Here is a 113,136-nt window from a genome sequence, read left to right on the forward strand (position 1 = left end):
GACTTAAACAACCGCCTACACGCGCTTTACGCCCAATAATTCCGAACAACGCTTGCACCCTCCGTATTACCGCGGCTGCTGGCACGGAGTTAGCCGGTGCTTCCTTTGTGGGTACCGTCAAGCCTGCCGGGTATTAACCGACAGGGGTTTCTTCCCCACTGACAGAGCTTTACGATCCGAAAACCTTCATCACTCACGCGGCGTTGCTGCGTCAGGGTTTCCCCCATTGCGCAAAATTCCCCACTGCTGCCTCCCGTAGGAGTCTGGACCGTGTCTCAGTTCCAGTGTGGCTGATCATCCTCTCAGACCAGCTACCCATCGTCGCCTTGGTGGGCCATTACCCCACCAACTAGCTAATGGGCCGCGAACTCATCCGATGACAGAAGCTTCCAAGGAGAGGCCACCTTTTCCCACAAACTCCGAAGAGCTCGGGGGCTTATCCGGTATTAGCAGCCCTTTCGAACTGTTATCCCGGATCATCGGGCAGATTATTCACGTGTTACTCACCCGTGCGCCACTTTACTCGCGGACCGAAGTCCACTTTCACGTTCGACTTGCATGTGTTAAGCACGCCGCCAGCGTTCGTTCTGAGCCAGGATCAAACTCTCCAGTTTATATTCTGAAAAGATGATCTTTCTCTTTACTTACGTCTTATGACGTTTTTTCTTTTACTCGCAACTTTTTCGTTACGTCTGCTATTTAGTTTTCAAAGACCAAGGTTTTGTCGATCCACATCGCCCTGTCGACGATGGCTTTTCAGAGTATCGAAACAGTCACAGACTGTCAAGATGTTTTGTTTGCAATTTCACTTTTTCTGACACTTTCCGTTGCTTACTCATCGCCCCTAGAGTCTGGCGTTTTCTGCAACGGAGGCGAACAATACTGAAAGTCGGGATTGATGTCAAGATCTATTCGAAAGTTTTTTTATTCCCCACCGAAAAAAACCCATGTGGCCAGGGCAACCTGCTGATATTACTCTATTTAAAGATTATCCAAGTTCTGAAAAAATAATGCGAACAAAGCGTCTTTTTCCCGTTTGTACCACATATTCACCTTGGGGACCAACCGTGTAATCCGGGCTATCAATCTTTTCGCCATCGACCTTGACCGCCCCTTGGGTAATCAAACGACGGGCTTCACCGTTTGATTTTGTCAGTCCGGCATCGGCCAGCACCCGGCAGAGCCAGACTGGTTCGTTTTCAGTGATCCTGATCTCGGGGATGTCGTCCGGAATTTCCTTACGCTTGAATTGCTGAATAAACTCTTCCTCCGCCTGCTGTGCGACAGATTCGTCATAGAAGCGCGCGACCAGCTCACGTGCCAGCGCGCGCTTGCTTGCCAATGGATGCGCACCACCTTCCTTGCCAGCAACCCCGTCTTCCACCAGTTGCAGGGCAGCAAGGTCGACATCGGAGAGGAGCTCATAATAACGCACCATCAACGCATCAGAAATGCTCATCACCTTGCCATAGATTTCTTTGGGCGGATCGGTAATACCGATGTAATTATGCAGCGACTTGCTCATCTTGTTGACACCATCAAGTCCTTCGAGAAGCGGCATCATCAAAACACACTGCGGTTCCTGGCCATACTGCTTTTGCAACTCGCGTCCAACCAGCAGATTAAACTTCTGATCGGTGCCCCCAATTTCCACATCGGCTTCAAGGGCGACGGAATCATACCCCTGCACCAAAGGATAGAGAAATTCATGGATGGCAATCGGCTGTTGGCCGGTATAACGCTTATGAAAATCGTCCCGCTCCAGCATCCTGGCAACAGTATGCCGTGCAGCCAGACCGATCAGATCAGCAGCAGACAACTTACCCATCCATTCACTGTTAAAAACGACGGTGGTCTTCTGCGGGTCGAGAATTTTGAAGACCTGTTCTCGATAAGTTTCTGCGTTTGTCAGGATTTGATCGCGGGTCAGGGCTTTGCGGGTTTCATTCTTGCCGGTGGGGTCACCGATCATCGCGGTAAAATCGCCGATCAGAAACAGGATCTGATGGCCGAGATCCTGAAATTGTTTAAGCTTCTGGATCAACACCGTATGACCGACATGCAGGTCGGGGGCAGTGGGGTCAAAACCTGCCTTGATTTTCAGCGGTCTGCCCGTCTCAAGCGACCGGGTCAGTTTTTTTTCCAGCTCGCTTTCAACCAGTATCTCGACGGCACCGCGTCGCAAAATTTCCATCTGTTCCGCTACTGACTTCATTCCCATCTGTCTTTGCTCCGCACCTGCTTGAATCAGTTATTTTCGACCAGTTCGTTAATCCGCATGATCGTGGTTGCACGACCGTTCTGTTCATCAATATCGATCACCACCGCATTGATCATCGGATCTTTCTTGGCGACTTCAAAACGCGTCGGCAACTGGGTGAGAAAACGCTCCGTCGCCAGCTCCTTGCGTATGCCGATGATCGAATCACGACTGCCGGTCATGCCGACATCGGTAATATATGCGGTGCCACCGGTCAGAACCCGTTCATCAGCGGTCTGGACATGGGTATGGGTACCGACTACGGCAGAGACCCGCCCAGCGAGATAAAAACCGAGTGCCACTTTTTCGCTGGTTGCTTCAGCATGAAAATCGACCAGAATAATCGGTGTCGTTTCACGCAGCTCGGCAATCAGCTGGTCGGCAACCAGAAAGGGGTTATCGAGCGGGCTCATAAACACTCGCCCCTCAAGGTTAAGCACGCCGACCGCCGTCCCGCCGTTGGTGTGAAAAATACCGGCGCCACGCCCCGGAACCCCGGCAGGATAGTTGGCTGGGCGGAGCAGTTTCGGCTCACTGTCCAAAAGCGGATAAATATCCCGTTTATCCCAGATATGATTACCGGAGGTAACCACGTCGACACTCATCTTGAGCAATTCACGTGCGACATCGACGGTCATACCGAAACCGGCAGCGGCATTTTCGCCATTGATCACCACCAGATCGATCAGATGGTGATCAATCAAACGATCAAGCTGAGTTGTCAGCGCATGTCGACCACAACGACCCACCACATCCCCGACAAAGAGTAATTTCATATTGTCATCCCCAGGCGTGACGGTGAAGCTGGCATTCTGCCGAGCTGACGATGGTTATTCATTATTTGGCATATTCCGTTGCCCGCGTTTCGCGCACGACATTAACCTTGATCTGTCCGGGATAAGTCATTTCATCCTCCACCTTGCGGGCAATATCTTTGGCCAGCACATGGGCCTGGGCATCGGAAATTCTGTCGCTGGCAACCATGATCCGTATCTCGCGACCGGCCTGAATCGCGTAGCAGCTGGTAACGCCGTCGAACGATGTACCGATCCGCTCCAGATCGCGCAAGCGCTTGACGTAGGTTTCCAACATCTCCCGGCGTGCGCCCGGACGCGCCCCGGAAAGGGCATCTGCGGCCTGGACCAGCACCGCCATGATCGTCTCGGGTTTTTCATCTTCATGGTGAGCGCCGATGGCATGAACAATCTTCGGAGTCTCACCGTATTTGCGCGCCAGATCGGCACCGATAACCGCGTGCGAACCTTCAATCTCATGGTCAACAGCTTTGCCGATATCGTGCAGCAACCCGGCCCGTTTTGCCTGTTTTACGTTAACGCCAACTTCGGAGGCCAGAATACCACACAGGAAGGCAACTTCGAGGGAATGCTGCAACGCGTTCTGCCCGTAAGACGTTCGGTAGCGCAGGCACCCGATCAGTTTAAGTATTTCCGGATGAATGCCATGTACACCGACATCAAAGGTCGCCTGCTCCCCCGCCTCGCGGATCGCTTCATCAACGTCCTGCTGTGCCTTGGCGACCACCTCTTCAATCCGCGTTGGATGAATCCGTCCATCAGCGATCAAACGCTCCAGCGACAGACGGGCAACTTCCCGCCGTACCGGGTTGAATCCGGAAATAATCACCGCCTCCGGCGTATCGTCGATGATCAGGTCGATGCCGGTCGCGGCCTCAATGGCGCGAATATTTCGTCCTTCGCGCCCGATGATCCGCCCTTTCATTTCGTCGGCAGGGAGCGGCACCACGCTCACCGTCTTCTCGGCCACATAATCACCGGCATAGCGCTGGATGGCCAGGGAGAGAATCTCTTTTGATTTTTTGTCAGCAGTCTCGCGAGCTTCATCCTCAATCTGTTTGATCAGTTTGGCAGAATCGTGCCGGGCTTCACTCTCGATCGATGCAAGCAGCTCTTGCTTCGCTTCTTCGGCACTCATGCCACTGACTCTTTCCAGTTCATGCTGCCGTTCGGCGATCAACAAATTAACCTCGCTTTCACGTTTCTGAACAGCAGCTTCTTTGGCAAAAAACTCCTTTTCCTGCTGACTGAGCTGTTCTTCCCGCTCATCGGCCTGTGCTAGCTTGCGATCAAGCTGTTCCTCTTTCTGTACCACGCGTTTTTCTTGTAACTGAATTTCACGGCGTAGCTCCCGTGCTTCTTTTTCCCATTCGGCCTTCCCTTCCAGAACAGCATCCTTGGCCTGAATGACTGCCTCTTTACGGATGGTATCGGCTTCTTTTTTGGCATCTTCGACAGTCTTGACGGCCAGCTCTTCGGCACTGGCCAACTTCCCTTCACCAACCTTGCGGCGCAACAACATCCCGACAAAAACACCTGCGCCGAGTGCGGCAACCGTTGCCAGAATGATATGAATCAGTTCGATTTTCACAACCCAACCTCCTTGCTTGTTATGCCGTGCGGCAATAACTATATTAATCCGGGAAACGTTGAATGGTTTCCTCGGTAACCAGCACATTGAGACGCTGATCATGTTCCTCGGCCGACAGCGCATCAACCAGTTGCACCCGATAAGCAACACCGACTGCTGTCTGTTTCTTCAACCGGGCCAGGACCCGATCATAATAGCCCTTACCATAACCAAGCCGGTGACCGTTACCATCGAATGCAACACCGGGAACCACCAGCAAATCGATCTGTGCAACCGCGACAACCTCACCGGCGAGTGGTTCCGCGACACCGAAGCGTCCCGGATACAACTGCGCCAGAGAGGTCACGACAAGAAAATCAATTTCGGCATCACGAACACGGGGGAAAACGACTCGCTTCGCGGCGCCGAGTGCTGCGGGCAACAGTTCTGAGATGTCAACCTCATTACGAATCGGGCTGTACAACGCGACGGTACGCGCCGCCAGGTATTCGGGCAGTTGCGTCAAACGCCGGACAATCAACCGGCTGGCGCGATCGCATTCTTCAGGCGATAACGCCTCACGCCGTGCCAGTTGCCGTTGGCGAACAGATATTTTCGGCACTCGGAGCTCCGTTTCAACAGCGGTCTCCGTATCGGGGGGATTTCCACGCAAGGAAGGCAGGTTCGATTTAGTCGGTCTCGTTCACCACGGTGAACGAATCGTGTCAGGTCGATCTCGTCAACTGTGCTCCGTCGACGAGCCGTTCGGAAGCAGCAATGCGCACTCCCGAACTACGTAATGAAGGCATATTTTTCAACTATTACCATCATGTCTATCATCGACCAAGCGCGTCGCGCGGCTGCTGGCCGCCAACGATAACACCCTGTAACGGGCGAATTGAACCTCTGCCAATCTATTTGAAAATCTCCGTCGCTACGGAGGAATGAGCTGCCCGCAAACATCAGCTGTCGAAGAGTCCCGGTTCCGCCGGAGCCGCAACCCTGCTCGCCTCTTCCATTTGCTCCACCAGCGCCGTCAGGCGCTGTTCAGTTTCGCCATCCAGACATGCGCCAGAATCACGCAGTCGCAAATAGCTCCCGGACACATTAAACAACGCCAGAATCACGGTCCGTAATGAATCTACAGAACTATGCACCCGGGCAAGTTCGATGCGTTCATTGACAAACGCGGCAACACGCTGGGCCTCGGCAGGAGAAGCATCGCTCCGGAGCGTAAACTGTTGCCCGCAAATCGTGACCTGCACGGCGTGCTTCACGACGTCTCCCGTTCAATCGCATTGAGCTTGTCGAGGATTTCGTCCAGTTCGGTTTTCAGTCGTTCACGATCCGCCACCAGCGCCTGCTTGTCAGCCAGCAACAACCGGTTCTCCTGTTGCAGCCGCTGGTGCCGCGCGAGTAACGCCACGGATTGTTGTTCCAGACGTTCGATCAGTTTTATCGTCATAACTCAAAACAACTCATTTGAGTTTACATAGTAAAAAAGCTGTCCGCTAAAGTCAAGAATCATTCCTCCTCGCCGAACAACGCCGCAACAAATAGTTCCGGGTCAAACGGGCGCAAATCATCAACTTGCTCACCGATCCCGACAAAACGAACCGGGATGCCAAGTTCGGCCCCAATCGCGATGACAATTCCGCCCTTGGCGGTGCCGTCCAACTTGGTCAACACGAGGCCATTCACCTCGACCATCGCGGCGAAAATCTTCGCCTGCGACAAAGCATTCTGACCGGTGGTGGCATCAAGAACCAGCAGCGTTTCGTGTGGCGCGCCAGGAATCTCGCGCTCCAGCACTCGCCGGATCTTCTTCAATTCTTCCATCAGATTGACTTTGGTGTGCAATCGTCCCGCAGTATCCAGAATCAGCACATCAGCCTTGCGCGCAACTGCCGCTTTCGCCGCGTCAAACGCAACGGCGCCCGGATCCGCGCCCTCGCCGTGACGAACGACGTCAGCCCCGGCCCGCTTGCCCCAAATTGTCAACTGCTCCGCCGCCGCCGCACGAAAGGTGTCCCCGGCACCGATGACCACCTTTTTCCCTTCAGCAACCAGCCGCGCGGCCAACTTGCCAATCGTTGTCGTCTTGCCAACCCCGTTCACACCAACGACCATGATGACACTCGGCTGCGCTGAATCGAGATTGAAAGGGCTCGCAGAGGACTTGAGGCGGCTACTTATCTCCTCTCGCAACAGCTTTTTAACCGTCGCAGCTTCTTTCAACTCGCCGCGCTGGGCGCGTAAACTGACGGCCTGCACCAGTCCCTGCGTCGTCTTCATTCCCAGATCGGCGGTGATCAGGATTTCTTCCAGTTCCTCCAACAGCGCATCGTCAATCGCCCCCCCCCCCAGCAGGCTATCGATCCGACCAACCAGCACAGCGTTGGTCTTCGCCAGCCCGGAACGCATGCGCCGCAACAAGCCATCTGGCGTCTCCACCCGCGCAGACAAATCTGGCTCTGCTGCCGTTAAAGGCATATCAACGGCGGCAACCGGGGCGGCATTCGGCTCATCAGCTGCCTTTTCTGCTGCTGCCAAAGGGGCATTCTCACCTGCCGGAGCTTTGCGTGTCACGCGCAGCAAGGCCAGGACAAGGACGGCAACGAGCAGCGTCGCCGTCAGATAAATCGTCACCAGAGCCGCCAGTTGACAATACTCCTGCGGAACGCCGATGTGCGCCAACGCCCCTGTCAACACGACCATTAATTGAGAAAAAACTTCCATTATTCCGTTAAACTCCAATCTACGATTAACAAAGAACTTCGGAGCGCAACGCTTTCACACAGCGACGTGCTTCGAAAAGTGCACGTCCCAGCACGGTATCGTTGCGCTCCATGACGAAGACCATAAAATAATCGGCGGTGATCGGCAGGATCATTGTATGTGCCAGATTGGTGACAACAACGATCTCTTCCAGGTCATTCCCTTCCAGAGCCTTGACCACCTGACGAAAATGACTGAGGATCACCCCCTGATGAGCACCGATAATTTTGATTTCAAAATCATCCATACGCGATACCTGATCGACCGCCTCCCCTTCCCAGTCAGCGACAATGGCCCCTCGTGCCCCGTCAATGCTGTCGATCAAGCGACCCAATAGTTCTTTAAATGGCATGGTTAGCTCGCAAGCGCGTTAATTTGCACTGAAACCAGTTTCGAGACCCCCGGTTCCTCCATCGTTACTCCATAAAGGGTATCGGCGATCTCCATCGTGCGTTTGTTGTGCGTGATGATAATAAATTGCGACAGAGTGGACATCTCGCGCACCATCTCGTTGAAACGCCCGATATTGGCATCATCGAGCGGGGCATCAACCTCATCGAGCATGCAAAACGGCGAGGGTTTGATGAGAAAGATCGAAAAAATCAGCGCGACCGCAGTCAACGCTTTCTCGCCACCGGATAACAGACCAACACTTTGTAATTTTTTCCCCGGCGGTTGAGCGACGATCTCGATCCCGGTTTCGAGCAGATCGTTTTCATCGGTCAGTACCAGCTCGGCGCGTCCGCCGCGAAAGAGCTGCGGAAAAACGTCCTTGAAGTTTTCATTGACCTGCTCGAACATCTCCTTGAAACGTTTGCGAGTCGTGCGATTGATCTTGCCAATCGCCTGCTGGAGACCGTCCATCGATTGACGTAAATCATCTTGCTGTTCGGTCAGAAAACCACTGCGCTCTTCAAGCTCACGATATTCTTCGATGGCAGTCAGATTGACCTCCCCCAACAGCTCAATCTGCCGTCGCAACACGTCCATCCGCCCGGCGGCCAGATCACTGTTAAACTCCGCTGCGGGCAAGACCGCTTCAGCGAGGTCGATGCGGTAGCGCTCCAGAATCGCCTGACGTAAATGCTCCGCCTCAATTTCCTGTTCGCGCAACCGCAGCTGCAACGCCGCCAGACTCTCCCGGGTGGCATTGACCTGGGTGCGTAGTTCCTTCAACCGCGATTCACAACTTGCGATGGCACGCGCAGCGAGTTCAAAAGCATCCCGCTGGGCATCAAAAGCGGCTTTTTCCGCAAGACGGAGATTGAACCGTTGCGCCAGTTCAGCGCGCAATCGCTGCTGTTCTTGTTGCAAGCGTGCGCGCTCCTCGCGCCCCTCTTCAGCCTGACTCAGCAGCAGAACTTTCCGCCCCCGCAATTCTTCGCGCATCTGTCGCAAACGGGTGACACCCTGCTTCTCGGCTTCTTCGCGTTCCCGCAGCCCGGCAACCGCTACCCTGGCGGTTGTTACCTGCTCTCGGGTCTGCTCGATAGCACCGCGCAACCCCTGCAACTCGGACTGCAACGCCGCCACCGCTTCTTCGCGAAGAAGTTTATCCCGCTCCTGCTCCAGTCGCCCGGTTCCGGCGGTCTGCTGACGTCGAACCAGCTCTTCCCGCTCTTCATGCAACTGTCCCTCTTCCAGTTGCAGCACCTCAACCCGCTCCTGAAAACGCGCCACCTCGGACTGCAACCGTGCCAGTTCACGTTCGTTGTCCACTACCTTCCGTTCTTTGTGGCGCAGCCCGGCATCGATCTCCCCCTGACGCTCTTCCGCCACCTTCAGTTCGTTGCGCAGCCCCTGCCGCTCAGATTGCAATTTTTCGACTTCAGCGACCAGCCGGGTCACCTGAGCGGCCAGCTCCTTCATCTCCCGCTTTTTGTGCAGCACCCCCTGTTGCAACGCCTGTTTGCCACCACCGCTCAACGCCCCAGCGGAGGTCAGCACATCACCTGCTTCAGTCACCAGGATCACCCCGTCCGGGAGCTGCTGATCGGTCAGATACGGTTGCAGGTCTGCGACCAGGTAGATGTCGGCCAGCAAATTTTCAACCTGCGTCGCCGTTGCATCACGGGGCTTAACCAGTTCGGAGAGGGGCGTACCGGCGGCAAAAACGCTTCTCCCGGACTTGAAGCCGGGGAGCAGAAAGGTGCAACGCCCTTCCTTGCGCCGCAGATAATCAAGCGCCTCAGTCGCCGCCGCGACCTCCTGCGTCAACAATGCCTGCAGACGCTCCCCCAGCACTGCCTCAACCGCCGCTTCATAGCGCGCCGGAACTTCCAGCACATCGGCTGCGATGCCATCGAAACGCTGGTTCAGTTCGGTGTCACGCAGCAGCGACTTAACTCCGGCACCGTAACCTTCAAAACTTTTTTCCAGCTGACGCAGCGATTCCAGCCGCGAATGATAGCGATTATATTCTTCGCGTTTGAGGAGCAGTTCTGCTTCGTTTTCGTCGGAGCTCAGCCGCAGTTGACGCATCAGCTCATGCAGTTCATCGCGCTCACGTTGCAGATCACCGCGCCGGATGCGCATCTCGTGCAAACCGGCATCGAGCGACGCCAACTCGGTACTGGCCGCGTCCCAGCGCTCCCGTACCGCCACCGTTTCATGCCGGTTGCGCGCCTCGCGATCATCCAGGGAGAGCAGCTGTTTTTGCGCCTCTTCATGTTGTGCGCCAAGCCGCGACAGTTCGTTGAGCATCGCATAGAGGTCGGTGCGCGCCTGATCGAGACGCGCGGACAAGGCAGCTTCCTGCTCCTCAAGGACCGCCGCGTTGTGGGTGGCTTCTTCAAGGCGGCGGGTCTCGGTAACCAGCCGTTCGCCAAGGTCTTCGCGTCCTGCGGTCAGTGTTTGCGCCTCCACCTCAAGCTCCCCCAGCCGCCGGTCACAGTCGTTGGCCTCGGCGAGCAGGCGTTCACCGCGCAACGCCAGGCTGTCCGCTTCCTTGCCACTGAATTCGATCCGGTTTTCGTCGTTTTGAATTTCGGCGGTCAGGGCAAAGAGTTTTTCCTGAACAGCTGAGAGGTTTTTTTCCTGCTCGGTCTGGGTCAGGCGCAGGTTTTCCAGCTCAAGCTCATGTTGCAGCAGCTGCGCGGACAGACGCTCGTGTTCCGCCTGTTGCATCCCCTCATTGCTCAGTGCCGCAGCACTGGCCTGGCGCAGCTCAAGGAACTTTTCCAGCGCAAAGCGGGTTTCGATCCCCTTGAGCTCCTCACGCAGCGTCCGGTAACGTTCCGCTTTTTTTGCCTGCCGATTCAAACTGTTAAGCTGACGCCGCACCTCGCTGATGATATCACTCAGGCGCAACAGGTTCTGCCGCGTTGCCTCAATCTTGCGCAACGCGGCCTTTTTACGATTCTTGAACTTCACCACCCCGGCGGCTTCCTCAATCAGCACCCGGCGCTCCTCCGGCTTCGCATTGAGGATCATGCCGATCTTCCCCTGCTCGATAATCGAATAGGAGCGGGCACCGCCACCGGTGTCCATAAAGAGTTCCGTGATATCAAGCAGACGACAGGGGGTATTATTGAGCAGATAATCACTTTCACCGTTGCGATGTAAGCGGCGGGTGACGGAAATTTCAGTATATTCATTGAAGGCGGGGGGGCCGTTGCCGTCGGTATTGTCGAACGTCATGCGTACTTCGGCCATGCCGAGCGGCTTGCGCGACTCACTGCCGCCGAAGATGACATCCTCCATCAACTTGCCGCGCAGATTCTTGGCGTTCTGCTCCCCCATCGTCCAACGGATCGCATCGACAATATTGCTCTTGCCACAGCCGTTCGGACCGACGACCCCGGTAATGCCGTCGTTGAATTCAAAAGTTGTTTTGTCGACAAATGATTTAAAGCCGACGATGTCAACACGTCTGATTTTCATAGAATATTAAACTCGCCGCGCACAGCAGTGGGGCTATGAAGATAAGTGGAAATTGAGCAGGGCATAGTAGCAGGGAGGGGTGTTCAAGTAAAGCAGAGAATCGGCGGATAATGCGGTCAAATTGCGGATAAATCGTTGCCGGGCAGCTTCTTTAATTCCGCAAATATCACTGTGCGGGATGCCGAGGTTTTAATGACTCAGATAGGGCGCCAGGGATAACAGCCGCCGGTAATCTTCGTAGCTCAACGAACTGGACCAATGTCCACTGACCATGCCGACCCCGATCCCCACCAGAAAGAGTGATACAACCACGGACGGATAGATCCACACCGGAAGCGGGCGGCGCCAGAAAGCAGGCTGCATGGCAAGGACATTTTTTCCCGGGCAGTGCGCGACACAGGTGAGACAGCCGGTACATTCCGGCGTAGACACCGTCGTGCTGGAATGTACCGCAATGGTTGCCGGGCAAGCGGCGCTACAGCGCTGGCACCCTGTACAGTTTGACGCATTGCGTCGAATCTTGAACGGGCTGACGAGGCTTGCCAGTCCCAGCAAGGCACCATAGGGACAGAGGTACCGGCACCAGAAATTTTTAAAGAGCAGCGACAGCAGGGTCAGAATTGCCAGGACAACCATCGTCGTCACGGACATGCGGGTAAAAAAATGGAGCATCTTGATATCACTGGCCGCCCAGTAAGGAGCATCCAGAAATCCGCCAAGGGCCTCAACCGGCATGTCGAGGAGGATGAGTTTGATGAAAAACACCAGCAGCAGGTATTTTATCCCCCGCAGAAAAAAGTCTGGCCAGCGCCAGAGCTTAAAGTTCCGCCCGAACAGCCGTTTTCCCAGCTTTGATACCACCTCAGAAAGGGTACCGACCGGGCAAATCCAGGAACAGAATGATTTCTTGGCCAGCATACTCATCAGCAGAATCGACAGAAAAATGATCAATGCCGCTGGATGGACCGGGTGAACAGTACCGGAAAAGAGCATATATTTGAGGCTGACCAGGGCACCGACAGGCAGAAACCCTTCAACGCCCGGTGGCCGGGAAACCAGGGGTGCGGCCGCCCCAATTTCCAGAGAATAGACAAACAATCCGAAACGCACACCGATACCGACTATCCAGAATAAAAAACACCACTGCACAATCGTGCGGATTGCAATGATCGGTTTTTGACCAAAGATCGTCATATGAAACAACTTTCCTGAAAATTTCGGGGGCAGGATAAACTCATCTTGAAGCGCCAGATTATTTACGAAGATATCAACATACCACGTAGCTGCAAAGCGCGACAACAGCCGCAGCAAAAATATCCCACATCGCTCCTGGAAATTCCTTGACCATGGTCAAACACGATGACCTCTCGATAAAAATTCAAAAGAACCGCACAACGGTCTTGTCTCGCCGGCAGATCCTTGAGCCCCTCAAAACGCCCCCTTCTCTTGCTCTGTCCCGGTCATCACTCCGCCCACCCTCATAAACCGCAGGAACTCGCGGCGCGTGACGTCCTGCGCACCGAAACGCAGCAGATGCCCGGTGGTCTGTTGACAATCAAGCAGGACAAAATCGCGTTCACGCAAACGTTCAACCAACGCCACGAACGCCACTTTTGAAGCATCGGTCTGACGGTGAAACATCGATTCGCCGAAGAAGCAGCGCCCCAGACAGACCCCGTAAATACCACCGGCCAGCTCGCCATCGGCCCAGCATTCGAGCGAGTGGGCATAACCCAGGCGATGCAGATGAACATAAGCAGCGAGCATCTCGGCGGTAATCCAGGTACCGGCATGTCCATGACGGGGGGTCCTGGCGCACGCCGTAACAACCTTCCTGAAAGCACGATTGACGGTGACACGAAAACGCCCCTGCCTGATGGTTCGCAACAGCCGCTGTGATACATGGAGCTGCTCGGGAAACAGCACGCAGCGCGGATCGGGGGACCACCAGAGGATTGGTTCACCTTCGTTATACCAGGGGAAGATGCCGGACGAATAGGCCAACAGCAGCCGTTTGGGGGACAGATCGGCGCCGACCGCCAACAGACCGGTCGGCTCGGCATGCTCGGGGGGTGGAAAGCTCAGTTGATGAGAAAGACGATAGACCGGCACCGATTAATGACGGACCGGGGGGGTTATGCGGAATTGCAGCTTGGCATTACGCAAACCGATATTGACCTTGCCACCCTTGCGCAGCTTGCCGAAGAGCAGCTCGTTGACCAGCGCATCGGCGATTTCGCTTTCGATCAGCCGCGCCAGCGGACGTGCGCCGAAGACCGGATCGTAGCCGCGCCGGGCCAGAGCGGTTCGCGCCGCAGCCGAGAGGGTCAGGGAGACCTTGCGTTCGCCAAGCCGTTCACACAATTCGCGAACAAATTTCTCGACAACCTTCTCCATCACCCCCTGATCAAGATGCTTGAAGGAGATGATGTCGTCGAGGCGGTTGCGGAATTCGGGGGAAAACATCTTTTCCACTTCGCGGTTGGCATTACCCAACGCGATATCGCCGAAGCCGATTGGCGTGGCACTCATTTCCCGCGCACCGACATTGCTGGTCATGATCAACACGACATTACGAAAATCAGCTTGCTTGCCGTTGTTGTCGGTCAGGGTGCCGTGATCCATAATCTGCAACAGGATATTGAACAGATCAGGGTGAGCCTTTTCAATCTCGTCAAGGAGCAACACCGCGTAGGGCGATTTAACGACCGCGTCAGTCAGCAAACCGCCCTGGTCGAAACCAACATAACCAGGGGGCGCGCCGATCAGCCGCGCAACAGAGTGTTTTTCCATGTATTCACTCATGTCGAAGCGAATAAACTCCACCCCGAGCTGACGCGCCAGTTGACGGGCCGCTTCGGTCTTGCCAACACCGGTCGGACCGGTAAAGAGGAATGAACCAACTGGCCGTTCCGGATGACCGAGACCGGCCCGTCCGCGCAGTACCGACCGCGCCAACGCTTCCAGCGCAACATCCTGGCCGAAAACCTGGCGCTTTAAGTCACGATCCAGATACTTCAGTCGGCGGCGATCGGTCAGCGAGACCGTACGTTCCGGAATCCGTGCCATGCCGGCAACGACAGCTTCGATTTCGGCCACGCCAATCGTTCCACTGCCACCGCTGAGCCGAAACGCCGCACCCGCTTCATCGATCACATCGATGGCTTTGTCCGGCAGATAACGGTAGTTGATGTGCCGTGACGACAGCTCAGCCGCTGCCCGCAGCGCGGCATCGCTGTAGGTGGCCCCGTGATGCTCGGCGTACTGCGAGCGCAAGCCTTTAAGAATCGCAACCGTCTCTTCCACCGAAGGTTCCGGCACATCGATCTTCTGGAAACGTCTGGATAAGGCGCGATCTTTTTCGAACAAATTTTTGTATTCTTCGTACGTCGTGGAACCGATACAGCGCAACTCGCCGTCGGCGAGCAGCGGTTTGAGAATATTGGAGGCATCCAGGGAGCCACCGCTGGTCGCTCCGGCACCGATGATCGTATGAATCTCGTCAATGAAGAGAATCGCACCTTCCTGTTTACGCAGTGCGTTGACCACCGCCTTGAGTCGTTCCTCGAAATCACCGCGAAATTTTGTTCCGGCCAGCAGCGCACCGAGATCGAGGGCGTAGATATCGCGTTCCAGCAACAGATCAGGGGCGTCCCCCGCCTGGATCATCAGCGCCAGCCCTTCGGCCAGAGCGGTCTTTCCCACCCCCGGATCGCCGACAAAGATCGGGTTGTTCTTGCGCCGTCGACAGAGCACCTGGGCGGTACGTTGCAATTCGCGGGTGCGCCCGATCAACGGGTCGATCTTGCCCGCCCTGGCCCGTGCCACCAGGTTGACGGTAAATGCCGCCAGCGGATCGCGTTTCGCCCCACCCTTGCCCCCTTCCGGGGCAGGCCCGGATTCTCCCGGAGGAGCTGCGCTCCCCGGTGCCTCCACCGCGCCGGTCGAAGCTTTCGACACCCGATGAGAAATGTAGTCAAGGACATCCAGCCGGGTAATCCCCTGCTGGAGCAAAAACCATGCGGCGTGGGAGTTCTTTTCTTCCATGATCGCTGCCAGCACATCACCAAGTCCGACCTCATGCTGACCGGCGGAGTTCATGTGCAGAATGGTGCGTTGCAGAATCCGCTGCAGAGCGATAGTCTGGTCCGGGATCTCGACCTCATCCTCGTGTTCGGGAAAGGCTTCCAGCTGGGTGGTAAGAAACTCGTCGAGGAGCGTTCGCAACGACTCAACTTCACCACCGCAGCCGCGAATGATCTCCTGCCCGCTCTCTTCAAAAAGGATGGCATAAAGCACATGTTCAGCGGTCAGATATTCGTGATGACGCCGCTGAGCTTCACGCACCGCAAGAGAAAAAGCAATCTGCACTGACTGGCTGAACATTTCCGACATCGACTAGACCTCTTCGAGACTGCACCGCAAAGGATAACCTTCGGTGCGCGCCAGAGCATGGACCTTGGCGACCTTGGTTTCAGCCACTGCGTAAGGATAATGTCCGCAGACCCCCGCCCCCTTGACATGAACATGCAACATGATCCGGTTAGCCTCGGTGGGTGACTTGCGAAAAACGGTCTCCAGCACCGTAACCACAAACTCCATGGTGGTGTAGTCGTCGTTGTGCAGCAGCACCTGAAAAAGGGGGGGGGAGCCAACCTTGTTTTGGGACCGGCTATCAACGCCGGTTGCATTGCTGGGAATTGACTTGCTCACTAACTTATCTCCGTAACGGGCAGCGGTTTAACAACACGTGCAATCTGCCTGAGATGATCCTACCATAACTATAGCGCAATCAACAAGGGCTAGCATCCTGCTCGCATCCGGTGCTGGCATCTGAAATCGCACCCGGAATTGCTTGCATCACCGGTTGGGTGTGTTATGCTTGTGTGCGATTAAAATGTCGCCATTAATGCCTAGCACCCTGTAACCCATAATCTTTCGCACCTTGCTTGTTCTTTGCCGCGTCAGCTACGTTCCGATTTCTGCAGCTTAGCGACGGCCAGGCAACAGAAATCGCGCCTTGCTGACACGTCAAAGCCCTGCGCAATCTTTCGAAATCTTATGGGTTACAGGGTGCTAAAACGAAAGGGTTATTCATGAACGACTGGAAATGGGAGCCTCCGGGCGACCAGTTCGAAAAAAAAGTCCGGGAACTTGGTAAACACTTCACCGGCAAAGGACCAGGGCGCAAAACATTTGTGCTCATCGGTCTGGTTTTCTTGTTGTTTCTGGTCGGCAATACCAGCTTTTACACTGTCGACACAGAGCAGACTGGCGTTGTCCTGCGTTTCGGACGTTTTATCGGTTTCTCAGAGCCGGGCTTGCGCTTCAAGATTCCACTCGGCGTCGACCAGGTCTATCTCGTGAAAACCGGTCGGGTGCTCAAGGAGGAATTTGGTTTTCGCACCGTCGCTGCAGGGGTGCGCAGCACCTACAGCAAAAATGGCCTTGACGAAGAATCACTGACCCTGACCGGCGATCTCAATGTAAGTGACATTGAATGGATTGTTCAGTATCAGGTATCCGACCCGTACAAATATCTGTTCAAGATCAAATACCCGGAACAGACAATCCGTGACGTCGCCGAGGCGATCGTCCGCCGCATCATCGGCAATTCAAACGTGACCGAGGTTCTGACCACCGAACGGGCGCAAATCGCCGCCGCAATCGAGAAAAACCTGCAGGTAGTGCTCAACAATTACGACATCGGTGTGCGCATCGTTACAGTCAAGTTCCAGGACGTCAACCCGCCTGATCCGGTCAAGGCCGCATTCAACGAAGTCAACGAGGCCGAGCAACAGAAAGAGAGCCTTATTTTCCAGGCCCGCGAGCAATATAACCGCGAAGTCCCCAAAGCCAAAGGGGTCGCAAAAAACACCATCCTTAACGCCGAGGGGTACGCCCTGGAACGCATCAATATGGCCAAAGGGGAAGCTGATCGCTTCACCGCGCTGCTGAAAGAGTACCGCAAGGCTCCCGATGTGATGCGCAAACGCCTTTACCTGGAAACCATGGAGGACGTCCTGCCACAAGTTGAAGAGCTTTACCTGATCGACGAAAAAGGTTCGGGAGCGCTCCCTCTCCTGCCGCTGCGCGGCGAACTTAAAGGGGGTAAATCATGAAAAAACAACTCCTGATTATTGTGGCCATAATTGTCGTCATGGTCGGTCAAAGCGGTCTTTATGTCGTCAAAGAGGGGGAACAAGCGCTGGTGACCCAGTTTGGTGATCCGATCAAGGTCGTCACCAACGCCGGCCTGAAATTCAAGCTGCCGCTGGTGCAAGACATCCATCGTTTTCAGAAACGCATCCTCAAATGGGACGGCGATCCGAACCAGATACCAACCAAAGATAAAAAATACATCTGGGTCGACACCACGGCGCGCTGGAAAATTTCCGATCCGCTGAAATTTTTCACCACCGTCGCAACCGAAACCGGGGCCCTCAGTCGTCTTGACGATATCATCGACTCGGTGGTTCGCGACGCAGTCTCGGGCCATTTACTGGTAGAATTGGTACGTGGCCGTGAATACCGGACCAGCGCCGGTGAAATTGAAGAGACCTTCAATGTCGACGGCGATATTATTGCCCTCAAGGACCTCACCGGACGAGAGGAAATTCTGGCCGGAATCCTTGACAAGGCCCGCGCCAACACCCCCGACTACGGCATCGACCTGATCGATGTCCAGATCAAGCGGATCAACTATGTTGAACAGGTGCGTCAACGCGTTTACGAACGCATGATTTCGGAACGGAAAAAAGTTGCGGCGCAGTATCGTTCCGAGGGGGAAGGGGAAAAAGCCGATATCCTCGGGCAGATGCAGAAAGAGCTCAAGCGCATCGAGTCAGAGGCCTATCGCACCGCCGTTGAATTGCGGGGGCAGGCAGATGCCGAAGCCGCAGCGATCTACGCCGCGGCATACAATCAGGATGCTAAATTCTACGCCCTGACGCGCACGCTGGAAGCCTATCGCAAGGCCATCAAGGGGAATTCACGGCTGGTATTATCGACCGATTCAGAGTTCTATCGCTACATCCAGAGCAGCAGATAACCTAACGGGCGGCGGAATCGATCGGGTTCCGTCGCCCGTATAAATCTGGTTAACACAAACAAATATTGATTGCATTTGCCTTTTCCTTCTGTCACAGTGGCGCTGCGAACTTCAGTGAGAGGAGAAGTGTAATGGAACTGGCCATCGACTACACATGTCCGAAATGCAGCCGCCGGATGGCGGTCGATTTACGCACGATATCACCGGGAAAAATCCGCTATTGCAGCCATTGTGAAACACCCCTTGTTTTGTCTGAGGAGGCGCTGCACAACTTCTCTCACCGCTTGCAGCAACTTCCTCTGGGCTAAGCCTCATCAGATTTTAATCTATATCTTCTTTTCGCATTCATGCTATACATGCTACAGTGTTCGCGCTGAACAAACAGCCTCTTTTGTCCCATATATGAAACAATAAGTACAGGTGATCATGAAAGAAAAAACCATTCTGATCGTTGATGATTCCCCTTCCGTGCGTGCAATCCTTGGCGACATGCTCAAGAATGAAGGCTACAACGTCGTTGAAGCCACCAACGGACAAGAAGGATTTAAACTGGCCGAGTATGTTCAATTCGACATGATCATTACCGATCTGTCGATGCCGGTTATGGACGGTATCGAATTTTTGAAAAAGGCTAAAAATTTATCCCTGACGAAGTTCGTCCCCATGGTGGTGCTGACTTCCGAAAACGACACGGATAAACTGGCCGAGGCAAAAGCCGCCGGCGCAGCCACCAACCTCAGCAAACCATTCCGCGAAAACCAGCTTAAAGCGATGCTTAAATTGATCTTCGGTTGCTGAATTTCCTTTTTCACCATACAACACTCCCCCGCCGTGAAGCTTTTCTTCGCGGCTTTTTTTGGGGATTTTGCGGCGAACTCCAGGCTGGTCATGGCGCGTAAAGTGATAGCTCTTTTATTTGCAATCGGGCGGCAAGGATTGCTATGCTGAGCGTCAAATTCACGCGGGAGGATTGATGAATAGCGAACTGTTCACTACGGGGGTGTCCCTCGGCGGCGGGCTGCTGCTCGGCGGCGGACTGGTCTGGTTATTGCTCAAGAGCAGAGTAACCGCAGCACGCGAAGATGAGCGCCGGGGGCTCGGTATCGAACTGGCAACCCTGCGTGAGCGCCTGAACGGCGCGACAACAGAACACCAGCGACTTAATCAACGTCTGGCACAGTACGCACAGCAAGAGGCCGGGTTGCGCCAGGAAAACGGCGACCGTCAGGCGATGATTGCCGAACTGACGACCCGCCTTGAGGAAGAACATAAACTGTCGGGGGAAAAACTGCGCCTGCTTGAAAATGCCGAAAGTTCTTTGCAAAACGCTTTCAAGGCCCTTTCCGCCGAAGCCCTCAAGAGCAACAATCAATCGTTTTTGCAACTGGCACAATCGACACTCGAAAAGTTTCAGGACAGCGCCCGCGTGGATCTCGATTCACGCCGCCAATCGATCGACCAGCTGGTGAAACCGTTGCAGGAATCATTGATCAAGGTTGACGGCAAAATCCAGCAACTGGAGCAGGTGCGCACCCAGGCTTACACCCGCCTAGATGAGCAGATTAAATCATTGCTGACCACACAGGCAAAGCTGGAAGGAGAAACCGCCAACCTGGTCAAGGCATTACGGGCACCGAATGTGCGCGGTCGCTGGGGCGAAATCCAGCTGCGGCGGGTGGTGGAGATGGCGGGGATGGTCAATTTCTGCGATTTTGTCGAGCAGGCAACCGCCGCCGGAGAAAGTCGCCTGCGCCCCGACATGATCGTCAAGCTGCCCAATGGCAAAAATATCGTCATCGACTCGAAGGCCCCACTGATGGCCTATCTCGCGGCGCTGGAATGTAACGAAGAGGCCCAAAAGATTGGTTTGCTGCGCGATCACGCCCGACAGATCCGCGACCACCTGCACAAATTGTCACAAAAAAACTATTGGGATCAATTCGCACCGACCCCCGAGTTCGTCGTCCTGTTCTTGCCGGGGGAAACCTTTTTCTCTGCCGCACTCGAACAGGATCCGGGGTTGATCGAGTTCGGCGTAGAGCGCAAAGTGCTGCTGGCAACCCCGACCACCCTGATTGCACTCCTCCGCGCGGTCGCCTACGGTTGGCGGCAGGAACAGTTGGCGGAGAATGCGCAGGTGATCAGTGACCTGGGGAAAGAACTCTACGAGCGGATCGTCGTGGTTGCCGGGCACTTCGGCGGACTCGGGCGCGGTCTCGACCGGGCGGTCGATGCCTACAACAAAACCGTTGCATCGCTCGAAAGCCGCGTGCTGGTCACGGCGCGCAAATTCCAGGAACTCGGTGCCGCATCGGGCAAACCGATCGAATCCCCGGAAATGATCGACAAAGCGCCCCGCTTGCCGCAACACACTCCAGAGCAGGAGGGATAGTACCTGCCCCTCACAGCTGTACCGGCATGCGCTGCTCAAGGCGACATTCCGTCACACTCACCAGCGTGCGATAAGCCAGCACCTCGACCCCACCAGCCACCGCCTGGCGTAACCGGCGCCCATACTCCGGGTCGATCGAATCGGCCGGTGAAAAAGCCGTCGCTTCAGCACGTTGAACCAGAAAAAAGATGATCGCCCGATAGCCACCGGTAACTGCCATCAGCAGTTCACGTAAATGTTTCTGTCCGCGCACGGTCACCGCATCGGGAAAACACGCGATCGTCGCGTGGCAACATAACGTCACGTTTTTGACCTCGACCAGCGCCTTGCCCTGCTCCCCGCTGAGGAGAAAATCGAGACGGCTGTCGCCGAAGGGATACTCAGGAGTCACCTCATAGCCGGTCAGTTCGGGGATCTGGTCGGCGCGTAGCGCCTCTTCGACCACGCGATTACTCCGCTGGGTATTGGTATCAACCCAGGAGCCGTTGACGCGGATCAGTTCCAGGGTGAACTTCAGTTTGCGCCGCGGGTTGTCGTTTGCGCAGAGCAGTACCTCGTGGCCGGGGATCGCGCATTGCGTCATCGCACCAGTATTTGGCGTGTGCGCGGTCACGATGCGCCCGTCAGCCAGTTCAACATCAGCAAAAAAGCGTTTGTAACGACGCAATAAACGCCCTGCAATCAGCGGTTGCGGCAGCTTCACAGCAACACCCGTCGGCATACGATAAACCGGAAAACGTCGGTCATTGCGTCTCCGGTCGTGTCCGAGGAGCCTGTCCGGGAATAAGGGCCGCAGCGAAAATCCAGAAGTTTGAGGGCAGATTTCAGCTCATTTGCAGCCTCATAGCCGTAGCTATGGGGCAAAAAGGAGCTGAAATATGAGTCAAACAGCTGGGTTTGCAGCCGGTCATTCATTCTCAGACAGGGTACTAGGCAAACAAACCGTGACCGTGGTTCCGTGATCGACAGAACTTTCGACGTGAATATCTCCGCCATGGGCATCGATGATTGCCTTGCAGATGTACAATCCCAACCCGGTTCCGGACGGAGCGGTATTGGCGGTATTGGCACGGTAATACTTTTCAAACAGATGCTTGCGTTGCTCTTCAGTCATGCCGATGCCATGATCCGCGACGGCAATACACACTTTTTGTTCCTCGGTCACAACGTCGAACGCAACCGGTGTTCCCGGCGGCGAATACTTGACGGCATTGTCAAGCAGATTATCCACCACCTGAATCAGCCGGTCGCGATCGGCAGCAACCCTCAATGGCCCGCCGGGGATATTCACGGTCAGTTCGTGATCCGGGCATCCGGCGCGAAAATTCTCCACCGCCTCGACCAGAACCGGTTGCAGATCAATCTCCTGCGTCTGGACACTGATCGTTCGGCCGGTTTCGATGCAGGTCAAATCGAGCAGCTCATCGACCATACCGGAGAGCCCTTCCGCCTTGCCGAGAATCGCCTGGCAAGATTCCCGCGTCGTTTTCTCATCGAGTACCCCTTGCAACAACAGCTCGGCGAAACCGATGATCGTCGCCAGCGGCGTCTGAAATTCGTGAGCAACGGTCGATACGAATTCACGTTGAAACTCTTCCGCCCGCCGTTCTTTGGTGATATCGAGCATCACCCCGACAATCCCGGCCAGAAAATTGTCCTGATCAACAAAAGGAGCCTTGTGAAAAACGATCTGCCGACATTGGTTGTCAGCCCCCTTGACCTCCAGTTCATAGCGCACCGGCTCTTGCCCACGCAGGACCTCGGCATCTTTGAGCAGATGAACTTTTGCCTCCGCCACGGTGTAGAGATCCACCGCCTCACGATCAATCACATATGCCTTGTCATGCCCCCAGAAATCACAATAAGCGCGATTGCACCCCAGCATCTTGCCTTGCTGATCTTTATAGAATACCGGCACAGGGATGTCGTCGAGCAACGTCTCCAGAAATTGTTTCTGATGCACAAGCCGCTGTTCAGCCCGCCCCAGCTCCTCGACCATCATGTTGAACGCAGTGATCAGCTGACCGACCTCATCCTGCACCACCACCGGCAATGACAAGCTGCGCGCGCCACCCGCCAACGCCTTGACCGCCTGGGTCAGACGCGTAATCGGTCGCGCTATCTGCCGACTGGCAACGAGAGCAACCCCCATGGCGAACACCCCGGTGAGGGCGATTGCCGCCAAAATCTTCACCACCAGACTGTTGACCGCATCGTTCAGCGTGGCGGCGGAGAGCCCCAGATGAATAGTGCCGGGTCCCCCGTCAAGCACCGGGACCGCAATATCGTAAATCAGCTCCGCTCCACCAAGATCGACCCGCGCCAGACTCTGGGTCTGTCCCTCCGGCAACGGATTGACTGTCGGCAGATCAACGGGGTAAGTGCCGGCAAAGGAATGGGCCAGGACTTCGCCGTGCGGCCCCAGCATGAGGATATAGTCAATATCTTCTTCGCCCTGCCGCTGATCCTTTGCCAGATAATCCAGATAGAGGGTGTCGCCTTCGATAAAAGCGTTGGCACTGAGCGTGCTGAGCAGCTGCGCAATCGAAACGCCGCGTTTGAGCAGCTCCTGCAACAGCTGATCAGCAAAATGTGCCTTGAGATAAACGCCGACGACAATACTGAAACCGGTCAGCAGCGCGAAGGTCAATACCACCAGCTTCGCGCGCAATGATAAATATCTGGACATAAATCACTGTTCCCCGGTGCGTGGCCGGGCACCCCGTTCGATCCGCCGGATACCGTCGTAGGCTGCATCGTTCGACAGCACAAAACGTTTGATCATCATCCCGTCAAGAATGTTCTGCCCTTCCGGGTCATTGTGCATGGTCAGCAGCACATTCCGCAACCGCGTCTGCACCGTCTCCGCAAGATCCGGTCGCACCACCACCGGTGGAATCCCGTACGGTTCCGATCTGGAAACAATCCTGACCTTATCCACCAGTTCAGGATTGGCCACGGCCAGATAATCGTAGATCAGGCTGTCCACCGCAGCCCCGTCAACCACCCCGCTGGCAACCGCCTGAATCGACTTGTCATGCGCATTGGTATAGACAACCGTGCTGAAAAACTTTTCAGCGGTTTCACCACGCTCGGCCAACATGTAGGTTGGCACCATGCTGCCGGTATGTGATTGCGGATCGGTAAAAGCGAATTTTTTGCCCCGCAGATCATTGAGCGATGTTGCAAAACTCCCCTGCGGCACAATCAAATATGAAAAGTAAACAGTTTCGCCACCGGGAGTTTCCGGCACGACCAGTAATTGCAGATTGAACTTCTCATGGCCCAGCACGTAAGGCCCCCCGCAGACAAAGGCCAGATCAAGCCCCCCACTGGCGAGCAGGTCGTTGAACTCCTGATAAGTGCCGCGGTCGATGATTTTGACTGGCTGCCCCAACTTCTTCTCCAGATAATCGGCCAACCGGCGGTAATAGGTGTACCCTTCACGGGGAGTGATCATCGAACCGATGCCGAGGTTGATAGTCTCGGCGCGGAGGTTGAACTGTCCCGGTTGCGTGGAAACAGTGGCCCGCTTGCTCAAATCAACGGCCACCGGTTGCGGTTCATTTTTGCAGCTGGACAACGTGAACACCAGGCAGAGCAAGCAGAAGGCACTGAAAAAAAGACCGGGCAAAGACGACCTTCGGCGATTAAAAACCGGCGGGGTATCCATGAGTAAACTCCTTCCCCCCTCTCGTCTGTTTTATTGATCAACAAATCGCGAACGCCACCGACCCTGATCCCCAACTCAGCACCAGGATGATCAGTAGCGCCAACTGCCATTTCCCTTTTTGCATAGCAATCCTCCTCCAGAAAAAGACTCAGTCAGGAATTTCCAGCCGGGCCATTGCTCGCGCAACCCCCCTTTCGGGGCAGGATTCATGCGCCTGATTTTCCATCATCCCCTCCGGTCCAACGATCATCGCTGAAAACTAGTAGTTCACTTCCTTGATCTCGAAGTAATTCTGACCGTGCAAACAGGCCGGGCATGCATCCGGAGCGCTCGCCCCTTCATGGACATAGCCGCAGTTACGGCATTTCCAGCGCTCCGTCCCCCCTTTACGAAAAACCTGCCCGGTCTCAATATTCCTGATCAGGTGCAGATAACGTTCTTCGTGCTCGACTTCAACGGCGGCAATACGCTCAAACGCGGCGGCAACATCAAGAAAACCCTCTGCGGCGGCAACCCGCGCAAATCCCGGATAAAGCTGAGAATGTTCCTCTTTCTCGCCAGCCGCAGCGGCTTTCAGATTCTCAATCGTCGTCGCGATTTTCCCCGCCGGATAGGTCGCCGTGATCTCGGCATCCCCTCCCTCAAGAAACTTGAAAAAGCGCTTCGCATGCTCCCTTTCATTATCCGCAGTTTCAAGAAACAGTGCCGAAATCTGCTCGTATCCTTCTTTTTTGGCCACCGAAGCAAAATAGGTATAACGATTGCGCGCCTGCGACTCTCCGGCAAACGCCTTGAGCAGGTTCTGTTCAGTCAGGGTTCCCTTGATACTCGCCATCACTTCCTCCTGTCGTAGAAATAAACCGCTATCGCGGCGAAAAAACGTAATTCCTGTCCATAAAAACTTCGGGGGATAACTTCTTGATAGCCCGATGCCGAGCCCCTTTAACTAGAGGAGTTTAACATGGATTATCCGAACAATCACGCTTTGTTGATCTGAATTAACGTCACCTGCGCGTGCGGAAGCTTAGCTGGGGCAATGTCCGCTTCGTTGGGGCGGGATCTGCGCCTTGCTCCACGTTGGAGACGTTTCAGTCAGACTTTGCGGAAGATCCGTATTCCGTTTGCGGTTGCAAATCCCGATTGCCCGAACCGCCGTTCAATTTGCTCAATTCCCGCTGGATGGGGTTTTTTTCAATGCAATTTCAGCCCCCCTTGTCCTGATTTTCAAGTTCAGCGTGAAACGAAGTGGGAATTGGCTGCAATCTGCAAGGCGATCATCTTCTGTGCGGGTTTTTCCGATGGCCAGCCGGTGACATTGGCATGATTCCGGTTGCCTGGAACCGGTGCAGCAACCACAGTCAGTTGATGGCCCTGGTATGTGGCAGTATGATTTTCTGCTCTGCCGTAAAGAGTCTTTCCGATCTGCCGGGCAACATTTTCGGCAATGTCCCAGAGAGCATTATCGTCAAGACCCAGATGCCTGGTCACGGAGAGATCCGCATGGGGGTGGGGGATAAATGGATCAGCCTTCAAGGTCTGATCATGGCGGATATGCGATTTGTGCAGCACGAACCGAGACAAGAGCTCGTCATCGGCAACCGGCGGCATTGTGTCAGCACCTTTCATCGGGCCATAACGCGATGGATCAGGTTCATGATGGCTTCGGGAATTTCACCAAAGAAGGGTTCGGTGCCGTAAGCCTTACTGCCGCCGATCAGGGCCGCGTAGTGGAGTTCCCCCTCGGGGCTGATACTGGCCGAGAGGGTTCGGTGTGGAGACCGATACCATTCCATCGTCAAGTGGCCATCGGCTTCTGCGCCAAGCTCAGGATTGGGGGCGCCCAGTGGAAGAGCCTTGAGGAACTGCGCCGCAAATTGATATGTCTCCTCGGCCACCGGCTCAGCTCCATGACCATCCCAGTTGCCCTCGCGACACTCCACAAATTGCAGCCAAAGCTCATCATCGGTCTTTTTCCCCAGACAACCGAAAGTCAAGGAGCTTTTCAGCAACCTGACGCTTTCTTCTGATTTCTGGCTGATGAAGCGCGAGGTTTCGCTGGACGCTCTCGATGATACGGTCAAGGTACTGGCGTAACGGTTAGCTGGATATGTCATGGCAAAGCTCATCGCAAGTTCTCCAAGGTTTTCTCTGTGATTGTGCCAAAAAAGATCTTATTTTTCAACCAGCGCATTTCTGCGAAGCAGCGAGCGAGTTCATCCGTCGGAAAGGCTACTCCCGTCGTGGTAAAGACATCAATGTCAAGAATCAGCCCCGGTCCTCTGCCTGTGTCAGGGTCAGCCGGCTGAATCGTGCGAATAAAATTGATGGCGTAAGCGTGGCCAGGTACAGCATAGGTTTCATGGTGCATAAAGCCCATGTAAGGCAGATTCAGCCCTTCAGGTGGCTGGGGTGGATTCTTCACATAGTCGCTCAACTTTGGGTCATCGATTGGCAACTCGATGCGATTGATATAACGTAACCCCAACCGGTTGATTTCGACAGGACGGGCAATGTCGCAAAAAATCCGCCAGAGGTCGAAGCCTTCTTCGGCGAAAGTGGTCCAGTCCGGGTAAGGTTCCAGACGACTGGCAACAAATCCATCTCGATTGAATTGCACAATCTTCTTTTGATCGTCGGACTGAAAACGCAGACCTTTCCACCCCAGATCGCGTACACATTGTTCCGGGTTGCTACCCGCCGCAATTCTCAATTCATGCTCGAATTCCCGATGTGAATCCAGAAACCGAAAGTCTGCGAGTCGTGGTTCGAGAGCCTGACGTACAGTCTCTTCCTCGAAGGGCTGACTAGCGTGCGCCCGAATATCCAAGACCGCCTCGATTACAGGGGCCTGCGACAACTGGGGGAATTGTTCGTCGATATTGATGGCGATTTTCTGTGCTGGTTTCATATCTGTCATTTTCCTATCATAGCAGTTGTTTTTTTCTTTGCTTCAAGAAATTATCATTGCTTTGTTTGGGGTCCCCTGCTCCGTTTGAAGTCGCGGATATCCCGTTCCATGGCCTTTACTTCCTCGGCAAACCATGAGTCGTTGACCAAGCTCGACAAAGCAAATCCTCCCTGCTCCAGGACTGTCAACATCGTATCGTAGCGGCGCTTGTAAAAATCCCAGGTGGCAAGAGACTTGCTCCTGACTTTTGCGTCTTTGTGAGTACGCATCTGCTGGTAGATGTCCTTGAGGAAACGAACCTGCCATGGCAAATATGGGAATCCCATCGCCAGAATCGAAGGGTCGAGAACCGGATACTTGCCGCCGCTCATTTCGTGGAGTGATTCAAGGGCGCGATTGAGGTAGATGAAAGACAGACCATTCCCGAACGACTCAACCCGGAAGTATTCATTATGGGCGTTGCACGCCGCATCAATGAACAGCCCAATTGCCGGGATGTTCTTCTCTTGCAGGTAGGCGTTGACGAGGGCCTGGCCGAAAAAACATTCCACATTCTCAAGCTGATAATGCTTGAATTTTCCGGACGTAATGATCGCTCTGAAATAGACATCTTGCCCCGTCAGGCGGTGATGCAGATCCTCGGCAAACTCGATGAGATACCAGACCAGGTAATTCTTTTTCTCGTCAGTCACCGCAAGCTGATTGTTGTATACCAAAATAGTATCTGAAAACACGATGGTCTTGAATGCCCCATGCAGGTGCACGTTCAAGCTGTCAATCGTCGCAAAAATCCGTTCGACCTTGCGTGGCTCTTTGATCGCCATCTCCGTGAAGCCAAGAATGTCGATATAGAGCAGGAATTTTTCTGCTGTCGGATCTTTTTTTTTCATTTAATTGGCCCCCCACACACTCAGCAATAAATCGGTCGATCTGCGCCAGATACCGTTAATTGTGTTGCGCTGTCCTCTCACTCCTTCGCCACCACCGTGTCATACAGCCCATAATGGCGAAGCCCTTCGTGGCTCTCAATTCCAGTGTAGCGGAGAGAGGCATCTTCGTAGCGGCGGAACGCAAAGACGGCCTGGTTCATCTGCTCAGTGTTAAATACCTTCAGGCGCACGAGCAGGTGGAAGCCCTTCACTGTCAGACCAGTGACCGTTAAAAACAAATCCGGTTCGAGCTTGGTGATGACATCCTGAAGGGTGTTCTCGCGGAAGTCGGTCAGGTACATGAACGCGGGGATGCGCGTGGCGAATTTGATCAGTTTCTCCTGAACGAGCTTGCGCTTGGACTTGTATTCCTTCTCCTCCGCAGTCAGCTCCTTCTTCTCCTTCGCCGTCAACTCGCCGGTCTTGGCCTTGTTCTTGAGGTCCTTAACCTTGTCGCTCTTGTTAATGATCGTCTCGATGATGTTGTCGCCGAGCGCGCGCCAGCCCTCTATACGCTCCACAGCAGCCATTGCTTCGGGATTGTCAAAGACGCGGCGCAGGGTGTCGTTGTCCACGTTCACCAGCAGCGCCGACTCCCATTTGCGGGCCAGCAGTGTGGCCGAGGTGCCCGACATGGCGATATCGAGGATGCCGCCGGCGTCGATCTGCGTCATGTTGGCACCGTCGTAGGCAAGCACTGGCAAAAAGGAGACGAGATCCCTGACGGCGTTCTCCGGGTTCGGTTCGTTAGGCGAGAGTCCGATCCCGTATTCGGACAGTTGCCGCAATGCGCGGGTGGGAGCGAAATCGAACACGAAGCAGACGGGCTTGAGGATTTCCTCTTCGTTCGGGTTGTCACCGTTAGGGTTCTTGATCGACCAAGGCGACTGCACCCGGAATGCGGCTTGAAAGTAGGTTTCGGGCGACTTGAGATTGCGCAGCATCAGGATGGATGACCATTGCGCCACGGTCACGCCGGTGGTGAGCTTGCCACACGACAGTGTGATGGTCTTGGTCTCAAATCCACTCCCGATGGCTTTGCGCACGGGAGGCAAGGCCTCCAGGCCGATACCCGCCGAGACACCGGCGGCAACGACCACTGAATAATCGTGCCAGAAGACATTGTGCTTCTCGGTCAGCAGGTTTGCCATCGCATGACAGGCCGCGACGTTGGGCAGGAACCAGAATGAGTGTTGCAGGTAAGGGAGCAGGCGCACATCCGAATACGGAAACGGTGGCCGCGTACCCGTCTTCAGATGTTCAACCGATTTGGTCGCGTACCCACCACGGATAATGTCCAGCCACTTCTGCACATCGCTCTTATGCTTGAATTGAGCCTCTTTACCCGTGCCCGAGGCCTCGAAGAAAGTGTTAAGATCAAACTCGTCAAACTCGCCGCCACTCGCGATGGCGAGAAGTTCATCCGGCATCTGATAGGTCAGCAGCCGCATCTGCGGCAACGCACCGTAGGGGTTGCGCTGGCCTGGGTGCCGGGTGGCGAACTCCTCCTTGGCGCGTTGCTCGTCGGTGTAGGTCCAGTTGAAGATCTGTTCTTCGATGAACTCACCGGTCGCCAGCGCCTTGAACGGCGTGCCGGAGAGGTACAGATAAGCCTTGGTAGTAATAGGCAGGAACTCTGTTTCCTTCTCCGAGAGCACGGTGAGGTCTTCGTTCACATCCTCCAAATCGGCGGCGTATTCGAGCTTGGCCTCCTGCTTCGCGACGGCTTCCTCCTCGCCTTCGAACAGCTCCTTGGCGGTCTCGCGCCAGGCCCCGAAGTGGTACTCGTCGAACGCCACAAGATCCCAATTCACCGCGTGGAGCCATTCGTTCTTCGGCTTGATATTGCCAGCCTTGTCCCGGCCAAGCAGATCCTGGAAGGAACCAAAATAGACGACTGGCTTCTTGTTGTTAATCTGGGTCGGGTCGCTGCCGGAAGAGCGTGAAAGGTATTGCCAGCCGTCGAAATCAACATGACTCTCAAGATCGGTCTGCCACGCATCTTCGACGGCAGGCTTGAAAGTGACGACCAACACCCGCTTGGCCCCGAGTTTTTTGGCCAATTGGTAAGTGGTGAAGGTTTTGCCGAAACGCATCTTGGCGTTCCAGAGGAAGCGCGGGACCGCGTGCATCTCCTCGGTCCATATCGAATGGAAGTAGGCGTGTGTCTTGTTTACCGCCTCGATCTGCTCGCGGCGCATCGGGAATGTTTCGTGGTGGGTGCCGGTAAGTACCTGGCCGATCCGGAGTTCGGTAAGCACCGTCCGCACATCGGCGACCGAGCAGCGCATCCATTCCAACTCGGTGTTTTCGAAGCCCTTCCTGGCGAGCGCCACGCGCACCTGGTGATCGGTGAAAATCGTGCCATCGTCGCGCTCGGCGGACTCGTCTAGTTCTATCGTGTAGTTCTTGATGGCGGCCGTCTTCACCTGCTCGGCGACGCGCTGCTTCACGTTGCGCGTCGTCTGGCCCACCTTGAGGAGGCCCTTGTGTGCCGGGTCGTCAATCGAGTAGGCGTAAATGCGTGGCCGAGCTTCTGGCTTGGGCGCGAGGATTTCTTCGATAGCCTTAGTCATCCTCAGAGGCTCCACTGTAGTTCCATCGGGCGAACAACCTTCTCGATGAACGCAATTTCACTTACTGAGATGTCATATTTCGCGTAGAGGTCCTCGGCTGTCCATTTCCTGTCCCAATCTTGCGTGGGGACAAAGGTATAGACCTTGCGCGTGGTGTCTTGGGATGGTTTGTGTAGAAGAATCAGGAGGCGCGTCAACCGGCAAGAAAGGTAGGACAAAGCACTTTCTGCCTCACTCTTCGAGTCGAACGGGCCGATGCAGAGATAGGTCTCTGAAGAAATGCTGCCCGGTTCCCCGAGGAATGGTGTGCTGATAATTTTGTGCGGATAGGTGTCTTTGTTGCCGGTGCCAGGAGCAGCCCGGCCAACGTAAATCTTCCACTTGTCAATGAGGTGCGTGTTAGACGAAATTGTGCTTCTAGCAACGTGTCCCTTACCGCCGTTCTGATAAACCATTACGTCACCGGCGCTCTTGGCAACCTTGCCCTTGAACGTTGTCTCTAGCCCGAATGGCTTTCGGGAACTGACTAATTGGTCGAAACGCTTGTTTTCTGGTAGCAAAAGCGAGTGGGTTTCCCCATTTTCGACAGCAGCGACCTTCTTGAGGATCGACAGACCTTCATTGAAGCGGATAAACACGTCCACCCCCTCTTCAAGCAGCTGACGGCAGGCCGTCGAATCAGGCCAGTCCTTGAAATGAGTGGTGACGCGGCATTGGCCGGGATTGTCCCGATCCCAAAGAAAGTAACAAACTCCCCCCTTGAGACCCACCCCTGGAAAAACGTCCGCTGCGCTGAGATAATCGTCAATTGAGCGCAGGCGGTCGTCGCTGAGCATCGACTCTCGAAACTCATCCAGCCCCTTGCCCCCGGCAAACCAGCGGGCAGGGATAACCATCGACAGGTAGCGTGGCTCTAAAGCCTTTGCTTGCTCTACGAATAATTGATAGATGGGCGCGGCGCTCGTTCCGTATCCGCCATCGTCCAACTGGTACGGCGGATTGCCGATGATCACGTCAAACTGCATATCGTCTCCAAACAACTCGGCCATCCGAGTCTTGATGTTGTCAGTGTGAATGAGTGCGTAGGCGTGGGTTTCTAGCCCTTTGCCCCGGTCCAGTTCCGACTGGCTGGCACCGCAGAACGTGCATTTTCCGCTGGCCCATGTGTGCTCAACGCGCTCAAACCAGATGTTGCCTGTGTCACTCGTAAAGGATCTGGCAATGGAGTGCTGTCCACAGGCGTGCTTCGAGCAGTACAGGCTCCGGCGTGCCAGCAGGCTGGTGAGATGCGTGATACCGATACCGTACACCTGGTTGGTCAAAATATGTTCAACGCGATCCTCAAGGTCCGGAATTACGACTGCCAGACCTTTGGTAAGCCGACTGGTGATCTCACGCAAAAACACTCCCGATTTTGTGAACGGGTCGAGGAACCGCACCGAACTGTCCGCCCAGATGTTCGCGCCATTATGGGCAGTCGCCCACGCCTCGGCGAGGGTATCGAGCATCCGGTTGGCGAACTCGGGCGGCGTGAACACCTCATCATTTGAGAGGTTCGCAATGCAGGTCAATACGTCAGGGTTGCGCCCACGAAGGGAAAAACTGACCTGTCTCGGGCCGGCGACGCTGTTCATAGGCACTCCCCATCGTCATTACGTGCAATGGATTCCGCGACTGCGCGCGGAATGACAGGATGTATTGTGACATCCTGCACGAAGTCAGACTTGTCACCCTGCGCGAAGTCAGACTTGTCACCCTGCGCGAAGTCAGACTTGTCACCCTGCGCGAAGTCGCAGGGTCCAGAATCGATCCAGTCTGCAGCCAGGTCAACCCAGTCCGGGTTGCTCTTTTCAATCAGGTCAATCTTCCATTGCCTGTTTCGGTTCTTGATCTTCTTCTCAAGACGTATTGCCGAGGCAATATCATCGCCGTGGGCGAACCAGACCAAACGAGTCACATCATATTTGCTGGTGAACCCCTCAAGCAGATGATGCTTGTGCTGGTATATGCGCTGCTCCAGATTACTGGTAACGCCAGTGTACAAGGTGCCATTTTTCTTACTGGCAAGAATATACACAAAAGCCTGTTTCGTCATTGCACACCTGCCAGAATAGATTCTGGATCCTGCGACTTCGCGCAGGATGACACGAAATGCTCCGCGCAGGATGACACGAAATGCTCCGCGCAGGATGACACGAAATGCTCCGCGCAGGATGACACGAAATGCTTCGCGCAGGATGACACGAAATGCTTCGCGCAGAATGACACGAAATGCTCCGCGCAGAATGACTCAATTGTTTTGTTCCCCTTGCTGCCGGATTGATTTTTAACCGTATCGAATTCGACACGGTTAAAATTCGGATTATTCAACATCTTCCAAATACCCAGGAATTCGATGGATGAACGCGTACGCATCCAGTTCTGGATGACAAACCTCGGATCATCGGCATTCTTGAACTTGGCGATATCCGTCAGAGAAATAAAATCATCCTGATCAATCCTCTGGATGCGGATGGTTTCATTTAACACAACAATCTGGCTGTTCTTGCTCATCAGAAACCCCCGTTTCCAACTGTGGCGAATCCGCCATAATTAACCCACCCCTCGACATAAGGCGTCTTGCCGGGGCTTTTGCGTCAATCTTCGTCATACTTCACTCTCCCCCCAGAGCAGCCAGGTCACTCACCGACAGCGGCAGGTAGATTCTGGCTGGCTTGAAAATTTCGTGTTTACCAAGATGCGCGAAGAGCGTACCCTCCTCGCTGAGAGATGACATCTGGGAGAGGGTGTCCAGACGAAAATCGCGCCGCTGAAACTTGCCCTTGCCGAGGTAGCCCCACTCGGCGAAAGTGATCGGTTGGCCATCCTGGGTGAGCATCGTCAGGGCGTCACCGTGAATGAGGTTTTGCGAAAGGACAAAGAAGGCAGCTCGATAGAGGTCATCCGACTCATCGATATTCAGGTAGTCACCGAAGATATCCAACATGTTCGCGCGACACTCGGCAATGTTATCCGCCAAGAGCTCAATGCCGTAAGCGCACATCAGCGCAAGAAGAGCGTAGTGCCGTTTTTCAAAGTCGGACTTTCCGAATTTGAGTTCGACCGCAGTGAGCTTGCGCTGCAAAACCCGGACAAGGAAGTTTCCGCTCCCGCACGCTGGCTCCAGAAAGCGCGAATCAATGCGCTCGGACTCGCCTTTGACGAGGTCGAGCATCGCCTCGACCATCCACGCGGGTGTGAACACCTCCCCGTGGTCAGCAACACGTTTTTTTGACTTGATGAGGCTCATGGACAAATTCCTACAGAATGCTCTTCACGATCGGCGGCGAAAGAGAGCAGCGTCAACATCAGGAATTGGTAATTCGGAATGGCCATAATCCCCCTAAGGATATGAAAAGACAGACAAACTTAGCATCGCAAACAATAACACTTATCTCATGATTCCCCAAAAGAAAACAGCCCCTTGGTATCTATCTGGGGGCTGTTCCTCCGTGTTGAGAGTTTAGAATGTGTTTCCGGAATCACTGTCCAGTTTCCCCAAAGAGAATAACCACCTCGAAGTAAATAGGGACACTTCCCGTATTAAAACTCAGAAAGTTGCGTTTCAATATCCATATGTCTGTGCAGAACACGGACAATCTCAATCGTATCGGCAAGAGTTTGACGATAGAAAATCACATGGCTACCAGTATTCAACTTCCGGTAGCCAATTCGAAGCTCACTGCAATCTTTCCCTTTCAGCTGGTTGGCAGCCAACTGCTGGAATGAAATGTCCAGCATTTTCAGATAGAGGTCGCGCTGTTCACGCCCCCAACGGGTTTGTGTGAAACGACCGATCTCTTTCAAATCAGCCAGCGCCATGTTCGTGAGGGTAAAAGAGGACATCAGTGGGAGCTGTCATCGTCAAGCTCAGCAAGTACGCTCTTGAGCGAATAATCTGCCGTGCCGCTTTCTTCGCCCTCAATAAGCGCACGGCGTAGCAAGGACAGTTTGGTCTCCCGTTCTTCCAAAAGCCGCAGGCCGGCACGGATTGTCTCACTTGCTGAACCAAAACGTCCCTGGGCAACCTGCTGAGAAATGAAATTTTCGTAGTGTTTGCCAAGCGTAACACTGGTATTTTTTTGCATGAGATGGCCTCCATCAATGCCGTTATAATGGCAATTTATAATATTTATTGGTATTTATCAACAGGTGAGTCGACAGAGAGTCACGTCCCAACTTCTGACAGAGTCTTCATGTTTTTGTCAAGAATTGTGACCCTCATGCCCCGTTATTCCCGTCCAACAGCTTTTTTATTTCCCGGTCAAAATCAGACTCAAAAAGCCGGTCTTGAATAGGTCGGTATTTTTCAAATTCGCTTTCGGCAAACGATTTGGCTATCTCAGCGGTTACTTTGCCTGCGTCCTGCAAGATTTCTGCGTCATTAAATTTCAAAAAAGCGTTCAACTTATCTGCCCAGTCATTCATGGTCATGGGAATACCCCGTTCTGCCTGATTTTCTGCATAATCGAGGTACATAGTGACAATTCTATTTAAAAACTTGATCTCTTTTTCATTCAGATAATTTTTCGCAATCACAACATCTGATTTTAATATTTTTCCTTCGGGAGCTTTTTCCCATGTCGTAAGACCCATAAAATCTTTTTGATGATTGACACGATTCACAATAAGTTCAGCAGCAGTGTGACCGTGGGTGGCAAAATGCATTTTATTTTGGACTGTCGCAAAAAATGTTTTTGTTGTAGGTGAATGCAGATCATAATCGAGTGCGGTGGCGTATATATCAGTAATCTGCTGATAAAAATTACGCTCGCTTTCCCTGATATCACGAATTTCAAGAATCAAATCCTTGAAATATTGGTTGCTTAGAAATGCACCATTTTTGAGGCGAATATTATCGAGAACATATCCACGAAGTGTAAAATCTTTTAAAACTTGCCCTGCCCATTTTCTAAAATGAGTAGCTCGTTCTGAATTGACCCGAAAACCAACGGCAATGATACCCTGCAAACCATAATGTTCGATTTTTCGGGTAACTTCACGGGTCCCTTCGTTTTGAACTATTCGAAATTTTCGAATAGTTGCCTCAGATTGCAGTTCCCCGGTATTAAATATTTCCTTCAGGTGATAGTTAATCGTATTGACCTCAACGCCAAAGAGCTTGGCAATGAGCTTTTGAGTAAGCCAGACGTTTTCATCTTCGACACGAACTTCAATATCATCTTCGCCAGCCTGACTGGTGAAAATCAAAAATTCCGCCGTTGAATTACGAATACGTAATTGTGGATTATGGTTAAGCTCAGATAAATCGGGCGTTGCCATCTTTAATTTATCCATTTATATCTCTTCTGTAATTCACAGTTCATAATTTGCCATTTTCAAACCTGACAAAGGTCACCGACGCCGCAGGCATCTCACCGAGACTGATCCTCCAATATGGCGGCGATCCGCGCGGCGACAGCTTCCGGATTCAGCGTGTCGGTCGCAATTTCATGATGCGCGGCAGCGCGATAGCGGGGGGTTCGCGCGGCCAGCACCTCGGCGATTTCTTCGGTAAAGGTTTTCCCCTCAACCAGCGCCGGACGTTGATTGTCATCCTGAATCCGTGCCACGATCGTCGCGACATCGGCTGACAACCAGAACACCACTCCGTTGGCGCGCAGAATCTCGATATTTTCCGGTCGTTCGATCACGCCACCGCCACAGTCAATCACCCGCTCGTCACACCCCGCCAGCTTGCGTACCTGCGTCGTCTCCAGATCGCGAAAGGCGGACCAGCCCATTTGCGCCACAAACGCGGGGATCGATTTACCTGCCGCTTTGACTATCTCGGCATCAAGGCTGACCAGTTGCCGCTTGAAGTGTTTGGCAAGGATCGATCCGACATGGCTTTTGCCGGTGCCGCGATAACCGATGAGGACAATATTCATGCGCGCAACTGCTCCATGACGACCTGGCGCATCACCGCGCAGGGAGCGTCAACACCGGTGAACAGTTCAAATTGCAACACCGCCTGATTGATAAACATCTCGACGCCGGAGATCGTCTGCACCCCCGCAGCTTTGGCTTCGCGCAGAAACCTTGTTTCCAGAGGGTTGTAGACAACATCAAAGGCCACCTGACCGGGCCGGAAGAGTTCCGCCGGGACCAGGGACGCATCGACCTTCGGGTGCATCCCGATCGGGGTGCACTGGATAATGACCTCGGCCCGCGCCATCGCCGCCGCAATCGTTTCGGCGTTCAATGCTGCATGGCTGATTGGGCAGGCGGTTCCGGCCCGCAGATCGGCGGTCAAATCCTCCAGCAGCGTCTGATTGATGTCGAGCATGATCATCTCTGCCAGTGTGCAGCGTTGCGCCAGCGTAAAAGCGATCGCCCGGGCCGCCCCCCCGCAACCGAGGATCAGTACCTTTTTTGCGGCAAGATCCACGCCCGCATCGACCAGCGCCTTCAGCGCCCCCGGACCGTCGGTCCCGGAACCGATCAACTTGCCCTCTTCACAAATCACGGTATTGATCGAACCGATCGCGCGATCTACCGCGGAGACCTCATCGACATATTTCATCACTTCTATTTTGTGCGGGATGGTGATACTCATGCCGCGAAAATTACCCAAGGCGCGCATCCCCGCCAAAGCATTGGCGACATCCTCAACCGGACACGCGAGGTAAACAAAATCTTGTCTGGTCGCCGCAAATGCGGCATTATGAATCGCTGGAGAGAGGCTGTGTCCAACCGGGTTGCCGATAAGCACGCAAAAACGGGTGCGCGGAGTGATAAAGCCGATGTCTTTCATGTATTCTCCTTAAAAATTTCAAGTTATGCATCTTAACGCAAAGTCGCTACGGAAGAAAGAAACATCTTTTGAGAATTGTCCATCTACCCCCACTCCATTTGGACTTCATCCCCTGTCAGGCGGGCACAAGATCGTCATATCTGTAACAGACAAGGACTACCATCATGACTGAACACACGACTCAACCAGCAGACCATCACCGCCTCATCACCGCCATGCGCAAGGAAGAGCAGCAGCGCCAAAACGGCTATCGCGAGCAGGCAATGAAACTCTTTCCCCCGGTCTGTGGCCGTTGCAGCCGCGAATTCAGCGGAAAAGGCCTGCGCGAACTGACCGTCCATCACAAAGATCACAACCATGACAACAACCCGCCCGATGGCAGCAACTGGGAACTTCTTTGTGTCTACTGTCACGACCACGAGCACACCCGCGGCCTGCAAGAGCGCGAAGCCGGGGGCCCTGACGCCAGCAACGAACGCCCAACGCTGGTCCATTCACCCTTCGCGGTACTGGCTGCAAAGTTGAAGCAAGCGGACTGATTTTATTGAGAAGACTGGCCAATTTTGACCACATAAGGCTAAATACTGCCACGAAATGTCCCCTGTCCCCTGCAATAGCTTTTCCCGCCTCCTTGCATTTTACCGCCTGTCTGCTTTAATTAGAGAGTCAAGTCGTGCCAAAAAATAACACCATTTTAAACTGGCACCCTCCTTGCGAGTAGAACGGTTTCAAACTGAAACCTGTGGCGATTTATGCCATCGCTTTTCAACCCACTTTTTTAAGGAGTAAAACATGCAAATCTCAAAACAAATCACATCTCTGGCGTCCTGTCTGCTGCTGGCCGCAACATTCTGCCTCGTCCCTGCCACTGGTGACGCGGCCAAAACCCGTCTTGCGTTCTCGGGCGGACCTGATGGAGGTACTTTTCAGTATTTCTCCAACGGCATTGCAACCCGCCTGTCGAAAGATCTCGCGGGGGTTGAAGTATCTAACATGGCATCTGCCGGTTCGGTTGAAAACGTGCGTCGCGTTAACTCCGGTGATGCCGATTTCGGCATCTCTTACTCGGGCGATACCTATCTGGCACGCAATGGCCGCCTGACCAATGACGCCAATACCTACCAGAATGTTCAGGCCATTGCCTATCTCTACGGCGCTCCGGCGCACCTGATTGTTCTGGCTGACAGCGACATCAATAGCGTTGACGACCTCAAAGGCAAACGTGTTGCCGTTGGTGGCGCCGGTTCCGGGGCCGCAGCTTCGGCGCAGCGCTACTTCGGTGCGCTTGGTCTGTGGGACAAAATGAACACCGAATTTCTGGGCTACAGCAAAGCCGCTTCCGCCCTCGGCGACGGCCTGATCGACGCCATGTGGGTATTTGCCGGATTCCCGAACAGCTCGGTAATTCAGGCGGCAGCAAGTAACAAAATCAAGCTGCTGAACCTCTGGGAAGCTGGCAGCAAAGGGGGCGCATTCAAGCAGTTCCCGTTCTATGCTCCAGTCTCCATCCCGGCGAACACCTACTCCGGCGTTGATTATCCGGTCGCCACCTTCCAGGATTCCGCACTTTGGACTGCTGGCAAGCACGTGCCTGCCGAGACCGTCTACAAAGCAGTGGCCGACATCTACACGCAAGAAGGGCTTGCCTATCTGGTCAAAGTCAAAAAAACCGCCAAAGCCATGTCTATCGAAAGCGCATTGACCGGTATCGTCACTCCGGTTCATGCTGGTGCCCAGAAGTTCTGGAAAGAAAAAGGGCTCACCCTGACCGCCGACCAGAAGTAACAATCGGCCCCTATGCAAACCGTGAAAGCGGGGCTGTTCAAGCCCCGCTTTCAAATTAATGATCCATGGTCGCGCTGCCCGGCCTTTCCCGTTAACAGGTATCTTATGTCTGCAGAACAGAACGAACAAACAGAGAACATTGCCGCTGAAGATCAGAAAAAATTAAAGGCATTGCTCGAAAAGGATGAACGATCCTGTCGCAATCCCAGCGGCTTTTTCAAATGGCTGGTTGCCGTGCTGGGTGGCGCAATGGTCATTTTTTATTTCTACTCAGCCGGGATCGCTCCGGTCGCAACCCAATATCACCGTGGCGTCTACGTTTTTGTCACCTATGTGCTGGTTTTCCTGCTCTATCCGGCGGGTAAAACCAAAGTTCGCCTGCCCTTGACCTGGGTGATGGGACTGGTAACGGCATGTGCTGTCGGGGGATATTTTTTCTTTGACGATACGGCCGGGTTCCATACCTGGCTGATGAATAACCTTGAAGGTCAGGACAACGGTAATTTTGTACTTCTCTGGCCGATCATCGCTGGATCGCTGGCGGTAACGGCCTGTTTGCTGATCATCGACCGCTGGTCGATGAAAAGATGGCCACGAAACCCGACGTTGACCGATGTTTTCTACGCCATCGCCTCGGCAGGCGTTGTCTACTACTGGATCAACGAATTCGAAAAACTCAACTATCGCGCCGGTGCCGAAAATGATCTGGACGCACTGGTCAGTGTCCTCGGCATCCTTCTGTCACTGGAAGTCTGTCGGCGGGTGTTGGGCTGGGCAATGACTTTTATCGGCCTGTTCATGATCTGCTACGGCTACTTCGGACCCCACTTCCCGGAAGTCATGGCGCATCGCGGCTTTGGCCTGGAACGCCTGTCGACCTCGCTTTTTCTGACCACCAACGGCGTCTTCGGTGTCATGGCGAGCGTCCTTGCAACCTACGTTATTCTGTTTATATTTTTCGGCGCATTTCTTCACAAATCCGGGGCCGGACGCTTCTTTATCGATCTGCCGCTCGCCGTTGCCGGGCGCACCACCGGCGGACCGGCCAAGGTTGCGGTGATCGCCTCGGCGCTTTTCGGGTCGGTCTCCGGGAGCGCCATCGCCAACACTGTCTCGACCGGGGCCTTTACCATTCCGCTGATGAAACGGGCGGGATTCAAACCGCATGTGGCCGGGGCGATTGAGCCCGCTTCTTCGATCGGCGGGATGTTCATGCCACCGATCATGGGCGCGGGTGGTTTCCTGATGGCGGAATTGACCAATACCCCTTACGCAACCATCATGCTGATTGCCATCTTCCCGGCGCTGATGTACTTCTTTTCGGTCTTCTGCATGATTCATTTCGAAGCCAAAAAGATGAGGCTGAAGGGGATCGATGAAAGTGAGATGAAAGACTGGAAAGTCGTCCTTAAACAGGAATGGTATTTTTCCCTGCCGCTGGTGATCATCACGGCACTGATGATTTTTGGCAAATCTCCCGGCTATTCAGCATTCTGGGCAACGATCTCCTGCATCGTGATCAGCTGGTTCAACAAAGAAACCCGCATGGGAGCAAAAGAAATCTGGGAAGCAATCCAGACCGGAGCCAAGAACACTCTGATGATTGGCGCAACGCTGGGGGTCATCGGGATCATTGTCGGCACCATTTCTCTCACCGGGATCGGTCTGAAGTTTTCCGACATTATCATTTCTCTGGCCTCGGGCAACCTGGTCATGGCACTTATTCTGGTTGCGCTGGCCTCGCTGATTCTCGGCATGGGCGTCCCGGTGACCGCCGCCTATCTGATTACCGCTGTTCTTGCCGTGCCGCCGCTGGCGGAGATGGGGGTACCGATCCTCGCCGCACACTTTATCGTCTACTGGTTCAGTCAGGACTCGAACATCACCCCGCCGGTCTGTGTTGCCGCCTACGCCGGGGCGGCCATCGCCGGTTCCGACCCGTGGAAAACCGGCTGGACCAGTTTCAAGTTCGCCAAACTGCTTTACGTCATGCCGATTTTGTTCGCTTTTACCCCGGCGATCCTCTTTCTGGGCAAACCGTTCGATCTGAAGATGGGAGAAATCCCTGACGACATGCCGTTTGCAAATGTAGTGCAGGTCAACGTCAAGGCGGAACAACCGTTTAAAGCCGGTGACGTGCTGATTGCGGTCGAATCAATGGGGGAGATTATCGAGATCAAGGCACCGAAGGATGGTCAGGTGATTGAAGTCAGTCCTTATGTCGGCGGCACGGTCAGTGCAGGTCAACTGCTCATCGAAGCGGAAGTTCCGGCAACCGGAATGGCGGTTTTCTCGTCGATGTTTTCCTGCTTCCTCGGTACCATCGCCTTCTCGGCTGTGACCATGCTCTTCTGGATCAGAAGGACCACGACCATTGAATGGGTGCTTCTTGCGGCAGGATCAATTCTGCTCTACTGGCCGACGCTGATTACTGATCTTGTCGGTGTTGCACTGGTCGGGATTGTCTGGTTCAGTCAGGTCGCGCGCAACAAAAAAGACCAGTCCAAAGGTCCGTTTCAGCCGGTACCAGCCGCCGATTAACTGACTAACCGCTCACACACAAAAAGCGCCGTGGACTGCGGGCTTTTTGTGTGTGAGTTTTTTTGCGTGTGAGCGATAATGATGCACTCGCAAAAAAGAATGAGATGGCTAAGCAAAAATTTCGTCCTCCAAGGCTTGGTGGTTTTTCAGCGGCGAAGGCCTACATCAGCTAGGTCGAGGTCCTGAAAAATCAGCGTAACGACGGAGGGCGGACTTTTTGCGATGCCATCAATAATGATCAAGTATCTTTATTGCGGTGCGAAAAATCTCGCAACGTCTCGGCCATCTTCCGCAGCCGGTCATCTACCAGCGCATTGATCGAACCTTCCTCCCACCCCCCCTGCTGATTTCTTCCCCCGGCGGGACGTCCGGTGAGCAGTTCGATCCCCTCGTCGACCGTCTCGATCGCCCAGATATGAAACTCTCCGGCGGTCACTGCCGCGCGCACATCCTCTTTGAGCATCAGGTGGCGCACATTGGCGCGCGGGATAATCACCCCCTGCTCCCCGCTCAGGCCCCGCGCCTGACAGACAGCGAAAAACCCCTCGACTTTCTCATTCACACCACCGATGGCCTGTACCTGGCCGTGCTGGTTTACTGAACCGGTCACCCCGATCGACTGTTTGATCGGTACCCCGGAAAGGGCCGACAACAAGGCGTAAAGTTCCGTCGTTGAAGCGCTGTCGCCATCGATCCCGCCGTACGATTGCTCAAAACAGATCGATGCCGCCAGGGTCAACGGCTTGTCGTGGGCGTAACGTTCGCCAAAAAAGCCGTTCAGGATCAACAGCCCCTTGTCGTGAATCGGTCCAGACAACTTGACTTCGCGTTCAATATTAACAACACCACTCTTGCCGAGCCAGGTCCGTGCCGTGACCCGCGCCGGACGACCGAAACTGTAATCACCCAGCAAGTAAACGCTGAGACCGTTAATCTGTCCGACAACCGCTCCGGACGTCGCAACCATCAACACCTCATCATCGATCTGGCGTTGAATCCGCTCCTCCACTTTGTTCGAACGGTAGTTTGCCGCGTTAATCGCCTGTTCTACATGCTGCCGGCCAACGACCGGCTCAGCTGCCTGCCCCGCGTAATAAGCCGCTTCACGAATCAGGTCGGTGATATCAATAAAGCGCGACGAGAGCTGCTCTTTGTCCCCGGTCAAGCGCGCGGAATGTTCAATCACCCGCGCAACCCCTTCGGGACCGAAGGGCGTCAGCTTCTCCTGTTGACACTTGGCGGCAACAAAGAGAACATACTGCTGAACATTTTCAGTCGTATTCTCCATCAAATGATCGAAATCCGCCTTGACCTTGAAATACTTGCGAAAATCAACATCCAGCTGATGCAGCAGATAGTAGAGTACCGGACGACCAATCAGGATAATCTTGCAATCGAGCGGTATCGGTTGCGGTTTCAACGAAACAGTCGCCATCAGACGATATTGCTCAGCCATATCCTCGATCTTGACTTCCCGGTTGCGTATTGCGCGTTTGAGCGCTTCATAGGTAAACGGGGTGAGCAGCACTTCGCGACAATCGAGGATCAGATATCCGCCGTTGGCCCGATGCAGCGCCCCCGCCTTGATCATGCGGAAATTGGTAACGGCGTTCCCCATCTGGAGAAAATGCTCAATGCGACCGAAAACGTTAAAATAGGTGGGATTGGCCTCATAGACGACCGGCGCTCCTTGCTGTTCGCTGTTATCAACAAAAAGATTGATCCGATAACGCTCAAAAGAAGGCTCCTGGCGCGTCGCTTCGAGCAACGGCAGATTGATTTTCACTGTTTCTGGCTGCCGAAACTCATCGATCCGCTCAATAATATTATTTTTACTCGCGACAAAATGAGCGATCACCGCAGCGTGATCACGGTATTTCTCTTCCAGTTCCTTAAAGAGACGACTGACCACCATAAGGAGCAATTCACGCTCCATCGCCAAGGTGGCGACGCGCAACTCCTTGTCCAGCTCCCGCGCCTCACGTGTTACTTCGGTCAAACGCTGCTGCAATTCCGCCCCGACCGCTTCAATGCGGTTGCGCTCGTCTTCGCTTAAGCCCTCGAACTCCTGCTGTAAAACCGGTTCTCCGTTGCGTAACGGGGTAAGAACCAGCCCGTTGACAGAGCGCTGCAACAAATAATCTTTCTGCTCTGCCTCTTTTTCGAGCCCTTCGTAAAGACGGCGGCTCTTTTCCTGATATTCACTGCCAAGCTGGTTCTTACGCTGGTCATATTCCTTGCCTTCGAAGACCTGGGGCAGCTCCATGGCCAGGCGTTCCACCAGTTGATCAACATCCTTGCCCAGAGTCTTTGCCGTCCCCGCAGGAAGTCTGATCTCCAGCGACTGATGATCATCGGAAAAATCGTAGACATAACACCAATCGTCCGGGACCGGTTCAGCCGCGGCCCGGCTATTGAGAATTTTTTTGATCGTCGAGGAACGCCCGGTCCCCGGTTCACCGAGGAGGAAGAGATTAAAGCCGCCATTGCGGATACCGAGGCCAAAATCAATCGCCGCCAGTGCACGGTCCTGACCGATAGTCCCGTCGAGAGAAGGCAGCTCTGCCGTTGTTGTAAAATCAAATAAAGCAGGATCACAGCGCCAGGCAAGCTGCTCGGCGGGCAGTCGAAAGTTTGCGTCAGACGTTCCATCTTTTTTGTCAGTTGGTGTCATAAAGAGCCTTTCCCGAAGAGGTCGTACCCCAAGTTTGATGCCCTTGCAAAAAAGAAATAGATGGCTTCTGAGTAACTTCAAGGTAACTATCTGAAATCACATTCTTTAGAAAATTGAAGTTACTCTATGAAAATTCGCCCCACGGGGCGTGAGTCGCTAAGCAAAAATTTTGTCCTCCAAGGCTTGGTGGTTTCTCAGGGGCGAAGGCCTACATCAGGTAGGTCGAGATCCTGAAAAACCAGCGTAACGCCAAAGGGCGGACTTGTTGCGACGCCATCAAGTTTAGCATCAGCGCCACTGAACGCCGCTGCCCTCCCGTGTCGTCCCAAACAATCAAAAAAAGGCCGGGCAAGTCATTGTTGCGGCCCTTGACAATGATGACTTTTATGGTCTAATTAAAGCAGATGTACAACGGAAGCACGGACGCGCGCTCCCGCATTCGCCCCGGAAGTTATCCCCTCCTGCTTTCGGGGTTTTTTTATGGTTATTTTCTGGCCGGTCAAACCTCCCCCAGAGAGCGCAACGCATTGCGGGCGTGCTGGCGCAGTTTTTTTGTCGGCGCATTATCAAACACGCGCTGCAATACCGCGACATACGCCGTCTCACCCGACGCCCCCAGCGCCTTGCACAGCCACCCCGTGGAGTCAAGCCGCAACAGCTCTCTTCCCCGATTGTTCAAGTTTGCTTCGAGAGCGGCAGCGACCGCCTGATAGAGTACGGCAGGGGTTTCGACGCGACGGCTGATCCGTTTTGCAGCGTTGCGCAACAGGGCAGGATCGCCGCTGCGCAACATCCGCAGCAGTCGATTATCCTCGAACGAGAGGGTCGGATCACCGGGGATTTCCAGCAGTCGCACATTGCGTACGGCAAAATCGGGGATTGTTGCCAGCGACTGCTCTGCATACAGGCGAATTTTCTTTACCTTGGAGGCGGCGGCGATATCTTGCAGCGTCGTCGCGTAGGCGGCATCACCGGAAGATGCCAGCGCCTTGCATAACCAGCCGATTTCATCGCGTTGTTCCTTTGAATATGTTTCATCCTGCACGCTTTGACGCAAACGTTCGCGCACGACAGGAAAAACCGCCGGATCGACCAGAAAGTGCCCCTCGATCAACTTGGCCGCCTCGATCCGGACAAAAACATTGCTGCTTTGCAACATGCGCACAAACCCGGCACCTTCATCAGCCGCCGCGAAGGTGACGCACAGCTGAAGAAGCGCTATCGTCAGCATGACCGTCTTTTTGAATTTCAGCATCATTGATCCTCCTGATACGCTCGAACGTCCTGCCGTTCCTCCGCCATCTTCCACGCCTCGGCAACCAGAACATCGGCCAACTCGTTTTGCGGCACCTTGCGAACGATTTCCCCCTGACGAAACAAAAGGCCCTGCCCTTTGCCTCCGGCAATCCCCAGATCGGCCTCGCGCGCCTCGCCGGGGCCGTTGACCACACACCCCATCACCGCAATTGTTAACTTGACCGGCAAATCATGCAAGCGGCGTTCAACTTCCTCGGCCGTCGCGATCAGATCGATCTGACAGCGCCCGCAGGTCGGACAGCTGATAAATACCGGCCCGCGCTCGCGCAGATTCAGCGCCTTGAGGATTTCCCAGCCGACCCGCACTTCCTCGACCGGATCACCCGTCAACGAAACCCGCAGCGTATCGCCAAGCCCATCATAGAGCAGTGCGCCAAGGCCGATAGCACTCTTGATTGTACCACTCCAGGTGGTTCCCGCCTCGGTAATTCCGATATGCAACGGGTAGTCGACCTGACTTGCCAGCAGGCGATAGGCCTCGACCGTACGCCGGATATCGGAGGTCTTGAGACTTATTTTGATTTGTTCAAAATTGAGTTCCTCAAGGAGCCGGACATGTCCCAGGGCACTTTCGACCATCGCTGCCGGGGTGGGATGACCATATTTGACCAGCAGGTCTTTTTCCAACGATCCCCCATTGACCCCGATGCGGATCGGCGCACCATGCTCCGCACACGACTTGACAACTTCCGCGACCTTCCAGCGGGCGCCGATATTGCCGGGATTGATCCGCAGACCATCGACTCCGGCCTCCAGTGCCGCCAATGCCAGTTGGTATCCGAAATGGATATCGGCAATCAACGGGATGGAAATCCCTGCCCGAATCGCTCCCAGCGCCTCGGCCGCCGCTTCATCCGGCACCGCGCAACGCACAATTTCACAACCGGCGGCGGTCAATCGCTTGATCTGGGCCAGCGTCGTCTGAATGTCTCGGGTGTCGGTAGAGCACATCGACTGGACCGAAAGTGGCGCGCCGCCACCTACGGAAACCGTACCGACCTTGATTTGACGAGTAGTTCGGGGCATGTATGCTTCTTTCAATGCAGGGTTTTGTTCAGCTGATTCTAGTCGCTTACGGTGGAAGATTCAAGCTTTGCCGTGGCAACCATTCCCGATTGCCCTCCACCTGACCATATGCTATAAAATTTCAACCCCATGCACCCCACAGTGAAACGACGATGATTATGGATATTGCTGCCGCCCGCGCCCGACATGCTGAACTGAGCACACAACTTCATCACCATAACCGCCTTTATTACGCCCTTGATACCCCGGAAATCAGCGATGCCGACTACGACCGGCTTTTTCGTGAACTGCTGGAGCTGGAGCAAGCGTTTCCGCAACTGACAACGGATGACTCCCCCTCGCGCCGGATCGGCGCGCCGCCGCTTGACAAGTTTACCCAGATGCGACACCAGCAACCGATGTTGTCCCTTGACAATGCGCTCAACGAGAACGAAATTCGCGCGTTCGATGCGCGCGTCAAACGCCAGCTGGACACCAGCGACGAGATTGAATATGTCTGCGAGATGAAGCTCGACGGCGTCGCTGTCGAGCTGGTTTATCGTCACGGGCGGCTGGTCGTCGGCTCGACCCGTGGCGACGGGGTAACCGGGGAAGAGATAACCGCGAACCTGCGCACCATTCGCTCCCTGCCGTTGCAGCTCGAAGCCCCCTACCCGGCGCTGCTGGAAGTACGCGGCGAGATTTATTTTGATACCGCCGCCTTTTGCACGATGAATGAAGAACGCACCGCTGAGGGGCTGCCGACCTTTGCCAACCCGCGCAACGCCGCGGCCGGGAGCCTGCGGCAGCTCGATCCGGCGCTCACCGCCAAACGGCCATTGCGGATCTTCTGCTACGGCATCGGTGCTCTCGACGGGGTCACCCCAACCCGCCATGACACCCTGCTCAATCTGCTCAACGATTGGGGACTGCCGGTCAACCTGTCCGGCATGCGCAAAACGGTCGGCGTTGCCGGGGCAATCGACTACTTCCGCGCATTGATCGAGAGCCGCGATGCCCTCGCATTTGAAATCGATGGTATGGTCATCAAGGTTAACGACTTGAACCTGCAACGTCAGCTGGGAGCGACGTCGCGTGCGCCGCGCTGGGCGATTGCGGCAAAGTTCCCGCCACGTCAGGCAGAAACGACGGTCAACGATATTCTGTTGCAGGTTGGCCGCACCGGCGCGATTACCCCGGTGGCGGTCCTTCAGCCGGTCAAGATCAGCGGAGTCACCGTATCACGCGCCAGCCTGCACAACTGGGATGAAATTGCCCGGCTCGATGTCCGTATCGGCGACCGGGTGCTGGTCGAACGCGCCGGGGATGTAATTCCCGATGTCGTCAAGGTGCTGACCGACAGGCGTGATGGCAGCGAGCGCCCCCTCCCCGAACCGGCAACCTGCCCGGCCTGTGCAGCGCCAGTAAAACGTTTTAACGACGAAGTCGTGCCGCGCTGTCAGGGGCTGGCCTGCCCGGCGCAGCTCAAGGAGAGGATCAAACATTTTGTCAGTCGCAAGGCAATGGATATCGACGGACTCGGCGGGCGCTATATCGATCAGCTGCTGGAGCTGCAACGGGTAACCAGCGTCGCCGACCTCTACACCTTGCAACGCGACGATCTGTTCCGGTTTGAACGGATGGGGGAGACCCTCGCCGACAAGCTGCTGGCCGCCATCGCCGCCAGCAAAAAACGCCCCCTGCAGCGGTTCCTCTTCGCACTTGGTATTCGCAACGTCGGGGCGCATCTTGCCAAGGTACTGGCCCGCCAGTTCGGCTCCCTGGAAAGATTGTCCACAGCGACCGAGGAAGAGTTGACCACCATCCACGAAATCGGCCCCCAGGTCGCTGCCAGTGTGGTCAGTTTCTTTCGCAATCCGGACAACCGCGCCATCCTGCAGCGCCTGGCACAGGCCGGAGTCGCCGCGCAAGAGGAAGCACCACGGGCAGGCGGAGCGCTCTTGGGAAAAACTTTCGTCTTTACCGGCACGTTGAGCCAGCTGGGGCGCACCGAAGCACAACAGAAGGTCGAGCGCTGCGGCGCTCGCGCCAGCGGCTCGGTGAGTAAAAAAACGGATTATGTCGTCGCCGGAACGGAAGCGGGGAGCAAGTTGGACAAAGCCCTCCAACTGGGGATCACCGTGATGACCGAAGAGGAATTTCTGGTCTTTATCGAAGGGCTGGAGGACTCGAAATGAGTAAACAACGCGTCACGGTCAACGTGACCGGAACAGTTCAGGGCGTCAACTTCCGCTATATCACCTACCGCCAGGCGCTGGCTCTCGGCGTCGCCGGGTGGGTCAAAAACCTGCCGGACGGCAGCGTTCAGCTTTGTTTTGAGGGGGAGGAAAGAGCCGTCAAGCAACTCCTCGACTGGCTGCACGTGGGACCGTCGAGCGCCCGGGTCGATAAATTGACCATTCAACCGGAAGCTTACCGCGGGGAATTCGATTGCTTTGAGATTTTGCGCTGAGTGACTAGTACCCGCCGAAATCGCTCAACGCATCAAGACCGCTCAGTTCAAACGTCAGGTATATATTGCGATCATCGGGACGGTTGCGCAACGACAGCCGCAACGTCCAGCACTCGCCGCGATACTCGGCGGCAACGAACCGTTCCAGGGTCCGGTTGTTGTCCAGCGCGTAACGATGACGATAGGTCAGCAGCAGCGGTTGCAACCAGTCGAACGCCACTTCCCCTCCCACATATTCCAGCGCGTCGCGGGAATAGCGGTATTCGACACTCAACCGGTTTTCGCCCGCAGCGTGGAGTTCGCCGCGCAGGTTGAACGCGGCGAATTTTTTGTAAAAACCGCCTTGCTCGGCAGAGTGATCGTAAGCAAGGTCAAGATCGATAAAACTGAAATCGGTTGGCCGCAGCAGCGCCTCCATCTCCAGCGGCAACCAGGGGCGGCGCTGATCGTTCGCACTTTGCGGCTCACGACGCTTTTCATTAAGATCAAATTCCTGTGCCAGCCGAAGTTGCAACAGTTCCCGCCAGCTGTTTCCCTGCTCACGACTGAAACGCCCCGCCACCCGGTTGGTAAGACTGAACCGCAACCGATTGCGCGGCTCAAGCCGGTCATTAGTGTCGAAATCGGGGAGGTGTGACTGATCATCATCCGGAATAAAGTGATAGCTCAGTTCTGGTTCTATTTCGTGGCGGAGCAGACCAAGGGACGAGCCGGGACGGGAAAAGTCCCGGAGCAAGCGCGTACTCAGCGCCATGCGCCCGTCAAACACCCCCTGATGTTCCGCACCGGGACCGGCTGCCGAGGTCTGATAGACGCGCTCCAGCCAGGCGACCTCGCTCTCGAAGGTAAAAAAACCTCCCGGTCGAACCACTGTCGCCAGCGCCGGGCGCACCCCCAGACGAAGCCCCTTCATCCCGCTGCGACGCCAGAAGTAGGTTGTCTCTCCGTCAAAACGCCACCACAGCGGTGTCCGCGCAAGCTGTCGGCGAATGGCGGCCAGCCGCATCTCCGGCAAACGTTGCACAGTCGTGTCGTTATCGTTCTCCAGGTCGCGCAGATAATTGAAACCACCGGAGAGGTTCAACAGTCCCCAGGTCCGCCCGGCATAAAGGGTTGATTCAAGCTGGGCACGGTTGTAATCGCCCGCCGCCTCACCAAAATCAGCATAAAAATCGTTTGCGCTGACGTAATGCAGATCAGCGCTTAACCGTACCTGGCCGGGCAATACCCCCTGATGACGCCAGCTCCCGGCGTAACGATTATCGGCGGCGGCGTTGGTGGCATTGACATGGTAAAGACGCGCTTCGCCGCTGTTGTCACGACCAAGCAGATAACGATATTCCACCCCCTTGCCGTAACCGAGCCGCGAGAAGTAATCAACCGAGAAGGTGGCATCAAGATTCCGGCCGATGACCTGGTACCAGGCCAGTGACAACTGATACCCCTTGCGGTCCGAGAAACCAAATCCGGGCAGCATAAACCCCGATTCACGTTCACTTTTTACCGGGTAGAACAGATATGGCAGGTAGAGAACCGGAATGTCACGCAGATAGAAAAAACCATGTTTGCCAACCGCATAGCCACCGACCGTCACATCCAGTTCATCAAGCGAAAATTTCCACGCCGGAGGGTCGCCGGGACAGGCGGTAAAGGTGCCATTCGTTATCAGATAGTTCGCTTCACCGGTCTTTTCGATCTGATCACCGCTGATCCGCACCCCGCTCCCTAAAAATTTCAGCCGACCGTTCGTTACTGACGCGGTCTTGTCGTTGAGACGCAGTGTGACCCGCTCGGCGTTCAGCTCTGTGGTACTGTCTCGCAACGCAACAGCTCCGCGCGCCTGAGCCTCGCGAGTTTCCGCATTCCAGATCATTTCCCGGGATGTCATCTCCATCCCGGAATATTTCAACTGCACATCACCCCGTGCCTGGTAAACCCCCGCCTCGCGGTCAAAATCGAGGGTATCAGCGGAGAGGGCAACGGCACCTTCGTCTGCTGCGCTCACCGCTGGCACAATGAAAAGCAGCAGCGCAACACACATCAGCCCACCCATGAAAAGATATTTTTTCAGGCGCATCGTGCCTCGGTTCCAATCAAAATTTCACGCGCGGCGGCGGCCAGAAAAAGGGATCCGGCAACCAGAACAATCTCGTTTTCGCAACAGGCTGCCTGGGCTGCAGCGAGTGCTCCGGCAACATCCAAAGCGGTGTGGGAAGAAGTTCCGTACCCCGTCACTGCGGCGCTCAATGCCTGTGGGTCGATACCGGCTTCGACCGGCAACGGCGGACAGATCACCGACGCTGCAAAGGGCAAAAGTGGCACGATAATCTCCGCACAGTTCTTGTCCGCCTTGATCGCGGCCACCCAGTGCACCCTGGCCCCGTGCCGGGCCAGATAGGCCGCCAAAGTCGCGGCACCCCCTGCATTATGGGCACCGTCGATCAACACGCCGGGGGCGCCATCGACCCACTCCAGACGTCCCGGCCAGACCGTCTCACTGACCGCGCGGCGCAGCTGCGTAGCGGCGAGGGAAAAACCGCGCTCGCGGAGCAGCGCGGCGAGACACAGGGCCTGCGCCAGATTGTCCCGCTGATGCGCTCCGGCCAGCCCCGCTGTCAACCCCGCCAGCGTCCCCCCCGGTCCCTGCCAGGTGAAAGTTTCACCCGTGTCGATCACGCGATAATCCTCGCCGTAACACAACAGCGGGGCACCTTGCCGCGCCGCCAACACCCTGAGTCGTTGTTCTGCAAGCGGCGGTTGTTTCCCCAGAACCACGGGGATTTCGGGCTTGATAATCCCGCCTTTTTCGCCGGCAATCGTGGCCAGATCGTTACCGAGATAGGCCGCATGGTCGAGGCAGATCGGCGTAATCGCACACAGCAGCGGGGTAACCGCGTTGGTTGCGTCAAGTCTCCCCCCCATGCCGACTTCGAGGATGGCAATATCGACATTGCACTCGCGAAAGCGGGTCAGCGCCATGGCGGTGGTCAGCTCAAAGAAGGTGACGGGAAGGTCGCCGACCTGTGCGCGCAAGCGATCGGTCAGACGCACCAGATCGTCTACCGCCAACGGCACACCGTCGACCCGAATACGTTCACCGAAATGATGGAGGTGGGGGGAGGTATAGAGACCGACCCGGTAGCCCGACAGGCGCAGCATTGTCGCCAGCGCCACGGCAACAGAGCCTTTGCCGTTGCTCCCGGCGATGTGGATGATCGGAAAAGCAGAATCGGGGCGGTCGAGCCGGAGCAGCAGTTGCCGGATATTGTCGAGCCCCAGCTTGATTCCGAACCGCTGCAGCCCGTACAGATACTCCAGACTCCGCTGACCGGTCACCGGTCAGCTCTTTGTGAAAACACGCAGAATCTGGGCGAGACGCTCTTTCATTTCCGCCCGCGGAATGATCATGTCGACCATCCCGTGTTCGAGCAGATATTCGCTGCGCTGGAATCCTTCGGGGAGTTTCTGGCGGATCGTCTGTTCGATAACCCGCGGGCCGGCAAAACCGATCAACGCACGGGGCTCGGCAATATTCAGATCCCCGAGCATGGCGAAGCTGGCGGTGACCCCACCGGTGGTGGGATCGGTCAGAATCGACAGAAACGGGATCCCGGCCGCCTTCAATTTGGCCAGCGCCGCACTGGTCTTGGCCATCTGCATCAGCGATAAAATACTCTCCTGCATCCGCGCCCCGCCGGACGAAGAAAAGATCAGCACCGGGGCGCGATTCGCCAGCCCCCGTTCGATGGCGCGGGTGATTTTCTCGCCAACAACCGCGCCCATGCTCCCCCCCATGAAACCGAATTCAAAAACGGCCAGAACCGCCGGGACACCGTGAATCATCCCCTCGCCGCAGATCACCGCATCGCCACCACCACTTTTTTTAACCGCCGTCTTGATCCGGTCCTTGTATTTTTTTGCATCTTTGAAATTGAGGAAATCGGTCGACTCCATCGCGGCGTCCATCTCGACAAACGAGCCTTCATCGACCGTTAATGCAATCCTCTCGCGCGCACTGATGCGAAAATGATAGGTGCACTTCGGGCACACATTGAGATTGCGCTCAATTTCCTTGCTGTAGATAATCTCATTGCAGTTTTTGCACTTCGTCCAGAGCCCTTCGGGCATCCTGACATTCTTTGCTTCAACCGACTCGATCGGTGCCTTCTTGATATGAAACCAGGACATATTCTCTTACCTCATTTTCGAAATCAGGGGCGAGCTCATAAAGTGAACTCTTCTCCCCCAGTGAGAATGCTGACTTGCGGCAGACAAAGCGCGTGTAGTTCACGATGAATCTGCTCACGAAACTGCGGTTTGATGTGTGAAATCAGAACCGGCACTTCGGGTCGATCGAGTTTAGCAAGTTCTTCCTTGAGCAATGCCGGAGTCAGGTGACCGCTAAGGTTTGCCAATGCCGCCATATCATTGGGAAACGACGTCTCCACAAAGGCCAGTTTCAGGTTGGCCACCGCATGCCCCATCCGCCACAATGCCTCTGTCGTTGTCGTATCACCGGAAACCAGAATGGTCGCATGCCCATCGGAAATACAATAACCGGCAGCGTAGACAGTATGGTTCATTTCCACCCATGCGATTTTCAGCCCGGCTATTTCCGCGACCGCCCCGGCAACCAGCGGACAAAGCTTGACCGCAGGCTTGCCCGAGGGAATGACGGTAAAATCAGGATAAACCTGATTATTGAAAAAATGTTTATGCACCACATCCAGCACCTGCGGGGGTCCCCAAACCCGAATCGGCGTGGAACGCGAAATAAAAACATTATCGACCAGAAAGGGTAAATCGGCAACGTGATCGAGATGGGCATGCGTCAACAGCACATCATCAACCCTGACCTGCTGGTCGATCGGCAACATCAGCGCCACCGTTCCGGCATCAACCGCAAACGTGTCGTTGAGTAGCAACGCCGTCGTATAATGCCCCGGCGAACGGGAGCCGAAGTTTCCCAGGACCTGAACCTTCATAACACCCCTGTTAGCGGTACATTCCAGTAAAAAGTGCCTTTGTCCAGCACCGGGATCAGTTGCTCAGGCCAGCAAGGCACTTTTCAGTTCGCGAATAAAATCGGCGACTTGCTTCGTTAATGCCGACGTATCGCCCCCGGCGGCAATAATTTTGACCAACGCACTGCCAACGACCACCGCATCGGCAAAGGCCCCGACCGCAGCGGCGTCCGCCGGAGTGGTGATACCGAAACCGACAGCAACCGGGGTGGAACAGGAGGCCTTGATCTGCTGCACCTCAGTGGCGATCGCGGCAGCATCGACCGCTTGTGCTCCGGTCACTCCGGTCATCGACACATAATAAATAAACCCTTCGGCCTGAGACGCAAGTTTCAGCCGTCGTTCCGGCGGGGTTGTCGGGGCCAGCAGGGTGATCAGCTCAAGCCCGGCGGCGCGCATGTACGGCTGCAACTCCGCCGCTTCCTCCGGGGGCAAATCGACCAGCAACAGCGCATCGACCCCGGCGGCAACAGCGTCCTTGGCAAAGCGCTCGCCGCCATAGCGAAAGATGGGGTTATAATAGCCCATCAGGATAATCGGCACATTGGTGTGTTCCCGCGCTGTCCGCACCATCGCCAAAATTTTCGGCAGCGTCGTCCCCACCGCCAGTGCCCGTTCCGAAGCCGCCTGAATCGTCGGCCCATCGGCCATCGGATCGGAAAACGGAAACCCGATTTCGATCAGATCAGCTCCCGCCTCAACCAGGACGTGAATCAGCTCGCCGGTCGTCGCCAGGCACGGATCTCCGGCAGTAATAAACGGAATCAGCGCCGTTTCACCCCGCGCGCGAAGTTCATCAAATGTTGTCGCGATACGACTCATGGTATGACCATTTTCCAGTAAATTTCGTCAGTCTAATTCAATGACAGAGGCTTTTCAACCGTTTTCTCTGCGCCACTTTCCTCGTCGAGTAATTCCCGCACCTGCGCCAGCAATGCGAGAAAAAGCGGAGCAGTCATTCGCCCCGTCTGGACATTGTAACGGCTGGTGTGATAACTCGCAACCAGCACCGGCCCGCAACGCGGACGATATACGGCACCGTGAGCAAAAGGGAAATCGGTCAGTCGATCAATTACCCGGTCAGCCTTGAGCATCCGTAAATAACTGGTAAACGCCCCCTGCCCGAGCAAAACAATTACCTTCAACTGCGGCATGCAGGCGAATTCGGCTTTCAAGAATGATCGACAGGCAGCGAACTCGGCGGCGCTCGGTTTATTCTCCGGCGGCGCACATTTTACCGCATTGGTAATGTAGAGGTCGTTCAACTGCAATCCGTCGACGGCCGCAATCGCCTCCGGCTGGCTGGCAAACCCGACCTGGTGCAGGAGCGGATACATAAAATCACCCGCGCCGTCACCGGTAAAGGGCCGCCCCGTGCGGTTCGCACCGTGGGCACCGGGTGCCAAACCAACCAGCCCCACCCGCGCCTGGGAATCGCCGAAACCGGGTACCGGCCCGTTCACATAGTCGCCGCGGCTCCAGCCCCGTCTGGCTGGCAGCTTGTCCAGATAAGCGCAGAGCCGTGTGCACACGCGGCACCCGGCCAGTCCGGTCAGCCGAAGGTCCATCCTCGACTAACTTTTCGGCGGGGGCGTCCCGCCAGTTCTTTTATGTGACGTTCGTCGTCTGCGCGGAGGCTTATCCGCCGGCTTTGCCACAGCGCCCCGCCCGCCGCGACTGTGACCGCGCGCACCGCCGCGCTCAGGGGGAGCTGTTTTGCGTCGTGGGGTCCGTTTGTAGTCCCAGCAAAGATCTTCTTCGGTGGGCATGCAGCTGGGGATTTTGCTGCCAATGTATTCTTCAATCTCCGGCAGGTAATAAACCGTGTCTTCATCGGCGAAGCTGATCGCCTTGCCGAACGCTCCGGCGCGGGCGGTCCGCCCGATGCGATGCACATAATCATCGGCATTCTCCGGCAGGTCATAGTTGACCACATGGGTCACACCATCGATGTGCAGACCGCGCGAAGCTACGTCGGTGGCGACCAGATAATGCAGCCGGTTTTCTTTGAAATCATCGAGTATCTTCATCCGCTTGCGTTGCGGGATATCACCGGAAATGACCGCTGCCTTGATCTCGTTCACTTTAAGACGATCGACCAGGTACTCCGCTTCTTTCTTGGTATTGACAAAGAGTAAAACGTGCTCCAGGCCGTTTTCCTTCTTCATCAACCCGATCAGCAGCGCAAATTTCTCGCGGCGGGAGGCGTGATAGAGTAGCTGTTCAACTCGATCCGCCGTCACCTGCTCCGGCTTGATACTGACCTTCTCGGCCAGGTCCATGAACTCGTAGGCAAGCTCCATCACCCGTGCCGACAACGTTGCGGAAAAAAGCATCGTCTGGCGCTGATCGAAGGGGGGCAGCTTACGCAGAATGTAACGCAAGTCTTTGATAAACCCCATGTCAAACATCCGGTCAGCCTCATCGATGACCACCACCTCGACATTTTTAAAGGAGAAGACCCCCTGTTTGGCATAATCGATCAACCGCCCCGGCGTGGCCACGATCACGTCGACGCCATCTTTGAGAGCCTGGCGCTGCTTATCGTAATCGACGCCACCGAAAATCGGCTGCACCTTAAAGGGGCAGAACGCGCCCAGCTTCTCGGCATCGTCGCAAATCTGCACCACCAGTTCACGGGTTGGCGCCATAATCAACGCGCGCGGGTGAATCCCGGTCGGCTTGGGCCGCTGGAGGAAGCGGCTGAAGAGTGAAATCAGAAATGCCGCTGTTTTTCCGGTGCCGGTCTGTGCCTGGGCGGCGACATCCTTGCCGAGCAGCGCCAGCGGGATTGATTCTTCCTGCACCGGGGTCAGGTCAGTAAATCCGGTCTGGGCGATGCCCTGCAATACTTCAGTGGGTAAATCAAGTTCGGTAAACTTCATGTGCTGGAGAATCACCCCGCTATGCAGACAGGTTGATTCGCGGTCCTTTCAGTTAAAGTTCAAAATTCATCGCGTCGGCGACGGTGTGAATATCCTTGTCGCCGCGCCCGGAGAGACAAACGACGATAATCGCGTCGCGGTCAAGTGTCGGTGCCAGTTTCATCAGGTGCGCAATCGCGTGGGCACTTTCGAGCGCGGGGATGATCCCTTCCAGCTGGGTCAGCAGCTGGAACGCATCAAGCGCCTCCTGGTCGGTAATCGATACATATTCGGCGCGACCGCACTCGTGCAGCCAGGCGTGTTCCGGTCCGACTCCGGGGTAATCGAGCCCGGCGGAAATCGAATGCGCGTGATTGATCTGCCCGTCAGCGTCCTGCAAAAGGAAAGTCTTGTTGCCGTGCAGCACCCCGACCGCACCGGCACCAATACTGGCCGCATGTTTGCCGGTGTCAACACCGAGTCCGGCCGCCTCGACCCCGATCAACCGCACCGCCTGATCTTTGATGAAGGGGTAAAACATCCCCATGGCGTTCGAGCCACCGCCGATACAAGCCAGCGCGACATCGGGCAAGCGCCCTTCAGCGGCAAGGATCTGCTGCTTTGTTTCCTCGCCGATCACCGCCTGAAAATCGCGTACCAGTTGCGGATAGGGGTGCGGTCCGGCGACCGTGCCGATGACATAAAAGGTGTCGCGCACATGGGTAACCCAGTGCCGCAACGCCTCGTTCATAGCGTCTTTCAGGGTGTTGGTGCCGCTGGTGACGGGGTTGACTTTCGCCCCCAAAAGTTTCATGCGAAAGACATTCAACGACTGGCGACGGATATCCTCCGTCCCCATAAAAACTTCACACTCCAGATCAAAGAGCGCCGCCACCGTCGCCGTCGCCACCCCGTGCTGACCGGCCCCGGTTTCGGCGATCACCTTTTTCTTCCCCATGCGCCGCGCCAGCAGCGCCTGCCCCACGGTATTGTTGATCTTGTGCGCGCCGGTGTGATTCAGGTCTTCGCGTTTGAGATAGATTTTCGCCCCGCCAAGCTTTGCTGTCAACCGCTCCGCAAAATAGAGCGGACTCGGCCGACCGACATATTCTTTGAGATAATAGGAAAAATCGCGGTGGAATTGCGGGTCGTCCAGCGCCACGCGATAGGCGGCTTCCAGTTCGATCAGTGCTGGCATCAGCGTCTCGGCGACGTAGCGGCCACCGAATTCGCCAAAATGGCCGCGTTCATCCGGCAAGTTGTACATAAATTGAATCCTTTACTTGAAAATCACGTTGCCGTACACCAAGTCATCCGCCACATTGATGTCGGAAAAACGTCGTTCAATTCTCCGGCTTGCCTCAAGAATCTGCTGCAATATTTCCCGCACCAGCGCAACATCAAACATAGATCGCCTCACGATCAATATGGCTTTTCAAAAACGCATTCATCCGCTCCCGATAATGGACATGATCAACCCGTTCGTGCAAAGCCTCCTCCAACTCCTCCTTGACATGCACCAGAGTAAAAAGATTCGGCTCGCGCATCTGCACCACGATATCGATATCACTCGTTGCCGTGGCCTGATTGCGCGCAACTGAACCGAAAACCCCCAGAGCCGTCACTCCATAACGGGCTTCCAGCACAACCTTCTGATCACGCAACACGGATAATGTCTCTTCTCGACTCTGCATGCCGTTTTCTTTATTTTAAGGGGTACGATATTCGCCAACCAAAACCCGGCAGACCCTGGCTTACGGTGACACTGCTCTGGCGGCGGCGATAAACGCCGCCACCTTCGCTGCATCTTTCTGCCCCGGCGATCGCTCAACGCCGCTGGAAACATCGACCGCGTAGGGGTGCACGGTACGGATCGCCGCCGCGACATTTTCAGGGGTCAGGCCGCCGGCGAGGATCACCGGGCGCTGGCCGGCAACCTCGGCGGCCAGCTCCCAATTGAAACTTTTGCCGGTGCCGCCATAACTGTCCGCACACCAGGCATCGAGCAGCAGCGCGGCGGTGCGGTATTTTTCATGCCCGGCGATACTCGCGGCAGCCGCGACCCGCAGCGCCTTGATCACCCGCAACGGCGCATAATCGCACGCAGTCGGCGGCTCGTCACCGTGCAACTGAATCACCTCAAGCCCGCAGACTTTGGCGATCATCCGCACCCGTTCCGGGGTCTCATTGACAAACAGACCGACCGGCGTCACCAACGGCGGCAGTGCCGCGATAATCGTGCGCGCCCGCTCCGGCGAAACATGGCGGGGGCTGCCGGGGTAAAACACAAAACCGAGGGCGTCGGCACCACAGGCGACTGCGTGGCGGGCATCTTCAAGGTTGGTGATACCGCAGATTTTAACACGCACCATAAGCAAACCCCGTCAGGGTGGACTGCTGCAAAACTACCCCACCTTGGGCAGCTGCGCCAGCGATTCCCTGATCGCTTCTTCCGGATAGTCATAATCGGTCAGCTTGCCGGCGAAGAAATCGTCATAGGCCTGCATGTCGACGTGGCCGTGACCGGACAGATTGAAGAGAATCGTCTTCTCTTTCCCTTCTTCATCGGCCTGCAACGCCTCGTCGATGGCGCCACGAATGGCGTGGCTCGATTCCGGGGCGGGGATGATCCCCTCACTGCGGGAAAAAAGGACCGCCGCCTCGAAACAGGCGAGTTGATGAACCGACTTCGCCTCGACGACACCTTCGTGCACCAGCTGTGAGACCAGCGCCGAGGCACCGTGATAGCGCAGGCCACCGGCATGAATCCCCGGCGGCATGAAATCGTGACCGAGGGTGTACATCTTCGCCACCGGTGCCATCTTGGCAGTGTCGCCGTAGTCGAAGGCGTAAACCCCCCGGGTCAGCGTCGGGCAGCTGGCCGGCTCGACAGCAAGGACACGCACGTTCTTACCCGCCGCCTTGTCCGCGACGAAGGGGAAACTGATGCCGGCGAAGTTGGAGCCGCCACCGTGACAGCCGATGACGACATCGGGATAGTCACCGACCAGCGCCATCTGCTCCTTCGCCTCCAGGCCGATGATGGTCTGATGCAGGCAGACATGGTTGAGCACACTGCCCAAAGCATAGCGGGTATCCTCGCGCCCAATAGCATCCTCGACCGCCTCGCTGATAGCGATACCGAGCGAGCCGTTGCTGTCGGGATGCGCGGCGAGGATCGCCCGCCCCGCGTTGGTCTGGTTCGACGGCGAGGGGATGACATTCGCTCCCCACAGTTGCATCATGCTCTTGCGGTACGGTTTCTGGTTGTAGGACACCTTGACCATATAAACCGTGCATTCGAGGCCAAACATCTGGCAGGCGAGCGAGATCGACGAACCCCATTGGCCGGCACCGGTCTCGGTAGCGATGCGTTTGGTGCCGAAAATTTTATTGTAGTAGGCCTGCGGGATGGCGCTGTTCGGTTTGTGCGACCCGGCCGGAGAGCCTCCTTCGTATTTGTAATAGATCTTCGATGCGGTGCCGAGCGCTTTTTCGAGCCGATGGGCACGATACATCGGCGACGGTCGCCAGAGCTGATAGATGTCGAGCACTTCACGGGGGATGTCGATCCAGCGCTGCGTCGATACCTCCTGCTCGATCAGCCCCATCGGAAAGAGCGGCAGCAGATCGTCCGGCGATACCGGCTGCATCGTCACCGGGTGAACCACCGGTGCCAGCGTCCCCGGCAGGTCGGGAATAACATTGTACCACTGTTTCGGGATATGGTCTTCAGGGAGCAGGATCTTGGTCTGCATTGGTCGACTCCTTTATTTGTTTATGAGAAAACGATTTTGTCACCACAAAGGACGCGAAGAGTACGAAGGGGGATTCAAAATCTTCAATATCACAAAGCATCCACAGCTGGTGATGCGTATTATGATGTGAACCTCAACCGATTTTCTTCGTGTCCTTCGTGTTCTTCGTGGTGAAGGCTTTTGCCTTTACCCGAGCAACTCTTTCAGCTTGGCACCGATATCGGCCTCGCGCATCAGCGCTTCGCCGATCAGAAAGGCCCCCACCCCGGCGTGCTGCAACCGCTCAACCTCGGCCCGGTGACTGATGCCACTCTCGGTGACCACAAAGCGTTCTGCCGGAATCAACGGCAGCAAGCGCTCGGTTGTCGTCAGCGCGGTGACAAAGGTTTGCAGATTGCGGTTGTTAATGCCGATCAGCGCACAATCGGTCTGCAACGCGAGTTCCAGCTCGCGTTCGTCATGAACTTCGAGCAGCACATCGAGGTGCAATTCAGCGGCCAGCGCGGAAAACTCACGCAACTGCGCCAGGTCAAGCATGGCGGCGATGAGCAAAATCGCATCGGCACCAGCAACGCGGGCCTCAACAATCTGGTAGGGATCACAGATAAAATCTTTCCGCAACAAGGGCAAATTGACCTGCTCACGAATCAGACGAAGAAAATGCAGCTCCCCCAGGAAGAATTTATGGTCCGTCAATACCGACAAACAGGCGGCGCCGCCCGCCGCGTAAATCTCGGCAATCGCCAGGGGATCAAAATCGGAACGGATCACCCCCTGCGACGGCGACCCTTTCTTGACTTCGGCAATGATGGCCGTCCTGCCGGACGCGTGAGTCGCGCGCAGAGCGCGCATGAAGCCGCGCGGTTGATCCTTCAGCTCGGCAAGTTGCGCCCGTAGTTCACCCTCTGGCAGAGTGGCGCGCGCGGCGGCCACCTCGTCGCGCTTATGGGCGACAATCGTCTTGAGAATTTGAGGGGAAGCGGTCATTGGCTGGTCAGCTGCGCCAGTTTTTCAACCTGCGCTAAAGCGCGTCCGGAATCGATCGCCTCCGCCGCAAGGGTAATCCCGGCACGAACTGACGTCACTTTGCCGGAGGCCAGCAGCGCATAGGCCGCATTGAGCAGAACGATATCGCGTTTTGGCCCTTGCTCCCCGGCAAGGATGCCGCGCACGATCAGCGCATTCCCGCGGGCATCGCCACCGCGCAGATCAGCCATGGTGCAGCGGCTAAAACCGAACTGTTCCGGCGTGATGCGGTCGACACCGACCCCGTCGGCGCTGACGGTCGCCACCGTGGTCGGACCGGTCAGGGTGATCTCATCCATACCGTCGCTACCGCAGACGACGAAACCGCGCCGACAGCCGAGATTGTGCAGCACTTGCGCCAGCGGTTCAACCAGATCCTCGCGATAGACTCCCATCACCTGGCAATCGGCCTTGGCCGGGTTGGTCAACGGACCAAGGATATTGAAGATGGTGCGAATACCGATCTCCTTGCGCGGCCCGATAGCGTATTTCATCGCCCCGTGCAGGGCCGGGGCAAAGAGAAACCCGATGCCGATCTCGTTAATACACTGTTCAACCACCTCGGGGGTGACGTCAAGGTTAACACCCAGCGCTTCGATCACATCGGCACTGCCGCACGCCGAGGACACCGAGCGGTTGCCGTGCTTGGCGACCTTGATGCCGCAACTGGAGGCAACAAAGGCAACGGTGGTGGAGATATTGAAGGTGTTGGTACCGTCGCCACCGGTGCCGACCACATCGAGGATCGTCTCCTGGTCGAGGTTGATCTCGTCGCGGTCGATATCGAGGACATTGCGACCGACCCTGATCGGCGTGGCACGCTCGCGCATCACCCTGGCCGCGCCGGTGATCTCGGCAACCGTCTCCCCCTTCATGCGCAACGCGGTGATCAACGCACCAATTTGCGCCGGCGTCGCTCCGCCGGACATGATCTGATCCATCACTTCGACCATCTCCCCTTCGGAAAGATTCTGCCGTTCCACCACCTTCGCAATCGCCAGCTTGATCATTTTATCCTCCACCGGGCACCATCGACCGCGCCCGCAATAAATCGCGCGCTATCAGGTCAAATTAAGAAAATTCTGCAACAACTGTTTCCCCGCCCCGGTGAGGATCGATTCGGGATGAAACTGAACGCCCCAGACCGGCAGCTCTTTATGTGCCAGCCCCATGATGGTGCCGTCCTCGGTCCAGGCGGTGATCTGTACAGTGTCCGGCAGGCTGTCCCGTTCAACAATCAGTGAATGATAGCGTGTCGCCACAAAGGGGTTATCGAGTCCAGCAAAAATATCACTCCCGGCGTGATGAATCAGACTCGTTTTGCCGTGCATCAGGGTCGCGGCGCGCACCACCTTGCCGCCAAACGCCTGACCGATCGCCTGATGGCCGAGGCACACACCGAAGATTGGAATCATGCCGGCAAAACGTTCGATGGCAGCCACCGAAATCCCCGCCTCGCCCGGCGTGCAGGGGCCGGGGGAAATCACCAGTTGGCGCGGCTTGAGCGCGGCAATTTCGTCGAGCGTGATCTTGTCGTTGCGGTAGACGACGACATCGGCACCGAGCTCGCCCAGATATTGAACCAGATTATAGGTAAAGGAGTCGTAGTTGTCGATCATCAACACCATGTCAGTCGAGCCCCCGTCGCGCCATTTCAATCGCTTTCAGTGCGCCGCGCGCTTTGCTCAGCGTCTCCTGATACTCGCTCTCGGGGTCGGAATCGGCAACAATCCCGGCACCGGCCTGAAGATGGATGCGACCCTGATTGACGATCAGCGTGCGGATCGCGATCGCCATATCCATATTGCCGGAAAAAGACAGGTAACCGACCGCGCCTCCGTAAATTTCGCGGCGGCACGGTTCCAGCTCGTCGATGATCTCCATCGCCCGGATTTTCGGCGCGCCGGAAAGGGTTCCGGCCGGGAAAGCGGCACCGAAAACATCGAGCGCGTCACAACCATCCTTCAGTTTGCCCCGCACATTCGAGACGATATGCATGACATGCGAATAGCGCTCGACCACCATCAATTCATCCACTTCGACCGTGCCGGTCCGGCACACCCGCCCGAGATCGTTGCGCCCCAAATCGACCAGCATAATATGCTCAGCCAGTTCCTTCGCATCGGTCAGCAACTCCTGCTCCAGGCGCCCGTCTTCCTCGGGCGTGGCACCGCGCGGCCGGGTTCCGGCGATCGGACGCACTTCGACCTGATCCCCCTCCTTGCGCACCAGCACTTCAGGGGAAGCGCCGATAACCAGCGTGTCATCGAAGCGCAGAAAAAACATATAGGGAGAGGGGTTGATCGTCCGCAACGCCCGGTAAATATCGAAGGGATCACAATCGAGCACACCGCTAAAGCGCTGCGACAGGACCACCTGAAAAATATCTCCCGCCCGCACATATTCCTTGCACTGTTCGACCGCTGCCTTGAATTCCTCGCGGCTGAAATTCGGGATCAGCTCGACGTCGCCGGACACCGCCTTGCCGTGCGCCACCGGCAACGGCTGCCGCAATTGTTCGATCATCGCGTCAATTGCGGTTACCCCGCGGCGGTAGGCTTGCGCAGGAGTTTCAGCGTCACCCCGATGAACATTGCAGACCACCTTGACCTTTTGCCGCATAGTGTCGAAGATCAGCAGTTTCTCGGTGAGCAGAAAGCAGCTATCCCAGACGTCGATCTCGCGCGGATTTTGGTCCGGCAAACTTTCGACAAAACGGACCGTGTCGTAACCGAGATAGCCGACGGCACCACCGCAAAAGCGAGGCAGTTCAGCCAGCGGCACCGGCTGATACTGCGCCATGAAACGGCGCAACTCATCGAGCGGGTTAACCCCGCGACCACTGTCGATGACCGCACCGTCGGCGACGATCTCGTAATAGTCATCACGACTGCGAAAGACCCGCCCCGGCCCGCTGCCCAGAAACGAATAGCGGGCCCACTTCTCGCCCCCTTCGATACTTTCGAGGAGAAAGGATGTGCGTCCGTCATCGATCTTCCTGAACGCCGACACCGGCGTTTCCATGTCCGCCAGAATCTCACGCCAGACCGGAATCAGATTACCCTCGTCACAAAGCCGGGTAAATTCTTCAAGAGTGGGGAAATACATCATTAAATTGCCTTGTTAAAATGGAATAAAATAGCATGGAAAATGAGCGGTGGTCAAGGATTTGATCGGTTTGATTGCAGCACTGAAAAAACCCGGAGAGCACGTCCTCCTCCATTCACTCAGAACCGACAACAACTTCTTTCACTGTCATCCCCGCGCCGCTGCGGGTCAGATAAAAAAAGACGACAACGACCGGTTCCGGCTGATCGGGGAGGTGACTGAAGCGGGCAGCAAAATGCATCACCTTTACCCCCTGCCCGCGTACCGCGTCCACTTCCTTGCGCACCAGCTTCTGTGCCGCGCGCGTTTCTTCCTCACCCAACGCATCGTCAAATAGTTCCGGCGCTTTCCCCGGCACAATCCGTTCACTACAGGCCAAATCGCGCGCCAGCAGATCACGCAAACGGGCAAAATCATCGCCCCGGAAGTGTTCCCGGACAAATCGCCAGATCCGCTCAAAGACTCCGCGCCGTGCCACCGGCTGACGAAAATAATCATGCCCCCGCCAGTCGTCCGCCAGCGCCGCTACGGCGGCGGCCAATGACCCGCGAAGGACCGCCAGGCCGTTGAGAAAACGGATCAAGCTTCCGTCATTCCAGGTCAGATCGAGGATTCGACTCACATCACGCAGCCGCTCCAGCGCGGCAAATGACAGCGTCGGCGTCGTCAGCACGGTATAGGGGGGATGGGGATCGTAGACCAGTCCAAGCGCGGCCGCGCGGTCGCGTAACGGTGAGCCGGGGAGCAGCTTGACCGGCTCCAGTTGCAGATGATGGGGGTGCAACGCCAGCATCCGGTCGACCGCGGCAAGCACATCGTGTTCCGTTTCCCCCGGCAGGCCGGCGAGCAGGTCGAGATGCACAGGGATATTGTTTGCCCGGCGCAAGCGGCGCACGACCGTTTCCAGAGATGCTGCCGACAATGTTCGTCCAACCGTGGCAAGGGTTTCCGGCAAGATTGTCTGCACACCGATTTCAAACTGGAAGATCCCCGGCGGAGCATTTTCGAGCAGCGTCAGGGTTTCCTCGTCGAGGAGTTGGGCCCCGATCTCCAGATGAATCCGGCTGGCGCGATGGTGCTGCACAATAAAGGCGAGAATCTCGCGCGCCCGCGCGGCGTTGTAATTGAAGGTCCGGTCAACCACCTTGATCACCGGCACCCGCCGTGCGAGCAGCCAGCCCAGGTCGCCTTCGATCCGCGCGCGTGAAAAGGAACGCACCTCGGTATCAAGGGCGCTCATGCAGAAAGCACAACGATAGGGGCACCCACGGCTGGTCTCATAATAAACCAGGCCGCGTTGCGCATCGACCAGCCCCGCCGTGAAAGGGGATGGCAGGGTGTCGAGATCAGCCAGCGGCGGGGCGTCCGGACCGACAACGACCGCGCCGTCACGGCGCAGCGTCAGGCGGGACAAATCGTCCGGCTCGGCACCTCGCGCCCAGGCGGACAGCAGCGCCCGCAGCGGCAACTCTCCCTCGCCGCGCACCAGTGCGCTAATGCCGGGGTGTTGCGTAAAGAGTGCGGGCCCATCGAACGACACCTCCGGGCCACCGAGAACGATGCGCACCGTTGGGCGCACGGCGTGCAAAGCAGCGACCAGCTCCAGCGTTTCGCGCCGGTTCCAGAGATAGACCGAGAACGCAACCACATCCGGTTCCGTCGCCAGCAGCGCCGCCAGCACGTTGATTTTCGGCTCATGCACGGTAAACTCGCGAATTTCGATCGCTGTGCAATCCGCGGCGCAGTACGCCGCCAGATAAGGCAGCGCCAGGCTGGCATGAATGTATTTACTGTGGAGTGTGGTCAGCGTTGTGCGCATCAAATCCGCTCATTTGCCTCGCTGTGCTTGAATCAAGTTAAAAATTGCTTTACTTTCAGGTGGCGTAAAACTACATTATAAAACCTTTCAACACTCCGACAAAGGTCTAAATTCACTATGCTTAATCTCTTACTGGTGGAAGATTCACCGACCCAGCTCCAGGCAATTCTTGAGTCGCTGTCAAATCGCGAACAGCGTTTTCATATTACCACCGCGTCAAACCTGAATGAAGCGAAAGCGTTCCTGAGCCAGATACGTCCTGATCTGGCCATCATTGACCTGTCTCTTCCCGACGGCAAGGGCACGGAACTTCTCCCCGGTCCGCACACGGAAAGAACTTTCCCTTGCATCATCCTGACCGGCGAAGGGAATGAGGAGCAGGCAGTCAATGCCCTCAAACTGGGCGCGCTCGACTACATCGTCAAATCATCGACCACGCTGCGCAAACTGCCAAAGATCATTGACAGTGCCCTGCATCAATGGCAGGCGCTGCTGGACCTCCGCAAAGCTCAGCAGGAGCTGGCCATCCGCGAGGAAAGTTACCGCAACTTCACCCGGCAATTCAAAACACTCTTCGACGCCATTCGTGACCCTATTCTGCTGTTCGATCAAGACCTCACCGTGGTCTGGGCCAACCAGAGTGCCACCGAACTCTTTTCTGACGCAAAAGACAGTCTGACGGGTCAATCGTATTATGATATCGTCAAGCTGAGAAATGTTCACGCCATCGATGACGCGGCGACCAGCGGAGGAATCAACGCAACCTGCCGCGTCCACATCAACAAGAAACTCTACCAGCAACAGGCCTTTCCGATGTTGAACGACGATACGGAATTGACCAACGCGGTGTTGATTTTCAGAGACATTTCCACCGAAGCCGAACAGCAGGAAAGACGGCTCCACAGCGGCAAGCTGGAACTGCTCGGTGAACTGGCCGCCGGAGTCGCCCACGAAATCAACAATCCGATCAATGGCGTGATCAACTATGCCGACATCCTCTCCCGCAGCGACTTCGAACCGGTCCGCTCGAAAGATATTTGTCAACGCATCATTCATGAAGGGGAACGGATCGCCAGAATCGTTGCTTCCCTGCTCAATTTTGCCCGGCGGAAAACGGGGAGGGGCGAGTATCGAACGCACATTTGCGCGACGGTTGAAGAAGCCCTGCTCCTTTCCAATGCGCAGTTAAGAAGGATGAACATTGATGTCGAAACCGTCTGCGCAGAGCAGTTACCCGACATCATCTTCGATCCACAGGAACTGCTGCAAATATTATTGAACCTGATCAGCAACAGCCGCCACGCCCTGCATAATAAATTTCCGGCAAGCCATCCTGACAAAAAAATCGTCATTGCAGGTAGCCGTGCAGGTAGTAACGTTCAACTCTCAGTCACAGATTTCGGGAGCGGCATCCCGGCGGCACTGCTGCCACGTGTCACCGAACCTTTCTTCACCACCAAACCGGCCAGCGATGGAACCGGCCTTGGTCTGAGTATCTGTCGACAATTGATTGAAGCGAATGGCGGCGAACTGTCTGTCGACAGTCGTGAAGGAGAATTCACCTGCGTCAAATTAACCCTTCCCTGTCGCAACGATTGAAAAAATCACTCTTTGTGGCCATCGATATTGACCGGCAACGCGCTTCCCGCTAGACTGCTCTCCATGAACAAGACGAAAACCATCCGCATGCTGGTCGCCGATACACAGGGCGAAGTTTTTGAGCACCCCTGGCTGCTGCTGACCGGCTGCAACGGCATTGATGAGCGCCTTCCGGAAGGGGACGAACTGATCCCGCTGCCGGAAGGAAGTCGCCTGTTTACCCTCCCCGACACCCATCCGCGCGGTTTCGAACGGCGGCGGGGACAGATTGTCACCGCCAAGCGCCTGCCGCGCAAATGGGGGGGCGGAGTGCTTCAGGCCGTCGCCGCGTTTCTGACTCCCGGCTACACCCGTACCTTACTCCCCGCTGTCGATTGGCTGGGGGAACGGCAACAACTGCCGCTCTGGTCCTACACGGCGGTCGGCTGGTGTGTTGAGGAAGAGCGTTTCTACACAGCGGCAGTGGCGGTGGATCGCAACCGCCAGTGGGAACCGGAGCATTTCGATGATCGTCGGCTCGACCCGCTGGTGCGCTCACGGCTCGCCGCCTACCCGAACAACCGGCTCTACGAGCAACTGGCGCGGTGCGCGGTCGATTATCACTGTTTTGCCGCCAAGAACCTTTTTTTAGGCCGCTGGGAAGCGCCCCTGCCGAGTTCACCGATTTGCAATTCACGTTGCGTCGGCTGTATTTCGTTGCAGGAAGCGGAGTGTTGCCCGTCGAGTCAGGAGCGCCTGAGCTTCGTCCCCACGGTGGCGGAATTGTGCGAGGTCGCCGTCCCCCATCTCGAACAGGCCGAGAATGCCATCGTTTCGTTCGGTCAGGGGTGCGAGGGTGATCCGATCATGCAAGCCGAGACGATTTGTGCCGCAGTGCGCGAGATGCGGCGGCACACATCGCGCGGCACGATCAATTTCAACTCCAACGCCTCGCTCCCTGACGCCATCGATCAACTGGCCGCCGCTGGCATCGATTCACTTCGCGTCTCGCTCAACTCGGCACAGGAACCGTTCTACAACGCCTATTATCGGCCCCGCGGCTACCACTTTGCCGATGTCGTCGAAGCGCTCCACCGGGCGAAAAAAAACGGGCTTTTCACCATGCTCAACTATCTGGTCTTCCCCGGCGTGACCGACCGCGAAGATGAAGTGACGGCGCTGATCGAACTGGTGCGCAGTGCCGGGGTCGATCTGATCCAGCTGCGTAATCTGGCCATCGATCCGGCGCTCTACTGGCGGGCACTCAACCCGCAAGGGAGCGGGATCGGCATGATGCGGATGTTGCGACGGCTCAAGGCTGCGGTGCCGCAGCTTCAGTACGGCTACTTCAATCGCACGCGGGAAAATTTTTTTCCGGAAGGGTTTGAAAAAGACTGGCCGATCAACGCGTAAGCGGGGCTAATCCGTCTTGAATCGTCTGCTCGGTAAAGAGTCCGATGCCAATCACCGCGACGGTGATCGCGAGCATGACCGCCGCAATCAGAGCCATGACCAGCGCCTGGGGATAACGGGTCTGCCGATAGCAGAGGTAGGCCAGATACAGACCGAGCAGACCCACGGGAGCGGAAAAGATAACGATAAATAACATTGCGGCTAGACTCCTGCTTTTTTCGCAAATTTTTCCGGATTGATCACCAGTAACAAGGCGCTTGCATCGGCGTAAAGCGTATCACCGGGACCGCGTAACTCCCCCCGGACACTGATCTTCCTCCCGACAAACGATTCGACATGGGTCATCAGTGTCGTCACTGTCTCCAGCGGCAGGGCGGTGCGAAAGTTCACGTTAAGGTTCGCCACCACAATCGGATACTTCTTGACCCAGGCGGTCAGCCCCAATACCTCGTCAAAAACCGCCGCAATGCTCCCGCCGTGGGCGAGCCCCGGCGGACCAGCGGCCCCCGGACCAAACCAGACCCTGGCCGCCAGCGTATGCGCGTCATCAACCAGATAATAACGCAGCCGCAGACGCTCACCGTGCGGCTCACCGGAAACAAAACGCAGGCTGCCGATTAACTGCCGCTGATCAAGTTCCTGCCACTGCGGCGGCGTGTCCCACTCTATTTCGTCGCGAATCATGATATCTTCCTGTCCGTTGTGTTTCATTATTGATCGTTGGGGCCTGCAGGAAAACAAGGGCCAATATTGCGCTCAGATTTGGGCCCGATTGGGTTGCAGCGATTGAACAAAACCACAGTCCTGGCGGGGCTAAGTCGAGGATTTTGTGATTGAGCTGCGACCGAAGATGGCCGGAAAATGAGAGGCAAGATGGTCATGTTATTTTCTTACAGATCCTGAGCAAGAAAATCGCGCGCAGCAGCCAGAAAGATGCCGAAATCGGCGCGCAATTCAGGGTAATGGGTGTGTCATTCGTGCAGCCCATCCGCCAACCGGTGTCATGTCATTCGCGCCCCGATGGCGCACAATCCCGGCGGTAATCTTCGTCGAATAACGCCCATCAAGTGGTCCCTTGACATCATCCCCGAGCAACGATCCCAATCGATCAGCCGCGGTCGGGCGGGCAAGATAAAGATCGACCAGATAGTTCAACGAAAGGGTGTCCCGGAAGTTACATCATGCGGATTTTATTTTTCAGCACCAGAATTTCAAACGCCATCGACGCCTTGTTGGTGATCTGCTGAAGATCAGCCACCTGCTGACTCAGATCAAGCCCTTTCGAATCGACATAGGCCACACTGACCACGCGCCCCATCATCACCAGCGGCACCAGCAGCGCGGAGTCGGGCAACTGGCCGCCAAGGGCCTGAAAGATCATCGAATTAAACGGCGAACGCCCGATCTGACCAAGATAGAAACTGCGTGTTTCGGCGACCGTCTTCAGCACCGAGGGCTCGTCAAGTGGAATTTCAAGCTCGGTGAACGCGGTAACCTCGTCGCGGGCAAACATTGCTCGCCAGCCGTTGGCCTGTCCGCCACGGATCAAAAAGAGGGCACACCGGTCGAAGCGATTCGCCAGATAACCGATCATCAACTCGGCAATTTCTTCCCGATCCTCGGCCATGGCCAGCAATTCCGAGACTTTTTCAAAGGTATATTCTTCAAGTGTCGCGGGGAGGAAACTCTCCTCCTGCAACTCTTCCAGTTCCTCCAGCTCGTCGAGTTCCTCCGGCTCTGCAACCGCGTCGGCAGCGCGGCGGGGAGGAGCCGCAAGCGGAGGAGTGGCAACCGCACCGCCAGCCTCCTGTCCCGCCCCGATAGCGACGGCATCTTCAAAATCAATCTCCAGCGGTGCGACTGTAGCAGGAGCAACGACAACCGCAGGAGAATTCTCAGGAACACTTTCATCCAGAGAATGCTCCGCCAGCGGAATTTCAAATTCGGCGGACAATGGCTGCGGCGGTGCGGATTTGAGTTCCGGTTCCGCCTTTTTACGATTGCGAACCCGTTTTTTCTGCACAAAGCTGTGTCCGGTATCGACATAGCGCAATTGCCGACTGATGTTGTAGTAACGTTCCGTCGCGGCAATAAAGCGGACTTCAGGGGTAATCAGCGGCTTGACAATCAGTCCGGTTTTAAAGGAAATTTCGTCGATCGCTTGCAGATTATTAGGTTCTTCCATCACCAGAAAGAGTCTGCGCCCCTCCACCTTGACCGGCAGACAGCGAAACGCGCTGGCCGTCGCCTCGGGGATCAGCTTGAGGACCTCGGGGGAGATGTTCTGCAAATCTTTCGGATCGACAGCGGGGGTCCCCAACACCTTCGTCAGCGCCGTGGTCAATTCCTCTTCGTCGATCAGTCCCATCTCCAGCAGGTTGGTCCCGAGCTTGCCGCCGTAAATCACCTGATATTGAAGCGCTTCCTCCAGATCCTCGTTGGTAATAAAGCCTTTTTGCAGAAGATAATCACCAAGTTGCGTTGCCATTCTACGCTCTTCCTCCGGCGCGGCGGGCGCCTGACAGGGGATAAACAAGGAGCAAATGAATTACTGCTGAAAAGGTTTTTATAGCACGTCGGCGGCGGCAGTGGAAGTCTTTAGGTGAATCTTCAGGTAAGGAGCCCGCTAAAATCTGGCCATATTTTCCCGCATGCGCTATACAAGAATGCCAGACAAATTTACGACATCGGCGTTTTCAGGAATGGGTAGCCCTTAACTCTATGGATAACAAAATTTCACAATCCGCCACTCTTTTCGCCGTTTGCGTGGCCTTCTTTCTCATGCCGTTCATGATGTCTGCGGTCGGCATTGCCCTGCCGACGATCGGGCGGGAATTTGCCGCCAGCGCCAAGCAACTGGGGTTGATCGAAACCAGTTATGTTCTTGCGGCGTCAATTTTTCTGCTGGCGATGGGGCGGCTGGGGGATATTCACGGTCGGCGCCGGGTCTTCAAGTACGGCATTTTGCTCTTTACTTTTTCCTGTGGATTACTGTCGCAGGCCTGGTCGGTAGAAGCACTGATCGCCTTTCGGCTGCTCCAGGGGATGGGGGGAGCGATGATCATGGCGACCAGTACCGCGATTCTGGTATCGGTCTTTCCGGCCGAGGAACGCGGACGCGCACTCGGCATCGCCGTGGCCAGCGTCTATGCCGGGCTCTCGTGCGGGCCTTTTATCGGCGGCAGCCTGACCATGACCTTCGGTTGGCGCTCAATTTTTTATCTGAGTGTCCCGCTCGGGCTGATCGTATTTGTGACCCTGCTGTTAAAATTGCGCGGTGAATGGGCCGACGCCGCCGGTGAACCGTTCGACTGGCGCGGCGCGCTGATCTACGCCACGGCAATCTTGCTGCTGATCAGCGGCGCGTCACAACTGGAGCGCGGCCTCTGGGCCTGGGGGTTGGCCGCAGCAGGAGTGGCAGGCGTGGGGATCTTCATCGCAGTCGAAGCGCGCACCGCATTCCCTTTGTTGAATATCGCCCTGCTGCGCGACAACCGCTCCTTTGCGCTGAGCAATCTGGCCGCATTGCTCAACTACGCCGCGACCTTTGGCGTCACTTTTTTTCTCAGCCTCTACCTGCAATATGTCAAAGGGCTGTCGCCACGCACGGCGGGGCTGATTTTGATTATTCAGCCGGTGGCCCAGACCCTGCTTTCACCGCTGTGCGGGCGACTGGCCGACCACTGGCCGGCAGAACGTGTCGCGACCGCCGGCATGACGTTGTGTGCTGGCGGGCTGGCTGTCGCCGCAACCATCTCCGCGACCACCTCGCTCTTTGGTATCGTCCTCATCCTGCTCCTGCTCGGCACCGGGTTTGCCCTCTTTTCCTCCCCCAACATGAGTGTCATCATGGGGAGCGTCGCACCGCGTTATCTCGGTGTTGCCTCGGGGATGGCCGCGACCATGCGCACCCTGGGAATGATGACCAGCATGACGATCATTACGATCATTTTTTCGATCCTGATGGGTGGTCACGCAGTCACCCCGAATACCGCCCCGGCCTTTCTCCTCAGCATGCGCGTCGCGCTGGTCGCCTTCAGCGTCCTCTGTCTGGTGGGGATATGTTGTTCGGTCAGCCGCCACCGCCGCATCAGCAAAGACGACTGACCTTGTCCCGCCGCAATATATGGTGTAGAGTCCGACCACCAGAGAGGATAATACACAGATGAAGATCAACTGGTTCCCCGGACATATGCGTAAATCGCAGCGTGAGCTGCTCGACATGATGCCGAAAGTCGATGTGGTGATTGAAGTTCTCGATGCCCGCCTGCCGCAGGCAAGCTCCAATCCGCTGTTGCAGGAGTTGCGCGGCCAGCGCCCATGCATCAAGCTGCTGAACAAGAGTGACCTGGCTGATCCGCAGACGACTGCCGCCTGGGTAACCTATTTTGAACAACAACAGGGAGTACGTGCCCTGCCGATCGAGGCAAAACAGCGCGGCGAAGTGGAACGAATTCAAAAACTCTGTCGCAAACTGGTGCCGAAACGTGGCAGTAAAGGGCGGGATATTCGGGCACTGGTCGTCGGCATTCCGAATGTCGGCAAATCGACCCTGATCAACACCCTGATCGGTCGAAAAATTGCCCGCGTCGGCGACAAACCGGCGATCACCACCTGCCCGCAGCAAGTCGACCTGCGCAACGGTATCCGCCTCTTCGATAGTCCGGGGCTGCTCTGGCCGAACCTGCAAGACCACCACGGCAGCCAGTGTCTCGCCGCCAGCGGCGCCATCGGCGACAACGCCCTGGACACGATCGAGGTGGCACGCTTCAGTGCCGAGTTTCTCTGCTCCCGCTATCCGCAGCGGCTTCAGGAACGTTACACATTGACAGCACTGCCGCTCGCCGGGGACGAACTGATTCATGCCATCGGTCGACGCCGCGGCTGCTTGATCAGCGGTGGCGAGGTTGATCCGGTTCGCGCCGCAGAACTGTTATTGCACGAGATGCGCGGTGGCAAGCTGGGACGGATCAGCTTTGAAGAGCCCCCGGTTACGGGGGAGATTGTGCAGGAAAAAGCCTAATGATAACCGCTCGGACAGGGCCGATACCAGTCACAGCGGGTCAATGGCAGACCGCTGGCCTGCTTGCGCGACTTGACCATCAGCGTCTGATGGAGTCCGATGCGACCAGTCTCGAAACCGTAGGCTGAACCGGCCATATATGCCCGCCAAATCCGGTAGACACGAGAATTGCTCAGTTCATGCGCCTCATCCCGTCGCTCTTCAAGCCGTTTGACCCACTGCCGCAGAGTCATGGCGTAGTGTTCACGATGACTTTCGACATCGCGAATTTCAAAACCGCTCTCTTCGGCGATACGCAGCGAGGTACTGATCGGCAGCAGTTCACCATCAGGAAAAACATACGTATCGATGAATGACGGGCCACGGTTTTTCGTATCTTCAACCGAGCGTGTGATACCGTGATTAAGAAAAACTCCCCCGTCATTGAGAAGTTGGTAAACTTTTTTGAAATATTCCGGAAGTTTTTTCGCGCCAACATGCTCAAACATGCCAACGCTGACCACTTTGTCAAATTCTTTAGTTGCGGGAGTATCGCGATAATCACAGATCTCTGCCCGGCAGTCCCCTGCCAAACCGGCTTTGCGAATCTGCTCATTGGCGTAATCCGCCTGATTGCGACTTAAAGTAATCCCGAGTGCCGTGACGCCATAATTTTTTACTGCATGGAGAATCAGTCCGCCCCAACCGCAACCGATGTCGAGCAATGTTTCGCCCCGCTGCAAGCGCAATTTGCGACACAGGTAGTCAAGCTTACGCTCCTGGGCCACATCGAGGTCATCATCGGGGTGATGAAAGAAAGCACAGGAATAGATCATCCGCTGATCCAGCCAAAGTTGATAAAAATCGTTGGAAATATCGTAATGGTATTCGATGGCCTGGGCGTCGCGGTTCCTTGAATGCGCCCGGCCACGCAGCTGTGCGGTGGCGCACGCGCTCTCCATGTCGCTTTTGCGGGGCAGGCACAAAAGCTTCCGGGCGAGGCGTAATTTTTCGGTCAGGCGCCAGCCGCGGTTAAACAAATACTCCGCCAGCGTGAAACTCGCTTCCATGTCGCCATGGACATCGAAATCGTCGTAAATAAACGCTTCACCAAGGGAAAGCTCACTCGGTCGCCAGAACATCCGGCGTAATGCTCCCGGATGCTTCAGTTCGAGCGTAAAGTGCGGGGCAGCGTCGCCGTGCCGCCACTCACTGCCGTCCCAGAACCTCACGGCAAAGGGCATGATCTGTGCCCGGTTGAAAATCGTGGTTAAAAAATCGGCGTATTTCCGAACATTCTGTCCCGGTTCGGAATTTTGCCAAGTTGCCGATCTGGACATAAAAACTCCTTTTTTCCGTGGGAACGAATGAATCACAACTATATTCATGACAAAATTCAAATTCAAGTAAAAACACGATAACGTCATCAGGTGGACCTTTTGCGTCATCAGTAAATTTTTGATCCCTTTTTTCCCCGCAGTCCTTGCGGTTCGGCGCGTTAATGGCTATATTACGACAACTTACCAAAAGCTGCGAGGCACTGACCAATGGCTAAAGATTATTACGCGACCCTCGGCGTCAGCAAAACCGCCGACGACAAAGAGATCAAAAAATCCTACCGTAAACTGGCACTGAAATATCACCCCGACAAAAACCCCGGCGACCACGCCGCTGAAGAGCATTTCAAGGAAATCACCGAGGCCTACGCGGTGCTCTCCGACAAACAGAAACGCCAGCAGTACGATCAGTTTGGCGACACCGATTTTCATCAGCGCTTCAGTCAGGAAGATATCTTTCGCAACGCCGATCTCGGCGATATTTTTCGGGAATTCGGCTTCGGCGGCGGCAACGACGACATCTTAAGCCAGTTGTTCGGCGGCGGTCGGCGTCACGGCGGACGCGGGCACCGCCCGATGAAAGGGCAGGACTATTCCATGCGCATCACCATCCCCTTCCGGCTGGCGGTCACCGGGGGCGAGCGGCGGGTTGATTTTCGTACCGACCACGGCAGCGAACAGCTCAACATCCGCATCCCGGCGGGGATTGAGCCGGGGCAGAAACTGCGCGTTTCCGGCAAAGGCGCTCCGGCTCCGGGCGGCGGCACACCGGGCAATCTGTTTCTGGAAATCGGTATCGATCCCGATCCGCTCTTTAGCCGCGACGGCAACGACCTGAGCGTCACCGTGCTGGTGCCGTTCAGCGGTGCCTGCCTCGGCACCACGATTGACGTACCAACACTCGACGGGCACAAACGGGTCAAGATCCCGGCGGGGATGCAGACCGGCGGCAAAATTCGGCTCAAGGGATTTGGTGTGCAGAAAAAAACCAAAGGGGATCTTTACGCGGTGATCAGAATTGCGGTTCCGAAAGAGTTGACCGATGAGCAGCAGGAACTGTTGACGAAGTTGCGCGACAGCGGGTTGTAGAAAATCAGTCGAATTCGCGGCAATACATCATCCCCAGAATACCTCGATTGGCCAGACAACGAGGGCACACGTCATCCGCATCATCATAAAGCTCCCGCGCCAGAAACAACCCCGCCTCGGTTGCCGGATCAGCGGCGCGCAGCGCCGGATCAAACCTTGCCTGACACAACGAACAGGTTTTCATCGTAATCCCAGATGGTGCTGCACCAGTGTCGCCAGGGCGTTCAGAAAAACCGGGGCAGTGTTGAGTGACGGGGCACGCTTGAGCTGCACGATCCCCGCCTTGTACGCATGTTCGACAAACTCCATATCGATTTCCTGCAACGTTTCAATATGGTCGGAAACAAATGAAATCGGCACGATGAGCAGCGCTTTATGCCCCTCGGCGGCGAGTCGGTCGATCACGTCGAGGGTTCCCGGTTCCATCCATTTGACCGGGCCGCTGCGGCTTTGAAAACCGATCTGCCAGGGGTGCCCGCCGACCCGGTCCATGGTGCCGCGCGCGGTCGCCAGGACGTGTTCCAGATAGGGGTCGCCACGATCGATGAATTTCTGCGGCAGGGCGTGGGCGGAAAAGAGGATCGGCACCTCATCGCGACGCAGCTCATGAAACTGCTCCAGCCCGAGGCGAATCTGTTCCGCCAGCGCATCGAGATAAGCGGGCCAGTCGTGCCATTCTTCAATCACGCTGAAGCTTAGTTGCGGATGAATCCGCCGTGCCGCCGCCCGAAAATCGTTCACACTGCTGCCGGTGGTTGCCCCGGTGTAATGCGGATACATCGACACCACCACCGCCTCTTCCACGCCGTCCGCCGCCATCTGGCGCAACACCTCTGCGGCCCGCGGCTGCCAGTAGCGCATCACGACATACGGTTTCCAGTCTTCGCCCAGCAACTCGGCAGTGCCGACCGCCTGCCTGGTCGTCCATTCCAGCAACGGTGATTTGCCGCCGATCGCCTGATAGTTCCAGCGGACTTTTTTAGCGCGAAAATGAGAGATGAGTTTCGCAAACGGCTTCTGCAACAGCGCCCCGGCGGGCAGCTGAATCAGCTCGCGGTCGGAGAACAGATTGTAGAGGAACGGTTCAACCGCCTCCAGTGAGTCGGGACCACCCATGTTGAGCAGCACCAGGCCGGTCGGTTTATGCGGGGATGTCATATCAGCAGAGCACCTCTTCTATGTCACCAATCGTCAGTATTTTGCGGAACAAAAAACTAATGAATTGGTTGTAACTATTCACCTACCCGTTCAAGGGTCGTCATCCCCGAGTGATCCTGTCGGGGATCCAGACTTTCAACCCTGAAAAATCTGGATTCCGGCTAAAATCATGCCGGAATGACACTGTAGGAGCGGCTTCAGGCGTGATGGTTCGCGGCTAAAGCCGCTCCTACATAAGAGCTGAACAGTTACAATTGGTTTTACTTTAGTCTTGATCAGCGTTCATCATGACAATCAGCGTCCCAACAGCTTTTGACCTCTGGACGCTGATTAACGCTGAAAAGGCGGATTTAAGATCTAACCCAAGAACACCTTTTTCTTTCAGGTTCTCCCCCTTTACACCTGTAAATAAAGAGCTACCGCAAATCGGCCAGCACCGCGCTGCGGTCGCCGGAAATCTGCGGGGCCTGCGCTGCCCCCTTGAGGCGCCGGGCCATGCGTGGCACTTCGGCATCAAGGTAGGTCGCCAGCTCCGCCACCGTCACCTTGCGGTTGTTGTCGGCATCGGCTTCGCCGCCGAGGCCCTTGAGGAAGTAATAGGTAAAGAGACTGTGGCGTTTCTCGTCATACCAGTTGGACATCTGATCATCGCGTGAACTGGCGAAAACCGTCAAGCGGGCCGGAGCCACCACCGCTTTGGCCCGCAGGCTGATCGAGCTGACCCCCTTGAAGAGGAGCCCGCCCGCCGAGTTGCCGGAAAAGCAGGAATCAAGCACCACGGTGATCGATTTGGCCGGGAGTTTGGCCAGATTATCATAAAAGGTCTGCAAACGATACCCGCCGGTGCCCAGGTACTGCGGGTCGGCATCGACCGGCACAAAGTAGGCGTCGCCACTCTCGGGGTCAGGCGCGCCGTGGCCGACATAATAGACAAAAACGTCCGATTTTCCCGGCACCACATAGTTGTTCAACTTGCCGCGATGATCCCCCTCGCGCCCGAACAACTGGGCGAAACCGGCATAGGTGGCATTCTCGACATAGAGGATATTCTTCGCGTCAAAACCAAGGGTCTTGACCAGATACTCGCGCATCACCGCCGCGTCACGCAGGGCATAATCAACATTCGGCGTACCCGCCACGCCGTAGCTGCGATTGCCGATCACCACCGCCACATCGTCGCGTCCGGCTTGCTTGCCGGTCGGAATATTCTCGTCCACATCAACACGCAAGTTCACGGCTTCGCCACCCCCTGCCACGCTGCCGATCCCGGCGAGCAGGGCGTCACTGGCTCCGGCGACAGCAACGCGCGATTTACGCTGGCCAGCCGCAGGCACATTGATCGTTGTCGCATCGGCCACCAACGCTTCGAGCAGCTTGTCATAAGCGATTTTCAGGGACGCCATCTGCGGATAATCTTCTGCCAGTTTCTTTGCTTGCTGCACTGCCGAGCCGGTCTGACCGCTCTGATAATCACGGTACAATCCTGCCGCCACCTGCTCACCAACCTCATCGGCGGCGTCACCAATCGAGCGGTCACGAGGGAAGTTCTTTTGCGCCGCGCCGATCGCCAGCAGTGCTGCTTCGCCACGCCCGAGGCGCGCCAGCACCAGGGCATAGGTGCGGGCCCCGTCCGGCAAGAAAGCCACCTGTTGCAACGCGCTCAGTGCCGGTTTTTCTTCCCCGTGCTGGATGCGCTGCAACTGGGCGGCCAGATAGCGATCAAGGAGTGCGGCGCGGGTTTTGACCAGCTGATTGTCGTTCGCCGCAGCCAGTCCTTGCAACGCCTCAACCTCCCGGCCAGCGGCATAACGCGCCTGCGCCAGGGTTTCCTGAATCGCGGGGTCAGCGGAATCCAGCTTGACCGCTTTTTCCGCCAGCTTGCGCGCCCCGTCAGCGGGCAATCCCTGCTCCAGTTGCACCACCGCCAGATTATTCAGCCAGCTCGCCTTGCTGCCATTTTTAGCCACCGCCGCTTCCAATAACGGCAGCGCATCGGCCCCGCGTCCGTAGTGATAGTAGGCCACACCAAGGTTGTAACTGTAAGCCGGATCAGAGGAACAGAGTTCCCGCGCCTTGATCAGCAGCTTCAACCCTTCAGCCTTGTTGGAGGCAAACGTCTTCACCCCTTTTTCGGCCAGCGTCGCGGCGATGTCGCAGGTGTCGGCGGCCAGCGCCGGGGTGGCGAAGATGGTCAGGAACATTAGGATGACTAACTTATTCATAAATTCGCTCTCCCTCTGAATAATCGGGGTCTGAAATCAATCCCGAAGCAACGATCCTGTCCGCGTCCGATCAGACTTGTCTGCAAGTGTTTGTTGGACTTCAATGATGGCGTCAAGCCTGGTCATCACTGCCTCGTAAAACACACCGAGTTGGACGCCGATCCGTTCAACGACCTGATTGCCGATTTCTTCCGCGAATTGCTGCATCTCTGTGTCCATCTTTCAACCCTCCCGCGCTGATATTCCGCAATTGTCGTTGGTTTTTTGGATACCCTACCCACCCTGCACAACAGTGAATTGTAGGGGCGCCCCTTGCGGGTGCCCTGATTTTAAGGGCCTGTGGTGGTCACCAACCAAAACCTGGATACCCGCAAGGGGTATCCCTACGGCTTCCCTCTGCCACCAAAATCTTCGCGGCTGAAAGCCGCTCCCACACAGGCATTGCTGCATATCACCCTCCCCCGGCCCCTCCCATCAAGAACGTAGGTTGGGTTGAGCGCAGCGAAACCCAACATCATTCGCTTCGTCCCCACCCATCCGGATATACCCCGCTTCGCAAATAACGCCTCATACTCGAATACGGCCACAACGCGGCATCCTCCACCAGCCCGTGCTTCACCGGGTTGAAGTGGATGTAATCCAGGTGGTGGCGAAAATCCTCGTCGTCGCGAATCTGGTGTTCCCAGAAGCGCCGTTGCCAGATCCCCTGTTCCTTCTTGTTCAGGCGGGACGCGCTGACCGGCACGCGCAATTCCGGTCGGCAATGGCGGGTGAATTCGGTTTTGATGAGCCGCCAGCGTGTCGAGAAACCAGCATCGCCCTCCGGAAGGGTCCAGAGACAGTGCAAATGATCCGGCAACAACACAACAGCGTCAACAACAAACGGATACCGGGCTATCACCGTGCGAAAAGCCGTCCGCAGCACATCCACATTTTCCGGCACAGCAAACAACCGTTGCCGTTGGTGCGTTACCACCGTAAAAAAGTAACATCCCCCGCATACCCGTGACCGACGATAACGCATATCCACCTCCCTTACCACCACCCATCCGTCGAGTCAACGTAGGTTGGGTTGAGCAAAGCGAAACCCAACACATGTTGAGCAAAGCGAAACCCAACACATGTAGAGCAAAGCGAAACCCAACACATGCTCTCATAAAATACCCGTCGGTGGTGCGCCAGCAATGTTGGGTTTCTACGTGATTACCACCACCCATCCGTCGAGTCAACGTAGGTTGGGTTGAGCAAAGCGAAACCCAACACGTGTTGAGCAAAGCGAAACCCAACACATGCTCTCATAAAATACCCGTCGGTGGTGCGCCAGCAATGTTGGGTTTCATTTCATTCAACCCAACCTACGCGCTGAAAGCCGCTCCCACAAAACAAAAAATTTGGGTTCCGGTGTCATTTCCGGCGCTGGTCCGGGCGGCTCCGCTCGCCCTCCCCTGCGCCTCCAATCACACCTCCACCTAACCCCGGTCTTGAGTGACAAGGCGGAAACCCAGGTAGTTGCTGCGGTTGCCCGGACTGCTCCTGATCCGGTACGCCGAGCGCACGCCCCTCGGTCCGTTGTTCCAGCCGCCGCCGCGTTCGACGCGGAACGACCCGCCTGACGGGCCCTGCGGATTCTGCCTGGGGCTCTTGGTATAGTAGCCACTGTCGTACCAGTCCTGGCACCACTCCCAAACATTGCCACTCATATCATACAGCCCAAGGCCATTGGGCTGTTTCTGCCCAACCGGATGGGTTTGGTTGCCACTGTTGCCATTATACCAAGCGACCGCATCAACATCGTTACTACCTGAATACTTCTCGCTCTTGCCGCCGCTGCGGGCGGCATATTCCCATTCGGCCTCGGTCGGCAGACGGAAGGTCTTGCCGCTCCGCTGGTTCAACTGCCGAAGGTAACCCTGCACGTCGTTCCAGCTGACCTTCTCAACCGGGTAGTTGTTGCCCTTTTTGACGTGAGCAGGGTTACTGCCCGTGACCTTCTGCCACTGCCCCTGAGTCACCTCATATTTGCCCATATAAAAATCATCGACACACACCTCATGCACCGGCTTTTCATCGCTGTCACCCTTATTGGAACCCATCTGAAAACACCCCCCCTTGACCAGAACAAACTCCATGCCGGTGGTCGGGTCGGTGAAACTTTTGCCGCCGGTGGCACCGGCAGCAACCGGCTTGCGGCCGTAATCCCAGACCGGCTCAAAGCCGGAGATGAACCCGGCCAGGGCGGGTTGGGTGGAAAAGAGTACACAGGTGAGCAGCACAATGAGGTTTCTTGACATAAACAATCCTCCAAAACAGTCAGCGCCAGCAATGTTGGGTTTCATTTCATTCAACCCAACCTACGTGCTTACCACCACCCATCCGTCGAGTCAACGTAGGTTGGGTTGAGCAAAGCGAAACCCAACACATGTTGAGCAAAGCGAAACCCAACACATATAGAGCAAAGCGAAACCCAACACATATAGAGCAAAGCGAAACCCAACACATATAGAGCAAAGCGAAACCCAACACATATAGAGCAAAGCGAAACCCAACACATGCTCTCATAAAACCCCCGTCGGTGGTGCGCCAGCAATGTTGGGTTTCATTTCATTCAACCCAACCTACGTGCTACAAAATTATTCCGGCAGATGCGCCATGATTGTTCTACAGATCAAATCCGCAGCCTCATACGCTTCGTCGAACTCGGCTTGATCCGGTTCGACAAAGTCCCCCGGATAACGGTATTCCGTCGCATAGGGAGTCAATAACTCGGCGGCATCGCTCAACTGCGCTAATTGCGGTGCGATAGTTACGGCATACTCCAGCAACTGCCCGACATCATGGGTTCGCTCAAGCCGCTGCTGATGATGAGCGAGAAACCCCTTCAACACCTTCTCCGCCGCCTGCTGACAATGAAAAATCGCCGTATCCCGCAACGGCGGCGAGACTGCGACCAAAGCACGGGCAGATTGCAGATCCCGTTTGGCCTTCAGCAGCCAATGGGTAACCATCTCTCTCTTAGTGTCGCTCATACAGCACCCGCCCCTTCTCGAAGATCAGATATTCGAGGGATGCAGACACCGCCCGGTATTTGTCCGCTTCGGCACGGGTCCGCACCAGAACATCCTTGGGGATGTTCAAGCCCCGCAAGCAACGATGCGCCGCACGGGCACGCAGTGCCGGGGGGAGTTGACTCTCCTCCACGACGACGAACAGATCAACATCGCTGGTCTCGGTCGGTACCCCCCAGACCCGGGAGCCAAAAAGAATGATTTGCTCGGGGTCGAGCGCTGACACCAATCGCCGGGTCATTTCCTGCAACAAGTTGTCATCAACCTTTTGCGTCTTCAGACGTTGACTCTCCCCCATCAGCCGTTCCTTACTTCCCCGACAACCGATGCACGCACTCAACCATGTGAATGGCATTCTCCGGCGGCACCGTCGGCAGGATGCCGTGGCCGAGGTTGAAGATAAGACCGGGGCGTCCGGCGTTTTCGTCAAGAATGCGCTGGACTTCTTTTTCGATGTAGTCCTGCGGCGCGTAGAGCACGGTCGGGTCGAGGTTGCCCTGCACCGCCACATCGTCGCCGAGAATGTCGCGCGCCTTGCCAAGACCGATATGCCAGTCGAGACCGACGACGTCGGCGCCGGCTTCCTTGACCAGTTCGAGCATGGTGCCACCCCCTTTGACAAAGTAGATGACCGGGATACCGTCACGTTTGAGGCCGTTGATCAACTGCTTGGCGTAGGGGAGGATGTAGCGCTCGAAATCGTGCGGCGCCAGCAGGCCGCCCCAGGTGTCGAAGATCTGGATCGCCTGGGCACCGGCGTCAATCTGCATGTTGAGATAGGCGGTGTCCATCGCGGTGATCTTTTTCATCAGCGCATCATACAAAGGAAAATCGCCGTACATCATCTGCTTGAGCGCCGCAAAATCCTTGCTCCCCTTCCCTTCGACCATGTAGCAGGCGAGGGTGAAGGGTGCGCCGCCAAAACCGATCAGCGGCACACGCCCTTCAAGGGCGACGCGCAGGCGCTTGATGATCGCCGCCACGTAAGGAACCGCCTGGGCCATATCGGCGGGAACGATCAGGGCGTCCACGTCAGCTGCGGTGCGGATCGGCTTGGCGAAAACCGGGCCGGGGGTGAAGTCGAGTTCCATCCCCATCGGTTCGATCGGGGTGAGGATGTCGGAAAACATGATTGCCGCATCAACATTGAGAATGTCGATCGGCTGAATGGAGACTTCGGCGGCCCGCGCCGGATCTTTGCACAGATCAAGAAAGGTGCCGCCCCCCTGGGCGCGCACATCTTTGTAACACTGGAGATAACGACCGGCCTGACGCATCAGCCAAACGGGGACATACGCGGTGGGCTGGCCCCAGCAGGCCTTGATGAAAGGGTATTCTTTGGACATTTTGATGTTCCTCCTGAGTAATATGAATGTTGCTATTTTAATTAACGTCTAACGATAGACTGCCCTGCGATGACCGATTGAGACAACCAGAACGAGTAGCCGGTCATGCTGAATTTCATAGATGATGCGGTAGGTACCAACACGTATACGCCAAGCGTCACGCCCAGACAGTTTTTTGCTCCCTGCTGGATGAGGTTCATCGGCAAGGGAGCGAATCGCTGTTATAATCCGCAACTGATCGTGTCGGTCGATATGTGCCAGTTGTTTTTGCGCACTGCGCAAAATTTCGAGGGCATAGCTCACGCCTTGTAATCCTGCTCGATTTCGCGAACTGCCTGCTCAAACGGTAAAGCTTCCCCTGCACCGCTCTTCGCCCGATCAAATGCCTTCACATCATCAAGCTCTTCCAGAGCTTCGAGAATATGTTCCCACTCATCACAAGGCAGCACAACAGCTTGACGCTGATTTTTTTCGTCAATCAGATATTGAGGATGAAGTTCAATCATCTCTTATCTCCTAACGCATGCCCCTGAGACAGACAAGCACGAAGGTCAGCCCGCTTGCGCAATGGGGAAAGGGGGAATGCGATCTATTTTTCCGGTGCCAGCTTTTTCGATTCTTCTTCCATCCGTTTCAGCGTCCGCTTCGGAAAGTAGGTGCAGAACGGCTCTTCCGCCATATAGTCGCCGTAGACCGCATCGGCACGGGCGCGGCAGCCGCCGCAGACGTTGATGAACTCGCATTCGCCACATTTGCCCTTGTAGCTCTTGAAATCGCGCAGTTCGTTGAAGGTCCTGGAGTTGAACCACAGCTCCTTGAACGGGATCTGTTTGACATTGCCGACCGATGAGTGGAAATAGGAGCACGGCTTGAGGTTACCGAAACAGTCGATCAGGCAGATCGTCTGCGCGGCGATGCACCCCTTGCCGCCGCCGGTGGAAAAGGTCAGGGAGCGGCGCTTGAAATCGACCCCTTCGGCCTTGGCCAGCTGCGGCACCACCCGGTAGTAGTGCGGCGCGCAGGTCGGGCGCATCAGGATCTCGTCCTCGCCCTTTTCCTGTTCATAGTGCCAGCTGAGAATCTCCTCGTAGTCTTCCTTGGAAATCAGCTCGTTCATGATCTCTTCGCCACGACCGGTGGGGACAATCATGAACATGTACCAGGCGGTGGCACCGAGACGTTTGGCGAGATGGAAGGTGTCACCGATGTCGTGCTGGTTGCGCTTGGTGAAAGAGGAGTTGATCAGAAATTTGATGCCGTTGCGCTTGAGCGTTTCGGCACCGCGAAGCACCCCTTCAAACGCTCCCGGACAGGAACGGAAGTTGTCATGAATCTCGGCGGTCGAACCATCGAGGGACAGCGAGACCATCTTGATATCGGCGGCCTTCATTTTGGCGCAGATTTCGTCGGTGATCAGGGTACCGTTGGTCGCCATGCACATCCGCAGCCCCTTGCTGGTGCCGTACTCGGCAACCTCGAAGATATCGGCGCGCAACAACGGCTCACCACCGGACAGGACCATCACCGGCGTGGATACCTCGCAAATATCGTCGATCAATTTAAAAGCTTCGGCGGTATTGAAGTCGCCGATCGCCGCATCCATATCGGAGGAGCAGCGGCAATGCACGCAGTTGAGATTGCAGCGCTGGGTCGATTCCCAGGCGATCCATTTGGGGATAAATTCAGGCTCTTGCTTGGTCATGCAGACTCCTTGGGTAAAGCAGCAAATTCTTGACATATTAACCTGCGAAAGATACTACAAAAGCGAATGACATGACAAGATAAACGAACGCTTAAGGGGAATAATCATGCACCCTCCATTTAAAAAACGGATCTTTTCGGTGGCGCGCGCCGAGATCGGTCACCTGCGTTTTATTGTCGAAAGCTATGCAGGGCTGGTGTTTTTACGCACCCTTGACGGGCATCAGGGACTGGTGGAGATCAGCTACGCGGCGGAACGTGAAAGGGACGTGAACGGTCTGGTGGCGGGGCTGGCCAAGGAGACCGGATGGCGCGAAGTGACGGCAGAATATCTGGGGATATTTCCAGAGTTTTAGCCCCCCTTGCGCCGGAATATATCGGTTTTCAGATTCGACACCCGATCGAGAAAGAGCAGGCCGTCGAGGTGATCGAGCTCGTGCTGGATCGCAACGGCTTCAAAACCGCTCGACCGCACCACCCGCTCGCTGCCGTCACGGTCAGTAAACTGCACCACGATTTCCTCGGCGCGGACGACATTGCCAGTGTAGTCAGGAACGCTCATGCACCCTTCGCGCAGCACTTTTTTCCCTTCACGCGACATGATTTCCGGATTCACCAGCGTCAGCAGTCCGTGGTTGTTGTCGCGCCCGAGCTTGCTCTTCGCCACATCGACCACCACCACCCGCCGGGTATCGCCGATCTGCGGGGCGGCGACCCCGACCGAGTGCCCCGCCGCCACCATCGTATCGATCAGATCCTGAATCAGCGCATCCACCCCGGCATTGAGGATCGCCACCGGTTCACACTTCGCTTTCAGGCGTGCGTCAGGATAGAGCAGAATTTCGCGGATCGCCATCGGCTATAACTCCACTGTTTCAATCGCCCGGACTGAAATATCGACCTGCATTTCCTGGCGGATGTTATCGAGCACCGATTCCAGTTCTCCCAGCTCCAGCCCGGACGGCAAAACGGCTTCAATCATCATCACGTAAACCGGACGTACTTCGGTGCCAATCAGTTTGGTGTTGAGATCGGTGACATTGATTTTGCGCTCGGCCAGCGCCCTGGCAACGTGGTAAACGATCCCCGGCTGATCCGCGCCGTAAACCGAAATCATACACAGCGCCCCCTCTAAATACGGATATTTTTCTCCGCCCGGCTTGAGGGTACGGATCATCACCGACAGATCGACATCTTCCAGCGGTGCAAACGCATCGCCAAAATCGGCACTTTCACGATAATCAAGATGGGAGATGATCAGGATCATCGCGAACTGGCCACCGAGGATGGTGCAACTTGAATCAGCGATATTGCACCCGAGTTTAAACAAGATTTCGGTGGCCTGGGCAACAATGCCGGGACGGTCGCGACCGACGATGGTCAGCGCAAAATGGTGCATGGTGTACCTCCTGTGTGAGGAATGTTATTACAACCGAATCAGCACGACGGGTGTCACATCTTCCCTTAGCCCCCCCGGTGGGAGGAGTGTTCCTCTGTGGGAGCGGCTTCCCGGCCGCGAACCGGGCTCCATCAGCCACCGCAGGCTTCGCGGCTGCAAGCCGCTCCTACAAAAGATCCTCCGGCGTTTCCCTGTGGGAGCGGCTTGCCTCTGTGGGAGCGGCTTGCAGCCGCGAAAAGGTTCCCGGCAGTGTTTCCGACAATGAATACAATACCGGAACCACCACCAGGGTCAGCAGGGTGGCAAATGCCAGCCCGAAAATTACCGCGACCGCCATCGGCCCCCACCACTGTGCCGACTCGCCGCCGATTTCCCAGGCGAAGGTATGAAAATCGAAGCTGACCCCGACCGCCATCGGCAACAGACCGAGAATCGTCGTGATCGCGGTCAGCATCACGGGCCGAAAGCGCACCGTCCCGGCCCGGAGCAAGGCATCGTGCAGCTCCATCCCTTGCTGACGCAGTTGATTGATATAATCGATGAGCACGATGGCGTTGTTGACCACCACCCCCGCCAGCGAGACGATTCCGATCCCGGTCATGATGACGCCAAACGGCATCTGCGTCACGGTCAGGCCGATAAAAACACCGGTCAACGACAGCACCACCGAACTCATGACGATCAATGTCTTGGTCAGCGAATTGAACTGGGTGATGAGCACCAGCAAGATCAGAAACAGGGCGACCAGAAATGCCTTGCTCAAAAAGTCCGCCGCTTTCTGCTGTTCTTCCTGCTCTCCGGAAAAGTGAATGCGATAGCCGGCAGGTAGTTCGAGCGTTGCCAGACGGGCCTGAACATCGTTGAGCACGGCGTTACTGTTGCGCCCCAGCGTGTTGGCGGTCAGGGTCACCACGCGGTCCTGATCGATGTGCCGAATCGCCCCGAAGCCGGAACCGATCTCCAGCCTGGCGACGCTCAGCAGCGGCACCGGAGCTCCGGTGGTGGTCGGGATCAGCAGATTTTCAATATCGGCCAGCGCTTGCCGCCGCCGTTCCGGGAGGCGGGCGACGATGTCATACTCATCCTGACCATCGCGATACGTCCCGACTTTGGTGCCGGATATCGCGGCTTTGACCATGGCGGAAATTTCTGCGGTAGACAGACCGAGCAGCGCCGCTTTTTCGCGATCAACGATCACGCGGATTTCCGGTTTGGCGCGGGACAGATCATCTTTCAGATCGACCAGACCTGGAACATCCTTGATCCGTTTGCGTGCACGGGCAAGCACTGACTCCAGAATGGCCACTTTTTCACCGCTGATCTCAACACTCACCGGCGGACCGGTGGGCGGGCCGTTCTTGGCCTTTTCGACCTTGATTTCCGCCCCTGAAAAATCGGCCATCGCTCGTCTGATTCGCTCCAGCACCCGGTCGCTGCTCTCCTTGCGCTGCGCCCGTTCAACAAATTCGAGGGAAACCTTGCTCATGTGTGACTGACCGACGCCACTGCTCGCCGCCTCACCACTCGGCGGCACCCCGGCTTCACCGGTGACAAAGCGGATGTCCGTTTCCTGACGGGCAATCTCTTCAACCCGCCGTGCCAGCTCGTTGGAGGTTTCCAGTCCTGTCCCCTCAGGTGACTTCAACTCGACAAAAGCCCGGTTCGGTGCGCCGTCGGGAAAAAATTCGACCCCGGCACTGAAGAACGAAAAGAGCATCACGGCGACGATCATGGTGACAGTGGCGGCAAGGATCGTTGTTCCGCGCCGGCGGAGTGCGCCGTCGAGCAAGCGTCGATAGAAGCGAATCACCCGCGTGCGCTCGATATCCGGTTGCACCTCCTGATGCGCTACATGCATGAAGGTGGCGCACAGCACCGGGGTAATCACCAGCGCGACAAAGAGCGACGCGCTCAAGGTGATGATCAGGGTGATCGGCAGAAATTTCATGAACTCACCAATCAGATCGGGCCAGAACGCCATCGGTAAAAACGCGCAGAGGGTTGTCAGCGTTGAACTGATCACCGGCCAGCCGACCTCGGCGGCAGCGGCGCACGCGGCGGCAGCACGCCCGGCCCCCTCCTGCATATGGCGATAGATATTTTCGACGATCACAATCGCGTTATCGACCAGCATCCCCAACGCCAGAATCAGACTGAACAGGACCACCATGTTGAGGGTGATGCTTAAAGCATTGAGCACCACGAATGAAATCAGCATCGAAAAAGGGATAGCCAGAGCGACAAAGATCGAGTTGCGCAACCCAAGAAAAAAGAAGAGGACGGCCACCACCAGAATCAGCCCGGAGAGGATATTGTTCTCCAGTTCGCCAACCATGCGGCGGATATCTTTCGACTGATTGAGCGTCACTGCCAGCGATACCCCCGTGGGCAGCTGGCTTCTAGCGACGTCCAGCAGGGCGAAGACCCGATCGGTGACGTTGATAATGTTTTCACCGGCACGCTTTTTAACGGCCAGGGTCACGCTTTCAGCACCGTTGAGCCGCGCGTGACTGATCCGGTCTTTAAAGGTAAAGTCGATCGCGGCGACATCCTTGTAATAGACGGGCCGACCGTCGCGGGTGATCATCACCAGGTTGTCAATCTGTTCCGGTTGCGTGAATTCGCCGGGAATGCGCAGCAGATATTTCCCCTTGCCGATGTCGATACTGCCACCGGGGGTATTGACATTTTCGCGCTGAATCGCGGCGACAATTTCCGCGAACGAAATCCGGTAGGCGGCAAGCCGTTCAGGGTCAAATTCGACCCGCACTTCCCGCTCGCGGCCACCGGTCAGCACCACATCGAGAACGCCGGACACTTCCTCGATCCGATCTTCCAGCTCTTCGGCCACCGCTTTCAGGATCAGCTCATCAACCGCACCGGAAACCGCCACGGTCAGAATCGGAAATTCGGCCATATTGACTTCAATGATCGACGGATCGTTCTCCAGGTCGGCGGGGAGGTCCCCTTTGGCCTGATCGACCTTGTCGCGCACCCACTGCAACGCATCATCGATATCAACCTCGGTGTTGAACTCGATGGTGATCATCGACGAGCCCTCGGCGCTGATCGAGCGGATTTCCTCAACCTCTTTGAGCCCTTTCAGCTTGCGTTCAATGTGATCGGTGATCAGCGTTTCGATATCCGCCGAGGCCACCCCTTCATAGTTGGTGACGACAAAAACATAAGGAATGGTCACATCGGGGTTCGATTCGCGCTGCAGCACCAGATAACTGTAGGTGCCGACGATCACCGCGATCAGCATCAGAGCAAAAACGGTGCTGCGCTGACGAATAGAGATGTTCGTGATCAGCATCTTAATCGTCCGTTACCACGACACGATCGCCGTCACTGATCAGTTGCTGCCCCCTGACGATCAATCGCTCCCCCCTGGATATTCCGTCAAGGATCACCACCTGATCGTCACTGACCAGACCGGTAATCACCTTCCGCTGGTGGGCAATACCGTTGTCCTCGATGTAGACATAGGTGACACCATCGCGTTCAACGACGGCAAAGAGAGGGACCGTCACTACCTGGGTCAGTGTCCGGCGAAAGAATTCCACCCGCACGATCATCCCCGGTCGTAACTGCCGGTGCGGATTGTCAAGCGCAATTTCCGCACGGTAGGTGCGGGTCAGAGCATCGGCCTGATACGCCAGATGCGCAATTTTCCCTTCACGGGACGGACCGTCCTCACCATCGACCGACGCATAACGAACCGTGACCCGGTCTCCCGCTTTAAAAAAAAGGACATTTCTTTCCGGCACCGCGACCAGCACCTTGAGACGATCAATCTGAACGACTGTCGCCAGTGCAGTGCCGGGGGAAACATATTCGCCACGGTCGATCAGGAGCCGGTCGAGAACACCGCTGACCGGGCTTTTCAAGGTGCTCTTTGCGAGATTCAGGCGTTCGACTTCAAGATCAGCCTGCGCCCGCCGGTAATCATAAACGACATTGTCGTATTCCTGCTGACTGATCAGCTGCTGCGCAATCATGTGCGCGTAGCGCTCGAATTTTTTACGCTGCAATTCAACCTCGGCAACGCTCCGCTCGTAGTTGGCGCGCTGCGTGTCAGGATCGATGCGCAAAATGGCTTCACCGGCAACCACTGAGTCCCCTTCAGCCGGGCCAATCCAGCGCACCGGCCCGGCCAGCTCGGCGGAGAGCAGGATATCCTCCCACGCCTCAACCGTACCGGGGAGCAAGATCGTGTCTTGCACGTCGTCAAGGGTCACACCCTGCACCTTGACATTGGTCGTCCGTTCCGGCGGCGCAGCCGCTGCCGCCCCCGACCCCTTCTCGCCACAGGCGACCAGCGCCATCAACAGCAGGAGTAAAAAAAGCCATTTACGCACAACCAGGAAGAACATATCCAAAACTCCGGCAACCTCGCCACCCCGGTGGGGAGACTGATCAGTCATTCACCTAAATCTTATAAATATAGAAACTTCGCTGCCGTTCGACAAGACAAACTTGAAACTTGATTTATTCACAAGCATTTTCTCCATGAATGACCCCGCAGCAAGCTACGGGGAATTAGCCCCAACTTTTGCATTGAAAGGGAAAAACCTGTTTCCCGATAAAGTTGATTCTCGCGGGTGCCCTGCAAAACTCTGGACACCCGCAAGGGGTATCCCTGCAAACCAATTTGCAACCGGTTGGCCGTTCATCGTAGGGGCACCCCTCGCGGGTGCCCTGGTCTACATTTCAAGCATCTCCACCTCGGCGACAATAAATGAGCGCCCCTGCTCCTTGACGGCCGCTATGTAGCGCTGCCCCGCCGCGTCAAGGCGACGTTTTTTGGGACCGGTTGAAACTTTTTCCAGCAGAAGCAAATAACGCTGGTGCCTGCGGATCATGATGATGGGGAAAGTGAAGGCATAAACAACCGCCAGCGCACCGGCAAGAAACGCTTGCACGGTGGAAAGGGGCAAATCGACCCAGACCACCAGGTTGAGCACGGCGATTGCCGCCCAGATATTCCCTTTAAAAAACAAAAGAAGTCGTTCACTCTTCTCGCGGAGCAGACGAATATCCCGCAAGGTCAATGCCGTGTCGCGGGCCACAGCGTTTGCGACGGCCTGATGAATCGGACTGGTTCGGTTCGCCATCTTTGCACTTCTCCTTCTTCTTTACACGCACCAGATCGGTGCCAATGGATCGCTCATGATGAACGGCCATCATAGCTGTCGCGGCGCTCTGCGTCCAGCAACTTTACGAACCCGGTTTTGTATTTTCGACGAAGTCATGCTACAATACTGAAATTAATCAAAAGGAGATATAGACATGAAAAAATTCTTGATGACCACGGCCATTCTGACGCTACTGGTACTCCCGCTATCACAAGCGGTTGCGGCTGACCGGATAACCTGCTGGTTTCCCCCCGCCTGGGGAAGCAAAGCCCAACAGGCGCAACAGATCACCGCCGCATTGTCGCACGAAACAGGATTCGACATTCAAGCGCGCATCGCCAAAAATTACCCGGAAATCCTTACTGCCTTCGCGACCAGGGACGAAAACCTGGTCTACGTCGGATCCTTTGTCCAGTCGATCATCAAGGCACGTCAGCTGGGGAAGCAACTGGTGCAGGTTGATAACGGCAAGGAACTCTACAGCGGCATCCTCATCTACCCCGAAGGACAGGATCCGCAAAAAATCCTGCGCGACCTCCCCACCGAAATCGCCTATACTATCGGCGCTTCCTCCGGTGAATCGACCGCCAAAGCGGCCACTGGTGGCAAGGCCGCCATCGGCACCGCAAACCATGGCGCGGCATGCGCTGCCGTCAGTGCGGGGAAGGCCCGGGCCGCCGTGGTTAAAAACTGGTGGTGGGAAGCCAACAAATCCCGCTTTGCGGGACTGACCGCCTACGATATCCCGCGATTTTCCAAACAGGGGAATCCCGACAACGTGTTGACCGCATCAACCTCCGTACCGATCGAAAAACAGAAAAAGATCACTGCCGCCGCGATGAAAAACCCGCAGATTTTCGGTGGCGAGAAGGTTCATCTTGTTGAGAAAAATTCGCTACAATTTTCGTTGTGGCTAATGCAACAGGGGAATATCGATCCCTTGACCTACAGCTGGTAGATCGACCGCGCTACGAGATCAGTCTGCGCAACATGCCCGGCGTGCCGCAATCCGGTTGCCGAGCACCCGGCAGAGGATCCTCGCGCCCGCACGACAAAGGATAGCTTCATGATCGCTCAGAGCTGGCTTTGCTCGGTTTGTGGTTACATTCATCATGGGGATGAGTGCGTTGCTTCTTGTCCGGTCTGCGGCGCGGGGGCCGAACTGTTCACACCCCGAAGCAGACCATCGACCGCCCCCTCCGCACCTGTTGCGCACGCCTGGCGCTGTCTCAATTGCGACTACATCGCCAGCGGTGATACGCCACCGCCAGTATGTCCGGTATGTGGCGTTGATGCCGACCGCTTCACTCCCCATGCTGAATCGATGCGGACCGGAGAAAGGACTTCCGCTCCCGCGACCATCGTGATTGCCGGAGCCGGAATCGCTGGAGTTTCTGCTGCCGCCGCCGCTCGTCAGCAGGCTCCCGAGGCGTCGATTACCCTCATCACCAGCGAACCCGATCTTCCCTACTACCGCCTCAATCTGACCCGTTATCTGGCCGGAGAAATTCCTGCCGAGGCGCTGCCGATTCACCCGGAAAGCTGGTACACCGAGCAGCGCATCGACGTGCTGCGCGACACTGAACTACAGCAGATTGACCGCGCCGCGCGCCAGCTGCATCTCAAAGGTGATGGCAGCCTGAGTTATGATAAGTTGATCCTTGCGCTGGGAGCACACCCGATTGTTCCGGCGATTGAAGGTGCGACGCGGGAAAATATTATCGCTCTGCGCACGCGCCGCGACTGCGAAGCGATTCTCGCGCGGTGCACAACGGGGACCCGCTGTGTGGTGGTCGGCGGCGGGGTTCTCGGCCTGGAAACGGCCGCCGCACTGACGCGACGCGGGGTTAAAGTCCGGGTGCTGGAAGGGTTTGGCTGGCTGTTGCCGCGCCAACTGAACCGCACTGCGGGGGAACTGCTGGCGGCAGCGGTGCGCGAACTGGGCATTGAACTCCACTGTAACACCGGCATCAAGCAGTTTGACGGGGATCAACAGGTCTGCGGCGTGCGGCTGGAAACGGGGGAATTATACCCCGCCGAACTGGTGGTGATTGCCGCCGGGGTGCGCAGCAACAGCTATCTGGCTCGATTGGCGGGGCTGGAGGTGGACAACGGGGTGGTGGTCGATAACCGTCTGCGCACCTCTGATCCCGATATTTTCGCGGTCGGCGATGTGGCCGCGCATCAGGGTGTCACTTACGGTACCTGGGCACCGGCTCAGTTTCAGGGGACGATTGGCGGGATGAATGCTGCCGGGGCGGCGCTCGATTTCGCCGGGATTCCGCGCTCGAATATCCTTAAAGTACTTGATGTTAATCTCTTCAGTATCGGCCAGGTGCATCCCGATGACGGCAGTTATCAAACCTTTGAGAGTATCGGCACCCGTGATGACAGCTATCGTTATCTGGTCTTTCGCGACACCCGGCTGGTCGGTGCTATCCTGATCGGCGACACCGGCCTGGCAAGCAAACTGAAGCAGTTGATCGAAACGAAACGTTGCTGCACCGAGCTGCTGGCCGGGGCGTCCGCCGAAGCGTTGTGCACCCGTATCGCCGCAGCCTGATCTTTATGATTCGTAACTATTCAGCTACCCGTCCAAGGGTCGTCATCCCCGAGTGATCCTGTCGGGGATCCAGACTTTCAACTCTGAAAATCTGGATTCCGGCTAAAATCATGCAGGAATGACGCTGTAGGAGTCGCCTTCAGGCGCGATGGTTCGCGCTAAAGCCGCTCCTACAGAAGAGCTGAACAGTTACTATGATTCTTTATGATTACGGGAGCAGTGTCATTCAGGGGCAAAGCCCAAGTAACGATTCCGCCTCTGTCAACCAGCCGTCGATCGGTCCTTCGCTGGCGATAGCGCATTGTTCGTTAAGCACTTCGGTGAGGAGTTCATCGGTGGTCAGGGGATTGGCCAGCACCACCCGAAAAACGGTAATCGTGGTACCGGCGTAGCGGGTCGGGGCGAGGCTGGTGCGGGAGACAAAAGTTTTACCGTTGGCGCGCTGCCGTTTCTGGATCTCGCGGATGACCTGATCGAGCAGGGCATTGACCCGCACCGCCAACTCCGGGGAGGCGTTCGCCAACGCGGCCTGAATACGGGCCGGGAGATAACGATAGGTCAGAATATTCAGTTCCGGCGCGGTGACCAGTTCAAAATCGGCATGGGCCATGATCTGCGCGGCAAAACGGCGCGCGATTTCAATGCCGCGATCGACCAGCAGTTCGTATCCTTTGCGACCGATGATCGACAACCCGGCATGGACCAGCATCGCCATGCCGGGGCGTGAACCTTCCAGCGTATGACTCCCCAGGTCCTTGGCCCCGCGGCGCAGAATATAGGCGGCGTGATGCTCAATCGCGTTGAGCGCGGCGGGATCCTTAAACACCACCATCCCCGCCCCCATCGGCACGTAGAGTTGCTTGTGTGCATCAAGGGTCACCGAGTCAGCCCGTTCAATCCCCCGCAACAAATGACGATATTTGTCGGAAAAGAGGGTTGGACCTCCCCAGGCGGCATCAACATGGTAGTGGCAACCGAGTTCCCCCGCCAGATCGGCGAGTGCTTCCAGCGGATCAACGTTGCCGGTTTCGGTCGTGCCGGCGATACTGACCAACCCCAGAGGACGAATCCCCTCTCCCTGCATACGCCGACAATGTTCACGCAACCGTCCAATGTCGATGCGGTTATACGCGTCGGTTTCAACCCGAATCAAATTTTCCCGCCCGATGCCGAGCAGGTCGACCGCCTTCCCCAACGAATAATGCGCCCGGCGTGATGCCAGCACCGCCAGCCCGTTGCAGTCAAAATGTTGCAACGTCTTGAACATCCCGACCTGCGCGATCCCCCTGAAAGTGTCAGTCGGGGCGAACAGCCGGTTACGCGCCGTCCACAGGGCGGTGACGTTCGCAATCGTCCCGCCGGAGCAGAAGGCACCGAGAGCGTAGTCGCTGTCATGAATACAGCGTGTGTAAAAGTCGTCGGTGTTGGCATAAACCAGCCGGTGGAGCATTGCCAGGACCTGACGTTCCATCGGGGTGAAGGCTTTGGAGGTCTCGACCTTGACCATATTCTGGTTCAGAGCGGTCATGATCCGCGACAACGGCAGCATGAAATAGGGGATTGCTGAGGTCATGTGTCCAACGAAACCGGGGGAGGCGGTATGAACCGATTGTGCGACGAGTTTTTCTTTCAGGAACTCGGTGTAATCGGATACATAGGTCGGTTCTTCAGGCACCACTGAGTTGCTAAAATCGGCCTCAATCTCTTCCATCTCGCGTTCAAGAGCGACAATGTGACTCTGCAGAAAACTGGAAACGTCCCCCGAAATCGCCTGATCGATACTCCCGAGAGTCGAGTCGGGGGCTTCAGGAACGGTAAATATCCGGTAGAGATTTTCCAGGTTGGCCTGGGCGATTTCACGGTTTCTCGGCATCGTTACACGGCCTCCAGAGTCTCGTTCGCGAGGGGATATTACCATCGCCAAAACAGGATTTTAAAATCGACCCTTTTGTATACAACTCCACCCAATTTCTGTCAATTTTTATATCCTGATTGACATCCACCACCATCCCGGATAAGTTTAATTATGATCATCATGGATCACAAAGGAGTGCACAGATGAGAACGCCACTTCTGTTGATCAGCCTGATCCTGTTATTTTCCTCCCCCGTTCTGGCCGCCGAAATGCTCTTTGTCTCAGCATTTTATGACAACGTGGTTAACATTTTTGACGCGGCGCCGCCACATTCAGCACAACCTGCGGTAGAGGTCGGCGTCTTTCCCAACCAGATCACTGTCTCCCCCGCCGGAGACAAAATTTACGTCGCGAACTACACCACCGGCAATATCAACATGATCGACCCGGCAACGCTGACTGTTACCGGGAGTATCACATTGTCGTGCAACCCGCTGTCGCTTGACATCAGCAGCGACGGGGCGTCCGCATATGCCGTTTGCCGCAATACCGGCATGGTTTCCCATATTGATCTGGCCGAGGGCATTGAAACCGGGCAAACACCGGTCACCTTCCCTTATGATCTCGCCCTTGATCCGCAGGGGCGCTTTGCCTACGTAACCCGCTATTTCTTCTCCCGCTACATCTATGTCGTCGATCTGCAATTGAAGTCCGTTGTCAAAACAATTACTGTTGGTCGCTCTCCCAAGGGGGTTGTCACTGACCCGCTCGGTCGCTTTATTTATGTCGCCAATAGCGGTTCGGCTTCTGTCTCCGTTATCGACACCGCCACCTGGAGTGTCAGTGGCTCCATCCCCGTCGCGACAAGACCCAACAACCTGACCATCGACAACCAGGGTTCGATGCTTTACGTCAGCCATAACCAGAGTAACCTGGTATCGGTCGTTGATCTGAATGTGCGCGAGACGGTTGCCACGATCCCCGTCGGGATTGCCCCGGAACGGCTCTCCCTCTCCACCGACGGCACACGGCTCTATGTCGCCAACTTCGGTTCGAACACCCTCTCGGTGATTGACACCGCGCGCCGCGAAGTGATCGGCACCGTGCCAACCGGGAACGGCCCGTTCGACGTCGCACTCCTTGAACAGCGGGACACCACCCCGCCGCAAGTCTCGATTACGCCGGACACCACGCTGTTATGGCCGCCGAATCATAAACTGCGCGACGTTAATTTGCACGTTGTGGTGACCGATAATCTGGATCTGAACCCGCAGGTGCAACTGGTTTCGATTGTCAGCAGTGAACCTTGTTCTTCTTCAGCGCGGCAGAAATCTGCCCATGCCGCGCCACAGAGCTGCGACGACGTCGTCGGTGCTGAATACGGCACGTTCGACACGTCGTTCCAGCTGCGTGCCGAGCGTTTTGCTTTTAACGGCGATGACCGCGTTTATACTGTGACTTACAAGGCAACCGATGCCGCCGGAAACGCGACCGTCGCAAGCGTCGATATCGTTGTACCGCTGCATAACTGATCCGGACGAGCGCATAAAGAAAACGCTTCCGGGTTGTGTACCCGAAAGCGTTTTTGATGTGGGTTCCTCCCCGCCGACAGGCATTTCCCCGTGTTGACCTTTAGCGAGACAATTCTCACTCTCTGCATCTGGGTGTTGACCGCCGCCGGTCTATTTTTCGGCATTCGCGCCGCTTTGCGTCGTCGGCGGCAACGCAAGGATCAGCCGCCGAACAAAGATTGACCTGATTAGCGACCAATCTTCCGCCCCCCCTCCTGACCTCCCCCCGCTGGGGCTGAGGAAATTGTTTCAGCGGAAGATCAGTGCAAATCAGCGAGTTCCTCCGCTACGATAGCAAAGCTGTTGCTGACTGACAACATCTGCCACCAGCACCAGATCACGCTCCGACACGGAGAACCCCTTGACGACCTTCTTGAAGTTACCCCTTGACGGCAATACCCACTCCAAAGCGTTATCCTGTTCGTTCAACATCGCGCGCTTGAAAAAACAAAAGTTGCTCTCCGTGAAGAGCGCCGTATAGAAGATATCCGCTTCAACCAGGTCCTGGAAAAAATGTGAGACGTACGACAGCTCGGGCATCAGCCCGCCGCTGAGAAATGCCACTTCATCGAGAACGGTCATGTTGCAGATTTCTGAAAAATTGACCGGTGCGCCGAGCGACGGGGTTGATGCTCCCCAGCGACCGGGGCCGAGGAGCATGCAGGGGCAGACTGATATCATATTAAAACAGACGGGGTCGACGAAAAGTTTCGCCGACCCCGCATCTTACCGATTTAAACAACAAATATCAATCCGCAGACCTTACACCACGCCGAAAGCAACCATCGCCTTGGCGACGCGAATGAAACCGGCGATATTGGCGCCATCGACATAGTTGCCAGGAGAACCGTATTCCATCGCGGTTTCGTAACAAAGTCGGTGAATGCTGCGCATGATTTTCCGCAAACGCTCCTCGGTGTATTCAAAATCCCACGAATCGCGGCAGGCGTTCTGCTGCATCTCCAGCGCCGAGGTGGCCACGCCACCGGCGTTCGCGGCCTTGCCGGGGCCATAGGCAATCTGCGCGGCAAGGAAAATCTTCACCCCTTCCGGAGTGGTCGGCATATTGGCACCTTCGCCAACGGCAATACAGCCGTTCTGCACCAACATTTTGGCATCCTTGCCATTGATCTCGTTCTGAGTCGCGGAAGGCATCGCCACCTGACAGGGGATCTCCCAGATGTTGCCGTTGGCGACATATTTGGCATGTTTGTGGACTTCGCAATAGTCCTTGATCCGGCGCCGTTCAATTTCTTTCAGGCGTTGCACCGTTTCGAGATTGATCCCTTTTTCATCGTAGATGTAACCATTCGAGTCGGAACAGGCAACAGTCTTGCCACCGAGTTCAGCGATTTTTTCGATGGCGTAAATCGCCACGTTACCCGAACCGGAGACAATACAGGTTTTACCTTCAAAACTGTCACCACGTACCTTGAGCATTTCATCGACAAAGAAAGCCGCACCATAACCGGTGGCCTCGGTGCGTACCAGCGAGCCGCCCCAGTCGAGCCCCTTACCGGTCAGCACGCCGGCTTCCCAACGGTTGGTAATGCGCTTGTACTGGCCAAACATATAACCGATCTCGCGGCCACCGACACCAATATCACCGGCAGGAACATCCGTATGCTCGCCGATATGACGATACAGTTCCGTCATGAAACTCTGGCAAAAACGCATCACTTCCTCGTCGGACTTGCCCTTGGGATCGAAATCGGAGCCACCTTTACCCCCACCGAGCGGCATCCCGGTCAGGGCGTTTTTGAAAATCTGTTCAAAACCGAGAAACTTGATAATCCCAAGATAAACCGAGGGGTGAAAACGCAACCCCCCCTTATACGGACCGAGCGCGCTGTTGAATTCAACCCGGAAACCACGGTTGATCTGTACCATTCCTTGATCATCGGTCCAGGGAACCCGGAAGATAATCTGCCGCTCCGGCTCACAAATGCGTTCAATAATTTTGTGATGGGTGAATGCGGGGTGCTTTACAAGGACCGGACTGATCGATTCAAGAACCTCGCGGGTCGCCTGATGGAATTCGGTTTCACCGGGGTTGCGCGCCAGCACGCTCTGAAAAATCGGTTCGACTTTTTCATCTAATGATTTTGCCATAACAAGGTACCTCCCGAGAAGGATATGCATAAAAAATTTGCATATTTTGATTTATTTTTATGCATTATTTGCATAAATTTTGATCAATGTAATTTAAACCACTCTGCGTGTCAAGAACTTTTTTGCACTGAAAACTTTCACCCTCCCTGTCCTCCCGCACAAAAAGCAAGACAGGCACCCGTAACGGGTGCCTGTCTTGTGATTACGCAATGGCTGGCGAAGCGCTATTCAGCAATAATCGTCGGCGTCGAATCCTCCACCTTGATGGCTTCAAAACCGTTCTCACTGATCATGTTCTGCCGATAAACACCAGCGCCCGCAGCATGAATATAGAGACCATTTTGCAGGTTTTTGCTGATCGTGTTCTTCTCAACATCGGGATGCGCGCCGCTCGTGACCTCAATTCCGGAGAGGATATTTTCGTGGATCCGGTTGGCAAGCAATATCCCGCGGCCGCCGTCATGAATAAAAACGCCACTTTGACCATTGGCGTAAATTTCATTGTCTTCCACCTCAGGATTCGCCCCGTCGCCAATCTCCAGCCCGGAGAGGGGATTGTTATGCAAATGGTTGCCGCGCAACGTTCCACGGCTGCGTCCATGGATAAAGATTCCGTTCTGGGTGTTCGCATAAACGTCATTGGCGGCGACCTCCAGAAAACCTTCTGTCGTCAGCTCCAGTCCGGATAGTTTGTTTTCGTAAATACGGTTGCCACGGATCAGACCTTTGCCATTGCCGTGAATATAGATACCGTTTTGCACATTAGCGAAAATTTCATTCTCGATGATTTCCGGGTAGGCGTCATTGGTGACTTCCACCCCGGACAAGAAATTATCATGCAAACGATTTTCGCGCAAAACCCCCTTGCCGCCACTATGCACAAAAACGCCACTTTGGCCATTGGCATGAATCTCGTTTTGAACAACCTCCGGGGCCGCTTCAGAACTGATTTCTATACCCGAAAAAGGGTTGTCGTGAATGCGATTTTCGTGGATCGTGCCCTTGCCACCACCATGCACAAAAACACCATTTTGAGCATTCGCATCAATCTCGTTCCCGCTGATTTCGGGTTGGCTTTCCGGGCCGATGTCGATGCCGGAAAGCAGGTTTTTGTAGATATGATTGGCACTCAACCGGCCCCGACCGCCGTCAGTGATCAACACACCATTACGGCCATTGGCATAAATTTCACAAGCGGTAATTTCGGGGTTGCCCCCCGCCATAATTTCTACTCCGGATATGCCGTTTTCATAGAACCGGTTCTCGCAAAACGCCCCTGCTCCTTCATGTGTCGCAAAGAGACCGCTCCGCAGGTTGGTGTAAAGCAGATTTCCCGTCGCCTCGGGGTGCCCGCCTGATTCAATAACGAAGCCGTTTTTATTGGCAAAAATTTTATTGTCGGTGAACACTCCCCGCCCCTCGTTGTGAACAAGGATGCCGACTTCGGCATTGTCGCGGATTTCGTTGGCAATCACCTCAGGATGACCGCCAGCTGTCGCTTCCACCCCGGCAATCTGGTTCGCATAAATGACGTTGGCGCGAAACGTTCCCCGTCCGCTCTCGGCAACGAGAATACCGCTGCGGGTATTTTTAAACAGTTGGTTATTTTCCACCAGGGGGGTGCCTTCGCTCATCACTTTAATCCCCACCGGGTTGGCAAAAATCCGGTTTTCACGAATCTCGGCGACACCGGCATCGCGCACCAGCAATCCGCCCTCGGTATTCGTACTGAATTCATTGCCGGTAATGAGTGCCCGGCTTCCCGTGCCGACGGCAACACCAAAGCCATTGCCAACAAAGGTATTCTCACGCAACGTCACCTCACCGGATTCGGTAACCAGCACCCCGCTCCCCGCATTGTTTTGCAGCTCACTCCGGGTCACCGTTGCCACGCCATCCTTCATCACCAGAACCCCGGCCAGGGTGTTGTTATGCAGCAAGGTCAAGTCAAGGACCAGTTGACCAAAGGTCCGCACCAGAATACCCGCTTCAGCGGCACCATGAATTTCTGAATGAGCAATTTCGAAGGTGGAGCGATTGATCTCGATATTGGCACCCCCCGGCGCTGCGCCGATGCGGCAGCCGTTAATCCGCACAACCACTCCGCTGTAGGCATAAATCAGTGATTTTTTTTGCGCCGAGGCGGAGCTGATTTCCAATCCGCTCAGTTCAACCTCGCCCACCCCGGGAATGCGCAAACCGTGATCATCGCCGCCGAAACGCAGAATCGTCTTCCCCGGACCGGCACCGACCAGCCTGACCGCCTTGGTCAGACGAAACGTCTCAGGAAAAAGATATTCGCCGGGACTGATAGCGATCAAGCCATTGCGTGGCACCGCCGTCAAGGCGGCTGTCAACGTCTTTGTGCCCCCTTGACCATCGGGGGTAACGATCAGATCAGCCTGCTGCTGTGCTGCAAGAAAAAGTCGCTCAAACTCCTCTGCACCAGGGAGCAACGACAAAGAAGTGCTGGCTGGCACTGCACTGACTGCGGTCGGTTCTGGCACGGCACTGACTGCGACTGGGGTTACTTCCGGCGCGGCAAAGGCATTGGCCGACAACCCGATCATCAGCAAACAAAACCAGGTCATTCTTTGAAAAACGGTCAACTGCATGCCATCCTCCTGTGAGATAATTTCAATTACACCTTGCATCAAGGAAAAGTAACAAACTATTGCCATTAGTGCCAGTTTTTTTGCCAACGGTCAGATAGAATCTGTGGTTTTTTATGGACTTGGCGCGCCGCGCCTCGTACTATGAGCGCGATAACCAAATATCATCACATCGAAAGTGGAAGGATTAAATCATGGCAACAGCAAAAACGGGAGATCGGGTACGTATCAACTTTACCGGCACCCTGGAAGACGGAACTATTTTTGACACCACCTACGCAGACGACTGCTCAGTGGATGACTGCATCGATGACGACTGCGGTTGCGAAACAGGACCGATGGAGATAACCATCGGCGAAGAAGAATTTTTTATTCTCGTTGAGCAGGAATTGATCGGCATGGCTCCGGGAGAAAAAAAGACGATCATTGTTCCGCCGGAAGAGGCTTTCGGCGAGTACGACGAAGAAAATATTCTTACCCTGGAACGTGATCAATTCCCTGACGATCTGGTTCCGGCCGTCGATATGGACCTTGAGTTGAACGACGAGGACGGCGACAGCTTTGTGGCAACCGTCATTGAGCTTGACGACAAGACAGTGACCCTGGATGCCAACCACCCCCTCGCCGGCGAAACCCTGACTTTTGAGATTGAACTGATCGACATCATAAACACCGTCCACTGATCCGCCACGGTAAAAGCTTGACGCCAGAACACAGAAAAGCCGATTCGGGGGAAGGCGGCCCCGAATCGGCTTTATCTGCTTGAACTAAAATGAAGGAGGTATCAGGCCGGTTCAGGCTCTTGATGATTGTGACTTTACCTTGAAGCGACAAGAATTAAAACGTGGCGACGCGTAAAAGATTGATCCCATTACCCCCTTCCAGCCCTGTGCATCAACACACCCCCTTAACAATATTGGCATGTTAGTATGACAATCTCGTCAGATGGGACGATTGGTGAAAGAATGTTCAGCGCTTAATTTTCTTTTCTTTCTGCGCCGCCTGCAACAGATCCCCCAAAGAACCGAGTCCTGAACCGCCGCCCGCTTGTTCTGTCCACGACGTCTCAGCGGATGCTGCAACATCCGTGGCTGTCGGAATCAGCGCGATCCGTCGTTCAGCCAGGTCAATCTTCTCAATCGTCACCGCCAGCGATTGGCCCACCTTGAGAACATCTTGCGGATGACGAATCCGTTGTCCCCCACCCAGTTTTGAAATGTGTAGCAGTCCGTCAATGCCGTCTTCCAGCGTGACAAACGCTCCGAACTGCGTCAGCCTGGAAACCGTTCCGGTCAGTTGCGATCCTTCACGGTAGATCGTCCCGACCTTTTGCCAGGGGTCGGCCAGGGTGTCGCGCAAACTGAAGGCAAAGCGCTCCTTTTCCCAATCACAGCTCTTGAGTGCGACCTGCAATTCCTGACCAACGTGCAGCACTTCATTGATATTCTCGACCCGTCCGTAACCGATTTCTGAAATCGGTAACAGGCCCTCGATCCCGCCGATATCGATAAATGCGCCAAACTCGCGGATGTTGGTGACTGTCCCGCTGACCACCATCCCCTCTTTTAGTGTCGCGCGTAACGCTTCACGCTGTGTCCGCCGTTCTTCTTCCAGAATGGCGCGATGTGACACCACAATATTGCGCCCCTGTTCGCCGAACTGCGTGATTTTAAAGGTCAGTGTACTGTCGATGAGCTCGGCAACATTTTCCTCGCGCCGCAAACCAAGTTGCGAAAATGGACAGAAAGCCCGCACCGCCCCCGGCAGACGCACAGCGAAGCCCCCCTTAATCTCTTGTTCGATCCGTCCTTCAACCGGAACCCCGCCGCGCCAGGCGTCCTCCAGCTGCTCGGTGCCGGAAGACCCGCCCCCCAGCCGCAAGGTAAAACGCAACTCACCGTCCTTCCGGGTGACGAAGTAGGCGTTCAGCTGGTCTCCAACGACGACCGTCATCTCGCCATCAGTATTGAGCAGTTCACTGGCGGCAATGATCCCCTCGCCTTTCTGCCCAACATCGAGAAAAACCCACTCAGCACCGATCTGCAACACCGTCGCCGCAATCTTTTGCCCCGGCTCAAGCCGGGCGGTGCCGGTGGCCAGGCTCGCAGCAAACAATGCCGCAAAATCTTCATCTTCGGTGTTTTCATCCATATCTTGCGGTTCTTCGTTCATCGTCATCGCCTCTCATTTATTCAGTTGATGCTCTTCGAGCACAGTCATGCATAGCTCGGCAAACGCTTGCGCTTCGCGCTTTGCGGAAAATCGTTCCGGGTTCGGTTGTGACAAACGCGCCCGCAACGCCGGTTCGTCAATCAGGCGTATGACGGCGGCGGTAAATTCTTTTGCGTCACGATAAAGCATGCCGTTGACACCCGCTGTGACGACTGCGGCGTTCCCTGAAATAGCGTGCGCCAGAATCGGGCGGCCAAGAGCCGCCGCTTCGACCAGCGCGTTCGGCAGCCCCTCACTGACAGAATTGTTGAGCACCACATCGGCCTGGCGCATCGCCGCAGGGATGGCTGCGGGGAGAATATTGCCGACATAGTGCGCCCAATGGCGCGCCGCCACGGCGGCAAGAAACTGTTCGCCATACCCTTTATCGAGGATCGGCCCACAAAACGCAACATGGAATGCGCGACGACATGCAAGCGGGTCACAGAGCTCAAGTAATGTGAGCACCCCTTTGACGGGACGAATCCCGGCCGGGCAGAGCAACAGGAGATCCGTCGCTGACAAACCGAGCTGGTCACGCAATGCGCAGGGAGCATCACCCAACACCACCCCTGGTGCCACATAACGCAGTCGCCGGGCGAATTCAGGATGATCTTGCGCCAGCGATTCGAGGTCGCGTTGATTCTTGATGACGATCAACCCAGCCCGCCGCAACACGTCCCTGATCACCGGCTCATGCTGCGGGTGCGCCAGTCCATCATGATAGTCGGTCCCGGTTAACAGCACCAGATAGGGCAATGTCGCCCCCGATTCCAGCCACGGCCGACCGGAACGATAGGCATGGAGCAGCAGCGCGAGATCGACGCCGCGCTCCAGTGCTACGCTTATTGCGGTCGGTTCAGCCGGGACAATTGTCACCGTGTGGCCAAGAGCCGTCACCCCCGCGCTTAACCGTTTTGCAGTGACCCGGTTGCCCGTTGTGCGCACTTGTGGAGGAACGACAATCAGCAGGTGCATCGGCAGGCTCCGAAAGTGGTCAGCTGGATCCCCCGTGTCGCAATTAATGCACGGATCGTCGGCGCAGTCAACGCCGCCAACTCGCGCTCCCGCGCCGGGCCGGAAAAAGGCTCATCATCGGCACTGTAGCCAGGGTGAGTCATCAGCTCCCAGGTTCCGGCAGGCAACTGTGTCAGCAACGTTTCCAGGCCCTGTGCAGTAAGACGATTGAGCCACGGCATCCCCCACAAACCATCCGGGAAATAAAGGTCCGGCTCTCTTCGCAGCGCCGCCAGTCCGGCAGCCAGCCGCCGGTAGGACGCCAGCTCAGCGCCGAGTTGCCCGGCAGGGTCGGTCTCGACCGGCTCCGCCGGAACCGGCAGGCGCAGCGCAGTAATCCCGGTCTCGCGCGCAACCGCGACGATGATCCCGGTCAGGGCCGGGCAGAGGAAACAGTGCTGGTGGGTATCAAGATGATCGGGGTGCAACCCCGCGTCACGCACACGGGCAATCTGGCTGTGCAATTCATGGCGAACGGCGGTGCGGTCAAAATCCCCGCTCGCCAGGCGCGTTCGCAGCATCTGTTTCCCCGGAAAATTGCCGGCGGCATCGGTCAATCCAGCAATCGCGCCCCCCAGCGCTCGTCCCTCGGAGAGATTGAGATGAACCCCCAGCGGCAATCCCAGCGTGAGGGATTCCCGCGTCGCAGCGACAAAGGTCGGTCCATTGGCGAGCAATGAAACGCTGGTAACGATCCCTGCGGTGCAGGCACGAAAGATGCCGCGATCGCGACGCTGGCCGTTGCCCAGATCATCCGCGTTGACAATCAGTTGAATTTCATTCACCGGTCATCTCTTCGTCAGCTATTCACAGACGCAACGTCCGGTGAATTCGCTTTCGGGACGATCCTCCGCCCCAGCCATCAGACTGATCCCCTCAACCACCACATCTTCACCCATTTTTGCCAATGTTTTCAAAAAGTTCAACGTCAGATGAGGATTGAGCTGGGTTCCCGCCACCTCCAGCATCCGCCCACTGATTTTGGCGAAATCCCACGGCTCTTTATAGGCCCGACGGGTGCGCAAGGCATCGAACGTGTCTGAAATCATTGTCATCTGACTGCAAACATTTAATCGCCAATGCTTCGGCACCTCGGGGTAACCACCAAGATCATAACGCATATGATGCTCGAAAGCCGAGAAGACCGCTATCTTCGGGATCCCCTCCTGATTCATCAGATACTGGGCACCGCGCGACGGGTGGGCTTTCATCTTTTCCCAATCGGCGTCGCTCAGGGCACCCGGCTTGCGGATAATCTCGTTATCGACAAAGATCTTGCCGACGTCATGCACCATTCCGGCGATGCCAACGTCGTGCAGCATTTGTCCGGAAAACCCCAGCGACATCCCCTGTGCGACATTGAGGATACCAACATTGACCGAATGGGTAAAGGTGTACTCATCCTCCATGCGCAACGGAACCAGGGCCAGCAGTGGATTAGCCTCACGACGAAAGGCGGTGATGAACCCGGCAATAATTGAAGCCATATCCTGCGTGTCAAGCGGTGCCTTCTCCCTGGCGGACTGGTAAAACGACTTGAGATTTTGCAGTTCTTCCGCGCTCAAATCCTCAAATGAGCCGATCGCCCGACTCTCCGCTGCCACCTCCCCCTGGGTTACGTCGACATCGCCGATCTCGATATATTGAGCATTGTTCTGCAAGGTCTCCAGCGCATCAAACCCGAGCACGACCCTGAGCAGCAAGGCAATTTCGGCGTTATCAATCCCCGAAGTAAAGCGCAGATAGCCGATATTTTTCGCACCGCAGAGCCGGGCAATACGCGTTGTGTGCTGAGATTTTTCCAGCGGTTTGCCCTGGTAAAGCAGTTCCTCTTTAACAATCAGCAGCGTGACTTCGTCGCGCTGTTGCAGCAGGGTGACTAAACTATCGGCAAGACGTGGAATTTGCGCCGTCACGCGCGGGTGTTCCGGCGCGTAGAGTGCCCCGGCAGCCAGCGCATGGGACAACGATGTGATCACTGCACTGAGCTGATGCCGTTCGATGTCATCCGTCACAGAGCGTTCCTTTCATCCTCGCCAGCGTATTTTTTGCCTGTTCTGCCAACTGTCCAGTACCGCTGTCCGCCTGCTCCTGCAACAATCCCTTGACCTTGTCGGGGGGAAACTTGTCCAGCGCGTTAACGATCTCCAGTTTGAGTTCCGCATGACAAAGCGGATGCAACAGGCTGCGCGAAGAGAGAATCTCATGAAAAGTCGGCAGCACAGCGACCGCCTGCATTCCGGCCAACGTCCTGACGACGTTTTTCTTGAGTTCGAGACGATAATCGATCAGTGCTTTTTTGCTCAGCAGTTCAATCAACGTCCTGATCACCCGCCGACTTTCCGCAAATGGTGCCAACATGATCGCATTGAGCACATCTTCATCCTTCCGCGACTCAAGTCCCTTGATGAGGAGGTCGTCAGTCGATTTGTCCTTCATGCGGATACACGCCTTCAACGCTTCTTGTCGCACTTTCGGATGCGGATGTTTCAGCAGCGGACGCAATTTGGGCAACAGCCCCTGGGCGTCCATCTCGTTCAGCAGATAGATGATGTTGCGCACCACGAACCAGCGTTCATCCTGTAAGCGTTCCGTCGCCGCGTCGATCACATCGCGACCCAGTTTTTTCAGACAACTCAGGTATAACAGGCGCACGTTGCGGTTCGTCTCTTCACCCACTCGTTCCAGCAACGGCGCAATAAAGGGTTTGCCAACACAGATAATGACTTTGCCAATAGCGTCAAAATCCTGTTTGCCGCGGATTCGGGCATCGCGCAACAGGCGCTGAATAAATTTTTCGCCCGACAACTCCTGGCGGATCTCAGCCAGGTGGTCGGTATCCTCGTGAGAATCGAAACAGAGTCGGCACAATCTGGCCAGATTCGCGTAGTCCCCCACATCGAGATAATGCTCAATCGAACTGAGCAAGCTCGCACACACGCCGCGCAAATGTTCAGCATCCGGATGATGTTTAAGAATATGCAGGGTGATTTCCGCAGCGTGTTCATCAACCCCGTGCGTTTCCAGGGTATGTCGCAGTGCATCAAGATGTTCATTGAGCGCGACGGGGATAGTCTCGCTTTGCAGGACGGTCATCAGCGCCCGCTGATAGCGGGACGGAACATATTTTTTAAATTCATCCGGACGAAACAGCTCCTGGATTTTGCGGGTGGTGCTGACGTCATTGGCTTGTGGCCTGGACAGTCCGGCAGGCATGTCCAGGTTACGCTCTCCGGCCAGCTTGCTCAACAACGACATGATAACCGGTGGTACATAATTTTTCTGTAACGAAACATTTTTGAGTGCCTCAAGGATCACCTCGTCCGATAATTCGGAGAAAAAGCCTTCCGCATAATCGGCCTTCAACCCCAAATTAAAAGCATTGTTCATGAACATTTCCCGCAATTCAACCGACAGGTTGTTAACGAACTCCGTCAATTTTTTCAGCGCCTGGGCACGATACATGGTGATTTTTTCGTGCTGCAAACTGCTTAGCAAGCGACTCAGCTCCCTGGCAAGGGCGCTCTTCTCTTCCGCACTTTTGCCCGCCATCAAGTCGGAAACAGCTGCCGCAAAACTTCCCGGCGAGTCCGTTTCGTGCAACGTTTTAGCAACATCTTCTCCACAGGCATGCGCGATTGACAGGGCGAAACGATCCCAGATATCTGACTTGCCACCCTGAAGTTTTCCTGCGTCGTCTCCCTGTTCGGTAAGGGTGAATTTATCCTCGTCCAGCTCTTCGACCATAATGCCAACCACCTGACGAACCGCCAGACTGGTGGCAATCCCCCCCTCGTCCCAGGTTTCAGAAGGGCGGCGAATGACAACCCGCAGAAAAGCGTAGATTGACATCGCGTTCAGTTCGGGGGTCAGGGAGAAGGTGGCAATACCGTGTTCGAACATCCGCAAGGCAAATGTCTCAAACAGCTTGTTGCTGCGCTGGATAAATTCACCGTCGAAAAGAAAACCGTGACGCGCCACGACGATGCTGAGCTGCGGAAGTTCGGCAAAAAGTTCTTCAAGAATCATTTCCAGACGAGCGGTCGTCGCCGTCACCAGTTTGTTTTCTTCGTGGTAAAGACTCAAATGCTTGCCGAGCAGAAAAAGCGTATTGAGCAGATTGGCGACTCGCGTAAAATTTGCTGTTTTTTCTTCAGATTGCACGCAATACCTCACTGACAAACAGGATCATATAATTCACCCACCGGAATCGAAAAGATGCTACATGACTGTCAACTGCGGTTCGTTCAGCGCCGCGATCTGCTCGCGCAGTTCAAGGATGTGCTCCCCCCAGTAGCGTTCGGTATTAAACCAGGGGAAGTGATGCGGAAAGGTCGGATCGTCCCAACGACGTGCCAGCCAGGCACAATAATGCAGAATACGCAGCGAACGCAACGCCTCAATCAAACGTAATTGTTGTGGTTGAAAAGAATGGAATTCCTCGTAGCCAGCCACAATCTCTGCCAGCTGCACGCTCTGTCTGGTCCGGTCGCCCGACAGCATCATCCAGATATCCTGCATCGCCGGGGCCATCCGGGCATCATCGAGATCGACCAGGTGCGGGGCGTTGTCACGCCAGAGGATGTTCCCGGCATGACAGTCACCATGGGTGCGGATATTCGTCACCGTTGCGGACAACAGATCATCGACACCCTGCAGCAGATCCGCGGCAAGGGCATCATAGTTCGCCTTGTAGGCAGCCGGAACAAATTTCGCGCTGATCAGTGCCACGCTGTCATAACCAAAGCTCCTGCTGTCCAGTTGGGGGCGATGCACAAATGGCCGTGTCGCCCCGACCGCATGGATGCGTCCCAACAAACGGCCCATGATCAACAGATTGTCAAGGTTGTCAAACTCCGGCGCATGACCGCCCTGGCGCGGATAGAGCGCAAAGCGCATAGCGGCAAAACGAAACAGGCTGGTACCGTCAATCGTCAGCGGTGCAACCACCGGCAGCTCATGTTCTACCAGTTCAAAGCTGAACTGATGTTCCTCCAGTATCTGCTCATCACTCCAGCGCCCGGCACGATAAAACTTCGCGATCAGTGGTTCACCCCCCTCAATACCGATCTGGTAAACCCGATTCTCGTAACTGTTAAGGGTCAGGATACGACAGTCGCATCCATAACCAACACTCTCCACTGCATCGAGGACAACATCGGGGTTCAAATTTTCAAAGGCGCGGCCCGGTAATTCCATGAGAGATAAAACCCCTTCGTCTAACAAGCTTTATAGCTGATTATTCTTGAGTATAACAGTAACCGGTCACCGGATAAAAGAACAAGATCAGGGCTTTCGCAAAGAAAACAAAAGGCAGGGGTTTGAACAGATCGCTGAGCTTTTTGTCCTGCTAAAAAAAAGTTAAAAATTAAGGTTATAAAGATTTACCTGAATCAGTGAGTTTAAAATAGTAAATTTCTGCTTGATCTTTGATAATTAGCTGATTTTGTTGGCGTTTTGTGCTACATTAGAACTGCATCGAAATTCACCCAAGGAGATTTTTTCGTGACTTTTCCGCGGTTCACCATCGAACAATCCGACACCGAATTTTACACCTCACAGTCTGGCATGGCCTTGGTCGGGCTGGCTATAAACAGGTTCACCACGCTGACCTCGCGCCTGGCAAAGGCGGCACCCTGCCAGGGGATTTCTGCCGCCGATGTGCTGCGCTGCTACATCGGCCTGCTCTGCCAAGGCAAGAGCGATTTCGAGGCGATCCGACC

At 55.8% G+C, this 113,136-nt stretch carries 103 protein-coding genes and 1 rRNA gene; 21 read left to right on the forward strand and 83 right to left on the reverse strand.

Annotation, left to right across the window (positions count from 1 at the left end; genetic code table 11):
* The 14 genes from K0A93_03575 to K0A93_03640 form a co-directional block, all read right to left on the reverse strand.
* Positions 1-614: ribosomal RNA gene (locus tag K0A93_03575) — 16S ribosomal RNA — on the reverse strand; the annotation flags it as partial.
* A gap of 374 nt (positions 615-988) precedes the next feature.
* Positions 989-2,215: a tyrosine--tRNA ligase gene (gene tyrS / locus K0A93_03580; protein MBW6511185.1), complete on the reverse strand. Its 1,227-nt coding sequence runs from the start codon at positions 2,213-2,215 to the stop codon at positions 989-991.
* Between the two features lie 32 nt (positions 2,216-2,247).
* Positions 2,248-3,036 (reverse strand): TIGR00282 family metallophosphoesterase, encoded by a 789-nt coding sequence (locus K0A93_03585; protein ID MBW6511186.1) that lies wholly within the window; start codon positions 3,034-3,036, stop codon positions 2,248-2,250.
* A gap of 61 nt (positions 3,037-3,097) precedes the next feature.
* Positions 3,098-4,666 (reverse strand): ribonuclease Y, encoded by a 1,569-nt coding sequence (gene rny, locus K0A93_03590; protein MBW6511187.1) that lies wholly within the window; start codon positions 4,664-4,666, stop codon positions 3,098-3,100.
* Between the two features lie 43 nt (positions 4,667-4,709).
* A complete protein-coding gene (locus K0A93_03595; protein ID MBW6511188.1) occupies positions 4,710-5,267 on the reverse strand; it encodes a 5-formyltetrahydrofolate cyclo-ligase in 558 nt (185 codons plus the stop codon).
* A 340-nt stretch (positions 5,268-5,607) separates the two neighbouring features.
* The gene (locus K0A93_03600) at positions 5,608-5,922 is read right to left on the reverse strand and encodes a cell division protein ZapA (protein MBW6511189.1); all 315 of its coding nucleotides are present in this window, start codon (positions 5,920-5,922) and stop codon (positions 5,608-5,610) included.
* Positions 5,919-6,110, reverse strand: coding sequence for a hypothetical protein (locus tag K0A93_03605; GenBank protein MBW6511190.1), 192 nt, complete (start codon positions 6,108-6,110; stop codon positions 5,919-5,921). Before K0A93_03605 ends, K0A93_03600 begins: the two co-directional genes overlap by 4 nt.
* Positions 6,111-6,169: 59 nt before the next feature.
* Entirely contained in the window at positions 6,170-7,384 is a 1,215-nt protein-coding gene (gene ftsY / locus K0A93_03610; GenBank protein MBW6511191.1) for a signal recognition particle-docking protein FtsY, read from the reverse strand.
* Positions 7,385-7,409: 25 nt separating this feature from the next.
* Positions 7,410-7,775: a roadblock/LC7 domain-containing protein gene (locus K0A93_03615; protein ID MBW6511192.1), complete on the reverse strand. Its 366-nt coding sequence runs from the start codon at positions 7,773-7,775 to the stop codon at positions 7,410-7,412.
* Between the two features lie 2 nt (positions 7,776-7,777).
* Complete coding sequence (gene smc / locus K0A93_03620) at positions 7,778-11,305, reverse strand: chromosome segregation protein SMC (GenBank protein MBW6511193.1); 3,528 nt, start codon at positions 11,303-11,305, stop codon at positions 7,778-7,780.
* A 189-nt stretch (positions 11,306-11,494) separates the two neighbouring features.
* Positions 11,495-12,499, reverse strand: a complete 1,005-nt coding sequence (locus K0A93_03625; protein MBW6511194.1) for a 4Fe-4S binding protein — start codon at positions 12,497-12,499, stop codon at positions 11,495-11,497.
* 234 nt (positions 12,500-12,733) lie between these two features.
* Positions 12,734-13,417, reverse strand: coding sequence for a leucyl/phenylalanyl-tRNA--protein transferase (gene aat / locus K0A93_03630; protein ID MBW6511195.1), 684 nt, complete (start codon positions 13,415-13,417; stop codon positions 12,734-12,736).
* Between the two features lie 3 nt (positions 13,418-13,420).
* Entirely contained in the window at positions 13,421-15,691 is a 2,271-nt protein-coding gene (gene clpA / locus K0A93_03635; protein ID MBW6511196.1) for an ATP-dependent Clp protease ATP-binding subunit ClpA, read from the reverse strand.
* A gap of 12 nt (positions 15,692-15,703) precedes the next feature.
* Positions 15,704-15,907 carry an ATP-dependent Clp protease adaptor ClpS gene (locus K0A93_03640; GenBank protein MBW6511197.1) on the reverse strand — a complete coding sequence of 68 codons (204 nt, stop codon included), beginning with the start codon at positions 15,905-15,907 and terminating at the stop codon, positions 15,704-15,706.
* Between the two features lie 494 nt (positions 15,908-16,401).
* Here K0A93_03640 and hflK point away from each other — a divergent pair, with 494 nt between their 5' ends.
* The 5 genes from hflK (at position 16,402) to rmuC (ending at position 20,748) form a co-directional block, all read left to right on the forward strand.
* Positions 16,402-17,427 carry an FtsH protease activity modulator HflK gene (hflK, locus tag K0A93_03645; protein ID MBW6511198.1) on the forward strand — a complete coding sequence of 342 codons (1,026 nt, stop codon included), beginning with the start codon at positions 16,402-16,404 and terminating at the stop codon, positions 17,425-17,427.
* Entirely contained in the window at positions 17,424-18,356 is a 933-nt protein-coding gene (gene hflC / locus K0A93_03650; GenBank protein ID MBW6511199.1) for a protease modulator HflC, read from the forward strand. Before hflK ends, hflC begins: the two co-directional genes overlap by 4 nt.
* Before the next feature lie 131 nt (positions 18,357-18,487).
* Positions 18,488-18,664, forward strand: a complete 177-nt coding sequence (locus K0A93_03655; GenBank protein MBW6511200.1) for a hypothetical protein — start codon at positions 18,488-18,490, stop codon at positions 18,662-18,664.
* Between the two features lie 118 nt (positions 18,665-18,782).
* Complete coding sequence (locus K0A93_03660; protein MBW6511201.1) at positions 18,783-19,154, forward strand: response regulator; 372 nt, start codon at positions 18,783-18,785, stop codon at positions 19,152-19,154.
* A 175-nt stretch (positions 19,155-19,329) separates the two neighbouring features.
* Positions 19,330-20,748 (forward strand): DNA recombination protein RmuC, encoded by a 1,419-nt coding sequence (gene rmuC / locus K0A93_03665; protein MBW6511202.1) that lies wholly within the window; start codon positions 19,330-19,332, stop codon positions 20,746-20,748.
* A 10-nt stretch (positions 20,749-20,758) separates the two neighbouring features.
* On the opposite strand, the gene sfsA is transcribed toward rmuC, so the two are convergent.
* From sfsA to aroE, 18 genes are all read right to left on the reverse strand, one after another.
* The gene (gene sfsA, locus K0A93_03670; GenBank protein MBW6511203.1) at positions 20,759-21,451 is read right to left on the reverse strand and encodes a DNA/RNA nuclease SfsA; all 693 of its coding nucleotides are present in this window, start codon (positions 21,449-21,451) and stop codon (positions 20,759-20,761) included.
* Positions 21,452-21,655: 204 nt separating this feature from the next.
* Positions 21,656-23,437 (reverse strand): HAMP domain-containing protein, encoded by a 1,782-nt coding sequence (locus K0A93_03675; protein ID MBW6511204.1) that lies wholly within the window; start codon positions 23,435-23,437, stop codon positions 21,656-21,658.
* A gap of 3 nt (positions 23,438-23,440) precedes the next feature.
* Entirely contained in the window at positions 23,441-24,421 is a 981-nt protein-coding gene (gene phnD, locus K0A93_03680) for a phosphate/phosphite/phosphonate ABC transporter substrate-binding protein (protein MBW6511205.1), read from the reverse strand.
* A gap of 259 nt (positions 24,422-24,680) precedes the next feature.
* Positions 24,681-25,256: a rubrerythrin family protein gene (locus tag K0A93_03685; protein ID MBW6511206.1), complete on the reverse strand. Its 576-nt coding sequence runs from the start codon at positions 25,254-25,256 to the stop codon at positions 24,681-24,683.
* A 395-nt stretch (positions 25,257-25,651) separates the two neighbouring features.
* Positions 25,652-26,029 carry a hypothetical protein gene (locus K0A93_03690; protein ID MBW6511207.1) on the reverse strand — a complete coding sequence of 126 codons (378 nt, stop codon included), beginning with the start codon at positions 26,027-26,029 and terminating at the stop codon, positions 25,652-25,654.
* 14 nt (positions 26,030-26,043) lie between these two features.
* The gene (locus K0A93_03695) at positions 26,044-26,535 is read right to left on the reverse strand and encodes a hypothetical protein (GenBank protein ID MBW6511208.1); all 492 of its coding nucleotides are present in this window, start codon (positions 26,533-26,535) and stop codon (positions 26,044-26,046) included.
* A gap of 8 nt (positions 26,536-26,543) precedes the next feature.
* A complete protein-coding gene (locus tag K0A93_03700) occupies positions 26,544-27,329 on the reverse strand; it encodes a TIGR04255 family protein (GenBank protein MBW6511209.1) in 786 nt (261 codons plus the stop codon).
* Positions 27,330-27,382: 53 nt separating this feature from the next.
* A complete protein-coding gene (locus K0A93_03705; protein MBW6511210.1) occupies positions 27,383-28,219 on the reverse strand; it encodes a hypothetical protein in 837 nt (278 codons plus the stop codon).
* Between the two features lie 77 nt (positions 28,220-28,296).
* Complete coding sequence (locus tag K0A93_03710) at positions 28,297-30,834, reverse strand: GIY-YIG nuclease family protein (GenBank protein MBW6511211.1); 2,538 nt, start codon at positions 30,832-30,834, stop codon at positions 28,297-28,299.
* Positions 30,835-30,836: 2 nt separating this feature from the next.
* Positions 30,837-32,468: an Eco57I restriction-modification methylase domain-containing protein gene (locus tag K0A93_03715; GenBank protein ID MBW6511212.1), complete on the reverse strand. Its 1,632-nt coding sequence runs from the start codon at positions 32,466-32,468 to the stop codon at positions 30,837-30,839.
* Complete coding sequence (locus tag K0A93_03720; GenBank protein ID MBW6511213.1) at positions 32,465-32,929, reverse strand: GIY-YIG nuclease family protein; 465 nt, start codon at positions 32,927-32,929, stop codon at positions 32,465-32,467. Before K0A93_03720 ends, K0A93_03715 begins: the two co-directional genes overlap by 4 nt.
* Positions 32,926-33,387, reverse strand: a complete 462-nt coding sequence (locus K0A93_03725; protein ID MBW6511214.1) for a KilA-N domain-containing protein — start codon at positions 33,385-33,387, stop codon at positions 32,926-32,928. Before K0A93_03725 ends, K0A93_03720 begins: the two co-directional genes overlap by 4 nt.
* Before the next feature lie 100 nt (positions 33,388-33,487).
* On the reverse strand, positions 33,488-34,123 hold the full coding sequence (locus K0A93_03730; protein MBW6511215.1) for an SAM-dependent methyltransferase: 636 nt from the start codon (positions 34,121-34,123) through the stop codon (positions 33,488-33,490).
* A 293-nt stretch (positions 34,124-34,416) separates the two neighbouring features.
* Entirely contained in the window at positions 34,417-34,719 is a 303-nt protein-coding gene (locus tag K0A93_03735) for a type II toxin-antitoxin system RelE/ParE family toxin (protein ID MBW6511216.1), read from the reverse strand.
* On the reverse strand, positions 34,719-34,961 hold the full coding sequence (locus K0A93_03740; protein ID MBW6511217.1) for a type II toxin-antitoxin system ParD family antitoxin: 243 nt from the start codon (positions 34,959-34,961) through the stop codon (positions 34,719-34,721). Before K0A93_03740 ends, K0A93_03735 begins: the two co-directional genes overlap by 1 nt.
* A 133-nt stretch (positions 34,962-35,094) precedes the next feature.
* On the reverse strand, positions 35,095-36,156 hold the full coding sequence (locus K0A93_03745) for a virulence RhuM family protein (GenBank protein ID MBW6511218.1): 1,062 nt from the start codon (positions 36,154-36,156) through the stop codon (positions 35,095-35,097).
* A gap of 92 nt (positions 36,157-36,248) precedes the next feature.
* Positions 36,249-36,764, reverse strand: a complete 516-nt coding sequence (locus tag K0A93_03750) for a shikimate kinase (GenBank protein MBW6511219.1) — start codon at positions 36,762-36,764, stop codon at positions 36,249-36,251.
* Positions 36,761-37,630, reverse strand: coding sequence for a shikimate dehydrogenase (aroE, locus tag K0A93_03755; protein MBW6511220.1), 870 nt, complete (start codon positions 37,628-37,630; stop codon positions 36,761-36,763). The genes K0A93_03750 and aroE overlap by 4 nt, the downstream gene beginning before the upstream one ends.
* 215 nt (positions 37,631-37,845) lie before the next feature.
* Here aroE and K0A93_03760 point away from each other — a divergent pair, with 215 nt between their 5' ends.
* The 3 genes from K0A93_03760 (at position 37,846) to K0A93_03770 (ending at position 41,956) form a co-directional block, all read left to right on the forward strand.
* On the forward strand, positions 37,846-38,169 hold the full coding sequence (locus K0A93_03760; protein MBW6511221.1) for a YajD family HNH nuclease: 324 nt from the start codon (positions 37,846-37,848) through the stop codon (positions 38,167-38,169).
* A gap of 259 nt (positions 38,170-38,428) precedes the next feature.
* The gene (locus tag K0A93_03765; protein ID MBW6511222.1) at positions 38,429-39,415 is read left to right on the forward strand and encodes a TAXI family TRAP transporter solute-binding subunit; all 987 of its coding nucleotides are present in this window, start codon (positions 38,429-38,431) and stop codon (positions 39,413-39,415) included.
* Between the two features lie 105 nt (positions 39,416-39,520).
* Entirely contained in the window at positions 39,521-41,956 is a 2,436-nt protein-coding gene (locus tag K0A93_03770; GenBank protein MBW6511223.1) for a TRAP transporter fused permease subunit, read from the forward strand.
* A 238-nt stretch (positions 41,957-42,194) separates the two neighbouring features.
* Here K0A93_03770 and K0A93_03775 read toward each other — a convergent pair whose 3' ends face one another.
* The 3 genes from K0A93_03775 to ispG form a co-directional block, all read right to left on the reverse strand.
* Positions 42,195-44,630 carry an AAA family ATPase gene (locus tag K0A93_03775; GenBank protein ID MBW6511224.1) on the reverse strand — a complete coding sequence of 812 codons (2,436 nt, stop codon included), beginning with the start codon at positions 44,628-44,630 and terminating at the stop codon, positions 42,195-42,197.
* A 499-nt stretch (positions 44,631-45,129) separates the two neighbouring features.
* Positions 45,130-45,888 carry a hypothetical protein gene (locus K0A93_03780; GenBank protein ID MBW6511225.1) on the reverse strand — a complete coding sequence of 253 codons (759 nt, stop codon included), beginning with the start codon at positions 45,886-45,888 and terminating at the stop codon, positions 45,130-45,132.
* Positions 45,885-46,973, reverse strand: a complete 1,089-nt coding sequence (ispG, locus tag K0A93_03785) for a flavodoxin-dependent (E)-4-hydroxy-3-methylbut-2-enyl-diphosphate synthase (GenBank protein ID MBW6511226.1) — start codon at positions 46,971-46,973, stop codon at positions 45,885-45,887. Before ispG ends, K0A93_03780 begins: the two co-directional genes overlap by 4 nt.
* A 158-nt stretch (positions 46,974-47,131) precedes the next feature.
* Here ispG and ligA point away from each other — a divergent pair, with 158 nt between their 5' ends.
* Positions 47,132-49,150 (forward strand): NAD-dependent DNA ligase LigA, encoded by a 2,019-nt coding sequence (gene ligA / locus K0A93_03790; GenBank protein ID MBW6511227.1) that lies wholly within the window; start codon positions 47,132-47,134, stop codon positions 49,148-49,150.
* Positions 49,147-49,425, forward strand: coding sequence for an acylphosphatase (locus tag K0A93_03795; GenBank protein MBW6511228.1), 279 nt, complete (start codon positions 49,147-49,149; stop codon positions 49,423-49,425). The genes ligA and K0A93_03795 overlap by 4 nt, the downstream gene beginning before the upstream one ends.
* A gap of 4 nt (positions 49,426-49,429) precedes the next feature.
* On the opposite strand, the gene lptD is transcribed toward K0A93_03795, so the two are convergent.
* From lptD to K0A93_03875, 16 genes are all read right to left on the reverse strand, one after another.
* Positions 49,430-51,502, reverse strand: coding sequence for an LPS assembly protein LptD (lptD, locus tag K0A93_03800; protein ID MBW6511229.1), 2,073 nt, complete (start codon positions 51,500-51,502; stop codon positions 49,430-49,432).
* Positions 51,493-52,761, reverse strand: coding sequence for a bifunctional folylpolyglutamate synthase/dihydrofolate synthase (locus K0A93_03805; protein ID MBW6511230.1), 1,269 nt, complete (start codon positions 52,759-52,761; stop codon positions 51,493-51,495). Before K0A93_03805 ends, lptD begins: the two co-directional genes overlap by 10 nt.
* A gap of 3 nt (positions 52,762-52,764) precedes the next feature.
* Positions 52,765-53,613, reverse strand: coding sequence for an acetyl-CoA carboxylase, carboxyltransferase subunit beta (gene accD, locus K0A93_03810; protein ID MBW6511231.1), 849 nt, complete (start codon positions 53,611-53,613; stop codon positions 52,765-52,767).
* 35 nt (positions 53,614-53,648) lie between these two features.
* Positions 53,649-54,410 (reverse strand): 3',5'-cyclic-nucleotide phosphodiesterase, encoded by a 762-nt coding sequence (locus K0A93_03815; GenBank protein MBW6511232.1) that lies wholly within the window; start codon positions 54,408-54,410, stop codon positions 53,649-53,651.
* 63 nt (positions 54,411-54,473) lie between these two features.
* The gene (gene trpA, locus K0A93_03820) at positions 54,474-55,271 is read right to left on the reverse strand and encodes a tryptophan synthase subunit alpha (protein ID MBW6511233.1); all 798 of its coding nucleotides are present in this window, start codon (positions 55,269-55,271) and stop codon (positions 54,474-54,476) included.
* Positions 55,272-55,303: 32 nt separating this feature from the next.
* Positions 55,304-56,017, reverse strand: coding sequence for a uracil-DNA glycosylase (locus tag K0A93_03825; protein MBW6511234.1), 714 nt, complete (start codon positions 56,015-56,017; stop codon positions 55,304-55,306).
* Between the two features lie 6 nt (positions 56,018-56,023).
* Positions 56,024-57,334: a DEAD/DEAH box helicase gene (locus K0A93_03830; GenBank protein ID MBW6511235.1), complete on the reverse strand. Its 1,311-nt coding sequence runs from the start codon at positions 57,332-57,334 to the stop codon at positions 56,024-56,026.
* Between the two features lie 52 nt (positions 57,335-57,386).
* Positions 57,387-58,580 carry a tryptophan synthase subunit beta gene (trpB, locus tag K0A93_03835; GenBank protein ID MBW6511236.1) on the reverse strand — a complete coding sequence of 398 codons (1,194 nt, stop codon included), beginning with the start codon at positions 58,578-58,580 and terminating at the stop codon, positions 57,387-57,389.
* A 133-nt stretch (positions 58,581-58,713) separates the two neighbouring features.
* On the reverse strand, positions 58,714-59,007 hold the full coding sequence (locus K0A93_03840) for a nucleotidyltransferase domain-containing protein (GenBank protein ID MBW6511237.1): 294 nt from the start codon (positions 59,005-59,007) through the stop codon (positions 58,714-58,716).
* A gap of 60 nt (positions 59,008-59,067) precedes the next feature.
* Positions 59,068-59,685, reverse strand: coding sequence for a phosphoribosylanthranilate isomerase (locus K0A93_03845; protein ID MBW6511238.1), 618 nt, complete (start codon positions 59,683-59,685; stop codon positions 59,068-59,070).
* Between the two features lie 33 nt (positions 59,686-59,718).
* Positions 59,719-61,071, reverse strand: coding sequence for a TrpB-like pyridoxal phosphate-dependent enzyme (locus K0A93_03850; protein MBW6511239.1), 1,353 nt, complete (start codon positions 61,069-61,071; stop codon positions 59,719-59,721).
* A gap of 186 nt (positions 61,072-61,257) precedes the next feature.
* Positions 61,258-62,058 (reverse strand): indole-3-glycerol phosphate synthase TrpC, encoded by an 801-nt coding sequence (gene trpC / locus K0A93_03855; GenBank protein MBW6511240.1) that lies wholly within the window; start codon positions 62,056-62,058, stop codon positions 61,258-61,260.
* The gene (trpD, locus tag K0A93_03860) at positions 62,055-63,107 is read right to left on the reverse strand and encodes an anthranilate phosphoribosyltransferase (protein MBW6511241.1); all 1,053 of its coding nucleotides are present in this window, start codon (positions 63,105-63,107) and stop codon (positions 62,055-62,057) included. The genes trpC and trpD overlap by 4 nt, the downstream gene beginning before the upstream one ends.
* A 51-nt stretch (positions 63,108-63,158) precedes the next feature.
* Complete coding sequence (locus tag K0A93_03865; GenBank protein MBW6511242.1) at positions 63,159-63,725, reverse strand: aminodeoxychorismate/anthranilate synthase component II; 567 nt, start codon at positions 63,723-63,725, stop codon at positions 63,159-63,161.
* A gap of 1 nt (position 63,726) precedes the next feature.
* Entirely contained in the window at positions 63,727-65,205 is a 1,479-nt protein-coding gene (gene trpE / locus K0A93_03870) for an anthranilate synthase component I (GenBank protein ID MBW6511243.1), read from the reverse strand.
* Between the two features lie 115 nt (positions 65,206-65,320).
* The gene (locus K0A93_03875; protein MBW6511244.1) at positions 65,321-67,024 is read right to left on the reverse strand and encodes a DUF4080 domain-containing protein; all 1,704 of its coding nucleotides are present in this window, start codon (positions 67,022-67,024) and stop codon (positions 65,321-65,323) included.
* Between the two features lie 117 nt (positions 67,025-67,141).
* Here K0A93_03875 and K0A93_03880 point away from each other — a divergent pair, with 117 nt between their 5' ends.
* Together K0A93_03880 and K0A93_03885 are read left to right on the forward strand one after the other, a co-directional pair.
* A complete protein-coding gene (locus tag K0A93_03880) occupies positions 67,142-68,623 on the forward strand; it encodes a response regulator (GenBank protein ID MBW6511245.1) in 1,482 nt (493 codons plus the stop codon).
* Positions 68,624-68,686: 63 nt separating this feature from the next.
* A complete protein-coding gene (locus tag K0A93_03885) occupies positions 68,687-70,015 on the forward strand; it encodes a radical SAM protein (GenBank protein ID MBW6511246.1) in 1,329 nt (442 codons plus the stop codon).
* Here the strand turns inward: K0A93_03885 and K0A93_03890 are convergent.
* The 4 genes from K0A93_03890 to K0A93_03905 form a co-directional block, all read right to left on the reverse strand.
* Entirely contained in the window at positions 70,005-70,211 is a 207-nt protein-coding gene (locus K0A93_03890; GenBank protein MBW6511247.1) for a hypothetical protein, read from the reverse strand. The genes K0A93_03885 and K0A93_03890 overlap by 11 nt on opposite strands.
* A gap of 5 nt (positions 70,212-70,216) precedes the next feature.
* Entirely contained in the window at positions 70,217-70,726 is a 510-nt protein-coding gene (locus K0A93_03895) for a PaaI family thioesterase (protein ID MBW6511248.1), read from the reverse strand.
* A 243-nt stretch (positions 70,727-70,969) separates the two neighbouring features.
* Complete coding sequence (locus K0A93_03900) at positions 70,970-71,170, reverse strand: hypothetical protein (GenBank protein ID MBW6511249.1); 201 nt, start codon at positions 71,168-71,170, stop codon at positions 70,970-70,972.
* A gap of 19 nt (positions 71,171-71,189) precedes the next feature.
* On the reverse strand, positions 71,190-72,503 hold the full coding sequence (locus K0A93_03905; GenBank protein MBW6511250.1) for a hypothetical protein: 1,314 nt from the start codon (positions 72,501-72,503) through the stop codon (positions 71,190-71,192).
* A gap of 233 nt (positions 72,504-72,736) precedes the next feature.
* Between K0A93_03905 and K0A93_03910 the strand changes: the two genes are divergently transcribed.
* The gene (locus K0A93_03910) at positions 72,737-74,122 is read left to right on the forward strand and encodes an MFS transporter (protein ID MBW6511251.1); all 1,386 of its coding nucleotides are present in this window, start codon (positions 72,737-72,739) and stop codon (positions 74,120-74,122) included.
* Positions 74,123-74,180: 58 nt separating this feature from the next.
* Positions 74,181-75,038: a ribosome biogenesis GTPase YlqF gene (gene ylqF, locus K0A93_03915; GenBank protein ID MBW6511252.1), complete on the forward strand. Its 858-nt coding sequence runs from the start codon at positions 74,181-74,183 to the stop codon at positions 75,036-75,038.
* Here the strand turns inward: ylqF and K0A93_03920 are convergent.
* Positions 75,035-76,357 carry a cyclopropane-fatty-acyl-phospholipid synthase family protein gene (locus K0A93_03920; protein ID MBW6511253.1) on the reverse strand — a complete coding sequence of 441 codons (1,323 nt, stop codon included), beginning with the start codon at positions 76,355-76,357 and terminating at the stop codon, positions 75,035-75,037. The two genes, ylqF and K0A93_03920, sit on opposite strands and share 4 nt — an antisense overlap.
* Before the next feature lie 207 nt (positions 76,358-76,564).
* On the opposite strand from K0A93_03920, the gene K0A93_03925 reads away from it, so the two are divergent.
* Positions 76,565-77,443, forward strand: a complete 879-nt coding sequence (locus tag K0A93_03925) for a DnaJ domain-containing protein (GenBank protein MBW6511254.1) — start codon at positions 76,565-76,567, stop codon at positions 77,441-77,443.
* Between the two features lie 4 nt (positions 77,444-77,447).
* Here K0A93_03925 and K0A93_03930 read toward each other — a convergent pair whose 3' ends face one another.
* From K0A93_03930 to K0A93_03985, 12 genes are all read right to left on the reverse strand, one after another.
* Entirely contained in the window at positions 77,448-77,627 is a 180-nt protein-coding gene (locus K0A93_03930) for a hypothetical protein (GenBank protein ID MBW6511255.1), read from the reverse strand.
* Positions 77,624-78,601 carry a ferrochelatase gene (hemH, locus tag K0A93_03935; protein MBW6511256.1) on the reverse strand — a complete coding sequence of 326 codons (978 nt, stop codon included), beginning with the start codon at positions 78,599-78,601 and terminating at the stop codon, positions 77,624-77,626. Before hemH ends, K0A93_03930 begins: the two co-directional genes overlap by 4 nt.
* Positions 78,602-79,017: 416 nt before the next feature.
* Positions 79,018-80,823, reverse strand: a complete 1,806-nt coding sequence (locus tag K0A93_03940; GenBank protein ID MBW6511257.1) for a caspase family protein — start codon at positions 80,821-80,823, stop codon at positions 79,018-79,020.
* A 36-nt stretch (positions 80,824-80,859) separates the two neighbouring features.
* Entirely contained in the window at positions 80,860-81,042 is a 183-nt protein-coding gene (locus tag K0A93_03945) for a hypothetical protein (protein MBW6511258.1), read from the reverse strand.
* A 295-nt stretch (positions 81,043-81,337) separates the two neighbouring features.
* On the reverse strand, positions 81,338-81,847 hold the full coding sequence (locus K0A93_03950) for a transposase (protein MBW6511259.1): 510 nt from the start codon (positions 81,845-81,847) through the stop codon (positions 81,338-81,340).
* 445 nt (positions 81,848-82,292) lie between these two features.
* Positions 82,293-83,114 carry a formylglycine-generating enzyme family protein gene (locus K0A93_03955; protein MBW6511260.1) on the reverse strand — a complete coding sequence of 274 codons (822 nt, stop codon included), beginning with the start codon at positions 83,112-83,114 and terminating at the stop codon, positions 82,293-82,295.
* Positions 83,115-83,453: 339 nt separating this feature from the next.
* On the reverse strand, positions 83,454-83,849 hold the full coding sequence (locus K0A93_03960; protein MBW6511261.1) for a HEPN domain-containing protein: 396 nt from the start codon (positions 83,847-83,849) through the stop codon (positions 83,454-83,456).
* Complete coding sequence (locus K0A93_03965; GenBank protein MBW6511262.1) at positions 83,836-84,186, reverse strand: nucleotidyltransferase domain-containing protein; 351 nt, start codon at positions 84,184-84,186, stop codon at positions 83,836-83,838. Before K0A93_03965 ends, K0A93_03960 begins: the two co-directional genes overlap by 14 nt.
* 10 nt (positions 84,187-84,196) lie before the next feature.
* Positions 84,197-85,234 carry a uroporphyrinogen decarboxylase gene (gene hemE / locus K0A93_03970; protein MBW6511263.1) on the reverse strand — a complete coding sequence of 346 codons (1,038 nt, stop codon included), beginning with the start codon at positions 85,232-85,234 and terminating at the stop codon, positions 84,197-84,199.
* 48 nt (positions 85,235-85,282) lie between these two features.
* Complete coding sequence (locus K0A93_03975) at positions 85,283-85,537, reverse strand: type II toxin-antitoxin system RelE/ParE family toxin (protein MBW6511264.1); 255 nt, start codon at positions 85,535-85,537, stop codon at positions 85,283-85,285.
* Complete coding sequence (locus tag K0A93_03980) at positions 85,534-85,740, reverse strand: hypothetical protein (protein MBW6511265.1); 207 nt, start codon at positions 85,738-85,740, stop codon at positions 85,534-85,536. The genes K0A93_03975 and K0A93_03980 overlap by 4 nt, the downstream gene beginning before the upstream one ends.
* A gap of 83 nt (positions 85,741-85,823) precedes the next feature.
* Complete coding sequence (locus K0A93_03985) at positions 85,824-86,936, reverse strand: radical SAM protein (protein ID MBW6511266.1); 1,113 nt, start codon at positions 86,934-86,936, stop codon at positions 85,824-85,826.
* A 106-nt stretch (positions 86,937-87,042) separates the two neighbouring features.
* On the opposite strand from K0A93_03985, the gene K0A93_03990 reads away from it, so the two are divergent.
* The gene (locus tag K0A93_03990; GenBank protein MBW6511267.1) at positions 87,043-87,291 is read left to right on the forward strand and encodes a DUF4911 domain-containing protein; all 249 of its coding nucleotides are present in this window, start codon (positions 87,043-87,045) and stop codon (positions 87,289-87,291) included.
* Here K0A93_03990 and def read toward each other — a convergent pair.
* The 5 genes from def to K0A93_04015 all read right to left on the reverse strand — a co-directional run bounded on the left by def (position 87,288) and on the right by K0A93_04015 (position 93,451).
* Positions 87,288-87,791, reverse strand: a complete 504-nt coding sequence (gene def, locus K0A93_03995) for a peptide deformylase (protein ID MBW6511268.1) — start codon at positions 87,789-87,791, stop codon at positions 87,288-87,290. The two genes, K0A93_03990 and def, sit on opposite strands and share 4 nt — an antisense overlap.
* Before the next feature lie 3 nt (positions 87,792-87,794).
* Positions 87,795-88,334 (reverse strand): amino acid-binding protein, encoded by a 540-nt coding sequence (locus K0A93_04000; protein MBW6511269.1) that lies wholly within the window; start codon positions 88,332-88,334, stop codon positions 87,795-87,797.
* Between the two features lie 166 nt (positions 88,335-88,500).
* Positions 88,501-91,650, reverse strand: a complete 3,150-nt coding sequence (locus K0A93_04005; GenBank protein ID MBW6511270.1) for an efflux RND transporter permease subunit — start codon at positions 91,648-91,650, stop codon at positions 88,501-88,503.
* A gap of 1 nt (position 91,651) precedes the next feature.
* Complete coding sequence (locus K0A93_04010; GenBank protein MBW6511271.1) at positions 91,652-92,761, reverse strand: efflux RND transporter periplasmic adaptor subunit; 1,110 nt, start codon at positions 92,759-92,761, stop codon at positions 91,652-91,654.
* A 279-nt stretch (positions 92,762-93,040) separates the two neighbouring features.
* Positions 93,041-93,451, reverse strand: coding sequence for a hypothetical protein (locus K0A93_04015; protein ID MBW6511272.1), 411 nt, complete (start codon positions 93,449-93,451; stop codon positions 93,041-93,043).
* Between the two features lie 175 nt (positions 93,452-93,626).
* Between K0A93_04015 and K0A93_04020 the strand changes: the two genes are divergently transcribed.
* The gene (locus tag K0A93_04020; protein ID MBW6511273.1) at positions 93,627-94,430 is read left to right on the forward strand and encodes a phosphate/phosphite/phosphonate ABC transporter substrate-binding protein; all 804 of its coding nucleotides are present in this window, start codon (positions 93,627-93,629) and stop codon (positions 94,428-94,430) included.
* 108 nt (positions 94,431-94,538) lie between these two features.
* Positions 94,539-96,035 carry an FAD-dependent oxidoreductase gene (locus K0A93_04025; protein ID MBW6511274.1) on the forward strand — a complete coding sequence of 499 codons (1,497 nt, stop codon included), beginning with the start codon at positions 94,539-94,541 and terminating at the stop codon, positions 96,033-96,035.
* A gap of 226 nt (positions 96,036-96,261) precedes the next feature.
* Here K0A93_04025 and panP read toward each other — a convergent pair whose 3' ends face one another.
* Positions 96,262-97,908, reverse strand: a complete 1,647-nt coding sequence (gene panP, locus K0A93_04030; protein MBW6511275.1) for a putative pyridoxal-dependent aspartate 1-decarboxylase — start codon at positions 97,906-97,908, stop codon at positions 96,262-96,264.
* Between the two features lie 185 nt (positions 97,909-98,093).
* Here panP and K0A93_04035 point away from each other — a divergent pair, with 185 nt between their 5' ends.
* On the forward strand, positions 98,094-99,422 hold the full coding sequence (locus K0A93_04035; GenBank protein ID MBW6511276.1) for a YncE family protein: 1,329 nt from the start codon (positions 98,094-98,096) through the stop codon (positions 99,420-99,422).
* A 309-nt stretch (positions 99,423-99,731) separates the two neighbouring features.
* On the opposite strand, the gene K0A93_04040 is transcribed toward K0A93_04035, so the two are convergent.
* From K0A93_04040 to K0A93_04050, 3 genes are all read right to left on the reverse strand, one after another.
* Positions 99,732-100,142 (reverse strand): hypothetical protein, encoded by a 411-nt coding sequence (locus K0A93_04040; protein MBW6511277.1) that lies wholly within the window; start codon positions 100,140-100,142, stop codon positions 99,732-99,734.
* An 81-nt stretch (positions 100,143-100,223) separates the two neighbouring features.
* A complete protein-coding gene (gene gdhA, locus K0A93_04045) occupies positions 100,224-101,573 on the reverse strand; it encodes an NADP-specific glutamate dehydrogenase (protein MBW6511278.1) in 1,350 nt (449 codons plus the stop codon).
* A 224-nt stretch (positions 101,574-101,797) separates the two neighbouring features.
* Entirely contained in the window at positions 101,798-104,188 is a 2,391-nt protein-coding gene (locus K0A93_04050) for a right-handed parallel beta-helix repeat-containing protein (protein ID MBW6511279.1), read from the reverse strand.
* Positions 104,189-104,379: 191 nt separating this feature from the next.
* Here K0A93_04050 and K0A93_04055 point away from each other — a divergent pair, with 191 nt between their 5' ends.
* The gene (locus tag K0A93_04055; GenBank protein ID MBW6511280.1) at positions 104,380-104,868 is read left to right on the forward strand and encodes a peptidylprolyl isomerase; all 489 of its coding nucleotides are present in this window, start codon (positions 104,380-104,382) and stop codon (positions 104,866-104,868) included.
* Between the two features lie 286 nt (positions 104,869-105,154).
* Here the strand turns inward: K0A93_04055 and rpsA are convergent, their stop codons facing one another.
* The 6 genes from rpsA to K0A93_04085 are packed head-to-tail and all read right to left on the reverse strand — an operon-like array spanning position 105,155 to position 112,612.
* On the reverse strand, positions 105,155-106,357 hold the full coding sequence (gene rpsA / locus K0A93_04060; GenBank protein ID MBW6511281.1) for a 30S ribosomal protein S1: 1,203 nt from the start codon (positions 106,355-106,357) through the stop codon (positions 105,155-105,157).
* 12 nt (positions 106,358-106,369) lie between these two features.
* Complete coding sequence (locus K0A93_04065; GenBank protein ID MBW6511282.1) at positions 106,370-107,374, reverse strand: glycosyltransferase family 4 protein; 1,005 nt, start codon at positions 107,372-107,374, stop codon at positions 106,370-106,372.
* Positions 107,362-108,198, reverse strand: coding sequence for a ChbG/HpnK family deacetylase (locus tag K0A93_04070; GenBank protein MBW6511283.1), 837 nt, complete (start codon positions 108,196-108,198; stop codon positions 107,362-107,364). The genes K0A93_04065 and K0A93_04070 overlap by 13 nt, the downstream gene beginning before the upstream one ends.
* Positions 108,199-108,216: 18 nt before the next feature.
* On the reverse strand, positions 108,217-109,428 hold the full coding sequence (locus K0A93_04075; protein MBW6511284.1) for an HD domain-containing protein: 1,212 nt from the start codon (positions 109,426-109,428) through the stop codon (positions 108,217-108,219).
* The gene (locus tag K0A93_04080; GenBank protein ID MBW6511285.1) at positions 109,418-111,577 is read right to left on the reverse strand and encodes a HEAT repeat domain-containing protein; all 2,160 of its coding nucleotides are present in this window, start codon (positions 111,575-111,577) and stop codon (positions 109,418-109,420) included. Before K0A93_04080 ends, K0A93_04075 begins: the two co-directional genes overlap by 11 nt.
* Positions 111,578-111,634: 57 nt before the next feature.
* Positions 111,635-112,612 (reverse strand): serine/threonine protein kinase, encoded by a 978-nt coding sequence (locus tag K0A93_04085; protein ID MBW6511286.1) that lies wholly within the window; start codon positions 112,610-112,612, stop codon positions 111,635-111,637.
* 306 nt (positions 112,613-112,918) lie between these two features.
* Between K0A93_04085 and K0A93_04090 the strand changes: the two genes are divergently transcribed.
* Positions 112,919-113,136, forward strand: a 218-nt coding sequence (locus K0A93_04090; GenBank protein MBW6511287.1) for an IS1380 family transposase, incomplete at its 3' end; no start/stop codon positions are given.

The organism is Desulfuromonadaceae bacterium, assembly GCA_019429445.1.
Taxonomy (GTDB): Bacteria; Desulfobacterota; Desulfuromonadia; order Desulfuromonadales; family JAHYIW01; genus JAHYIW01.

What these genes read in the sequence shown, in the direction of transcription:
- K0A93_03615 (MBW6511192.1), bottom strand. Translation starts at nt 7,775, where the DNA reads ATGCCATTTAAAGAACTATTGGGTCGCTTGATCGACAGCATTGACGGG.
- hflC (MBW6511199.1), top strand. Translation starts at nt 17,424, where the DNA reads ATGAAAAAACAACTCCTGATTATTGTGGCCATAATTGTCGTCATGGTC.
- lptD (MBW6511229.1), bottom strand. Translation starts at nt 51,502, where the DNA reads ATGCGCCTGAAAAAATATCTTTTCATGGGTGGGCTGATGTGTGTTGCG.
- K0A93_04050 (MBW6511279.1), bottom strand. Translation starts at nt 104,188, where the DNA reads ATGCAGTTGACCGTTTTTCAAAGAATGACCTGGTTTTGTTTGCTGATG.
- K0A93_03770 (MBW6511223.1), top strand. Translation starts at nt 39,521, where the DNA reads ATGTCTGCAGAACAGAACGAACAAACAGAGAACATTGCCGCTGAAGAT.
- K0A93_03725 (MBW6511214.1), bottom strand. Translation starts at nt 33,387, where the DNA reads ATGAGCAAGAACAGCCAGATTGTTGTGTTAAATGAAACCATCCGCATC.
- K0A93_03730 (MBW6511215.1), bottom strand. Translation starts at nt 34,123, where the DNA reads ATGAGCCTCATCAAGTCAAAAAAACGTGTTGCTGACCACGGGGAGGTG.
- gdhA (MBW6511278.1), bottom strand. Translation starts at nt 101,573, where the DNA reads ATGGCAAAATCATTAGATGAAAAAGTCGAACCGATTTTTCAGAGCGTG.
- K0A93_03720 (MBW6511213.1), bottom strand. Translation starts at nt 32,929, where the DNA reads ATGACGAAACAGGCTTTTGTGTATATTCTTGCCAGTAAGAAAAATGGC.
- K0A93_03840 (MBW6511237.1), bottom strand. Translation starts at nt 59,007, where the DNA reads ATGCAGAGTCGAGAAGAGACATTATCCGTGTTGCGTGATCAGAAGGTT.
- ylqF (MBW6511252.1), top strand. Translation starts at nt 74,181, where the DNA reads ATGAAGATCAACTGGTTCCCCGGACATATGCGTAAATCGCAGCGTGAG.
- K0A93_04000 (MBW6511269.1), bottom strand. Translation starts at nt 88,334, where the DNA reads ATGCACCATTTTGCGCTGACCATCGTCGGTCGCGACCGTCCCGGCATT.
- K0A93_03925 (MBW6511254.1), top strand. Translation starts at nt 76,565, where the DNA reads ATGGCTAAAGATTATTACGCGACCCTCGGCGTCAGCAAAACCGCCGAC.
- ligA (MBW6511227.1), top strand. Translation starts at nt 47,132, where the DNA reads ATGGATATTGCTGCCGCCCGCGCCCGACATGCTGAACTGAGCACACAA.
- K0A93_04010 (MBW6511271.1), bottom strand. Translation starts at nt 92,761, where the DNA reads ATGACTGATCAGTCTCCCCACCGGGGTGGCGAGGTTGCCGGAGTTTTG.
- accD (MBW6511231.1), bottom strand. Translation starts at nt 53,613, where the DNA reads ATGTCCTGGTTTCATATCAAGAAGGCACCGATCGAGTCGGTTGAAGCA.
- rmuC (MBW6511202.1), top strand. Translation starts at nt 19,330, where the DNA reads ATGAATAGCGAACTGTTCACTACGGGGGTGTCCCTCGGCGGCGGGCTG.
- K0A93_03875 (MBW6511244.1), bottom strand. Translation starts at nt 67,024, where the DNA reads ATGCGCACAACGCTGACCACACTCCACAGTAAATACATTCATGCCAGC.
- K0A93_03585 (MBW6511186.1), bottom strand. Translation starts at nt 3,036, where the DNA reads ATGAAATTACTCTTTGTCGGGGATGTGGTGGGTCGTTGTGGTCGACAT.
- K0A93_03950 (MBW6511259.1), bottom strand. Translation starts at nt 81,847, where the DNA reads ATGCGTTATCGTCGGTCACGGGTATGCGGGGGATGTTACTTTTTTACG.
- tyrS (MBW6511185.1), bottom strand. Translation starts at nt 2,215, where the DNA reads ATGAAGTCAGTAGCGGAACAGATGGAAATTTTGCGACGCGGTGCCGTC.
- hemH (MBW6511256.1), bottom strand. Translation starts at nt 78,601, where the DNA reads ATGACATCCCCGCATAAACCGACCGGCCTGGTGCTGCTCAACATGGGT.
- aroE (MBW6511220.1), bottom strand. Translation starts at nt 37,630, where the DNA reads ATGAAAGACATCGGCTTTATCACTCCGCGCACCCGTTTTTGCGTGCTT.
- K0A93_03965 (MBW6511262.1), bottom strand. Translation starts at nt 84,186, where the DNA reads ATGGGGGAGAGTCAACGTCTGAAGACGCAAAAGGTTGATGACAACTTG.
- K0A93_03675 (MBW6511204.1), bottom strand. Translation starts at nt 23,437, where the DNA reads ATGTCCAGATATTTATCATTGCGCGCGAAGCTGGTGGTATTGACCTTC.
- K0A93_03795 (MBW6511228.1), top strand. Translation starts at nt 49,147, where the DNA reads ATGAGTAAACAACGCGTCACGGTCAACGTGACCGGAACAGTTCAGGGC.
- ispG (MBW6511226.1), bottom strand. Translation starts at nt 46,973, where the DNA reads ATGCCCCGAACTACTCGTCAAATCAAGGTCGGTACGGTTTCCGTAGGT.
- K0A93_04015 (MBW6511272.1), bottom strand. Translation starts at nt 93,451, where the DNA reads ATGGCGAACCGAACCAGTCCGATTCATCAGGCCGTCGCAAACGCTGTG.
- K0A93_03905 (MBW6511250.1), bottom strand. Translation starts at nt 72,503, where the DNA reads ATGGCAACGCAACTTGGTGATTATCTTCTGCAAAAAGGCTTTATTACC.
- K0A93_03705 (MBW6511210.1), bottom strand. Translation starts at nt 28,219, where the DNA reads ATGAAAAAAAAAGATCCGACAGCAGAAAAATTCCTGCTCTATATCGAC.
- K0A93_04055 (MBW6511280.1), top strand. Translation starts at nt 104,380, where the DNA reads ATGGCAACAGCAAAAACGGGAGATCGGGTACGTATCAACTTTACCGGC.
- trpB (MBW6511236.1), bottom strand. Translation starts at nt 58,580, where the DNA reads ATGTACAACTTGCCGGATGAACGCGGCCATTTTGGCGAATTCGGTGGC.
- K0A93_03850 (MBW6511239.1), bottom strand. Translation starts at nt 61,071, where the DNA reads ATGCAGACCAAGATCCTGCTCCCTGAAGACCATATCCCGAAACAGTGG.
- K0A93_03895 (MBW6511248.1), bottom strand. Translation starts at nt 70,726, where the DNA reads ATGAAACACAACGGACAGGAAGATATCATGATTCGCGACGAAATAGAG.
- K0A93_03605 (MBW6511190.1), bottom strand. Translation starts at nt 6,110, where the DNA reads ATGACGATAAAACTGATCGAACGTCTGGAACAACAATCCGTGGCGTTA.
- K0A93_03745 (MBW6511218.1), bottom strand. Translation starts at nt 36,156, where the DNA reads ATGGCAACGCCCGATTTATCTGAGCTTAACCATAATCCACAATTACGT.
- K0A93_03695 (MBW6511208.1), bottom strand. Translation starts at nt 26,535, where the DNA reads ATGACATATCCAGCTAACCGTTACGCCAGTACCTTGACCGTATCATCG.
- K0A93_03830 (MBW6511235.1), bottom strand. Translation starts at nt 57,334, where the DNA reads ATGAAGTTTACCGAACTTGATTTACCCACTGAAGTATTGCAGGGCATC.
- clpA (MBW6511196.1), bottom strand. Translation starts at nt 15,691, where the DNA reads ATGTTCAGCCAGTCAGTGCAGATTGCTTTTTCTCTTGCGGTGCGTGAA.
- K0A93_03660 (MBW6511201.1), top strand. Translation starts at nt 18,783, where the DNA reads ATGAAAGAAAAAACCATTCTGATCGTTGATGATTCCCCTTCCGTGCGT.
- K0A93_04065 (MBW6511282.1), bottom strand. Translation starts at nt 107,374, where the DNA reads ATGCACCTGCTGATTGTCGTTCCTCCACAAGTGCGCACAACGGGCAAC.
- K0A93_03980 (MBW6511265.1), bottom strand. Translation starts at nt 85,740, where the DNA reads ATGATTGAACTTCATCCTCAATATCTGATTGACGAAAAAAATCAGCGT.
- K0A93_03955 (MBW6511260.1), bottom strand. Translation starts at nt 83,114, where the DNA reads ATGTCAAGAAACCTCATTGTGCTGCTCACCTGTGTACTCTTTTCCACC.
- K0A93_03940 (MBW6511257.1), bottom strand. Translation starts at nt 80,823, where the DNA reads ATGAATAAGTTAGTCATCCTAATGTTCCTGACCATCTTCGCCACCCCG.
- K0A93_03910 (MBW6511251.1), top strand. Translation starts at nt 72,737, where the DNA reads ATGGATAACAAAATTTCACAATCCGCCACTCTTTTCGCCGTTTGCGTG.
- K0A93_03710 (MBW6511211.1), bottom strand. Translation starts at nt 30,834, where the DNA reads ATGACTAAGGCTATCGAAGAAATCCTCGCGCCCAAGCCAGAAGCTCGG.
- K0A93_03690 (MBW6511207.1), bottom strand. Translation starts at nt 26,029, where the DNA reads ATGCCGCCGGTTGCCGATGACGAGCTCTTGTCTCGGTTCGTGCTGCAC.
- K0A93_03825 (MBW6511234.1), bottom strand. Translation starts at nt 56,017, where the DNA reads ATGGACCTTCGGCTGACCGGACTGGCCGGGTGCCGCGTGTGCACACGG.
- K0A93_03865 (MBW6511242.1), bottom strand. Translation starts at nt 63,725, where the DNA reads ATGGTGTTGATGATCGACAACTACGACTCCTTTACCTATAATCTGGTT.
- smc (MBW6511193.1), bottom strand. Translation starts at nt 11,305, where the DNA reads ATGAAAATCAGACGTGTTGACATCGTCGGCTTTAAATCATTTGTCGAC.
- K0A93_03960 (MBW6511261.1), bottom strand. Translation starts at nt 83,849, where the DNA reads ATGAGCGACACTAAGAGAGAGATGGTTACCCATTGGCTGCTGAAGGCC.
- trpA (MBW6511233.1), bottom strand. Translation starts at nt 55,271, where the DNA reads ATGAGTCGTATCGCGACAACATTTGATGAACTTCGCGCGCGGGGTGAA.
- hemE (MBW6511263.1), bottom strand. Translation starts at nt 85,234, where the DNA reads ATGTCCAAAGAATACCCTTTCATCAAGGCCTGCTGGGGCCAGCCCACC.
- rpsA (MBW6511281.1), bottom strand. Translation starts at nt 106,357, where the DNA reads ATGAACGAAGAACCGCAAGATATGGATGAAAACACCGAAGATGAAGAT.
- K0A93_03715 (MBW6511212.1), bottom strand. Translation starts at nt 32,468, where the DNA reads ATGAACAGCGTCGCCGGCCCGAGACAGGTCAGTTTTTCCCTTCGTGGG.
- K0A93_03990 (MBW6511267.1), top strand. Translation starts at nt 87,043, where the DNA reads ATGCACCCTCCATTTAAAAAACGGATCTTTTCGGTGGCGCGCGCCGAG.
- ftsY (MBW6511191.1), bottom strand. Translation starts at nt 7,384, where the DNA reads ATGGAAGTTTTTTCTCAATTAATGGTCGTGTTGACAGGGGCGTTGGCG.
- K0A93_04085 (MBW6511286.1), bottom strand. Translation starts at nt 112,612, where the DNA reads ATGGAATTACCGGGCCGCGCCTTTGAAAATTTGAACCCCGATGTTGTC.
- trpD (MBW6511241.1), bottom strand. Translation starts at nt 63,107, where the DNA reads ATGATCAAGCTGGCGATTGCGAAGGTGGTGGAACGGCAGAATCTTTCC.
- K0A93_03985 (MBW6511266.1), bottom strand. Translation starts at nt 86,936, where the DNA reads ATGACCAAGCAAGAGCCTGAATTTATCCCCAAATGGATCGCCTGGGAA.
- K0A93_04020 (MBW6511273.1), top strand. Translation starts at nt 93,627, where the DNA reads ATGAAAAAATTCTTGATGACCACGGCCATTCTGACGCTACTGGTACTC.
- K0A93_03655 (MBW6511200.1), top strand. Translation starts at nt 18,488, where the DNA reads ATGGAACTGGCCATCGACTACACATGTCCGAAATGCAGCCGCCGGATG.
- K0A93_03945 (MBW6511258.1), bottom strand. Translation starts at nt 81,042, where the DNA reads ATGGACACAGAGATGCAGCAATTCGCGGAAGAAATCGGCAATCAGGTC.
- panP (MBW6511275.1), bottom strand. Translation starts at nt 97,908, where the DNA reads ATGCCGAGAAACCGTGAAATCGCCCAGGCCAACCTGGAAAATCTCTAC.
- phnD (MBW6511205.1), bottom strand. Translation starts at nt 24,421, where the DNA reads ATGGATACCCCGCCGGTTTTTAATCGCCGAAGGTCGTCTTTGCCCGGT.
- trpC (MBW6511240.1), bottom strand. Translation starts at nt 62,058, where the DNA reads ATGACCGCTTCCCCTCAAATTCTCAAGACGATTGTCGCCCATAAGCGC.
- K0A93_04005 (MBW6511270.1), bottom strand. Translation starts at nt 91,650, where the DNA reads ATGCTGATCACGAACATCTCTATTCGTCAGCGCAGCACCGTTTTTGCT.
- K0A93_03930 (MBW6511255.1), bottom strand. Translation starts at nt 77,627, where the DNA reads ATGAAAACCTGTTCGTTGTGTCAGGCAAGGTTTGATCCGGCGCTGCGC.
- K0A93_03890 (MBW6511247.1), bottom strand. Translation starts at nt 70,211, where the DNA reads ATGTTATTTATCGTTATCTTTTCCGCTCCCGTGGGTCTGCTCGGTCTG.
- def (MBW6511268.1), bottom strand. Translation starts at nt 87,791, where the DNA reads ATGGCGATCCGCGAAATTCTGCTCTATCCTGACGCACGCCTGAAAGCG.
- K0A93_04035 (MBW6511276.1), top strand. Translation starts at nt 98,094, where the DNA reads ATGAGAACGCCACTTCTGTTGATCAGCCTGATCCTGTTATTTTCCTCC.
- hflK (MBW6511198.1), top strand. Translation starts at nt 16,402, where the DNA reads ATGAACGACTGGAAATGGGAGCCTCCGGGCGACCAGTTCGAAAAAAAA.
- K0A93_03735 (MBW6511216.1), bottom strand. Translation starts at nt 34,719, where the DNA reads ATGTCCTCTTTTACCCTCACGAACATGGCGCTGGCTGATTTGAAAGAG.
- K0A93_03685 (MBW6511206.1), bottom strand. Translation starts at nt 25,256, where the DNA reads ATGGCGAGTATCAAGGGAACCCTGACTGAACAGAACCTGCTCAAGGCG.
- K0A93_03880 (MBW6511245.1), top strand. Translation starts at nt 67,142, where the DNA reads ATGCTTAATCTCTTACTGGTGGAAGATTCACCGACCCAGCTCCAGGCA.
- K0A93_04040 (MBW6511277.1), bottom strand. Translation starts at nt 100,142, where the DNA reads ATGATATCAGTCTGCCCCTGCATGCTCCTCGGCCCCGGTCGCTGGGGA.
- K0A93_03750 (MBW6511219.1), bottom strand. Translation starts at nt 36,764, where the DNA reads ATGAATATTGTCCTCATCGGTTATCGCGGCACCGGCAAAAGCCATGTC.
- K0A93_03700 (MBW6511209.1), bottom strand. Translation starts at nt 27,329, where the DNA reads ATGAAACCAGCACAGAAAATCGCCATCAATATCGACGAACAATTCCCC.
- K0A93_03815 (MBW6511232.1), bottom strand. Translation starts at nt 54,410, where the DNA reads ATGAAGGTTCAGGTCCTGGGAAACTTCGGCTCCCGTTCGCCGGGGCAT.
- K0A93_03625 (MBW6511194.1), bottom strand. Translation starts at nt 12,499, where the DNA reads ATGACGATCTTTGGTCAAAAACCGATCATTGCAATCCGCACGATTGTG.
- K0A93_03780 (MBW6511225.1), bottom strand. Translation starts at nt 45,888, where the DNA reads ATGATGCTGAAATTCAAAAAGACGGTCATGCTGACGATAGCGCTTCTT.
- K0A93_03775 (MBW6511224.1), bottom strand. Translation starts at nt 44,630, where the DNA reads ATGACACCAACTGACAAAAAAGATGGAACGTCTGACGCAAACTTTCGA.
- K0A93_03845 (MBW6511238.1), bottom strand. Translation starts at nt 59,685, where the DNA reads ATGGTGCGTGTTAAAATCTGCGGTATCACCAACCTTGAAGATGCCCGC.
- K0A93_03740 (MBW6511217.1), bottom strand. Translation starts at nt 34,961, where the DNA reads ATGCAAAAAAATACCAGTGTTACGCTTGGCAAACACTACGAAAATTTC.
- K0A93_03920 (MBW6511253.1), bottom strand. Translation starts at nt 76,357, where the DNA reads ATGTCCAGATCGGCAACTTGGCAAAATTCCGAACCGGGACAGAATGTT.
- K0A93_03640 (MBW6511197.1), bottom strand. Translation starts at nt 15,907, where the DNA reads ATGGAGTTTGTGGTTACGGTGCTGGAGACCGTTTTTCGCAAGTCACCC.
- K0A93_03885 (MBW6511246.1), top strand. Translation starts at nt 68,687, where the DNA reads ATGAACAAGACGAAAACCATCCGCATGCTGGTCGCCGATACACAGGGC.
- K0A93_03760 (MBW6511221.1), top strand. Translation starts at nt 37,846, where the DNA reads ATGCGCAAGGAAGAGCAGCAGCGCCAAAACGGCTATCGCGAGCAGGCA.
- K0A93_04025 (MBW6511274.1), top strand. Translation starts at nt 94,539, where the DNA reads ATGATCGCTCAGAGCTGGCTTTGCTCGGTTTGTGGTTACATTCATCAT.
- trpE (MBW6511243.1), bottom strand. Translation starts at nt 65,205, where the DNA reads ATGTATTTCCCCACTCTTGAAGAATTTACCCGGCTTTGTGACGAGGGT.